The organism is Mesorhizobium loti R88b (genome assembly GCF_013170845.1).
Lineage (GTDB): Bacteria > Pseudomonadota > Alphaproteobacteria > Rhizobiales > Rhizobiaceae > Mesorhizobium > Mesorhizobium loti_B.
Map to the genome: position 1 here is coordinate 1,751,926 of NZ_CP033367.1, position 114,384 is coordinate 1,866,309.

Below are 114,384 nucleotides of genomic sequence, written 5' to 3' on the forward strand. Positions count from 1 at the left end.
GAACGGCTCGGGCCTGCAATGGGCGACGGTGCGCAACCTGCTGCTGGCCTGGGTGCTGACCCTGCCGTGCTCGATCACGCTTGCCTTCGTGCTGTTCATCATCTTCCGCCAGGTGTTCTGAGCGGAGCGTATGGCTTCCAAACAAAAGGCAGCGCCGGTCACCGGCGCTGCCTTTTTCTTTGAGGGAGCGCTGTGTTCAAGCGGGGGATTTCGAGGGAGGTATTCGCGTTTGTATTGACGCGAAACACGCCTGCGAGGTTGGCGTGAAACGCCTCTAACGCTTCGTCATCCTGGGACGAAGCAAGGAGCGCAGCGACGCAGCGCAGACCCCAGGATCCATGCCGGGACTCTTGAGCGTTGCCACGGTGCAGAATTCTGCTCGGCTGCACTCCACGGCTAAGGCCACGGAATGGATCCCAGGGTCTCCGCGACGGAGCTTCGCTCCTGCTTCGCCCAGGGATGACGAAGTTTGGAGGCGCCGGCCAATCTCAACCGTTGGCGATACCGGTTCAAACGAATCCCGACCAACAAAGTTTGAACCGTCGAGAATAACCCGCCTGACCTTAAGTCGGATCCTCACGATGCAGATCGTGGATGGCAACGCCATCGACATTGGTCGGCATCGTCAGCCACTTGCGGTGGCGCAAGGTGCGCTGCGTATCTTCCAGGCCGGTCTCCCAATGCTCACGCATCGAGGTGCCGGAGAATTCATAGTCCTTGGCGTGACCCTCGTAGCCTTTGTGCTGGTAGATGAGGTGGACGATGTTGACGATGCCGGCGTCGGAATAGTCCGCGATCAAAGCTTCTTCGGCGGGCGTCAGCTGGTCCTTGGGCACACGTTTCAACGCATCGAGCAGGCGCATCTTCAGGCCATGGATGCGTTTGAAATTGTCGGTGTTCTGGCGGGTGCGGCTGGAATACATGATGTCCTTGTGGCGCGACAGCACGTCCGGCATGCTGCGCGGCAGCACACCGCGGGCGCTGAACAGGTCGACCTGGAACACCAGCGACGAACGGTCTTCCTCCTGGTCGAGCAGGTATTGCAGCGGGGTGTTGGAAACGATGCCGCCGTCCCAATAGTACTCGCCTTCAATGCGGACCGACGGGAAGGCCGGCGGCAGCGCGCCGCTGGCCATGATGTGCTCCGGTCCGATGCGCACCTTCTCGGTATCGAAATAGACGAAGTTGCCGGTGCGGACGTTGACCGCGCCGACGCTCAGCCGCTTCTTGCCGTCGTTGAGCACATCGAAATCGATCAGGCTCTCCAGCGTGTCCTTCAACTCAGCTGTGTCGTAGAAGCTGGTCGCACCCTCGGCGCCCTGCGGCTCGAACCAAGGATTGGGGTTGCGCGGCTTGAAGAAGCCGGGCTGGCCCATGGTCATCGTCATCCAGGATGAGGTGCGGTTGCGAATGTCGCGGTAGATGTCGCCTTCAGGCGTGTAGGACCAGATCTTGCGGCCCGAGATGGTCTGCCAGAATTGTTCGAGTCGCTGCAGGCGGCGGCTCGGCTCATTGCCGGCGATGATCGAGGCATTGATGGCGCCGATCGACACGCCGGACAGCCAGCTCGGCTCGCAGCCGGCGTCGGCCAGTGCCTGGTAGACGCCCGCCTGATAGGCGCCGAGCGCGCCGCCACCCTGGAACACCAAAGCGATGCGGTCATACTGCGCCGAGATCTCCTCGATCGTGGCCGCGGCTTCCTTGTTACGATTGCGTTCAAGCACGAATTTTCTCCGGCTGGGTTGTGCTGGTTGCGAACCGGCTGTGATCACTAAGATAGTCGTGCATGACCTCGCCCAACCCAAGCGTCAGATCGGCCTTGAAGTGGACGGCGGAGACGATGTCGAGCACCGGCAGTTTCGCCACGTCGGCCATGACGTGGGGCCTGAGATCGAGTGCCGCCGGCGCCGTCCAGGCTTCCTTCAGCGTGATGTCGGTGAGGTAGTAGCGCACCAGCTCGCAGATACGCGGCGTGCCGTCCACATGCGGGATGATCTTGATGAGGAAATTGGGAGCGGCGAGCGCCGCGAGCACGGAATCATGATCGGCCTCCCGGTGCTTGTAGCCCATCGTGCCGGTGGCGCAGAGAACGCTGCCATAGTGCAGAGTGCCGACGATCACCTCGCCTTCATGGACGATCTTTGGATTGGCCAGCTTCTTGGGAAAGCCCCACAATTCGCGGCCGCCGGCAATCGGTGCGTCGTCGTCGAGATACATCGAATGGACATAGCCGCCATGCTGGCCCTTGTACTTCACCGGGATGACCTGGCCGGTCTCGGTGTAGTCGCCGAAGCCTGTCGAGTCCGGCATGCGGATGAATTCGTATTTGACCAGCGGCTCGTCGATTTCCAGCGGCGCCGGCACCACAGCTTCGAGCGCCTCGCGTGTCGTGCGGTAGGTGATGATGATGTATTCGCGGTCGAAGAAACGGTAGGGGCCGGGCGGGAAGGACGGATTGGTCAGCGGCATCGCATAGGCGCGCTTCACGACTTCGGCGATTTCCATGCTGCACCCCCAAGGTTCTTCAGACGGATTTTCAATCAGGAATAAGAGCGCGAATGCGCAACCAATTATGTTGCACGGCACCATGACAGTGCCGTGTCAGCCTGAAGACCATAGTTTCGAACCGGTCGCGGGCCATGCCGGCGGCGCTGTCGTCCGGCTGTAATCGCATCGACACATGGCTCTGTCATTGTCATGTTGCGACGCACAATTATATCCTCCCATTCCCTTCCACCTCTCGCGAGATCATCATGGGTTCCCTGTCTTCGAAGAATGCCCTCGTCACCGGCTCGACCAGCGGTATCGGCCTGGCCATCGCCCGCGCCTTTGCCGCCGAAGGGGCCAATGTCACCATCAACGGCCTTGGCGATCCTGCCGCCATCGAGCAGGAGCGCTCGGGTATCGAGAAGGATTTCGGCGTCAAGTGCCGTTACTCCGACGCCAACATGATGGACGGCGCGGCGGTGAGCGCCATGGTCCATGACGCCGAGGCGGCGTTCGGCAGCCTCGACATCCTGGTCAACAATGCCGGCATCCAGCATGTCGCGCCGATCGAGGACTTCCCTGACGACAAGTGGGAAGCCATCATCCGCATCAATCTCCTGGCGGCCTTCTATGCCATCAAGGCGGTGGTGCCCGGCATGAAAAGCCGCAAATGGGGTCGCATCATCAACACGGCTTCCGCGCATGCGCTGGTCGCCTCGCCGTTCAAGTCGGCCTATGTCTCGGCCAAGCACGGCATTGCCGGCCTGACCAAGACAGTGGCACTGGAAACCGCGCAGGACGGCATCACCGTCAACGCGATCGCGCCGGGCTATGTCTGGACGCCGCTGGTCGAAAAGCAGATCCCCGACACGATGAAGGCGCGCGGCATGACCGAGGAACAGGTCAAGCACGACGTGCTCTTGGCTGCACAGCCGACGAAGGAATTCGTCACTGTCGAGGAACTTGCCGCGCTGACGCTGTTCCTGTGCTCGGATTCGGCCAGGCAGATCACCGGCACGACCTTACCGATGGATGGCGGCTGGACGGCACAGTAAGGCGGCCCCTGGCTCTGTTGTCGCGATTGCAGCCGGACGCGACAGCTTCGGGATGGCGGCGATCAACTCACGGGTATAGGCCTGCTGCGGCCGGTCAAGAACGTCTTCCGTGTTGCCATACTCAACCAGCTTGCCGTGCTGCATGACCGCAACGTGTTCGCAGAGATAACGCACCACGCCCAGATCGTGGGAAATCAGGATCAGCGTCAGCGACAATTCGCGGCGCAGCCGCGCAAAGAGGTCGAGCACCTGGGCCTGGATGGTGACGTCCAGAGCCGAGGTGACTTCATCGGCGATCAAGATCTCTGGTTCCAGCGCCAGGGCTCTGGCGATGCCGACGCGTTGCCGCTGGCCGCCGGAAAGTTGCGTGGTGCGGCGGTCCAACAGCTGACGCGGCAATTCCACTTTTTCCATGAGGTCGCGGATGCGTGCCGGAATTTCCGCCTGCGGGCAGATACTCTGTTGCCGCAGCGGTTCGGCCAGAGTCTGCGCAACCGTAAAGGCTGGATTGAGAGACATGAACGGGTCCTGGAACACCATCTGCAGTTTGCGGACCTGCTCGGGCCGGCGCCTTGCGAGCGCGCGATCGAGCGCTTGGCCGTCCACCTCGATCTCCCCTTGTTGCGGCTGCACCAGGCCGGCAAGGGCCCGGGCGATGGTGCTCTTGCCGGACCCGGACTCGCCGACAATCCCCAGCGCCCCGCCGCGACGCAGCGCCAACGAAACATTGTCGACCGCGCGCACGATCTGCGGCGGCTTGCGCGCCGCCCAGGCCGCAAGGCTCTGCCCCGGATAGAAGTTCACGCACAGGTTCTTCACCAGGAGATGCGGTTCCGCCGCCACGGGACAGGCGTGCGTGGTTGGCGTCATCAGCGAGGGTTGGGAGGCAATCAGGCGCTTCGTGTATTCATGGGCGGGTTCGCGCAGGATCTGATCGACCGATCCGATCTCCAGCACGGCACCGTCCTTCATGACGACGACGCGGTCGCACATTTCCGCGATCACGCCAAGGTCGTGAGAGACCAGGATGATCGACAGCTTGCGTTCGCGCCGGATGCCGCGGAGCAGGTCGAGTATCTGAGCTTGCACCGTGACATCAAGCGCCGTCGTCGGCTCGTCGGCAATCAGCAGTTTCGGTTCGCAGGCAAGGGCCGCCGCGATCATCACCCGCTGGCGCATGCCACCCGACAGCTCATGTGGATAGGCGCCCGCCCGCCTGGCCGCGTCCTTGATATGCATGTCTTCCAACAGCCCGATCGCGCGCGCGTTTGCCTGCCGCCAAGATATGCCCTGATGGACCACCATCGCCTCGCCAACCTGGCGCCCAACCGTCATGATCGGATCAAGATGCGTTGACGGATTCTGGAAGATCATCGCCGCTTGCCCGCCACGCAGCTGCCCCAGTTCGACATCCGTCATGGCGAGGACATCGCTGTTCCCGAACATGATCCGGCCCGACTTTACGAGTGCGTTGCCGGCAATCAGGTTGAGGATGGCCCTGCAGGCCACCGTCTTGCCCGAGCCGGATTCACCGACGATGCCAAGGACCTCGCCTTCCCTGAGTGAAAAACTGACGCCGCGCAGGGCATGGACGTCGCCAAAATTGGTGGCAAAGTCGATGGTGACGTTCTCGACGCTGACGAGGTCGCTCATCTCAGGATTCCGTGTTCAAGAGGCGGGCAAGACCGTCAGCGGTCAGTGAGAGGCCCAACGCCAAGAGGCAGATGGCGATGCCGGGGCAGATCGCAATCCACCAGGCTGATGTCAGGTAGGTCTGGCCGTCCGCGATCATGGCGCCCCATTCGGGTGTCGGGGGTTGTACGCCGAGGCCGAGAAAGCCCAATGACGATCCAAGCACGATGGCCAACACCGCATCGGTCATGACGAAGACGATCGATGGGACGATGGCATTTGGCAGGATGTGGAACAGCATGATGCGCGAATGGCCAAAACCCATGCCGCGCGCCGCCAGCACGAAATCGGCGCCGCGCAGCACCAGCGCCTGGCTCCGTACCAGTCGTGCATAGCTGACCCAGTTCACCAGGGTGAGCGAGATGAAGTAGCTCTTGAGGCCTGGCCCCAGCACGGCAACGATGGCGATGACCAGGACAAAATAGGGAAATGATACTGTGACCTCGAGGATGCGCATCAGCACCGCGTCGATCCTGCCGCCCAGATAGCCGGCGATGAGGCCGATGATCGTTCCCAGGATGATCGGCCCGACCACCCCGAAGAAGGCCATTGCGAGATCGTAGCGCGCGGCAAACAGTGTCCGCGCCAGGACATCGCGGCCGATGGCGTCGGTGCCAAACCAATGCTCGGCGCCGGGTGGTTTCAGTGCCTGCATCACATCGACCTTGATCGGGTCGAAACTGGTCAGCATCGGTGCCAGTATGGCCAGGATGACCCAGGTCAGGGTGATGGCGCCGCCAAGGACCAGGGTTGCCGGCAGGGTCCGAATTCGCGCCATGGCCAAGGGGCGGCTACCCCGCATCACATCGCTCACAATTTCACCCGTGGATCGAGAATAGCGGTCAGGATGTCGACGGCAAAATTGGAGATGACGACACCGACGGCGAGCAGCAGGGCCACTGCCTGGACAACGAACTGGTCGTGCGTGAGCACGCCGCGGATGAGCAGGTTGCCGAGCCCTGGAATGTTGAAAACATTTTCGACGACGACCGTGCCGCCGATCAGGAAGGCGACCACGACGCCCAGCAGATTGACTGTCGGCAATAGCGAATTCCAGAACACATGCCGGGAAAAGATGTAGCTCTCCGGCAGGCCCCTGGAACGGCAGGCGACCGCATAATCCTTGTCCATCTGCTGAATGAAGGTCGCGCGCAGATTGCGCGCGAGGATCGGCGTCACTCCGATGCCGATCGTCAGGGCCGGCAGGAACAGATGCCACAGATTGTTGGCAAAGGTCGGTCCGTATCCCGATACGGGGAAGATCTTCAGCCGCAGGCAGAAGCCCATGATCAGCAGCAGGCCGACAAAGTAGGACGGCACACCGACGCCCGCAACGCAGAGGAGACGGATGAGATGGTCGATCCACCGCCCGCGTTGCCGGGCAGCGGTGACAGCGAGTGCGAATGTCAACAGCAGCGAGATGACGAGCCCATAGAGGATCAGGAAAACCGTTGGCGCGATCCGCGCCACGATGACGCCGCTGACCGGGCCACGAAAGGCGATCGACTGACCGAAATCGCCACGCAGGCAATTCATCACATAATAGAAATACTGCACCGGGACGGGCTGATCGAGACCGTATCGTGCCCGCACGAATTCAATCGCTTCTTGGCTGGCCTTGGGGCCAAGCATGAGGCGAACCGGATCGCCGGGCGTCATTTGCAGCAGCAGGAAGGTGATCACGCTGATACCCAGCAGCACGGGGATCAACTGTATCGGCCGCCTGAGCACGAAGGAGAATCGATTCATGGTCGGAATCCTGGTGTCAAATCGATGCGAGGCGTGGACGAACTGCTTCATCCCGCCCCGCATCCTGTGCCGATCAATCCAGGCTGGTTCCGCCGATGGACGAGAACTGCAGGCCGACGTTCAGGATCAGTCCCTTGACGTTCGGAGCGTAGGCGTTGAGCCACGTCGGGTGATAGAGCGCCACCTGCGCCACTTCATCGACCACGGTCTTCTGGATCTGGGCATAGAGCTCGGCCCGTTTGGCATTATCGGCTTCGCCCGAAGCTTCATCGATCAGCTTGTTGACCGTCTCGTTGTTGTAGCGGGTGTAATAGGATTTGTTGTCGCCGGCGCCCCAGACGCACCAGCGCAAAGCGTTGTCGGGGTCTCGCGTCTCGTTGTACCACCAGTTCATTTCCGCCTGATATTCGCCGTCGGCGAGGCGGGTCCAGGCCTGCGTTGAATCGATCTTGGCGATGTTGACGGTGATGCCGACTTCCGCCAGTTGCGCCTGGATCAGCACGGCCGCCTTTTCCTCATCGGCACTGCCGGCATTCTGGATAAGTTCGAAACTGGCTCCGGTCTTGCCGGATTCGGCCAGCAGGGCCTTGGCCTTTTCGACGTCCCGGGCAATGACCGGCAGCGATTTGTCGAAGTAATCGAGCGCCGGGCTCATGATGGAACTGGCCGGTGCGCCGAGACCCAGCGTGACGGCGGCGTTGATCGCCGCCCGGTCGATGCCGTAGCTGACAGCCTGGCGGAATTTCAGGTCGTTGAAGGGTTCGGCCGAATGGTTGATCAGCATGTCATAGGTGGTGCTCGAAGCTTCGGGGTCGGCCCGGAAGCCGGCGGCCTTCAATTCGGCCATGCGCGGGGCTGGCACGCCGAGGCAGACATCGAGCTCGCCCGCCTGCAACATCGAGACCCTGGTGTTGTCGTCCGGGACATAGCGAAATTCGACGCCGTCGATCTTCGGCTCGCCTTCGCGGTAATAGTGCTCGTTACGGGCAAGGACCACGCGGTCGCCAGGCTTCAACTCGACGAATTTGAATGGCCCTGATGTGACCGGTGCCTTGGCGAAAGCGTCGTCTCCCATTTTCTCCACCGCTGCCTTCGGAACGATGCCGGTGTTCCAGATTTCGGTCAGCGTCAGGAAGGGCGTGAATTTGCGATCGAGCGTCATCACCACTGTCTTGGCATCTTTTGCCTCGATCTTGGTCAGCGGCTGGAACGGCGCTGCATAAGCTGAGTCCTTCTGGAAGCGCATGCGGTTCCAGCTGAATGCCACATCCTCGGCCGTAATCGGCGATCCATCGGAGAATTTGGCCTCGCGCAGGTGGAAGGTATAGGTCTTGCCGTCATCGGCGATGTCCCAGCTCTCGGCAAGGCCCGGGCCGACTTCGGTGCGATCGGCATTGGCATGCAGCAGGCGTGCATACATCATGCCCTGGATGAGGATATCGGCTCCATAGGTGGTCTTGATCGGGTCCAGGGTGAGAACCTCGGCCCCATAGGCCATACGCAGGACCTTGCTGCCGTCGGCATTGGCTCGAAGCCATGTCGCCGGCAATGTCGCGATGCTGAAGCCGGCAAGTGCCGCGCTCTTAAGGAATACTCTTCGGTCCATGACAGACTCCCATTTGCGTTGATGATGTTCCCGGGGCAATCCATGCTTGTTGGTTCAAGCAGTCCTTGTTGGTTCAATCAGTCTTGGTTAGTTCAGGCAGTGTTGGGTGATGTGGGTGGGTGGTTTGCGCCGCTGCCAGGCGTATTCGGCCTCGAGCACCGCACCCAGCCGCAGCAGCAGGTCGTCACGTCCGAATGCGGCGACAAACTGCACTCCGATCGGCAGGCCGTTCTGCGTCCAGCCGAGCGGCAGGGATATCGCCGGCGATCCGGTGCCGTTGAAGAGCGCGCTGAAAGTCTCCTTCGGCGCCAGATCCGCGAACACCGTATCGATGTCACTGCCAGGACGATCCGGGTTATGCGTGCCGAGCAGATCCGGCGAGATCGCGCAGGTCGGCGTCACCAGCACATCATGGATGGCCAGGAACTCACCAATGGTCCGCGTGATCTTGTCGTAAACAGCCAGAGCCGCGATCAAACTTGCTGCGTTTAGCGTGCGGCCATGGCGGTAGACGGCAAGTGTCGTCTGCTGCAGGTGCGCCTCATCGACCGGCCGCCGCAGCAGGCTCGCCAATTCGTCGAGCGACTGGGCCGTGGAGGCTGCCCAGATCACTTTCTGTGCCGCGAGATAGCGCTCATAGTCGAACGTGGGACCGGCCTCCACGACCTTGTGGCCCAGTTGCTCCAGCCTCTTGCCCACTTCGAGGACGGCCGCCTTCACTTCCGCGTCGAGCGGATAGCCCGACCAGGACGTCGTGCAAAGGGCAATGCGCAAAGCCTTGGGCGGCGCGGCGATCGCCTTGCTATAGCTGGTGGTTGGATGGGCGATCTCATAGCTGTCGCCGGGTACCGCGCCAGACCCCAGATCAAGCAAAGCCGCCGTGTCCCGGATCGAGCGTGTCAGCATGAATGAAGTGGCGAGACCCAGCATTGGTGCATTCGATTCCGGCGCGCCACTGATCCGGCCACGCGACGGCTTCAGGCCGACGACGCCGCAAAAGGCGGCAGGGGTGCGAATGGAGCCACCTCCGTCGCCACCTTGCGCAAAGGGAACGATGCCGGCGGCAACCGCGGCAGCCGCTCCGCCGCTGGATCCTGAAACGCCCCTGCTGGTATCCCAGGGGTTGCGCGTCGCGCCGTAGAGCGAGGATTCGGTTGCTGCCGCGATGCCGAATTCCGACGTGGTGGTGCGCCCGATATTGGCAAGGCCACCGGATCGCAATTTCACCCAGAAGGCGTCATCCCCGCCCGAGGTGAAGCCCTTGGCGAAAACGCTGCCGAATTCTCCCGGCCGGCCGGCTTCGATGGGGAAATCCTTTGTCAATGTCGGCATGCCGTGGAAAGGTGCCGGCCCGGGAACGTCGCCAAGGGCTTCGATCGCATCGGCATAGGTTTCGATCACCGCATTGAGCTGCGGATTGACCGCGGCGATCCCCGAAAGGATGCAGTCTCCAAGCTCGCGCGGGGTGACTTCCCGGTTGCGCAGGAGCTCGGCCAGACCAAGGCCGTCTTGGGCGGCGTATTCCGTGAGCTTCATGCGCCTGCCCTGACCGTCCACGAATCCAGCAACGGGTGATCGATCGTCATTCTTCGCCTTCTTCCTCTTTGATATGCCGCGCTACGCGTCGTGGTGGCTTGTGGAAGGTCCGCAGGATCCCGGCGATATCCTCCAGCTCATTCATCCTTGTCTCAGCCGATTTGCCGAGTTTCTCGGCGACGGAATGCGTCAGCAGGTTCAACACCGAGCTGATCGCGGCGGTCGAATCCCAGTACAGATCGACACGTGTCGACACTTCAAGCTTGAGATTTGTGTATTCAGATGCCCAATGACTGTATTTATCTGTAACGATGATCAGCGGAATCTTGCGACGTTTGATCTGGGCGCAGAGCCGAAAGGTCGTCGCGGCGTATTCCGCCGTGTCGATCAGGAGGACGCAGGAATTTTCGCCGCCGTCGGTGAGGATTTCCGAGAATGTGCCGCCCAAACCTTCGGCAAAGCGAACACCGCTACGCACCCAGCGCAGACGCGTCGCGAAATCGAGCCCCAATCCCTTTACGGCCTGGAAGCTCACGCAGTTCACGCGCTCGCAGGTGCTGAGCAGGTGGACGATTTCAGACCACATCTCGCCCTGGGCAAGGCCATAGGCGGCCGTCAAGGCCTGCTGCTCCATCTCCAGGCTGCGGGCCAACCGCTCCTGCTTCTCGCCGCCGATGCGAAAACGCAACTCAGCACTGTCAAGGCCCGGGCCCGTGACTTTCGGCGCGGAGCGCAGGCCACGCTTCATTTCCTTGAGGTCGGTATAGCCGAGACGCCGCACGAAACGAGTGACGCTTGCCTCGCTCACACCAGCGCCGGCGGCAATGGTGGCGCCAGTTTCAAAGGGGATGTCATGAATGTTGGCGAGCAGGTATCTCGCGATTGCTTGCTCGGTCCGGGCGAAATCCAGCCAACCCTCACGCAACCTGGCTTCAAGCGCACTGGCCACCTCGGTTTCGTCAGACACAGCCTTATTGCCAGGCGCCTTCGTCTTCATCGACCGCAACGTCCCATGAGAGATCTATTTCGGAGCAGGCCGGAAAAATGCCGCCCAAGGAAGCGCACTTCATTCCAGCTACGGACGCGACGCTAGCATGCGAAAACACGTTGTGAAAGATAAATTTTACAATTCAATATTCCGGTATTTTTATTTCACCGGCAGCCAACGCGCGGTGCTGGCACTGTCCCGGTGTTCGGATTCAGCCAAGCAGATCACCGGCACGACCATGGTCGATGAACCGCGGCTGGACGTCGTAGTAAGGCTCCGCGATGGATTCGCTGCAGCATTCTGGTGGCGGTGCTGACGGTCATCGTCTCGCTGGCGCTGGCGATACCCGCCGGCTATGCGCTGGCGCGGCTGAAACTGCCGCTGCGCGGCTTGATCCTGCTCGCCTTCCTCATCCCGCAAGCGTTTCCGAACCTGCCGGTCTATGTCAACATCGCACGCGTCTTCTACCAGATCGGCCTCAATGGACGATCACCGGTGTGGTTCTGGTGCATGCCGTGCATGGTCTCGTCTATGCGGTGTGGATCGCCACGGCGGCCTTTTCCGCCGTCGATGTCGAGCTCGAGCAGGCGGCGCGTTCGATCGGTGCCGGAGCGTTCCGCGCCTTTCGCGACCTGACCTTGCCGCTCGCCATGCCCGGTCTGATGGCCAGCGCCATCTTCGTCTTCCTGGAATCGCTCGACGAATTCACCGGCAGCTATTTCGTCGGCGCGCCGGATGTGAATATGCTGCCGCTGCTGCTTTATTCGGCGGGCGCCGGCGGCAATTATCAGATCGCCTCGATCACGGCACTGCTGCTGCTCATCCCGTCGATCGGCTTCATGCTGATCGTTGAGCGGTTCCTGAAGGCCGATGTGCTGTCGCGGGTTGGCCATTGAAGAGTATGAGCGTCAACCGATGACGGCGGACAAGAACTCGACCACGGGCGACAAGACCTCGGACAAGCTTCGCTCGGTCAGCGCGCTGCATGTCGCGCGCCAGGCGGGGGTGTCGCGCTCGGCGGTGTCGCGCGCCTTCACGCCGGGCGCCAGCGTCGCCACCGAAACGCGCGAAAAGATAATGCGCGCCGCCGAAGAACTCGGCTATCAGGTCAACGATCTGGCGCGTGGCCTGCTCGCCAACCAGAGCCGGCTGGTCGGCCTGGTGGTGACCAAGCCGGAGGTCGGCTTTCGCGCGCATCTTACAGCCGCACTCACCAAGGCGCTGATCCATCGCGGCAATGTTCCGGTCATGATCAACACCGGCCAGACCGAGCAGGAACTGATATCAGCCCAGAAGACGCTGCTTGGCCATCGCGCCGAGGCGACGATCATCCTTTCCGGCTCGCCGCCTTCGTCCTTCTTCGAACTCGCGCGGCGCAATGGCCAGCCGCTCGTCGTCATCGGCCGGTCCGAACCGGAGGCCGATCATATCCAGACCGACGGCAGTGCGGCAGCAAGGCTCGCGGCAGCGCTGTTCGTCGCGCGCGGTATGGTGAAGCTCGGCCTGGCGGGATCGCTGTCGGGTACACCCACCATCACCGAACGCGAGGATGCCTTCTGCGCCGAGGCCGCGCGTCTGGGCGCAGAAGTCGTGATCGCGCGGGGCAGGGATACGGATTATGCGGGCGGGTTGCAGGCGGGCAAGGCCCTGATTGATGGCCAGGACCGACCGCAGGCGATCTTCTGCGTCAACGATCTCGTTGCCTTTGGCGTCATGGACCATGCCCGTCAGGCGGGGCTCGACATCCCCGGCGATCTCTCCGTGATCGGCTTCGACGATATCCCGGAAGCCGGCTGGCTTGCCTACCAGTTGACCACCTTCCGCCAGGATCCGGAGACGATGGCCGCCAGGGCCGTCGCACTGCTCGACCTGCGCCAGCAACAACCGGATCTGGCGCCGATTCGAGAGCGCCTAAGTGTGCCGCTCGTTGTGCGCGGCAGTTTCGTTCCGCTGGACGCGGAACGACTCCCAAGCAGTTCCTCCTGACATCCTTAGCCACAGGTCGTTGCCCTATGAAAATCATCCAGCTCTCCGATCCGCATTTGATGACGCCGGGTGGCCTTCTCTACGGTTCCGATCCGCTGGCGAGGCTGGAGGCCTGCCTTGCCGACATCGGCAAGAACCACGCCGATGCCGATCTGGTTGTGATTTCAGGCGACCTGACCAATGACGGCGAACGTGTCGCTTATGCGGCGTTGCGGGAGAGGCTGGCGCAATTTGCTTTGCCCTGCCGGCTGATGCTCGGCAACCATGATGACCGGGCGCTTTTTCTCGAAATGTTCCCCCATGCCGCCACCGAGCGTGGGTTCGTGCAGAGCGTGTTCGACGGCAGTGAGGGTCGGCTGATCCTCCTCGACACGCTGGACAGCGGCCATGTCGAAGGCAGGCTGTGCCCGGCGCGACTCGAATGGCTGGACGAAAAGCTCGGGGAAGCGCGCGGCCGGGCCTTCCTGTTCATGCATCACCCGCCATTCCGAATCCATATGCCGGTGCTCGACGAGGTAAGGCTCGCCGATGCAGACGCCTTCCATGACGTCCTGTCGCGCCACGGCAATGTCCACCACATCTTCGCAGGCCACGTCCATCGGCTGATCGCCGGCAGCTGGCGCGGCATACCGGTCAGCACGCTGCGCAGCACCAACCATCAGAGCGCGCTCGATTTCTCGCAGAGCTGGAGCCTGGGCCACGAACCGCCCGCCTATGCCGTGATCTTCTTCGATGCGGATGGGGTGATCGTCCATTTTCACGATTTTCCGGTGGCGCCGGTGTCGGATCGAGTTCCGTAGAGCTCTTCATTCCGAGAATGAGTTCGACGGTCGTGACGAGGGACCGTCGCGACCGGCCGAGCCAGCCCCGGCTACGATGCATCTCCCGTACGCCGAAGATCATATCCCGGCGATGGTCTGCCCGCGCGCGCGTCGTCCTGTGCGATTGGTGTGCTTCACTGTGCTTTTTGGGCGCATACGGAGTCTCCCCGAAACGGTGCCAAAAAGCACGCGATTTTGGACATTAGTCTTGACAGAAATACAGATGTTCAATACCCGTCAAGCGAATGAACAAGCCTGCACTATGGGAGGAATAAGCGGTATGGCGTCCAATGTTTCGCTGACGGGCCTTGCCCGCGATCTCGAGGAACGCGGCAAGTCGGGCAAGCCTATCCGCATCGGCCTCATCGGCTCCGGCGAGATGGGAACCGATATCGTCACCCGCGTTGCCCATATGTCCGGCATCGAGATCGGCGCGATTTCCGAACTGAACCTGCCAGCCGCCAGCAAGGCGGTGGATATCGCCTTCCAGGAAACCGGCCATGCGCGCGAAGTGTCGAACGCCTCGGCGATGACCGCTGCCATGGAAGCCGGCAAGATCGCGGTCACCAACGACGCCAATCTGGTCATCAACAATGACCTCATCGACGTCGTCATCGACGCCACCGGCGTTCCCGCCGTCGGCGCCGAGATCGGTTTGCGCGCCATGGAGCATGGCAAGCACCTGGTGATGATGAATGTCGAGGCCGACGTCACCATCGGGGCCTATCTGAAGAGCGAAGCAGACAGGCTCGGCGTCACCTATTCGCTGGGCGCCGGCGACGAGCCGTCCTCATGCATGGAGCTGATCGAGTTCGTCTCGGCGATGGGCCATCCGATCGTCGCCGCCGGCAAGGGCAAGAACAATCCGCTCAACATCGATGCCACGCCGCCCGCCTATGAGGAAGAGGCGAAGCGCCGGCACATGAATGTGCGCATGCTGGTCGAATTCGTCGACGGCTCCAAGACCATGGTCGAGATGGCGGCGATCGCCAACGCCACCGGGCTGGTGCCCGACAAGGCGGGCATGCACGGCCCGGCCGCGACGCTCGGCGAACTCTCGAAAGTCCTGGTGCCGCAGAAGGATGGCGGCGTGCTGTCCAGGGTCGGCGTCGTCGACTATTCCATAGGCAAGGGCGTGGCGCCCGGCGTCTTCGTTGTCGCCGACATGTCGCATCCGCGCATTTCGGAGCGCATGGAAGATCTGAAGATGGGCAAGGGCCCGTACTTCACCTTCCATCGTCCCTATCATCTGACGTCGCTCGAAGTGCCGCTGACCTGCGCCCGTGTCGTCCTCTACGGCAAGGCCGACATGGTGCCGCTGGCGAAGCCCGTGGCCGAAGTCGCCGCAGTCGCCAAGAAGGACATGCAGCCCGGCGAGAAGCTCGATGCGATCGGCGAATATTGCTACCGCGCCTGGATCATGACGGCACCGGAAGCGCATGCCGCCAAGGCCATTCCCTGCGGCCTGCTGCAGGGCGGTTCGGTGACGGCGCCGATCAAGAAGGGCGAGCTCATCACCTATGCGAATGCGGCGCCGGCTCCGGGCTCCAAGATCGCCGAACTGCGTGCCCGCCAGGACAAACTCGTCTACGGAACCGTGGGAGCCTGATCATGGCCACAGCCAGCAAAGCGGTCGCCGACAGTCGCGCCAACTTGCCTTTCGTCTATCGCCAGTACAGCGCCGAGCAGCTCAAGCAGGTGCTCTACAAGATGTACCTCATCCGCCGCTTCGAAGAGGGCGCGGAGGACAGCTACACGCGCGGCCTCATCCACGGCACCATGCATTTGTCGATCGGCCAGGAAGCCAGCGCCATGGGCATCTGCATGCCGCTTGGCGAGGATGACCAGATCACCTCGACGCATCGCGGCCATGGCCACTGCATCGCCAAGGGAGCCGAGGTCAAACGCATGTTCGCCGAGTTCTTCGGCAAGACCACCGGCTACTGCAAGGGCCGTGGCGGTTCGATGCACATTGCCGATGTCGCCAAGGGCAATCTCGGCGCCAATGGCATTGTCGGCGGCGGCATTCCGATCGCGGTCGGTGCGGCTTTGTCGTCCAAGATGATGAAGACTGGCAAGGTCGTGGTGTCCTTCTTCGGTGACGGCGCCAACAATGAGGGCGCCTTCCACGAAGCGCTCAACATGGCGGCGGTCTGGAAGCTGCCGGTCATCTTCGTCTGCGAGAACAATGGCTACGGCATGTCGACGTCGACCGCCCGCTCGACCGCGGTCAAGAACATCGCCGACCGCGCCGCCGCCTATTCGATGCCCGGCGTGATCGTCAACGGCAACATTTTTTCGGAGGTCGCCGAGGCGTCCTACAAGGCTGTCGAGCGTGCCCGCGCTGGCGAGGGGCCGACGCTGATCGAATCCAAGACCTACCGCCATCGCGGCCACTCCAAGAGCGACCGCAACCGCTATCGCACCAAGGAAGAGATCGAGGACTGGATGTCGAACCGCGATCCGATCACGCTGTTCGAAAGCGAATTGCGGGAATTCGGCTTCATCGACGACAAGGGCATCGAGGCCATCCGTGACGCGGTGGCGCAGGAGATCGCCAACGGCATCGAGTTCGCCAAGGCGAGCCCGTCGCCTGACGTCAGCGAGACCGGAAATTACGTGTATACGGAGCAGGCGTGATGGATGCGATGGTGCGTGAACTGAGCTACGCCCAGGCGATCCAGGAAGCCATGGCGATTGCCATGGAGATGGACGAACGCGTCTTCCTGATGGGGGAGGACATCGGCGTCTATGGCGGCGCCTTTCAGGTGACCGGCGACCTGGTCGAGCGCTTCGGCACGGAACGGGTCATCGATACGCCGATTTCGGAACTGGGTGGCGCAGGCGTCGCGGTGGGTGCGGCCCTCACCGGCATGCGGCCGATCTTCGAATTCCAGTTTTCCGATTTCGCCACGCTCGCCATGGAGCAGATCGTCAATCAGGCGGCCAAGATGCGCTTCATGCTGGGCGGCGAGGTTTCGGTTCCTGTGGTGATGCGCTTTCCCGCCGGCTCCGGCACGGGTGCCGCCGCGCAGCACAGCCAGAGCCTGGAAGCCTGGCTCGGCCATGTGCCGGGGCTGAAGGTCATCCAGCCGGCGACGCCCTATGATGCCAAGGGCATGCTTTTGGCGGCGGTCGCCGACCCCGATCCGGTGATGATCTTCGAGCACAAGCTGCTCTACAAGGCGAAAGGTCCGGTGCCCGAGGGCTATTACACGGTGCCGATCGGCAAGGCCGACATCCGCCGCGAGGGCCGTGACCTCACCATCGTTGCCACCTCGATCATGGTGCAGAAGGCGCTCGACGCGGCGGCCGTGCTGGAAGCCGAGGGCATCGACGTCGAAGTGGTGGATCTTCGGACCATCCGGCCGATGGACAAGCAGACCGTCATCGACAGTGTCAAGAAGACATCGCGGCTGATGTGCGTCTACGAAGCGGTCAAGACGCTGGGCATCGGCGCCGAGGTCAGCGCCATGATCGCCGAGAGCGAGGCGTTCGACTATCTCGACGCGCCGATCGTGCGGCTGGGCGGCGCCGAGACGCCGATCCCCTACAATCCGGAGCTGGAAAAGGCCACCGTGCCTCAAGTTCCCGACATCATCACCGCCGCGCGCGACCTCGTGAAAGGGGTTCGCTGAGCGATGCCGACCGAAGTCATTCTACCCAAGGTCGACATGGACATGGCGACCGGACAGATCTCGCGCTGGTTCGCCGAGGAAGGCGCGACCGTCAAGAAGGGCGATGTGCTGTTCGAGATCGAGACCGACAAGGCGGCGATGGAAATCGACGCGCCGGCCAGTGGCGTGCTGCGCGATGTGACCGGTAGGGAAGGCGTCGATATTCCGGTCGGCGCGCCTGTAGCGTGGATTTATGCGGATGGCGAGGTCTATGGGACTGATGCCGCCGAGGCGAAGCAGGACAAAGCGCCAATCTCCCCACCCGTGGGGGAGATGTCGGCGAAGCCGACAGAGGGGGGCGCTGTCCCGCCAACGTTGCATTCTGTCGCGCCCCCCTCTGCCCTGCCGGGCATCTTCCCCACAGGAGGGGAGATCGGCCAATCGCCGTCGGGCGCACGTGCAACACCGCTTGCTCGACGTCTGGCCCGTGAGGCGGGCCTTGCTCTCGCCAGCATCGCGGGCACCGGCCCGCGCGGCCGCGTAGTCAAGGCGGATATCGAGGCGGCGGTTGCCGGCGGCGCAAAGGTTGCACCCGAAGCCAAGATCATGCCCGCCATAACGCCGGCCGCTACCGCCCCGGCGCCAAAGGCGATGTCGGACGATCAGGTGCTGAAGCTGTTCGAGCAAGGCTCCTACGATCTCGTCCCGCACGACAATATGCGCAAGACCATTGCGCGGCGGCTGGTCGAGGCCAAGACCAGCATCCCGCATTTTTACCTGACGCTCGACTGCGAGCTCGATGCGCTGCTGGCGCTGCGTTCACAGCTCAATGCGGCAGCGCCGACGAAGAAGACCGACAAGGGTGATGCGCCCGCCTACAAGCTGTCGGTCAACGACATGGTGATCAAGGCGATGGCGATGGCCCTGAAGGCGGTGCCGGATGCCAATGCCTCGTGGACCGAAAGCGCCATGGTCAAGCACAAGCATGCCGATGTTGGTGTTGCCGTGGCGATCCCCGGCGGCCTGATCACGCCGATCATTCGGCATGCGGACGAAAAGACGCTGTCCACCATTTCCAACGAGATGAAGGATCTGGCCAGCCGCGCCCGCAGCCGCAAGCTGAAGCCGGAAGAGTATCAGGGCGGCACCACAGCGGTGTCGAACCTCGGCATGTTTGGGATCAAGGACTTTGCCGCTGTCATCAACCCGCCGCATGCAACCATCCTGGCGGTGGGTGCCGGTGAGGAGCGGGCCGTGGTCAAGAACGGCGAGATCAAGATAGCCACCGTGATGTCGGTGACACTGTCGACCGATCACCGTGCCGTTGACGGAGCGCTGGGTGCCGAACTGCTGGTCGCCTTCAAGCGACTAATCGAAAACCCGATGGGCATGCTGGTCTAGAAGATGAGCCCGTCGGGGCGGTTGTCAGGCTCGTGGAGCGTCAGTTCTGCGGGCCTGTATTGTTATGCGTGAGAGCATTTTGCGCTAGGCTGTTGCCTGATCGGAGCAGGCATGCGCACTGTCATCCACCAGTCATATGCGCCGTGCAGGGAGGGAGACGGGAACCGGCCATGACGCCGGACCGCTCATGCATGGACAAGACAGGAGGTCTCATGAAGACGCACTTCATCAAGCTGCTGGCCAGCCAGCTGGCGCTCGCGGCAACTTTGTTTGCCGGCGTGGCAAACGCCGAAACACTGACTCTCTACACATCGCAGCCGGAGGCCGACGCGGCCAAAACCGTGGACGCCTTCAAGAAGGCGCAGCCCGGCATCGACGTGACCATCTATCGTTCCGGAACCAGCGACATCCTTACCAAGATGGCGGCCGAGTTCGCCGCCGGCAGCCCGCAGCCCGACGTGCTGCTGATCGCCGATGCGGTCTCGATGGAGCTGTTGAAGAAGGACGACCGGCTGCTGCCTTATGCCGAGGCAAAGCTCGACGGCATCGAGGCTGATGCCTATGACGCCGATAAGACCTATTTCGGCAGCAAGCTGATCACCACCGGCATCGTCTACAACACGGCGGCGGCCGAAAAGCCGCAGCATTGGGCCGATCTCGCCAAGCCCGCTTACGCCGATGGCCTGGTCATGCCGAGCCCGCTCTATTCGGGGGCCGCCGCCTACCTGCTTTCAGGCTTCGCCGGCGATACCAATTATGGCTGGGATTTCTTCCAGAAGCTGAAGACCAACAACACCGTCAGCGTGCGCGGCAATGGCGCGGTGCTGAAGTCGGTGGCATCAGGCGAGAAGCCCTATGGCATCCTGGTCGACTTCATGGCGATGAACGCCAAAAAGAAGGGTTCGCCGGTCGAGTTCGTGTTCCCTAGCGAAGGCGTGCCGGCGGTGACCGAGCCGGTCGCCATCATGAAGACCGCCAAGAATGTCGACGGCGCCAAGAAGTTCGTCGACTTCATTCTGTCCGATGAAGGCCAGAAGCTGGCGCTGTCCATGGGCTATCTGCCGGCCCGTGCTTCGGTCGGCCGCCCCGACTGGCTGCCGGAAGGCGTCAAGGTCAAGGTAATGCCGTTCGACACCAAGGCAATCGTCGCCAAGACCGATGCCGACAAGGCGAAATTCCAGGAACTGTTCGGCGGCTGAGCCGACACTATGGCGGGATGCCGGTGAGACGGCATCCGGATCTCAGGACACGCAATCATGGCAACACGCATCAAGGAAAGTCGGGGCCAGGAAATGGCCCTGACGGCGGCGGTGGCCGTCTTCATCGTGCTGCTTTCGCTGCTGCCCATGCTACGCCTGGTCAAGGAGATCGTGGCACCCGGCGGCACCTTGTCGACCGTGGCCATTGCGGCCGGATTGCGCAGCCCGGCTACCTGGATCGCCACCTGGCATACGCTGGTGGTCGGCATCGGCGGCACCTTGCTTGCCGTGCTATCGGGGACCCTGGTGGCGGTCCTGGTCTCGCTGACCGACATACGCGGCCGCAGCGCTCTCATGCTCTGCTACGTCATGCCCTTAATGATCGCGCCTCAGGTGACGGCGCTGGCCTGGCTGCAATTGTTCGGTCCGGCCAGTCCATTCCTCAAACTGTTTGGAGCGGCTCCGCCGCTTGGCACGAAAAACCCGCTCTACTCGACCTCGGGCATCATCCTGCTGCTCGGCGTGCAATACGGCCCGCTGGTCTTCCTGCTGGTGCGGGCCGGCCTGCGCAAGCTGCCGCGCGAACTGGTCGAGGCCGCGCGGGCCGGCGGCGCCGGCTGGTTCACCGTGCTGGTCACCATCATTCTGCCTTTGATGACGCCGTCGATCATGGCGGCCGCGGCACTGGCCTTCGTCTCCTGCGTCGGCAATTTCGGCATTCCCGCCTTCCTCGGCATTCCCGCCAACTATCTCGTCCTGCCGACGCTGATCTACCAGCGGCTCGCTGGCGGTGGTCCGGCGATGCTCGGCGAGGCGGCGTTTCTTTCGGTGCTGATCGGCGTCATTGCCATGGCCGGTATCCTTGCCCAGGAACTCCTGAGCCGCCGTCGCGACTATCGCATCAGTTCGACATCGTTGGCGGCCGAACCCTACGAGCTTGGCCGCTGGCGGGTGGTTGTGCAAGCCGGCATGTGGCTGCTCATCGCGCTGGTGCTGTTCCTGCCGCTGTTCGGTCTGGTGCTGACATCACTGGTGCCCGGCTACGGCATCGCGCTCAACGCCAAGACGGCGACGCTCGACAATTACCGCTTCGTGCTGTTCGAGCATGACGCCGCCAAGCGCGCCTTCTTCAACAGTTTCTGGCTGTCGATCGCTGCCGCCTTCTTCGCGGTCATTGTCGCCGTGCCGGTCGGCTACCTCATCGCCTGGGGCAAGCCGCGCTGGGTGCGGCTGCTCAATTTGTCGGTCGAACTGCCCTATGCGTTGCCCGGTGTGGTGCTGGCGATCGCCTCGCTGCTGCTCTTCCTGCGGCCGATCCCGCTGACCGGCATCCAACTCTACAACACGGTCTGGATCATTCTCTACGCCTATCTCGCCCGCTTCCTGGTGCTGGCGCTGCGGCCAACCATCAGCGGCTATCACCAGATCGACCGGGCGCTGGAGGAGGCGGCACAGGTGGCGGGCGCCGGGCTGTTCACGCGCATGCGCACCATCATCTTCCCGCTCGTCGCGCCGGCTGCGATCGCCGGCGGCCTTTTGATCTTCATGACGGCGCTCAGCGAGCTCACCGTCTCGGCACTGCTGTGGTCCTCGGGTTCCGAGACGATCGGGGTGGTGATGTTTTCCTTCGAACAAGGCGGCGATTCCAACTATGCGGCGGCGATGTCGGTCATGACGGTCGCGGTCACCTTCGTACTGATGCTGGTGACCAATCTGCTTGCCCCTCATCTTCCGAGCGGAGTTCTGCCATGGCGCGACTGAGCCTGGACAACGTCACCAAGAGCTTCGCCGATTTCGACGCGGTGAAGGATGTGTCGATCGACGTCGCCGACGGCGAGTTCCTGGCCGTGCTCGGACCTTCCGGCTGCGGCAAGACGACGTTGCTACGCCTCGTCGCAGGCTTCGAGAAAGTGACTTCGGGAGAGATCCGCATCGGCAGCGATGTCGTGTCGAACAGCGGCGGCAATGTCGCGCCGGAAAAGCGGCGCGTCGGCATCGTCTTCCAGAACTATGCGCTGTGGCCGCACATGACGGTTGCGGAAAATATCGGCTATTCGCTGAAGGTGGCAAAGCTCGACAAGGCTGTCGCACGCCAGAAGGTCGAAGACGCGCTGGCCTTGGTCAATCTGCAGGGGCTGGGCGAGCGCAGGCCCGCCAATCTTTCCGGCGGCCAGCGCCAGCGTGTGGCATTGGCGCGGTGCCTGGTCGCCGCACCCTCGCTGGTGCTGTTCGACGAGCCGCTTGCCAATCTGGACGTGCATCTCAGGGCCTCGATGGAGGATGAATTCGCTGCCTTCCACAAGCGCACCGGCACCACCATCGTCTACATCACCCACGATCAGGCCGAGGCAATGGCGCTGGCCGACCGCATCGCGGTGATGGACCATGGCCGCCTGGCGCAACTGGCGACGCCGCGCGAACTCTATCATGAGCCGGCAAATGAAATGGTGGCATCCTTCATCTCGCAAGGCATCTTGCTGCCAGCTGATGTTTTGACGGGCGAAGAGGGCGGTCGTTGCAAAGTCCGTGTTCTCGGAACCGAACTGGTGGTCCGCTGCCGCCCCGGCGAAAGGCCGCGCGCCGGCGCGAAGATCTGCTGCCGGTCGGCGGATCTCGACGTATCGCCGGATGGTCCGGGCTTCGATGGCCTGGTCAAGCGGGTGATTTACCAGGGGGGTGCCGCGCGCATCGAATTCACGCCATCGGCAGGCCCCGATCTCACCTTGCATTTCGAACAGCCCGACCCGGTCTTGCTGGAGAGCGGAGCGCAAGCGCGGCTGCGGATAAGGTCCGGCTGGCTGATCCCGGCGGCAGGGACGGCATCGTGATGATGCTGGACCTGCTTGGCGGCTTTGGCGAAAAGGGCCGCACCAGCCTCACTGTCAACAGCGGCAACGACCGCATCCTGCTCGATGTCGGCATCAAGGCTGGCGCCTCCGGAGCGGAATACTATCCCGCCCTCGATAGGCCCATCGGCGACATCAACGCACTCTTTGTCTCGCACGCCCATGAGGATCATGTCGGCGCGCTGAGCTGGCTGTTGTCGCGCGGCTATGTCGGCCCGATCTTCATGACGGCCGAGACCCGCGACGAGGCGCCCGCCACGCTTGCCGCCTATGCCGATCCCGGTGATCTCAGCCGATTTCCTCTGCCGGTCAATCGCATCGAGATTTTTGAACCCGGCGACACGATTGAGATCGGCAATCTGACAGTCAGGACCGGACGGTCTGGGCATGTCGTGGGCGGCGTCTGGTTCGCCGTCGATGACGGGAAAAGTCGCGCGGTCTATACGGCCGATGTCGTGCCGGACAGCAATGTGTTCGTCATGGACACGATCCCGCACTGCGATCTTCTGGTCTTCGACGCGTCCTACGGCGCCGATCCGGTACCGGGAGCGGCGCGGGCGCGAGAAATTTCGCAATGGGTGGCGCGGCATCCGCAGGGATGTCTCCTGCCGACGCCGCTGTCTGGACGGTCTCTGGAATTGATCGCGGCTCTTCCGGGGTCATGCGCCATCCATACCGGCATGCGTTCGTCGCTGGAAGCGCAGATCGGCGCCTCGGCAGCCTTGTTACCCGGTGTTTCGGACCTCCTGCGTGCCCGCCTGGCGGGTGCTGCCGACTGGACCGATGCCGATCCCCTGCCGTCGCTGCCGCTGCTGGCCGATGACGGCATGGGCGAGGCCGGTCCGTCGTCCAGGCTGTTGCCCCGTGCCGACGATGCCGGTTTTCCTGTGCTGCTCACCGGGCATCTGCCGGCGGGTTCTCCGGGCGATCTCCTGCACAGAGCCGGTCGGGCGGACTGGGTGCGCATGCCGACCCATCCGACGCTGTCGGGTAGTGTCGACATCTGGGAGAAGGCAGGACGGCCTGAGGCGATCGGCCATTCCTGCACCACCGATCTTCTCAAAGACCTCAAAAGCCACATCCCGTCGCTGCGCACGCAATGCCGTATCGGCCAGCGCATCGCGGTGCCGCAAGGAAGCAAATCGTGAGAATCCTGATCTGCAACGACGACGGCATCGAAGCACCCGGGCTTGCCCGTCTCGTTAACGCGGTCACGGACCTGAGCGACGATGTCTGGGTGGTTGCACCCGATGGCAAGCGCACGACCGCCGGTTCGTCGCTGACGATCGCCAGACCTTTGACGATGCTGCGCGTCAGGCCGAACTGGTATTCCTGTTCCGGCACTCCGGCCGATTGCGTGGTGAGTGCGATGACCTGGCTGTTCGAGAATGAACCGAAACCTGACCTCGTCTTGGCGGGCGTCAATGACGGCCGCAACGTTGCCGAGGACCTGGCCTATTCCGGTACGCTCGGCATTGCCCGGGAAGCAACTTTCTGGGGCGTGCCGGCGATCGGTTTTTCGCGGGTGAAAAATCCGGATTTCACCGATGTTGACGACCAATGGCTGGGAGCCCTGATCGCCTCATTGTGGCATGCGCGCGGGGGCTGGGCGACAGAGGGCCATTGGCTCAGCGTCAACCTGCCGGCCGCACTGCCGGCTGAAATCCTCCAGCCGCGCATCGGCCGCGACAAGATCGGCCGCAAGGCCGAGACTGTGGAAAGCGATGGCGAGCGCACGGTCATCATGGTTCCGCGCGGGCGCGCTCATGCCAGCGAGCCGGGCGACGAGAACGAGGCGATCGATGCCGGTTACGTCGGCATCAACCGGCTGAACTGGTTTGGCGAAACGCGGCTGGATGAGCGGCTTCTAGGCGGGATTCAGCGGCAAAGCTAGCTGATCTCAGGTCTGGATTGTCGAGCCGCTTCAACCGGGCCAGCATCTTGGTGACGCGCGGTCCACGACCGCAGATCACCAAGCTGTCAGCGGCCAAATTGCGTCAATCCAACGCTTATGCTTGAAGCTGCCGTTATTTCATTCCACATCGACTGGGATGAAGGGCGAGACAGAAGAACGGCGTCGGAATCTGTTGTGGGGCATCCCCGCATCGCTGATCCTGCATGCGCTTTTCGTGGTTGCCCTGGTATACGGCGTACGCACGCCCCCCACACAGCCGCAGCAGGACGAGCCGGTCAATGTCGCGCTGGTGCCTCCGCCCGAGCAGCCAAAGCCGAAACCTGTTCCGCCACCGCCACCAAAGCCCAAAGCCGAAAAGCCGCCGGAACAGAAGGTTGAAAAACCGCCCGAGCCGCCGCCGAAGCCGGTGAACATTCCCGTTCTGAAGCCTGTTTTCCAGTATGGCAAGAAGGATACCGGGCCCGAGAAATCTCTCGACGGCGGCAGCGCTCAAGCCAACGCGCCTTCGCCGGCCAAGGATGAGGCGGCGAAGCCGCCTGTAGTGCCGACACCCGCGCCGACCCAGCCCGCCGCGGCTGCAACGCCACAGCAGAAGGCCGAGCCCAGCAAGCCTGACGAGAAGCCGGTCACCGCCGCACCGGACGAAAAACCCGCGCAAAGCGAGGAGAAGCAGCCAACTGAGGATACTGACAAACAGCCGCCGGAACAGCAGGAGGCAGCGCCGCAACCCGCCGAAAAGCAAGCGGTCGTGACGCCAAAGCCATTGGCTGCCGAGGCTGGTGACAAGCCATCACCGCCACCCTCTGCCGAGAAGGCAAAGCCCAAACCTGCAAAGACGATGAATTTCAAATCCGCGCGAGCCTTCAAGGCTCCGAGCGGGAAAGCAGGGAAGTCAAGTCCCGCGAACACTGCCGCTGCAGGATCGCCGATGTATTCCGGCCTTCCGGGAGTTCGAAAGCTCTTCTCGCAGGGCGCTACCGGTGATGCGCTGGCCACAAGTTCCATGGATAACGTGCCGCGCGGTCAGCGCGTGGCCAACCTTTGCGGCAACGTTCTGAGCCAAGAATTGCAAGGAGCCGACTATTCGATCAAATGGGTGCCAACCATTACTCTGGACAAAGGCAATGTCCTTAATCCGCCGCAGGCGGCCTTCAGCACCAGAAACACCTGGTATAATCTAAACTTCCGGTGTGAAGTCGACCCCGATGCGACGCGGGTCCTATCCTTCAACTTCAGTGTCGGGTCATCAATTCCGCCCGGCGAATGGGCCAGCCGTGGATTCACCAAGTATCCGCTCAATTAGGCACGCGGAGCCCGGAAAGTTGCCTGGCCAATTTCATGCCAGTCGGCGCAAACGAATTGGCCCCAGCGGCCTTCAGCCGCGCGGCATGCTCTTGATAAGTGTGTCCTACGCCGGTGTAGCCGATCGATGGATCGAATCGTGGGCAGTTGCTCGTTGAGTCGCCCCAGGGCCTTGGTCGGGCTGCCCTGGGTACAATGATCCAAGTCAACACGCTGTCAGCGGCTAGATTGCGCAAATCCAATGCCTATGCTTGAAGCCGCCGCTATTTCATTCCACATCGACTGGGATGAAGGGTGAGACAGGAGAACGGCGTCGGAATCTGCTGTGGGGCATCCCCGCATCGCTGATCCTGCACGTGCTTGTCGCGGCGCTCCTGTTGTATGGCCTGCCCATGGCTCCCCAACAGCCGCAGGAGGAGCAGCCGGTCAATGTCGCGCTCGTGCCTGCGCCCGAGCAGCCGAAACCGAAACCTGCTCCGGCGCCGCCTCCTAATCCACCGGAGCCGAAGGCTGAAAAACCACCCGAGCAGAAGGTTGAAAAGCCGCCTCCGCCGGAAAAGCAGGCGCAGAAGCCCCCGCCGGTTGAGGTGCTGAAGCCTGTCTTTCAGTTCGGCGACAAGGATACCGGCCCGAGGAAATCCCTGGATGGGGCCAGCGCTGAGGAAAGTTCGCCGGCGCCGGCCAAGGATGACGCTTCGAAGCCGCCGGTCGAGCCGAAGCCCGTCGAGAACCAGCCTGCGACGCCGCCAGACCCCGAGCAGCGGGCAGATACAACCAAGGCCGACGAGAAGCCGGTAACCGCGACGACGGATGCCAAGCCGACACAGGACGCGGAGAAGCAGGCGGTGCTCGACGCCGCCAAGCAACAGGGCGCGGTACCAGCGCCTTTGGCTGCCGATGGCGAGGTTGAGCTTCCCATGTCGGCTGCAAGGCCTCAGCCCAAACCCGCAAATACACCCAAGCCCAGCCCCGCAAAGGCTTCGAAGTCTGCATCCCGGAACGACTCGGGCCCTCCGGGTGTTCGCAAGCTCTACTCGCAGGACGCCACGGACGATGCGCTGGCGACGACCTCGATGGGTGGCGTGCCTCGCGCTGAACGTGCATCCATGCTTTGCGCCAGCGAGTTGCAGCAGCAACTGCTGGACGGCTCTTATTTTCCCTACATGTGGCCAAAAGTACCACTGAAGGGAGGCAATATAATTGACGCTCCGGATGTCGCTTTCAGTACGACAACCACATGGTACCATCTGAGCTTCCGGTGCGAGGTCGACACCGATGCGACCAGGGTCTTGTCTTTCGACTTCCGTGTGGGCTCCGAGATTCCACGCAGCGAATGGCCACGGCCTCTCTAGTCTCTGCTAGAGTCTCTGCTAGCCTACGCCGGCACGCCGAGCCCGGCCAATTGCCGGCTAATTTCATGCCAGTCGGCGCAGACGAAATCGGCACCGGCGGCCTTCAGCCGGGCAGCGTGCTCGGCATAGGTGTGGCCGCCGCCGGTGTAGCCGATCGCCGTCATGCCGGCGGCAACCGCGCCCTGGATGCCGAAGGGCGAGTCCTCGATGACGATACAGTCGGCCGGATTGGCGCCCATCCTGGCGGCGGCGAACAGGAAGATGTCAGGCGCCGGCTTGCCGTTCTTGACCATCGAAGAGCTGTAGATCGCATCGCCGAAGAAATGCGCCAGGCCGGTGACGGCAAGGCTGTGGTTGATGCGCTCGACGGACGACGACGAGGCGACGCAACGGTCGCCGGCAAGCGTTTCCAGAAAAGAAGCAATCCCCGGCGTCGGCTTCAGCTCCTCGGAAAACAGCACCTTGGTCTCGGCCCAGATGTCTTCATCGGCCGAAGCCGGGAACTGATGACCGGTCAATTCCTTGATCCTGGCGATGATATCGGACTGCTTCATGCCGACGCACTGGGCGATGATGCCGCCATGAACACCGGGCATGCCGTGCTTTTCATAGACGCGCTCATAGGCACGGGCAGCCAAGGGTTCGCTGTCGACGAGAACGCCGTCGCAGTCGAAAATGATAGGCCTTGATTGCGCCACGCGCTTCTCCCCCGAGTCGATTTTGCACATCGCTATCGGCAAAAAGTCAAATGTTCAATAGTGCGGCGTTTTGATGACCGATGGATCCAATCGGCAGCGCGTAATCACAGCTGGCGCAACGCATCGCTTGCGCGGGACGATCCAAGCGCCCGTTGCATGGCTTGCCGGGACTGTGCACGGTCCGGCGTTATCCAGTTCGGCTCGGCGCCCAGGAAGCGGTCGAGGAAAGCCACAGCATAGGCCGGCATCTCGGTCACGTTCTCGCGATAGGACCACCAGGTGCGCAAATCGTCGGCGCATTTGTCGATGCTCGGCGCGCTTCCGAATTCCTGCTCGTGGACCGCCGAAATCACCGATACGCAATAGTTGGTGTAGAGAAAACCCTCCGGCCAGAAGCGGATGATTTCCAGCGTTCCGGCATTCTGATCCGTCTCGGTCAGCTGGGTCAGGCCGGAGATTTCCCGGGCCGGCGCCTGTTTGATCAGCTCGCGCAGCACGAGGCCGGCGGCGAAGACGATGAAGTCGGCACGGTCGACCGCGGCGAAGCGTTTCTGCGCTTCCATGATTTCGACCCAGTCGAGAAAAGCCCTGGTGAGTTTGGCTTCGTCGATGTCGAAGCGCACGCCGAACGTGTCCGAGACCACCTTGGCGCTGCCGCGGAAAGTCGCGCGAAACCAGCGCAACTGCCGCAACCGGTGGCGCAGGTCGGGCATAAGGGCCAGTTCATCCCTGAAAGGCAGTTCCATTTAACGCATCCCGTTTGCCGACAGGCTAGCACAGCCACGCCGCTACCGAAATCGCAGAGCGTCCTGTGGATGACCGTGGCTAAGGCCAATATCATACATATTGACATTCTCGGAAACAAATGTTCTCACTTTGCTGTTGTCGCGCATCGGTCCAAGGTGCGTGTTCAACTGAGGCTTCGGGAGGAGAACCGAATGGCGATTTGGCAGTGGGGACTGCTTTTGCTGGTTATCGTGTGGGCGCTGCAGTCGCTCGGCGTCTGGCTGCAGATGCGGCACTATTCGGATGTCTTCCGGGGCGTCACCGACCAGTACAAGGATGGCTTCGTCGGAGCCGGCAATTTTCGCGGCCGATTTGCCAAGGGCACCATAGCGCTGGTCGTGGTGACGCCTGACATGATCGTGCGCCGCGTGATGGTGATGACCGGCCGGTCCGTCTTCACCAAATTCAAGAGACATGAAGAATTCGAGGGTGTTCCCCTCGAGAGACTCCGGTCCAATCCTGCAATCAAGGGGGAGGGGGAACCCGGTGTGGCCGAGGCCGTGAAGCGGGCGATCGAACAGATCGACAAAGCACGGTCGGAGCCTGGGAAGAAGCCGGGGCTGTCCGGTTTGAACGTAGCAAGGGCCTAGAGGAACGCCGCGCACCGACTGGGATCAACCGGCGGGCGGCATAAGGAGGAGAAATGTCTGTATTTTCGTTGTTGGCGCAGCATGCCGACATGGCCGTGAACAATCTGCATGTCGCAGGTGCCATGGTCTCGGATGCTGCTTTGCATGGCAAGCTCGCCGTCGAGCATGCTTCCGACCATCTCGTTGTCCTTGCGCAAGCAGACAGCGGACCGATCACCGTCGAGCAGTTCAAGGAAAAGCTGAAGGACGTCCAGCAGGAAGAGCAGCTCGGCTGGCTGACCGCCATCGGCAAGTACTTCATCGGCATCTTCCAGAAGGGCGGCGAAGTGTTCGCCGGCTTCGTCACCGGCATCATTCCGACGCTGGTGGTGCTGATGACCGCATTCTACGCCGTTACCGAACTGGTCGGTGAAGAGCGCGTGCATGGTTTGGCGCGCGGCGCCGGCCGTATCGCGCTGACGCGCTACACGCTGCTGCCGCTGCTGGCCGTGTTCTTCCTCACCAACCCGATGGCCTACACGTTCGGCTCGTTCCTGGAAGAAAAGCACAAGCCCGCCTTCTATGACGCGGCCGTGTCCTACGTGCATCCGCCGCTCGGCCTGTTCCCGCACATCAATCCCGGCGAATATTTCGTCTGGGGCGGCATTCTCGTCGCGCTGCTGGAGCTGGAAAAGAAAGGCGCCGTCGTTGCCGGTTACCACGTCAAGGTGGCGATCTGGTACGCCATCGTCGGCCTCGTCGTCATCCTGCTCAAGGGCATGCTGACCGAACGCATCACCGCCATCATGGCGCGCCGTCAAGGCGTCGAGCTGTAAGGGCGGGGAGGACATCATGGCCAAGACATACAAAGCAGTACGGATTTCCCGGGGCAAAACCGGTTGGGGTGGCCCGCTCGTGATCGAGCCGACCGAACAGCGCAGCAAGGTTGTTTCCGTCACCGGCGGTGGCATTCACCCGGTGGCACAGCTCATCGCCGATATGACCGGCGCCGAAGCCGTCGACGGCTTCAGGGCGCCGCCAATCGAAAGCGAGATGGCGGTCGTCGTCGTCGATTGCGGCGGCACCGCACGCTGCGGCGTCTATCCGCGCAAGCGCATTCCGACCGTCAATCTGACGCCAGTCGGGCAATCGGGGCCACTCGCCCAGTTCATCACTGAGGACATCTACGTTTCGGGCGTGAAACCGGCCGACGTCACAATGGCGGACGGGTCCGAAACGGTCACCACTGCGGGGGGAGCAGCAGCGATGAGTTCGAGCAACAGCAATGCGACGCCGACAGCACTGCCCAGCGAGGGTGGTCTAATCGGCTTCATCAGCACGATCGGCCGTGTCATGGGTCGTGTCGTCGGCATCTTCTTCAATGCCGGCCGCCGCACCATCGACCAGGTCGTTCGCAACGTGCTGCCGTTCATGGCCTTCGTGACCATGCTCATCGGTCTGATCCTCTACACCGGCATCGGCGATGTGCTGGCCCAGCCGATGGGTCCACTGGCCAACAACATCGTCGGTCTGCTGGTCATCTCGGCCATTTGCGGCCTGCCGTTCCTGTCGCCCATCCTCGGGCCAGGCGCCGTCATCGCGCAGGTCATCGGCGTTGCCATCATCGGCCCGCAGATCGCCAACGGCACGATTTCGCCGGCGATGGCCCTGCCGGCGCTGTTTGCCTACAACACCCAGGTGGGCTGCGACTTCGTCCCCGTCGGCCTTGCTCTGGGTGAAGCCAAGCCGAAGACCATCGAAATCGGTGTTCCGGCGGTGCTCATCAGCCGCCAGATCATGGGTCCTATCTCGGTGCTGATCGCCTGGGTTGTCAGCCTGATCGTGTTCTAAGAAAAGTAGGAAAATGAGGTTCGCCATATGACGGTTCTGTTGAGAACACGGGTCACTGCCATCGGACCCGAAGTGGCGGACCTTGCCGAAGGGGGCGTGGTCATCCTGTTTGCGGATGGCTCGCCGCCGGAGCTTGCCGAGGTGTCGGTGCTCCACAAGACGGAGCAGGGACCCAGTGACGGAGCGCCTCAAAAGGGCGCTTCGATCACCCTTGGTCCGGTTTCCGCTGTCATAACCGCCGTCGGCTCCAGCGCCTGGAGCAAGGTGCTCGAAATGGGCCATGTCGTTATCTCGTTCAACGGCGCCACCGAGGCCGAGAGGCCGGGCGAAATCTGCGCATCGCAAGTCGATACACAAGCGCTCGTGGCCGCCCTGAAGACCGGCGCGATCATCACCATCGCCGCCTGACAACATTCGCGCCGCAGCCTATGTTGGCGGTGGCGCTCAAAACCAGAGTATTTGCCATGGAACGCTCGACCATCGTCAGAGTGCATGAAGGTTTGCACGCCCGTCCCGCCACGCGGTTCGTCAAGCTCGCCAAGGGTTTCGAATCCGATGTCGAGCTGGTCAAGGACGGCAAGGCAGTCAGCGCCAAGAGCTCGGTCAAGCTGATGCTGCTGGCGGTCAAGGAAAACCAGGAAGTTACTGTGCGGGCGAACGGTGCTGACGCCATCGAGGCCATCGAGGCGCTGATTGGCTATCTTGAGAACCCTAAGGCGGGCCTCGACGACGAGGAGCCCAAGCCGGCCGCCGATGCCGTATCGGACACGCCAGTCGCGTCGGTTGGCGAATCCGCTCTGCCAGCACCCGGTGGGCCAAATGGCCTGCGCGGTGTCGCCGCAAGCGAGGGTTTCGCCATCGGGCCTGCCTTCGCGCATTTCCCGCCTGACATCGCCGGACAGGGCCGCATGCTGCAGGAAAGCGAAATCGCCGGCGAGATCGACAGGTTTCGAGCTGCCATTGGGGCCGTTCAGGCGCGGATGGACAAGATATTGGCGCAGGATACGCTGTCAGGTGGAGACCGGGGCATCGTCGCCGCACTCAGGGATATCGCCGCCGACGACAGCCTGACCGGCGAGGCCGAAGGGCTGATCGAGGGTGGCAATGACGCTATCTCGGCTGTCATCACCGCCGCTTCCACCATCGCCGCGGATTTCAGCGCCGTCGACGATCACTACCTCAATGCGCGCGCCGACGACGTCCATGCCGTTGGACGGCAGATCTGCCTCGTGCTGCTCGGCCAGGACGATGTCAGCCTGGAAAATATCCCCGAGGGCGCCATTCTGATCGCCGACGATATCGGCGCCTGGGATCTGGCGCGCGCGCCGCTGAAACGCATTGGCGGGGTGATTTGCGGCCATGGCGGCGCCACATCGCACATCGCCATCATTGCCCGCTCGCATGGCATTCCGGCGGTGCTGGGCCTTGGCGACAGCGTCAATGCCTTGCGCACGGCGCGCGAGGTGGCGCTCGACGGCACCAGCGGCCATGTCATCATCGACCCCGATGCGGCGACGCGCGCGGATTTCGCCACCCGCGTTGAAGCGGCGGCAAAGGAGCGCGCCGGGCTGAGCGTCTTCAAGACGGTGACGCCGAAGCTGGCCAACGGCAAGGTGATCGAGGTCGCGGCCAATATCGGCTCGCTCGAGGAAATCGAAGCGGCGCAGGAGGCTGGCGCCATGGGCGTCGGCCTGTTCCGCACCGAACTCCTGTTCATGCGCCATATGCATCTTCCCTCGGAAGACATGCAGGCCGAAACCTATGCGGCGCTGGCCGAGGCCTTCGCCCCCTATCCGGTCATTGTGCGCACACTTGACATTGGCGGCGACAAGCCGATCGCTGGCATCGAATTCCCCGACGAGGAAAACCCCTTCCTCGGCTGGCGGGGCATCCGCATGTGCCTTGACCGGCCCGATATCTTCAAGCGCCAGCTTCGGGCGCTGCTGAGGGCAGCCGTGCATGGCAACATCAAGGTGATGCTGCCGATGGTGGCCGACATCGAGGAGGTCAGGCAGACGCGCGTTCTGGTCGATGAATGCGCCGCCGAGCTGAAGGCCGAAGGCGTGCCTTATGCGACGTTCGATCTCGGCGTGATGATCGAAACCCCGGCGGCGGTGCTGATCGCTCCGGCGCTGGCCAAGGAGGTGGCGTTCTTCTCCATCGGCACCAATGATCTGACCCAGTACATCATGGCCGCCGACCGGCTCAACCCTACTGTGGCCAAGCTCAACGATGTCACCAATCCGGCCGTCATGATGGCCATCGAGCTGACGGCCAAGGCGGGTGTTGCCGCCGGTATCATGGTCGGCATGTGCGGCGAGGCGGCCGGACGTCCCGACCTGATTGCGAGGTTTCTCGAGATGGGGCTGACGGAGCTGTCGATGAGCCCAGCCTCGATCCAGCGCGCCAAGAAGACCATCATGGACTTGGCCGCCGGGGCCTAGATCGTTCGAGACAGTTGCCGGAGCTTACGGCAAATGCGCGAGCAAGGTGGCAAAGACCGGTGTCAGTTCCTCGGCCGGGCTTGCCTTGCCGCAGGCCTGCACGATGCGGTCATGACGGATATCGGCCGCCAGGATCGCGATCTCCAGCATGTCCGGCTCCGGCGCGCCATCGCGGCCGGTGGTCGCCAGGCCGCAGGCCAGAACGACCGGCGCCAGGCAACTTATGTCGAGCGCCCGGCCACCAATCTCAGGCGTTTCCGGCGCGGTTTCGGCAAAGCGGACCGGACGCTGGTTGAGCAACTCGACCAGCAGCGCCGCGCAGGTGGCCGCGATAGCCTGCAGCCCGGCATCCGGCGCGACCAACGCGGCCAGGAGATCGCCATGGCGCTTGCGCATCGTGGCATGCACGGCGGCGAAATCGGCTTCAAGGATGCGGGCATTGTCGATCTTCAGGTCGGCAAGCACGGCCTTGGTCAAATAGTACATGTCGCGCCGGAACAGGCGCTCGGCGCTCAATTGCCGCTCTTCGTTTCCGCCCGGGAAATAAGTGCCGAGGCCTTTTACGGTCGTGCCGTCCACCTTGATCGGGCGCTCATGCGGGACAAAGGATTCGGCTATCGACAGCGCTTCGTCGAAAGCGCTCGCGGCATGGCTGAGCAGGCCTTCGATGCCTTTGCCCGGAAATGGCGGCAAGCGGCTGGTCGCCTCGCGCAGGGCACTGGCTTCACCGCTGCCGTCATGGCGGCTCTGGCGGATGATGTCGCGGACTTCCCGCAACCGGTCCTTCAAATTGACGCGGACATCTTCGGAGATTTGTCGGAGCATCGCGGATCGCCTCGAAAGTGCCGTGGAGAACGGCCAGCAAGCGGCCGGCCACCAACTCTACATTGTTCCTATCGATTGGTAGATCAATAGGCGATACTAGACCAGCATGCAGAATCGGTGACGGCGCGCTTGTCCGTCGCGGGGGAGGGATGATTTGGCCAGGCGACGACACAGCGAAACCGAAGACGGTCGCGGCGGCGGCGAGGCGACCGAGCCGGTCGTCAGCGAGAGCCGGACGGATCGCCTCAGGATCCGCGCCGCCTGGATGTATTTCGTCGAGCAGATGACGCAGAACGAGATCGCCGACGTGCTTGGCGTCGGCCGCGTCACCATCGTGCGCATGCTGGCCGAGGCGAGGGCGCGCAACGAGGTGAAGATCACCATCGAGAGCGAATTGGCGGAGATCGTGCGGCTGGAGCGCGCGCTGGAGCGGACGTTCGGCCTGGAGCAGGCGCTGGTGGCGCCGCTCACCGCCCCCAACGCCGATCCGCTCCCGGCGATCAGCGCCAAGACCGGGATTTTCCTGTCCGATACGATGAAATCCGGCATGCGCGTCGGCGTCGGCTGGGGCCGAACGCTGTTCTCCAGCCTGCCCTTCATCAGCGCCAAGTCGCTCTCCGACTTCAAGGTCATCTCGCTGCTGGGCGGTGTCGGCGTTGTGCGGCGCTACAACCCGGCCGAGTTCTCCTGGCGCTTCGCCCAGATCTTCCAGGGCGACGGCTATCTGATCCCGACGCCGGCCGTCGTCGACAGCGTCGAGACCAAGATCGCGCTGGTCGAGCGCTGCGGCCTGCAGGAGGTTTTTGAAATGGCCAACGTGCTCGATGCCGTTCTGCTGAGCGTCGGCGGCATCGCTTCGGCCACCACCTTCTCGCGCGGCGGCTTTCTCAACGAAGCGGATCGGGAGGCGCTGGTTGCCCGCGGCGCGGTTGGCGACCTTCTGTTCCACTTCTTCGACCGCAATGGCGATCTGGTCGACCATCCGATCAACAGCCTGGTGATGTCGGTGGATGTCGACCGGCTGCGCGCGGCGCCGATCCGCATCCTGACCTCCGGCGGCGAGGAGAAGATCGAGGCCCTGCTCGGCGCCATGAACCTGATCGCACCGACGATCCTGATCACCGATGAGGAGAGCGCGCGGCGCATGCTCGAAGCGGTCAGCGAAAGCTGAAGGACCCTGTGATGTAGGTCGGCCAGGCCTGCTGTTCGTCGAAAATGGCGGCAAGATCAGATATGCCCGCCAGTATCCCGCTGAGAACCAGTGCCGTGGCGATGCCGGCGCCGTTTCCGCCTGATATGTCATGCTCGACGCTGTCGCCGATGCAGACCACATCGCCGCGCTCCGGCTCGCCGGCCAGTGCCAGGGCTGCGTCGAAAATCGCAGGATAGGGCTTGCCGATGCGGGTGACGCTGCCACCAAGGCTTTCATAGAGATCGGCAATCTCGCCGGCGCCGAACCGGGGTCCGACCGCCGTCAGCATGATCCTGTCGGGATTGGTGCAGAAGCACGGCACCTGCCGTGCCGCCGCTGGGGCAAGCAGGCGGCGATAATGGTCGAGGTCTTGGCGGTCGCCCTCGCTGGCCGAGATCAGCACCAGTTCGGCGTCTTGGCCGGTTTCCGCCAGCACAAAGGGCAGGCCTTCGATTGCCGTGCGATCGCCGTCGCGGCTGATCAGCAGGCATTTCGTGCCGGGTCGCAACGCTCCATTTGTCGCCATCTCGTGGAAGCGTCGCCACGCCACCTCGCCCGAGGACACAAAATGGTCCCAGCTGCCAGCGGCGAAGCCGAGCTTCAGCAGGCGATCTTCGTTGGGCCTGGCGCGCTTGCCGGAATTGGAAATCAGCACCACCGTCTTGCCGGCGCGCTTCAGCGCCGACAAGGCCTCCACCGCGCCGGGATAGGGTGCCTGGCCGTCATGCAGCACGCCGAACTGGTCGAGCAGGAAGACCTGATAGCGCTCAGCCAGCGGCCCGATTCCGTCGAGATGTTCGATGCTTTTGGCACTCATAACAGCCCCGCCTTGCTTGCACCCTTCAGTGCCAGTCGCGCCGTGCCGGCCGCCGCCTCGTCGGAAAGTGTGGGCAGGAAATCGACTCCGAGCTTGCGCCGGCGGATATCAGTCCAGGCCGGGTTCGCCGCACCGCCGCCGACACTTCTGACCGATGTCAGCGCCGGCGCGCCAAGCTCGGCAAGCCTGCGGTAGCCGAGTGCTTCGATCGCGGCCATGCCTTCGAACATCGCCTTGAGATAGTCGGCGTCGTCAGCCGGCCGTGGCACAAGGCGCGGCGGCAAGGCCGGATCGGCGATCGGGAACCGCTCGCCTGATGTGCTGAGCGGATAGTAGTCGAGGCCGGTCTCGGTCGTCGGGTCGATTGCCGCGCTGAGTTCGATGATGCGCGCGAGCGGAAAATGTTGAGCCAGCACCTTGCCGCCGGAATTCGACGCGCCGCCGGCCAGCCAGGCGTCGCCGAGGCGATGGCTGTAGATGCCGAAGCGCGGCGCCGAGATCAGCCGGTCGGAGAGGATCTTGATGGTAAGCGAGGATCCCAGTGCCGTGACGCCATCGCCGGCCGCCGTGGCGCCCGTCGCCAGGAACGACGCGCAGCCATCCGTGGTGCCGGCGACCACGACCACATCGCGCGGCAGGCCGAACAGCTCTGCCGCGGCCGCGGTGAGCGTGCCAGTGACATCGCCCGGCTCGACGACATCCGGCAGCAAGTCCATGCGCAGTCCGGTGGCCGCGATCCAATCCGGCCAGCGGCGGGCCTCGACGTCATAGCCTGTCTTCAGCGCATTGTTCTCGTCGCTGACGTCGAAGCGGCCGGACAGGTTTGCGGCGATCCAGTCGGCCTGGTGCAGCACCGCGGCGATGCCGGGCAGATGCTGGAACTGCAAGGCTTTGGCGAGGCCCGAAGTCGCCCCGTGCGCGGCGCTCGCATTCGGCGCCTCACGCGTGATCGCGGCCAGGATGTCAGCGTCGGCGACCTTGTCATTGTACATCAGCGGCTCGGCCAAGGGCCGTCCGGCGTCGTCGACCGGCAGCAGCGTGCCGGACGTACCGTCGACGGCGATGGCGCGGATCGCGGCGCGATCAAGGCCCGAAAGCAGTTCCATCAGAGCTGCCTGGACCGCTTGCCACCATGCCGAGGGGTCGCGGGGGTTTTGGCCGAATCGGTCGAGGCGGACGGCGGACTGGCCGGCAATCGAAAAATCCGGGCGCATGGCGACGGCGCGCGCGCCCGACGTGCCGATGTCGATGCCGATGACAAGAGGCATCATATTGTCAGTCCTCTGCTAGCCGGCGGCGGCGTTGAGCTTCTGGCGATATTGCTCGGCGTCCCAATTGACCAGTTCGTCATTCTCGGCGGCGGTAAGGTAGTTCAGCCGCGCCGCGATATCGACGCGTGCCGTGACGTCCGCGAGGCAGCGTAGCATGGCGTCGGCGCCGGCACTGGCGTCGCCGCGCATCAGCACGCCGGCCCCGGGAAACAGGAGCGCCGCTGGTGCCGCGCCGAGCCGAGCGGCGACGCCGGCTGCGTCCTCGCCCGGTCTGGCCGCGACCGAGCCCTGGCCGAGGAAGATGACATGGTCCGGATAGAGGCTGCCGGCCTCAGCCATGCGGCGGCTTTCCGCGTCGAGGGCTACCGCATGCGCTTCGACATCCGCCGGCAATCGATAGATGCTGTCGCGGGCAAGCGTGGTCAGGGCCGCGATGTCGGGCGCGGCGGTGACGCGCGCCGGCCGCGCCAGCAGCGACCGGACACGGCGGAGCAGAATGTCGGCCTCGGCGACGGTTTCGGCGGCGACGACCAGCCCGTGATTGCCAAGGATCAGCACGTCGACACCGGGGCGCAGTTTCTCGGCAATGCCGCGGGCAAGCGGCAGGCCCGGCCGGAAATAGGGCACATAGGCCCATTCGATGCCGTCGAGCCGCCTGGCGACCTCGGCCTTGCCATCGGCCTGCACGGCAAGCGAAATCGTGTCGACACAGTGGACATGCAGCACCACGCGTTGCGGCATCAAGGCGTGCACCGTGGTTTCGATCGACGGACGCAGGCCGCGCGGATTGAGTTCATCGATGGCAAAGGCCTGCGGCTTGTCGGCTGCCGGATCTCGCTGTTCGACGGCCCTGAGCAGCGGCGCCATCGCCACCGGCACCATGATGTCGTCGCTGAGCGCATCCTTCAGCCATGTGCCCGAGGCCTTGATCCACAGCGTGTCGCCGGCCTTGAGCGAAGTGTTGCCGCCCGCCGCCTGGGTCATATGCGGGTTGAGCCCGATGCTGGCCGAGAGCGCCCGCAAGGCCGCCAGTTCCTGCGCGTCAGCTTGAGTTGCCATGGGACCCTTCCTTGCACGCCTGTACGAAATCCCGTCGCCGGTGCCGCTGTCGGCGTTGATATCGCAGATGCGAGCGACTTGCGTCAATGGTGATCTACTATCATCAAAACCGGCTTGCAATCTGATTGATGTTGAGTAAGTTGCATCAATTGTCATTGGAAAAATGGCATTGGGAGGAAAGAATTGAGCGACTCCGGCCGCCAGCGCCAGATCGTTGAACTGCTGCGGGACCGCCCGTTCGCCTCGGTGCGCGAGCTGCAGGAGCGGCTTGGCGTTTCAGCAGCGACGGTCAGGCGCGATATCGACCGGATCGATGAGGCCGGGGAGGCGCGGAAGGTCTATGGCGGCATCTCGGCGCTCGACGGGGCATCACAAGGCGTGGCCTTTGCCCGGCCCTATGACGAAAACCGCGACCTTGCCGTCGAGGCCAAGCGGCAGATCGCGGCCGTCGCCGCGACCATGGTGCGCGATGGCGACGCGGTCATCGTTCATGGCGGCTCGACCTGCTTCCATCTCGGCGTCAAGCTCGCCGAGCGTAACATCCGCCTCTACACCAACTCGATGCCGCTGGCGGTCTATCTCAGCGACCATGGCCATTGCAGCCTGACGGTCGCCGGTGGTGACCTGCATCGCGAGCCCGGCATCATCCACTCGCTGACTCAGCCAACGCCCTTCTACGCCTCGAAATTCTTTCTCGGCGCGCAAGGCCTCAACCAGGAAGGCGTGCTGGAATCGCATCCGCTGCTGGTGCGTTCGATTGTCGAGCTCAGCCTCTGCGCCGATCAGATCGTGGTGCTGGCCGACAGCCGCAAGCTGTCGATCCACGCGCGCAATGTCGCGCTGCCCCTGTCGCGCATCGGCACGCTGGTGACCGATGACGGGCTCTCCGACACCGATGCGCGCATGCTGGAAGATGCCGGCGTCATGGTGCGGGTTGCTTCCACCTCAGGAGCCGTCCCGTGAAAATGGCGGTGCTCGATTTCGGCAAGACCAATTCGAAGCTGTTTGTCTTCGGCCAGGACGGACGCATCCTCGACGAGCGCCGGACCCAGCCGAAATGGGTAGACCAGGACGAGTTCAGCGTGCTCGACGAGGCCGCCCTTCATGACTGGGTGCTCGGCGCCGTCACGGACGCGGTCGAAAACCATGGCGTGGACGGGGTGATGGTGTCGGGCCATGGCTGCACCTTTGCGCTGGTCGACGATAGCGCGCTGACGCATCCGATCCTCGACTACGAGCAGGAGCCGCCAGCCGAAATCGCCGCCCGGATCGATCGCAGTATTCCGAATTTTGCCGAGACCTTCTCGCCACGCCTGCCGCTTGGCTTCAACTATGGCCGTCACATGTTGTGGCTGCAGGAGGTCGATCCCGACGCGTTCTCGGCGGCGAAGTGGATTCTCGGCTATCCCCAGTACTGGAGCTGGCGCCTCGGCGGCCGCCCAGTCTCGGAAGTGTCCTATCTCGGCTGCCATTCACATTTGTGGGCGCCGCGCGCCCGAGACTTTTCCTCGCTGGTCGATGCGGAGGGATGGCGCGGCCAGATGCCGGTCTTCGAGCGGGCAGGCGCTGTGATCAGTGAACGGCATTTCGGCCAAAACAAGCGACCGATCGCCATCCACAATGGCGTCCACGATTCCAATGCGGCGCTGCATGCCTATCGCCGGCAAGAGCTTGGTCCGCTGACCGTGGTGTCGACCGGCACCTGGGTCATCGTGCTCAATCCCGACTGCCCGCTGGAAGTGCTCGACCGTGACCGCGACATGCTGGTCAATGTCGATGTCGACGGCGGCCCGGTGCCGACCATCCGCTTCATGGGCGGGCGCGAATTCGCTACCATCAGCGGCGGCTGGCAAGGCGCGATCCCGCATGGCTCGGTACAGCAGGTGATCGACGACGGCATCATGGCGCTGCCGAGTTTTGCGCCGGGCGGGCCGACACCCGACCGTCCCGGCCGGCTGGTCGGGCGCATGCCCGATGCCGGAGAACGCGCCGCGGCGGCACTGCTCTATGTGGCGCTGATGGTCCATCTCTGCCTCGACCTGATCCATTCGGAAAACACCGTGATTGTGGATGGCGGGCTGAACACTGGTGGCCTGCTTGTGGGGCTGTTGGCGCAGCTTCGTCCCCACCAGGCCTTCCTGCAAGGCGCCACGCTGGAAGGCAGCGCCACGGGCGCGGCCGCGCTCGCCTTCGAGAGCGTCGGGCGTGACTTCGCCGCCGAGGCGCCGCAGCCGGTGCATGCAACGCGCTTCACCGGCCTCATCGGCTACCGCGATGCCTGGCGCGATCTCGTTGCCGGGCACGGCATCGCCGGCAAGATGGCGGGTGGCGCACGATGAGCGCGACCGCGCAGATGCAACCGATCCACCAGCCGGTGCTGGAGATGCGCCACATCTCCAAGACCTTTGGTGCGATCCGCGCCTTGCAGGATGTTTCGCTCAACGTCCATGCCGGCGAGCTGCATGCGCTGATGGGCGAGAACGGCGCCGGCAAGTCGACGCTCATGAAGGTGCTGTCGGGCGCCTATCGGCCGGATGCCGGCGGCGAAATCCTGATCGATGGCGTGCCTGCCGCGACCGGCGATCCGATCAAGGCGCGCGCCGCCGGCATCGCGGTGATCTATCAGGAGCTGTCGCTGGCGCCCAATCTGACGGTGGCGCAGAATATCTTCCTCGGCAACGAGCCGCGGCGCCTTGGCTTCGTCGACCGTGACCAGTGCAATCGGCGCGCGAACGAAATCATCGCGCGGCTCGGCGTGTCCTTCACGGCGCGTGCCCTGGTCTCGAGCCTCTCGCTCGGCGAGCGTCAGTTGGTCGAGATCGCCCGGGCTTTGTCGACCAATGCGCGCATCATCGTCATGGACGAACCGACCACCTCGCTGACCTCGCGCGAGACCGACCGTCTGTTCGAGGTGATCGCGACGCTGAAGGCGCAAGGCATCGCCATCATCTACATCAGCCATCGCATGGAAGAGGTCTATCAGCTCGCCGACCGCGTCAGCGTGCTGCGCGACAGCGGCTATGTCGGTACGCTGGAGCGTGCCGAGCTCAACGCCTCGCGGCTGGTGTCGATGATGGTCGGCCGCGATCTCTCCGCCTTCTACAAGAAGGATCATCGTCCACCGGACGAGAAGCGCGTGGTCGCGCTCTCGGTGCGCGGCATGTCCGACGGGCGCCTGCTGAAGAACTGTTCGTTTGACCTCTACAAGGGCGAGGTGCTGGCGCTCTCGGGTCTTGTCGGCTCCGGCCGCACCGAGCTTGCGCGGCTGATCTTCGGCGCCGACAGGCGCAGCGCCGGCACGCTGGAACTCGACGGCAAACCGATCTCCATCGGCTCGCCGCGCGAGGCGCTCGATGCGGGCATCGCCTACCTCACCGAGGATCGCAAGGAACTCGGCCTGTTTCTCGACATGTCGATTTCCGACAACATCAGCATGGGCGTGCTGGCGAGGGACGCGCGGGCCGGCGGATTTCGCGATTTCACCGCCGCCGACAGGCGCGCCGCAAAAGCCATCGCGGATCTGTCGATCCGCGCCCGCTCGGCGCAGGCCAATGCCGGCTCGCTGTCGGGCGGCAACCAGCAGAAGGTGCTGCTCGCCCGCCTGCTGGAGACCGAGCCAAAGGTCGTCATCCTCGACGAACCGACGCGCGGCGTCGACGTCGGCGCCAAGTCGGAAATCTACCGGCTGATCGATAATCTCGCCAACAGGGGCATCGCCATCCTGATGATCTCCAGCGAATTGCCGGAAGTGATCGGCATCGCCGACCGCGTGCTGGTGATGCGCGACGGCGCCATAGCAGGCGAGGTGACGGCATCCGAAGGCACGCCACTCAGTCAGGAGAAGATCATGGAACTGGCAACGGGAGCAGCTCAGCAATGACCGAGAAGACGACCGGGAGCAGCGCTGGCGACCAGGCCACCGGCACGAGCCGGCGGTTGCGAACCGCTTTCGCCGCGCTTGGCATGTTGCCTGTCCTGATCCTGCTGGCGGCAGGCTTCCAGTTCATGAACCCTCGCTTCATGACCGAGACGAATCTGTTGATCGTCACCCAGCAGTCGTCGATCAACATCGTGCTGGCGGCCGGCATGACCTTCGTCATCCTGACCGGCGGCATTGACCTGTCCGTCGGCTCCATTCTGGCCGCTTCGGCGATGGTGGCGGTGATGGTGTCGCTGGTGCCGGACTGGGGACTGCTCGGCGTGCCGGCGGCCATCCTGGCCGGCCTCGGCTTCGGACTCATCAATGGGCTGCTCATCGCCTATATCAGGCTGCCGCCCTTCATCGTCACGCTGGGTTCGCTGACGGCCGTGCGCGGCATTGCCCGCCTGCTCGGGCAGGACACGACCGTGTTCAATTCCGACCTGCCGTTCGACTTCATCGGCAATGGCTCGCTGTTCGGCATTCCCTGGCTGGTCGTCATCGCGCTCGCGGTGGTGGTGCTGTCCTGGCTGGTGCTCAAGCGCACCGTGCTCGGCACCTGGATCTATGCCGTCGGCGGCAATGCCGAGGCGGCGCGGCTGACCGGCATCAAGGTGCCGCTGGTGCTGCTCTTCGTCTATGGCGTGTCGGGCCTGCTCGCCGGTCTCGGCGGCGCCATGTCGGCGGCAAGGCTCTACGCCGCCAACGGCCTGCAGCTCGGCCAGTCCTACGAGCTCGACGCCATCGCCGCCGTCATCCTCGGCGGCACCAGCTTTGTCGGCGGCGTCGGCTCGATCTGGGGCACGCTGATCGGCGGCCTGATCATCGCGGTTCTGTCCAACGGGCTCATCTTGGCCGGTGTCTCGGACATCTGGCAGTACATCATCAAGGGATTGGTCATCATCGTGGCGGTCGCCCTCGACCGCTACCGGCTCCAGGCCGGAGCAAGAACGTGAGTGACCTGGTCGCCGGCATCAACGACCGGCTTGTGTAACGCACCGCGAGAGGCGCGGGGCATCAGGAGGAAGTAAGCGTCATGAAGATCATCGCCAAACTGCTCTGCGGCGCCGCATTCGCGGCCGTCGCCATCGCGCCCGCATCGGCCAAGGACTTGAACAAGGTCGGCATCTCGGTCGGCCTGCTCGGCAACCCCTTCTTCGTCGCCACCATCAAGGGCATCGAGGACGCGGCCAAGAAGATCAATCCGAAGGTTGAGGTGACGTCGGTATCGGCCGACTACGATCTCAACAAGCAGGTTTCGCAGGTCGATTCCTTCATCGCGGCGGGCGTCGACGTGATCATGCTCAACGCAGTCGATGCCAAGGCGATCGCGCCGGCGGTGAAGAAGGCGCAGGCCGCCGGCATCATCGTTGCCGCGTTCGATGTCTCGGCGCCAGGCGCCGACGTCACGGTGATGACCAACAACGTCAAGGCCGGCGAGGAGGCCTGCCAGTACCTGGTCGACCACACTGGCGGCAAGGGCGATTACGTCATCCTCAACGGCCCGGCCTCGTCGTCGATCCTGGAGCGGGTCAAGGGCTGCAAGAACGTGCTTGCGCAGCATCCCGACATCAAGATCCTGTCCGACGACCAGAACGCCGAAGGCTCGCGCGACGGCGGCCTGAAAGTGTTCCAGTCGCTGCTGACCCGCTTCGACAAGATCGACGCGGTGTTCGCCATCAACGACCCGACGGCGATCGGCGCCCAGCTGGCCGCCAAGCAGCTCAACCGCTCGGAGTTCATCTTCACCGCGGTCGACGGCGCGCCCGATATCGAAAAGGAGCTCTCGTCCGGCAAGTCGATGATCAAGGCCTCGGCCTCGCAGGACCCCTATGTGATGGCCGGCCAGTCGCTGACGATGGCGGCTGATTTGCTGGCCGGCAAGAAGCCGGCTGAGCCGATCGTGCTGCTCGATCCCAAGCTGATCACTGCCGAAAACCTGAAGGACTACAAGGGCTGGACCGCGGCCCGCTGATCCGTCCAAGAAACGGGCGCGGCCGGGCTGACCCGGCCGCGCTCTCCTCTTTATCGCCGCTAACCGGAGACGATCATGGCGCGCATCGGAATCCATTCTTTCGTCTGGTCGGCAAGTTCGGTGCAGAGCGCGCTTGAACGGACGCTGGCCAACACTAGGGAGGCCGGATTCGACCTGATCGAATTCTCCTATCTCGACCCGGCCGATGTCGACATCAGCGGGCTCGCCAGGCGCATCGCCGATCTTGGTCTTGGCGTGGCGATCAGCATCGGACTGCCCAGTGATGGCGATATATCGAGCGCCGACAAGGCGGTCGCAGCGCGCGGCGTCGAGATCCTCAACCAGACCATCGCCCTGACGCGCGACCTTGGCGGCAGCAAGGTCGCCGGCATTCTGTCGGCCAGCCACGGCCTGCAGGTCGAGGCACCGGCGCGCGATCAATGGAACCGCAGCGCTGCAACGCTGGCCAGGGTCGCCGAGACGGCGAAGGCGGCCGGCGTCACGCTCAACCTCGAGATCGTCAACCGCTTCGAAAGCAATCTGCTCAACACCGCTTCACAAGGTCTGGCTTTCATCGAGGACAGCGGCTCGGACAACATCTTCCTGCATCTCGACACGTTCCACATGAACATCGAGGAGGCCGATGTCGGGCTGGCCATCCGCCACGCCGCAGCCAAGATCGGCTATGTCCATATCGGCGAGAGCCATCGCGGTTTCCTCGGCACCGGCAACATCGACTTCGCCGCGATATTCGATGCGCTGACGGCCATCGGCTATGCCGACGACCTCAGCTTCGAATCCTTCTCATCGGAGATCGTCGACGAGAACCTGTCGAAGAAAACCGCGATCTGGCGCAATCTTTGGACCGACAATATGGCGCTCGCCAAGCATGCGCGCGCCTTCATCGGCCTCGGGCTGGAAACGGCGCGGCGCAAGGCGGAACTCGTCTCGGCGCCGCACAAGCCGTAACGCGGCCGCGGGCGCAGGACGTCCCAAGCTGTACTGTCCAGTGCGTAACGGCACTGGTCTCATGGTGCATGCATTGCTCCCGTCATGCGCATCGGCTATCCGACCTCCAGACAGATGAGCAAATGGAGCCCGGCATGACAGAGCAGACGATCCTCAAATTCGGCGCGATCGAACACGCGGAAGCCGGCGACCTGCCTGGCTGGATCGCGGTCGAGGGCCAGCCGACCATGCAAACCGCCGTGCAGCACACGACCGCGGACGGCAAGGTGATGTCGGGCACGTGGCGGGCGTCGCCCGGCACCTATCATGCGACCTACACCGATTATGAGTTCGTCCACATGATCGCTGGCCGCATCATCATCACCCCCGACGGCGGCACACCGGTCGAAGTGGGCCCCGGCGACGCCTTCGTGGTCGAAGCCGACTTCAAGGGAACCTGGAAGATCATCGAGCCGGTGACCAAGCATTTCGTCGTCAGGGTTGCCTGAGCCGGCCTGATCGCAGTTGCAACATGAAGAAGCCCGCCATGGTTCGCCATGGCGGGCTTTTTCTTTGCCACATCGGTTTCGACGGGTTGCCTCACTGGCCCCGTGCAATCACCAGCTGCACCGTAATGGGTCAGGACGTCTGGCACGGCGTTTGCTCCTGTGGCGACGCGGCCATGGGCCGTCCCGATCCACAACGGTTGGCAATGATGTACTTCCCACAGTTCCTCATCGGAATGATTGCAACGTCGGCGTCCGTCGCGATGTCGGCCTATCTCAAAACAGGGTCGCCATGGGCCGCTCTTGCATGGGCCGCCACAAGCGCGGTGCTGTTGCAGATCGGTTATTTCGCGCTGGTTGTCAGACTGGTCTATCAGCCTGCAACCTCTGAGGGGACAGCGGCCAGCCAGGATGCAAGTCAGTCGGAGGTTCGCCTGCCGGCGAGGCTAATTGCACTCATCGCCATTGGCGTGCTCTCCACCATTTCCTTGAAAGGCACGGCCCGTGCGGATGATGATGCCTATTTCGACTGCGTCATCGGCAAGGCCGAGGCAATCATGAAAAAGCAGACGCACAGGGATGCCGAAGCGGCGCTGGAGAGGGCCTATGCACTGTGCCAGCCCGTGGAGTCGTCCCAGGAAGCGGATATGAGCAACGAACTGCTGTTGCCGGACCATTCCTGAGACCTATATCCGCTAGCGACTTTGTGATCGGACCGGTCCCCTAAACTGTCTGTCGTACAAGGGGTAATCCGGTACGGTCGCGCCTCCCGCAGCGATAGGATAGCCCGTATGACAATGTTCAAATCCACCGCCAGGCTGATGGCCATGACGGCCTTGATGGCTCTTCACCAAGGGTTGGCAATGGCGCAGATGCCGGCGCAACAGCCGGACGCCAAGACGTTCAAGCTTGGCAAGCTCGACATTGTCGCCCTGCACGACGCCCAGTTCGTCAAACCCAATGACGGCAAGACCTTCGGCATCGACCACAGTCCTGCGGAAGTCGGCGAACTGCTCAAGGCAGCGGGAGCCCCCACGGATAACATCACGCTAAGCGTGGACGCCTTGCTGGTGAAATCGAAGAACAATTTGGTGCTGATCGACACCGGCGTCGGCGGCGCGCTGCAGGACAGCCTGGCAAAGGCTGGGGTCAAACCCGGTGACGTCAACGAAATCCTGATCACCCATTCTCATCCCGATCATATCGGCGGACTGGTCAAGGACGGCAAACTGGCCTTCCCCAATGCCACGATCCGGATGTCGGACGTGGAGTGGAATTTCGCCAAGTCCAACAAGGGCGTGGCCGACATCGTCAAGGTCATCGCCGACCATGTCAAACCGTTCAAGGCCGGCGCCCAGGTCGCGCCCGGCATCACCTCGGTATCCCTCAAGGGGCACACACCGGGCCATGTCGGCTACCAGATCAAGTCCGGGAAGGACCGGCTTTTCGATATCGGCGATACCGTGCACAGCTCGATCCTTTCGCTTGCCAAGCCGGACTGGGCGGTGGCCTTCGACGGCGACAAGCCGGAAGCGGAGCACAACAGAGCCAAGACTTTGGCGAAACTGGCCAAAGACCAGGAGTTGATCTTTGCGCCGCACTTCCCGTTCCCTGGTGTTGGGTACATCGAGAAGGATGGCGATCACTTCAAATGGGCGCCAAGCGACAAGCCCCAGTAAGCGTTTCGATCCTTCGGTTTTAGCACGCCATTTAGCTGCACAAGCTACATGGTACGCAGCGGCGTTCATTGCTCAGTTTGGTGTCAAATCGACAGCAACCTGCTGATGGTGCCGACGATCACCTCGTCCTGCGGCTCGATGTCGGAGCCGTAGCGACCGACGACGGTTCCCTTCCGATCGACCAGAAACTTCTCGAAGTTCCAACTGACCTCGCCGGACGCAGGTGCTACGCCGCCTCCGCCCAGCCGGCTGAGCAGCGTGCTGCCCGGTTTGAAGGCAGCCTGTGGCTGCGCCTCGACCAACGCCTGATAGAGCGGATGCTTGTGAGGTCCTTTCACCGTGATCTTGGCGAGCACCGGGAATTCAACCCCGTAGGTCAGTCTGCAGAAGTCCTGGATTTCGGCATCCGTGCCCGGTTCCTGGCCGGCGAAATCATTGGCCGGGAAGCCAAGCACCACCAGGCCCTGGTCGCGATGCGACCGGTAGAGCGCTTCCAGCCCGTCATACTGCTTGGTGAAGCCGCATTTGGAGGCGACATTGACGATCAGCAGGACCTTGCCGGCATATTCGGCAAGGCTCGTGTTTGAGCCATCGGCGCGGCTGAATGGAATGTCGTAGATCGGGGCTGTCATAGGCAGAATTCCCTGCATGCAATATCGCTCTCGTACATTGGTGCCTTCGTCGTTCCCGTCAAGGAAAGCGTTCTCCAGAACGAGATTGCCGGGCCTTTTGAGAGACAGCCCTATCTTCGCTGCCGTGACGGGTCGAGCTGCATGATCAATCGATGTCTCAGGTCTCGTTCGCAAACGGGTCTTTGGCAGCCCGCATGAGGGGGCTGTGGTGGTCGCCCGCGCTGCTCGATCGTCGACGAGCTTTCCGTCAGCCATGACGCGGGGTCGACCAGGCGGCCCAAACGCCGCATTGACCTAGCCGGGGATCGGCAGTCTTCTCAGGATTGCCACTAGAGTTGTTCGCTGTTTCACGGCAACGACGAGACTCTATTTCTTTGTTTTGACGTAATTCCGAACGGAGAATCGGTTCACACCTTGCTGTAGCGTTCAACGACTGATCGAGGAGACGACCGATGCATCGGCGAGGTTTTCTGGCGGCAGGTCTTGCGACGGTTCTTGTGAGTGAGCGTGCCGTTGCGCAGATGAAGATGGACGACATGCCGGGCATGGATATGGGGGGCCACGACATGGGAGCCGGGCCGCAAGGCGCGGCCGTTTTGCCAGAGGGCGAGGCGTTGCGCGAATTGCCGCTGCTGGCGAACGAAGCCAGCACGCCCCGGCGTGTTCAAGGCGACCCTGACGGCCGGGTCCGCCGTGGCGCGTTTTGTGGAAGGACTGGACACGCCGATCCTCGGTTACAACGGCACCAGCCCCGGGCCGCTGATCGAGGCGGTCGAGGGCGACCGTGTCGAGATCACCTTCGCCAACCGAATTGCGGACGAGGCGAGCACCATCCACTGGCACGGGATGCCGGTGCCGGCCGACCAGGACGGCAATCCGATGGACCCGGTAGAGACCGGCACCGATCGCACCTACAGTTTCGACCTGCCGGAAGGCAGCGCCGGCTCTTACTGGTATCACCCGCATCCGCACGGCAAGACGGCCGAGCAGGTCTATCGCGGCCTTGCCGGCGCGTTCGTGGTCAAGCCGAAGGCCGATCCGATCCCGGCCGCCTATGGCGACACCGTGCTGATGTTCACCGACCTGCGCCTTGCGGCCGACGGCACCTTGCCCGACAACACGATGACGGACCTGATGAACGGACGCGTCGGCGACCATGTGCTGGTCAACGGACAGAAGAATCCGACACTGACGGTTCCCCGTGGCACAAAGCGGCGCTTTCGGTTCTATAACGCGACCAACGCGCGCTTTTTGCGACTCTCCTTTGGCGCTGCGGCGATGACGATCATCGGAACGGACGGCGGTCTGCTGGAGGCCCCAGTCTCAGCCGACGACATCCTGCTCAGCCCGGCGGAACGGCTTGAACTGGTCGTCTCTTTCGAGAAATCCGGCGCTGCCACGCTTACCACGCTAGCCTATGACCGCGGCTGGATGGGTCCAGGGCGACCTGCCGATGCCGGGCTGACGCTGCTGACGTTCAATGTCTCGCAGATTGAGGCGGATTCCGTTCCGCCACTGCCCGACAGGCTGCGGCCGATCGCGCAGCTCGGCGCTCCTGTCGTCAGCCGGCGCTTCGTCTTCACCGAAACCATGACCATGAACGCCAGCGGCATGGAGATGGGGTTCCTGATCAATGGCGCGGCATTCGACATGAACCGCATCGACGTCATCGCCAAGGCTGGACAGGTCGAACTCTGGGAGATCGTCAACCAGGCGGACATGGATCATCCATTCCATGTGCATGGGACGCAGTTCCAGGTGATCGAGCACGAACGTGGCGGCACCATATCAAAGCCGGCCTATCGCGCCTGGAAGGACACCGTCAATGTCGCGCGCGGGGAGACGGTGCGGCTGCTGTTGCGGCAGGACCGGCCGGGGCCGCGGATGTATCACTGCCACATCCTCGAGCATGAGCAGCTCGGCATGATGGGCATTGTCGACGTGCAAGCATAGTTCGCCGTGATGGCGCTCCATGGCGCGTTGTTCCTCAGCGCGTTCCTCGCCGCAACCGTCCTGCCGATCTCGTCGGAGGCGGTGCTTGCCGGCCTTGTCGTTTCCGGCCGTGGTGATCCTGCGCTGCTCCTTGCCGTTGCCACGGTCGGCAATACGCTCGGCTCCGTGGTGAACTGGATTCTGGGGCGTGGCATCGACACGCTGCGGAACAGGCGCTGGTTTCCCGCCACTCCCGATCGCTATGCTACCGCCTTTCCCCCCACCAATCGGATCGGCGGTAAATCGACTTGTGCGAACTGGAGCTCTCTGCTGGGCGGCAGCGTTCAAGGCCGGACTGGAATAGGTCTCATTTAAGTTCGCTGCCAATGATCAGGTGCGACAGCGTCTCGGTCCATAGCAACCCTGAAATTTGGCCGCCGAATCTTCGTGGCGATACATCATTGATTAATGGCAACTGATTGCGGCTGCCTTGAAGGCATCCTATTCTGGACGGTAGTAGCCGCCAGTGGGCATAGAATGTCGGTACTGCCTTTCTTAAGAATTTACGCGCCGCTCAGCGCGGTGCTGGCTGCGCCTGGGTTGCTGGCGGTGGCGGCGCTGACGATACCGGACATGTCCGGGCGAAGCAGGCTGGCTCTGACTGCCCTGCTCGCGGCGATTTGGGGCGCCTATCTCCTGCAACTGGCCGCGACGCTGCTCAAGCGCCGGGCGGGGGACGTGCGGGACAGGGCGCCCAAAATCGCCATCGATGTGCTCGCGGTCTTGGTTCCACTCGCCGCATTTCTTCTCGTCGGCACGCCCGACCGGAGCCTCTACTGTGCTGTCTGGCTGCTGAAACCGCTGCGCGACTCGACTTTCTTCCCGGTGCTGGGCAGGGTCCTGGCCAACGAAGCGCGCAATCTGATCGGCGTCACCACGCTCTTCGGCGTCGTTCTGTTCGCTGTCGCGCTCGCGGCTTATGTCATCGAGCGCGACATCCAACCGGAAAAGTTCGGCAGCATCCCCCAAGCAATGTGGTGGGCGGTAGTCACGCTGTCTACCACCGGCTATGGGGACACTATCCCGCAAAGTTTCGCCGGCCGCGTCCTTGCCGGTGCGGTCATGATGAGTGGCATCGGCATCTTCGGGCTCTGGGCGGGCATTCTTGCCACGGGCTTCTATCAAGAAGTCCGCCGGGGGGATTTTGTCCGCAATTGGCAATTGGTCGCCGCCGTGCCGTTGTTTCAGAAGCTCGGCCCGGCCGTGCTGGTCGAGATCGTGCGCGCGTTAAGAGCTCGCACGGTGCCGGCGGGCGCCTTGATCTGCCGCATTGGCGAGCCCGGTGATCGGATGTTCTTCGTCGTGGAGGGGCGCGTCAGCGTCGCGACGCCGAATCCGGTGGAGCTTGGCCCTGGCGCCTTCTTTGGCGAGATGGCGCTGATCAGCGGCGAACCGCGTTCGGCGACCGTCAGCGCCGCAACTGTGGTCTCACTCCTGTCACTGCACTCGGCGGATTTCCAGATGCTGTGCGGCAGCAGCCCGGAGATCGCGGAAATCATCCGCAAGACTGCGCTCGAGCGGCGCGGCGCGGCGGCGAGCGCGTGACCGTTTCCTTGCACGACTGTGCGGCTGCGCGACGGAGAGAACGTGAGGCTGTATTCAATTGAGGCGCTTACCGAGGCGCTCGATGTAGCTCCAGCGAAAGCGGCTGTTCGTGGGAAGTCCGAAGCCGATTTTGCGGCTCATCAGGCGCACTGGGATGCCGCCGACAGGGAGATTGGCTACTCGGCGAAGTTGCGCGCCGAACGCGAGTCTGCCGATCGAGCAGAGGACCTGCTTGAGCTATCGTCGAAAACCCCCACAGCTTCCCTTGCCGGTGCGGCAGCCAAACTTGATGCCGTGCTGAGGGAAGGGCGGTCTTCGCAAGCCGATACTGAGTTTCCTTAGCCCCAGCTTCGCTCGGTCTTCGACGATATTGGTCGGATTAGCGGCAAGGTGGGCTGAGTCAGACATTCGGCCCTGACGTTACGACAACGAATACAGGCGCGTCCGAGGGATTGCCGTAAGCGACCCTTGAAGCGAACAGTTCCGGGAAGCGACCCTTGAAGCGAACAGTTCCGGGGTGAAGGTTTCGATCATGGCATCGACCCAGCGACGATAGTTTTCCAGATCGAATTTATGGCCCCCGACTCGATTCCCTTTCTTGTAGTGATCCATCGCCTCCTTGTAGCGGCAGTGGTCGTTGAGCACTTTTCCGGCGGCGTGATGGAGCGCAGATGCGTCATCCGATCCAAGATCCGGGTCGCGAAGCTCCGCCAAGATAGACTCGAGTTCGGGGGCTCTTCGGTGAATTTGCGTGTTTGTACCAGTGCACTGTACGCGGTCGGTACCGCGATGCGCCGTTCTATTGCCTCTTTCAAAAGAACCACGGCTTCGTCCATGCGACCGAGACTTGCGAGTGCGTGGGGCAGCTCCAACCGGGCCAGAGGATGATTTCGGTCAATCTTGAGCACCTTTTCGAATAGCGGTTCAAGGAAGCCGCCCGTGAGCTAGAGGCTGATGAAAGCGGCAAGGATTTCGAACACGCTATAGGGCGAATTCTGTCGAGGAAAGCCAATGGTCCGGCAACTTCAAACGGAAGCGACGCTTAAGCCAACCATAATCGGGCCTTTCGTAGGCTTCGGAGCTACCACCTATTGCGGGCTAGACTGTATTCGATAGTCGCCTTTCCCTGCAGATGGATTTCAGATTACGAACAAATAAGGAAACGTCTCCGAAGTAATTCGGATACATTTCAACAAGCTTTTCGACCTTATCTACCTCGACCAAGACAGCCGTTGCATCAATGCCCCTTAGCTCAATTTTTTGCTCTATCTCTTTCAATCTCCGCGCGCCTAGCATAAGTGTCGAGAATGGCTCGATGGCAACTTTATGGTCCTTGCTATATTGGAGAAAATAGTATCGAGATTTTTCCGTTGCCTGTACGAAGCTCTCTGAGTAGTGGGTAAGATTCTTGATGTCTTCTAGTATGCTGGTTGCACCTATACGCTTGTCGATATCCTGCAATTCTCGCACCCGGTCGTTGTGATCGGGAACGCCGATATGGACGGGACACTGCTCAACGTGCGCGAATTCCGCCGACATAAGCTGGAAAAGGCGTAGCCAATCCTGCTCGCCCTTTCCGTGCTTCAAATCCTGGCCCCGGAATAGCCCGACAGCCTCAACTGCAGTTGCCCATGAGTGCTGAAGTCTGGTCCGAACTTGCAATTCGATGCGTCGTCCCTCGAAAGCCTCAGTGTCGACATCTCTGGGACGGTACTTGAAAACAATATGGTGACTTCGATAGCCGTCCGGCTTCGGCTCATCGATATAGTTAAATTCCCGAGTGTGGATCTCATGGGGGAACTTGTCTCGCATCGATGCGAGAAGCGAGCGAACACCTTTGATGTCGGCCATGATCGCTCGGCAACCGCCGATGTCGTTCATGGTGTCCAAATTGGTGGTGGACTCTCGAAGCTTCCGACGAATGGATGCCATACGCTTCGGACGCGATGCCATGTCGCCCTTCAGTCGCAGGGCTCTCACGTGGTGACCGACAGAGAACCGAACGCTCCGCATCGGCAGAAAGTGCGAGTCGCGCCAGCTATTGGCGATTGAGAAGTTTTCGAGTGCGTCCACGTACTGGCCGGCAGTGGTGTCTCGTCCGAACTGAATAGGTTTTGCCAGCCGGTCGCCTGCCTTGCGAACGGCTTTCATGCTGTAGGCAAGGCGCGGGTACTCAGTCATTGGACCCATGAAGTCAAGGTAGTCCGCCTCATTCTGGACTGGCGGGATTAGCGCAAGGGAATCAAATCTCATGGATCATATCCCTTTGGGTACACGCCTCCAAAAGACCCTAGCCGACACCCTGGTCGCTCACGAGCCAATTGCTGGCACCCGATGTGCTGCAAATCGACAAAGCTAGGCATCGGTGCACTGACAGATAGGCTGAGCCCTGATCACGGCTCGATGCATTCCGATCTCATCGGGCTGTTTGGCAGCTCGAATGCAAGGCAGTCGGCCGCGACCGCCTGCCTGTGTTCTTTACCGTCATCCCCGGTTACGAAGGCCAGCAGCGGAGACGAAACCGCGACTGGAAGCCGACTTTCGAGAGGCGCCACGTTCTTCCTGAGAAATGAAGCTGGGCGCCTCCTGGCCGTAGGGGGGCTGGCCTCTAGAGGCGCCGACCTAGACTTCTGCATGCAACGGACGCATTCTGCCCTGGGGAAGGGATTATGGGTAACATCGTTCCTGTTGCGAGGACCATGAGGCGTAGGTCTTGGTGGCGTTTGCTTCTTCACTATCGTATCATCACAGTTCTGGCGATGCTTGGGGTGACCTTCGCAGCCTACATCGCGTTCGGCGCAATGGCGGGTCGAACAGTCGCGACTGATACGTGAGATCGAGCGGCACAGCGATGCGCAAGGATCATATGGAAGACAGCCTGCGGCTCCTGGAACTGGCCCGTGATGCCAACCGCTTGTTTGCTCGACAGGCTCCAAACGAGAAGAAACGGCTTTTGAATCTGGTGCTGTCGAACTGCGAATGGAATCGCGGCGAAGTTCGCGCAAACCTCAGGCAACCTACTTGTAGATTCAGCGGCCGGTGCGGCGTCAAACGAGGCCGCCGGGGCGAAATTGCCCGCAGGGCATCCAGTTTGGCTGGGCGATCTACGGTTTTTTGGTAATACAAATTGAAAATTGCGCCCTCATGTTTCACAACAGGTCGGTAGAGTCAGGACGGTTTCGAAGCCTGCGGGTTTGTCACGGTCCTAAAGGCGAGAATTCGAAAAGACGTTCAACAATGACCCAGCACGCAGAAAATGCTCGAATTCTTATGTACAGCCACGACACGTTCGGGCTCGGCCACTTGCAGCGCTGCCGGACGATCGCGCATTCGCTGGTCGAGGATTTTCGCGGACTTCAGGTGCTTATCATTTCGGGTGCGCCTATCGCTGGCGCCTTCGACTACCGCGCCCGTGTCGACTTCGTGAAGATCCCCAGCGTCATCAAGTTGCGCAACGGCGAATACACCTCGCTGGAAAAGGATATCGATCTGCACGAGACGCTAAGGATGCGCCAGTCAATCATCCGCCACACAGCCGAGACCTTCCGGCCGGATATCCTCATCGTCGACAAGGAACCCCTTGGCCTGCGCGGTGAGATTGAGGACACGCTGTCCTACCTCAAGACACGGGGCACCACGCTCGTGCTAGGCCTGCGCGAGGTGATGGACGCGCCGCATCTGCTCGAAGCAGAGTGGGCACGCAAGGACGTAATGCGCAAGATAGGCCTGTTCTACGATAAGGTCTGGGTCTACGGTCCACCGGATTTCTACGATCCGTTGACCGGCCTGGATGTGCCGCCGGCTGTCAGAGCAAAGATGAAGTTCGTGGGTTTCTTGCAACGGAGCCTGCAGAAGAATGAGTTGCCGGGCCACCGGCCCGAGGGCGACTATATCCTCGTTACCACCGGCGGCGGCGGTGACGGCGGTGAGTTGGTTCACAACGTCATCGATGCCTATCACCAGGATCCGCAATTGCAGCATAGGGCGCTGATCGTGCTTGGGCCTTACATGCCGGCGCGCAAGCGCAACAAGTTGCTCAAGAAGGGGTCCAAGATCCCCTTTGTCAAGATCATCGAATTCGACAACCGCATGGAAGACCTGATTGCCGGCGCCAAGGCGGTGGTGGCGATGGGCGGTTACAACACCTATTGCGAGATACTGTCTTTCGACAAGCCGGCGCTGATCGTGCCGCGCATCAAGCCCCGCGAGGAACAACTGATCCGCGCACGGCGCGCAGCCGAACTCGGCCTCATCGAGATGCTTTTGCCGGAAGAAGCCGAGGATTCTCAGCGGTTTGCCGATGCACTGAAGGTGCTGCCGGACCGGCCCCGCCCATCGCAGAGCAATCCGCATCTGACGATGGAGGGGCTGCCTCATATTTCCGAAATCGTCGCGGAACTGCTCGACCGGCGGGCCGGCCATCACCTTTCGGTCATTGAAGGCATGAACTGAGTTGCAACATCGCAAGATCATCGTGGTTCTGAAGGGCTATCCGCGGCTGTCGGAAACCTTTATCGCGCAGGAACTGCTCGGTCTGGAGCGTTCGGGGTTCGACCTGATACTCGTCGCGCTCAGGCGGCCGACCGACGCAAGACGCCACCCGGTGCATGACGAGATCAAAGCGCCCGTCCATTATCTGCCGGAATATCTGCATGAAGAGCCGCTGCGCGTGGTTCGCTCGCTGTTTGCTTGTCTGCCGCGGCCGGGCTTCTGGCGCGCGCTCCGGTCGCTAGCTGCCGATATCCTCCGCGACTTTACCCGCAATCGCGTGCGCCGGTTCGGACAAGCGCTCGTGCTGGCGGCGGAATGGCCGGAAGATGCGGGGTGGTTGCATGCACATTTCGCGCACACGCCGGCATCGGTGACGCGCTATGCCAGCCAGCTTCGTGGCCTGCCCTGGAGCTGCTCGGCCCATGCCAAGGACATCTGGACTTCGGCAGACTGGGATCTGGCCGGCAAGCTTTCCTCGGCGCGCTGGACGGTCACTTGCACGAAAACCGGGTTCGACCGTCTGAAAGAACTCGCTACCGGCAACGCGCGTGTGCATCTTAGTTATCATGGGCTCGACCTTGATCGCTTCGGCAGTTTCGGCGAGGTGCGAAAACAGCATGACGGCTCGGCGCCGGGCGAACCGGTTGTCGTTCTGAGTGTCGGGCGCGCCGTTGAAAAGAAAGGTTACGATACCTTGCTTGAGGCCCTTGCCCTCTTGCCTGGCGATTTGGCGTGGCGTTTCGAGCATATCGGCGGCGGCGAGGAACTGGAACGGCTCAAGGCGCTGGCGAAAAAGCTCGGACTGGATGGCCGCGTCTCCTGGAAAGGCGCGCTTGCGCAGGAGGCGGTGCTTGAACACTACCGAGGCGCCGACATTTTCGCCCTGGCCTGCAGGATCACTGCAAATGGCGACCGGGACGGCCTGCCGAATGTTCTGGTGGAGGCGGCGAGCCAACGGCTTGCCTGCGTGTCGACCGATATTGCCGGCGTGCCGGAGCTTTTGACGCCGGATGAAACCGGGCTGCTGGTTCCGACGGAAAACCCGATTGCTCTCGCACAGGCGCTGGAGCGCCTGATCCGTGATCCCGTGCTGCGCGCCCGCCTCGGCGAGGCCGCCGAGCGACGCGTGCGAAGCAATTTTGATCATGTGACAAGCATTGGACAGCTCAAGAAACTGTTCCAGCAGGAGTGGCAGGCGGCCGAATGAAGCGGCTGCGCGCTTTCTTCTATGTCCAGCACCTGCTCGGTATCGGCCATCTCGCGCGCGCCAGCCGCATTGCGGCGGCTCTGGGCGATGACGGGTTTGACGTAACCGTCGCGACCGGCGGAGCGCCGATCGCGGGGTTTCCGGGACCGGGGGTAAAAACTGTAACCCTGCCGCCTGTCACCTCGGGCGATGAAGGATTTTCCGGACTTGTCGACCTGCAGGGCAAACCCATCGACGATGATTTCAAGACATTGCGTTCAGGGATGCTGCTTCAGGCATTCCGGGATTGCAGGCCTGACATCGTCATTGTCGAGGCGTTTCCATTTGGACGCCGGCAGATGCGTTTCGAACTCTTGCCGCTGATCGAGGCCATCGATGCGACGTCGCCCAGACCGCTGCTGGCGACGTCCGTCCGCGATATCCTTCAGGAGCGCGTCAAGCCGGGCCGAAACGAGGAAACGGTCGATCTCATCAACAGGCATTTCGACCTTGTCATGGTCCATGGCGATCCGGCTTTCGCAACCATCGACAGGACATTTCCACTGGCCGGGGCGATCACGGCCGAGGTGACCTACACAGGGCTCGTTGCGGCGCCGCCGGCGCCCGCGGCTTCCGAGCGCTTCGACGTCCTTGTGTCGGTTGGCGGCGGGGCTGCCGGAAAGAACCTTGTCAGCTCCACCATTGCAGCAGCGCGCAATGCCAGAAACGGGTGGAAATGGTGCCTGATCAGCGGCCCAAACTTGCCGAAAGACGAGTTCGACGCAATCGCAGCCGATGCCACGCCGGGCCTGTCCATCTTCCGCTTCCGCGAGGACTTCGCCAGCCTGCTGGCCGGCGCCCGGCTGTCGGTGTCGCAGGCGGGTTACAACACGGTCTGCGATGTGCTGCGCGCGGGTTGCCGCTCGCTGCTCGTTCCATTCGCGGCGGGCGGCGAAACCGAACAGACGGTTCGCGCCGTAATGCTCGAAAAACTCGGTCTTGCGACGGTGCTGATGGAAAACGACCTGACGCCTGAAGGTCTGGCACAGGCGATCGAACAGGCGCTTGCGGGACCGGCGCCAGCCGCGCATCGGCTCGACCTGGAAGGCGCGCGCCGGTCGGCGCAAATCCTGCGCGAGCGGTATCGAACATGATCCCCGAAAGTCGAGCCCGGTTTCGGAAAAGCTCATGATCAAACAGGCGATGGATTCTGACGCGCGTCGCGTCTGGGTGAGATACGCGCAGCGCGCTTCAGACAGTTCCGATCAGCATGAAGCGTGTATAATTTTTTGTTGGCAGTTCGCCGGAGAAGCTGATCTCCCGCAGCACCGCCACTTCCTCGAAGGCTGCAAGTGAAGCCACGCAGTTGATGTGCGTCGGCTCGCTGAAATAATCGTTCGATTGCAGCAGCACATTCGTTCCCCGCGGAAGAAGGGCAAGCCAGGCGCCGAGATCGGCTATGTGTTCACAGCTCGTATTGACGACCAGGTCCGGCCGCCCGGCCGCATAGTCGAGTGCGTACATGTCCTGCGTCAGCGCCTGGAACCGATCGCCGGCTTCCCGATTGAGAGTCAGGGCGACCGGCGCGACTTCGGGATCGATGTCGATGCTCTCGACCGTAGCGATGTCGAAGCGGGCGTCGTTGAAAAGCATTGCCGGCAATATGCCGTACCACCCACCCAGAACCCATATGCGACCGAACCGGCCGCCGCGGCTTTCGAACAGCTTATCGAGCGCCCACATCTTGCAGGCGACCTGCTTGTGATTGAAGGCGTTGGCGATGTCGGCCTTCGGATGCTTGGCGATGACGCGTACCAGCCCTGCCACCAGAGGGTGGTTGACATAGGCAGCAATTCCCCGCGTGAGGTCCAGGGTTTGGTCGTGCCAGTTCAGGCTGGCATTGCGTGGCTGCGTGACATCCATCATATTGGTCTTTTATGTTGGGATTTAGGGCGACACAACGCAATCCTGCCTCCCCGCAACGTTGTTTCATTCGCGGACGTAATTATGCTGCAAGCCGCTTCGCCATTGCCCGGTGCCGCAGAGAGCTGGTTGCATCCGTCGGGATCACCGGCGTCCTGCGTGCACCACAGCTTCGGGCTTGTCTCCGGCAACGAAGACATTGCCGATACGCCATTTTCCGGCAGGTGCTTTTTTTTCATCCTGAATCCTTCTACCTGAAAGACCACAGTCGCATATGGAACCCAGCCTAGCCCGCTATATCTGGACGCACACCAGGAAGCAGCAGCTCTGGATATTGATGATCGTCGTGCTTTCGATGATCCCGTATTTCATGTCCTTCGACCTGCCGAAGCTGATCGTCAACGGCCCGATCCAAGGCAAGGGCTTCGAGCAACCGGGCGCGACCCAGCCATTCATGAGGCTACACTATGACTTGCCGTTCATTGGCGACGTCCTGTTCTTCTCCGGTTTTCAGCTCGGCCGCAAAGCGACGCTGCTCGCCCTGAGCCTTGTGTTCCTGTTGCTCGTCGTCATCAACGGCCTGTTCAAGCTCTACATCAACACCTACAAGGGCCGCCTCGGCGAACGCATGCTACGGCGCATCCGCTTCGAACTGGTCGATCGTGTGCTGCGGTTTCCGCCGATTTACTTTAAGCGTGTGAAATCCGCCGAAGTGGCGACCATGGTGAAGGACGAGGTGGAGCCGCTGGGCGGCTTCATCGGCGATGCCTTCCTACAGCCAGTGCTGCTCGGCGGCCAGGCGCTGACGGCCATGCTGTTCATCTTGGTTCAGAATGTCTGGCTCGGAATGATAGCGTTCGTGATCGTGGTGATCCAGATCGTGCTCATCCCGCGAATGCGGCGGCGGCTGATCGTGCTCGGGCGACAACGGCAATTAACGGCGCGCGCGCTTTCGGGCCGGGTTGGCGAAATCGTCGACGGCATTGGCGCGGTTCACGTCCACGATACGTCAAACTACGAGCGCGCCGACATAGCAGCCCGGCTCGGACTCATCTTCAAGATACGCTTCGATCTTTACCAATGGAAATTCATGGTAAAGTTCCTGAATAATTTTCTCGCGCAGATCACGCCCTTCCTGTTCTACATGATCGGCGGGTACCTGGCCATCGCCGGGCGGCTGAACGTCGGCCAGCTCGTGGCCGTGATCGGCGCCTACAAGGACCTGCCAGGACCAATGAAGGAACTGATTGACTGGGATCAGGATCGGCAGGATGTCCAGGTCAAATATCAGCAGGTCGTTGAACAGTTCACCGTCGAGGATCTCATCGCGCCGAGAATCGGGGCATTGATGGTCGATGATCCCGGTCCGATGACCAACCCCTTGTCGGCGGTCAGTTTGTCCATAGCAGACGATGGCGGCGCAATGCTCCTCGACCGCATCTCCCTGCAGGTCAAGCCGGGTGAGACGGTGGCGCTGGTCAGTACCGCTACAGGGGGCGCAGAGGCGCTTGCGGAAGCCTTCGCGCGGCTGAACTGGCCGGACAGCGGAAGGGTTGTTTCGGGCGCCGATGACCTGCTTGAACTTCCCGAAGCCGTGACAGGCCGGCGCATGTCCTATGCCTCGTCGGATGTTTTCCTATTCCACGCAAGCCTCCGCGACAACCTGCTCTACGGCTTGAAGCATGCGCCGCTGACATCGGTGCGTTATGAGGGCGCCGCGGCAGACCAGCAGCGCTGGAACATCGCCGAGGCGCATCGGTCGGGCAATCCGGATCTCGATGTCCACAGCGACTGGATCGACTATGCTTCTGCTGGCGCCACCGGCCCGCACGGCCTCTTTGAGGCCGTGCGCCGGGTGCTCGACGCGGTTGTTCTGTCACGCGACATTCTGGATCTTGGCTTGCGCTCGTTGGCCGACCTCAAGCGCCACACGGAGCTTGCCAAGCGGATTGTCGAACTGCGTGCGGCGCTGCGAACCCGGCTGGAACAAGAGGGGCTGAGCGGACTGGTGGTTCCTTTCGAACCGGGCGCCTACAACAAGGAAGCAACGATCGGTCAAAACCTGCTCTTCGGCGCTGCCTCCGGCCTTGCACTGGCCGACAAGGCTCTGGCGGCCAATCCCTATTTTGCTTCCGTGCTGAAGCAAGCCGGCCTCGACGGCATACTCTACGGCATGGGCATGGAGATCGCAGAACAGACGATCGAGCTGTTTGCCGACCTGCCGCCCGACCACCAGTTCTTCCAGCAACTCGCCTTCATGAGCGCCGAGGAGATACCCGCTTACGAGACCTTGCTGCAGCGGCTCAAGAACCGTCCCTACGAGGCGGTTTCGGAGGCCGACCGCGCCATGATCATCACCTTGAGCTTTGCCTATATCGAGCCCCTGCACCGCTTCGGCCTGCTCAGCGACGAGCTGATGAACAAGATCGTCGCCGCACGCAACCAGTTCTATGAAAACCTGCCGCCCGAGCTGCAAAATGCGGTCGAACGGTATGACCCTGCCAAATACATCGCCGCGGCCACCGTCATGGACAATGTCCTGTTTGGGCGTGTGGGCAACAACCATCCCGACGCGCCGGACCGTATACGCGCCATCGTCTATGACATTCTTGACGAACTCGGGCTTTATGCCGAACTTCTGGATGTCGGCCTGGACTTCGACGTCGGCGCCGGTGGCAGGCGGCTGACCGGTGGACAGCGACAGAAGCTCGATGTTGCCCGGGCCCTGCTCAAGCGTCCCGATTTTCTCATTCTCAACCGGCCGCTGTCGGCGCTTGACCAGCGCATGCAGGACAAGGTGCTGCGAAATGTGCTCGAGGAAGCCAGACGCGACGACCATTCGCCGGCAATTGTGTGGGCCGTGACCAATCCAGCAATGGCGATGATGTTCGATCGGGTTATCGTCTTCGACTCGGGTCAGTTGGTGGAAGACGGAACGCACGAGACACTTTTGGCAGAGAACGGTATCTTCAAGGAACTTCTGTCATAGTCTGGCAAACGCGAATTTTGGGAAGGTTTGCGACAATGCTGCTCAAGGATGAAGTTGGAATGCTGCAACGCGTTCCCCTGTTCTCCGGCATTGAGCCGGCAAAGCTCAAGCTGCTTGCGTTCACATCCGATCGTGTGAACTACAGCGCCGGTCAAATCCTCTTCCGGCAGGGCGACGAGGGCGACGCCGCCTATGTCATCCTTTCAGGCAAGGCGGATATTCTGGTGGATTCCGACAGCGGGCCGATAAAAGTCGCCGAACTGCTACCGAATTCGATTGTTGGCGAAATCGCCATATTGTGTAACAGCTCCCGCACGGCCACCGTCAGAGCGGCAACTCAACTGGAAGCCCTGAGAATCCGCAAGGATCATTTTCTGAGGCTTATGAAGGAGTTCCCGGAAATGACCATCGAGATGGTGCGGGTTCTTGCCGATCGCCTAAGCCATACGACCGCGGATCTGATCGACGCGCGGAGCGCCAAGTAACGAGTGATGTGCGCTTAAGCCTCGCCGTCGTGAGGGCACTGCCTATCATGGCGACGGGACTGCGAAGGGGTTGCAGCATGGACGACAACGTTTTCCTGGTCAGATTTTGGGGCGTGCGCGGCAGCATTTCGGTATCGGGGCCAGAATTCTCTCGCTATGGCGGCAACACAAGCTGCATTGAGATGCGATGTGGCAAGCATACGCTTCTGTTTGACGCGGGATCCGGCCTGCGGCCTGCCGGCGGGGCGCTTCGGGCGTCGGGCGTGACCGATTTCGACCTGCTTTTCACTCATTGCCATTACGATCACATCATCGGGCTGCCGTTTTTTGCGCCGATCTATGACCGGAGCGTCAAGGTTACGCTTTGGTCGGGACATCTTGCAGGACGCATGACGACCCGGCAGATGATCGATAAGTTCATACGGCCGCCGTGGTTTCCGGTGAAACTGGACGTCTGCAAGGCAAGCCTCGACTGTCGCGATTTCGTGTCCGGAGACGTGCTTCAGCCGCGCGAGGGGGTGGTGGTGCGAACCGGCAGTCTTGTCCATCCGGGCGGCTGCATAGGCTACCGGGTGGAATGGGCCGACCGCGTCGTGGCGGTGATCACAGATACCGAGCACGAGCCGGACAAGCTCGATCAGGCGGTGCTCGGCCTGATTAGAGATGCCGACCTCGTCATTTACGATTGTACCTACACTGAAGAGGAAATGGAACGCCGCCACGGTAACGGGCACTCGACATGGCAACAGGGCGTCAAGCTCTGTGAGGCGGCCGGTGCGCGGGGGCTCGCGCTGTTTCACCACGATCCGTCACGCACCGACGAGGAACTGGAGGAGATCGAAAAGCTGGCCAAAGACAGGTTTGCCGGCGCTTTTGCCGCGCGGGACGGCCAGACGCTCGAATTTCCAGTCGCATTGCACAAAGGGCGCTGAGTTATTTTGCTTCATATCCGTTTTGACGCGATTCCCAAGGGAAAGCCCTATGCGCTTTTCCCGGCAAAACCGCTCACACTTTTCTTGGAATTGCTGTGGCGGCGCTGCGCCCGATCAATGTCCGGATCGGAAGCCATGCGCAGGCTTCAGCCTGTGCGGTGACTGCGAACAGCCGTTCGAGGAAAAGCCAGGCCGATTCATCATGTACGAGATGGTGGGTGAGAACGCCGACCGGTTCGCTACCGTCGTCTGCATGCTGCAATTGCGCGATGATAGCCTGAACCAAGAGGCCATGATCTCGGCAACCGCGCGTGCCATGCCAATCCATGATGTCGACATTGCTGTTGATGACCGCCAGCGAAGCCGGCTTGGGCGGCCCATAGACCGATAATGCCGCAAATCCTATCGATCCAAGGTCGGGGACCAGGCCTGCGTCGATCCTGTTCCAGGGTGGCACCAGCATCGGAACGGCACGTGTGCCGTGCAGGCCGGTCACGTGCGACAGCCCGCGAGCCAGATCATCGAGCACCGCATCGCGTGGCCGATGCGCACCGAGCTCCTGTTTTTTCTGGTCCTCGGGCGCATGATTTCGATGCGCCCAGCCATGGATGGCGACCGCGGCATGCGGCGCCTCGTCAAGCCGCACGACAAGCTTCCCGTCCGTCTGCGCCGGAATGACGGCCAGAGTGACCGGAACCGCGAATTCGCCGGTGAGCTCGAGCAGCCGATCAAGCGCCGGCGTCGGATCCACGGCATCATCGTCGCGTAGCCAGAACTCCGCCTTGCGGCCCGCCCATTGCCAGCGCGCCAGTTCTTCCACCAAGGGCTGCCAGATCGGACCGGTTGTCATGAGACCGGAATCTTTTTGAGAAGTTCGGCCAGACGCGCCGCCGCGCCACCGAGAGAACGTTCTTCGAGGACGAAACGCCTGGCTTCTGCGGCCATGATGGTTCTTTCGTCGTTACGGGTCAGAAGCCTTTCAATGGCGAAAGCGAACGCCGCGACATCGCCCGGCGGGGTGAGAAACCCGGTCTGGCCATCCCGCACGACCTCCGGCACGCCGGCGATGTCCTGAGCCACCACCGGAAGGCCGGCGGCCTGTGCTTCAAGATAGGCAACGCCATAGGCCTCGCCATAACCCGGCCAGACGTAGATTCCCCCGCTGTAAAGAACATCCGGCACGGCGGCCGGCTCGATCGCGCCAAGCCATTCGATACGGTCGGCGGGCAAGCCGGCGAATTGCGCTTTGACCTCGTCACGGGCAGGCCCGTCCCCGACGACCGACATGGTCCAGGGCAGGTGGCCGATCGAGCCGAGGGCTTGCGCCAGCATGCGATAGCTTTCGACTTTGTCGCCCGGGCGCATCATGGCGACGGTAACGAGGCGCGTCGGACAACTCCGTGACGGCATGTCGCGGAATGCCGATGTGTCGATGAAGGGCGAAAGCATATCGAATACGGCCTGGGGAATCGCATCTGTCAGCCCCTGGCGATCCCTTTGGGTGAAGCAGATGTTCAGCGCCGCCTTTTCGATGGCTCGCGCCACCAAGCCTTGGCTATCGGCCCACAGACCGGCGTTGCGTCGCCTGGAATAGGAGGCTTCCGCCGTCACATAGGGGACAGCAAAGGCCTGCGCCAACTCGGGCCCGATCAGGTCGGGCGCCTTGTAATAGGGATGGTAGCAGAACCAGAGATCGGGCTTGCCGTCACGATGCCAAAGCGTTTTCAGCCGCGCGGCTTCGTCCCGGGCCTCGATCTTGAGCGTATCGAAACTTTTCGGCTCCGGCTGGCGTAGATAGAAGCGCAACTCCGATGCCAGTTCGACGCTATGCCCGCCATGCTGCAGCGCCTGGACCAGCATCCGCGCCATCTGGCGGTCGCCGGAGACGACGGGATGATTGGGTGACTTCAGCGGCGCGTAGAAGGCAATTCGCATCGCGCGACCCTATCATCGGAAAGCCTGCGCAAGTCAATTTCGAAGCGCGATCGACTTCACCTTCAAGCGTTGGAATGTGCTATCTAATGCTCATGGAAACAGCTGTCGCGTCCGACCCGTTTGTCGGTTCCTTGCCAGTCTTCGCAAAGTTCGAAAGCGTTGCCGATATCGACAATTATCGGCCTCTGCCCGATGGCTGGGCGCTGGCCACCGCCGACATTGTCGGCTCGACCAAAGCGATCGAGGCGGGGCGCTATAAAACCGTCAATATGGCCGGCGCCAGCGTCATTTCGGCGCTGCTCAATGCGCTGGGCCGGCAAGATCTTCCCTATGTCTTCGGCGGCGACGGCGCACTCGTGGCGTTTCCCGGCTCGGCACTTGAGATCGCCCGCAACGCGCTGGCTTCTGTCCAGAGATGGGTGGCGGACGAACTGGACCTGACCTTGCGTGCGGCAATCGTGCCGATAAAGGACATAAGAGCGCAAGGCTTCGATGTTCGCGTGGCGAGGTTCCAGGCCTCCGAAGCGGCCTTCTATGCTATGTTCGCCGGCGGTGGCGGCAGTTGGGCGGAAGCCGAGATGAAAGCGGGGCGCTACCGCATCGATCCTGCGCCAGCCGGCGCGCGGCCGGATCTGACCGGTCTCTCCTGCCGCTGGAACCCGATCGAAGCGCGGCATGGTGAAATCGTCTCGATCATAGCCCTGCCGGGGGCGGCGCGCGATCTGCGCGGTTTTCAGTTTCTGGCTTCCGATATTATCGCCCTTGCAAGCAGGCAGGAACGCGATGGCCACCCGGTGCCGGTGGACGGGCCGGCCTACAGTCTTCTGCCCGCCGGCCTCGATGTCGAGGCGCGGGCCACTGCGCCGCCAGGATGGCGGTGGCGGACCAAACTGTGGGTGATGTTCCTGATGACGCTTACGGCCGTCACCGACAGATTTGGCTGGACGATCGGCCGTTTCGATCCGAAGGTCTACAAACGCGAGGTGGCCAGCAATTCGGATTTCCGGAAGTTCGACGACGGCTTGAAGATGACCATCGACGTCGACGCGGATGTGTTGCAACGGATCGAGAGCCGGCTGAAACAGGCGGAAGAAGCGGGCATCTGCAGCTATGGCCTGCACCGCCAGAAATCGGCCTTGATGACATGCCTCGTCATCTCGCCGCTGCAGCCCGATCACGTTCATTTCATCGATGGCGCCGACGGCGGCTATGCGATGGCGGCCGCAAGCCTGAAGGCGAAGGCGACGGTCTGATGACGGCTTGCGGAAATCGACTTTCGGCAATATGCCTCGGCCATGGTTCTCGGGACCCGGTTAGCCTCGCCACGGGCGCGGGTAGTCTGTCCGAATTGACGGGAAAGCAGATTTTTGAACGCCTAACGATCGACATATGACCGTCTTTTCAACCGGATTTCGACGCGCGCCGCGCAAGTCGGCGTGATCGGACTGGGCTATGTCGGGTTGCCGCTGTCGGTTGCGATCGCACGCGCCGGCTTTCCGGTTTCCGGCTTCGACATCGAAGCCGGAAAGGTCGAGAGCCTGAACAACGGCCAATCCTACATCGAGGCGGTGACATCGACGGCCCTTGCCGGCCATGTGGCGAGCGGACGGTTCCGCGCCACCGCGGACTTTGCCGAACTGGCCGTCTGCGATGTCATCATCATCTGCGTCCCGACCCCGCTGACCAAACACCGTGAGCCGGATCTCTCTTTTGTCACGAACACGGCAGGCGCCATCGCAAAACATCTGCGTCTCGGCCAGCTGATCGTGCTGGAATCGACCACCTATCCCGGTACCACCGACGACGTGGTCAAGCCCATACTGGAAGAAACCGGCTTGCAGTCGAAGATAGACTTCTTCCTCGGCTTCTCGCCCGAACGCGAGGATCCCGGCAACCGCAGCTTTGTAGTCGCGACGATCCCCAAGGTTGTGGCAGGCGACGGCATTAAAGCGGCGACGCTCGTGCAGGCTTTCTACCAGAACGTGGTCGAGACCGTTGTTCCGGTTTCCAGCACGGCAACCGCCGAAGCGGTCAAGCTGACGGAAAACATCTTCCGCTCGGTCAACATAGCCCTGGTCAACGAGTTGAAGGTCGTGCTCGGTGCCATGGGCATCGACATCTGGGAAGTGATCGAGGCTGCTAAGACCAAGCCCTTCGGCTACATGCCTTTCTATCCTGGCCCCGGACTGGGCGGGCACTGCGTTCCGATCGATCCTTTCTACCTGACGTGGAAGGCGCGCGAATACGAACTGCCGACCCGCTTCATCGAACTGGCGGCAGAGATCAACACGGCGATGCCGCGGCACGTGGTCGATGAACTGGCGAAGGCGCTGGACCGGCGCTGCGGCAAAGCCCTCAGCCGCTCGCGCATTCTCATCATCGGGCTCGCCTATAAGAAGAATGTGCCCGACATCCGAGAAAGTCCCTCATTGCGGCTCATCGAGCTCATCGAGGAATGGGGCGGCAAGGCGGAATTCCATGACCCGCATGTTACCGAGATCCCAACCACACGCGAGCATATGGCGATCAAGGGGCGCCGCTCGGTCGAATTGACCGAGGCGGCCTTGAAAGAGTTCGATGCGGTCGTCGTTGCAACCGACCACGACGCGATCGACTATCGGGCGATCGCTGATCACGCCCTTCTGATCGTCGACACATGCAATGTTTTTGGCCGCCTCGGGCTGGCCCGAGAGACGGTGGTGAAGGCCTGACGGCATCTGAGCCGGCGAAATTTTTGCCCGATGTCAGGATCGTGATTGCACTCCGCCGGCAGCCTCGCCACATATGTCCCAGCAGATAGATGCAGTTACGCCTGCTTCCTGGCTGCAAGAACAGTCATCCGCGAAATTCTTCGCCGCTTTTGTGGCTGAGGCGGTCCTTGTTAACTTCCGGAGTCTTATCTTTGGGTCGTTGGCGGGCTGTGTTATGGCGGATCAAAGGATAATGGCTCCGTCTTCGACGGGTTGCGAGATAGTATGAGCACAGCGCAAGCAGAAATTTCCACCATTCTCATGGATAAGGTTGCCGATTGGCTGACCCAATCGGCGCTGGCGGGCAACGATCTGGAAACATTGGTAAAAGGCTTTTGCGAACGGCTGGCTGCTGCCGGCCTGCCGCTGAAGCGGGTGCATTTGAGCTTTTCAATGCTTCATCCGCTTTATGACGCACTTGGCTTCACCTGGATTCGCGGCCAGGGCATGGAAGTGGAAGGCTTCCGCAGTGAGAACGGCGTTCATTCGGACAGATTCGTGACCAGCCCGTATTACCATCTGCTCAGCCATAAGCTCGACCATATGCGGCGCCGGCTCGACCCGTCGATGCCGTCGGAATTTCCTGTTTTCGATGACCTCAGGCTTATGGGCGTCACCGATTACATGGCTTTCGTCCATCCCTTCAACGGCGATACCAGTCAAGGTATGATGGGCTCCTGGTCCACCGACAGTGATTCAGGTTTCAGCGACGGCATGATTTCGGCCCTATTGCGGATCCAGAACCATCTCGCTATCGCAACCAAAATGGCGGTGCTCACCAAGCTCGCCGACAACATGATGACCACTTATCTCGGCGGCGACGCCGGTAGGCGCGTGCTGGACGGTCAGATCAAGCGCGGCGAGGGCGACACAATCCGGGCCGCATTGGTCATGGGCGATATGCGCGGGTCGACAAGGCTTGCCGAAACCTCCGGCCGCGAGGTCTATATCGATACGCTCAACCAGTTTTTCGATGCCATTGCTGCACCTTTCAATCGCAAAGGCGGGCAGATCATGAGTTTCCTGGGGGATGGCTTCATTGCCGTCTACCCCTGCGAAAGACACCGCGCACAGTCCGAGATCGCCTGCCAGGCTGCTCTGGCGGCAGCGCACGAGGCCAGCGCGCGCATGATGGATCTCAATCTGCGCAGAAAGAAGCAGGGGTTGGGCGATATGAAATTCGGTATCGGCCTGCATGTCGGCAATGTGATGTTCGGCAATGTCGGGCTTACCGACCGGCTCACATTCTCTGTCTTCGGCTCGGCTGTAAACGAGGTCCAGCGCCTCCAAACCCTGACCAAGAAATATCCGCACAGCGTTCTCGCCAGCCAAGACTTCGCCGGCTATTGCGGCGCCAACAGCTGGCTGACGCTCGGCAAGGAGGAACTGGCGGGTATCAAGCAGAAGCTGACGGTGCTTTCACCCGATCTATCGGGTGCTCTCGCACTCGATGAAGACGGTGCGCCACAGCCGATTTACGACCGGAGATCCGACGCCGAGCAGGTGATGCTGCTTCATCGCGATGCCGCGCGGCTGTCGGCGGGCGACCGGAGGAAGCTCCAGTAACCGCTACGATCCGATCCAAACACGTCGGTGGCCGACTCCGTCGGAAACTCGTTTCGAATCCAAGTTGCTCTAGGCTGGCAATGCGCTAGTCTCTCCCTGGGCCTGCCGCTTGGCACGCCGCCAGAGTGGGGCTGGTTTGAGAATGAATTCGGGCGTTGATCTGCTGCGGATCGAGGATGTTGGCATCTCCTTTGCCATCATCGGGGGACCCTTGCATGCCGTCAGGCGTGCAAATCTCCGCGTCCTGCCCGGCAAGGTTACCGCGCTTGTGGGCGAGTCAGGTTCCGGAAAATCGGTTCTGAGCCAGGCAGTGATGGGCATTTTGCCGAACACAGCCCATGTTCGCGGCCGTATCCTGTTTTCCGATCCTGAAAAGCCCGGCACGACGCAGGATATCCTACAGATGCCGCGTGACGGACCCGAAATCCGGGCGTTGAGAGGGAGCCGCATCGGCAAGATCTTTCAGGAGCCGATGACATCGCTGTCGCCGCTGCACACGATCGGCAACCAGGTCAGCGAATCCCTGAAGATTCATACGCCCATGGCTCGGGCGGAGCGCAAGGCGCGGACAGAGGAAATGCTCAGCCTTGTCGGATTTCCCAATCCCAAGCGCGCCTATGACATGTATCCCTTCGAGCTTTCGGGAGGACTGCGTCAGCGCGCCATGATCGCCATGGCCCTTATCTGCCGGCCAGCTTTGTTGATCGCCGACGAGCCGACGACAGCGTTGGACGTCACAATCCAGGCGCAAATCCTGCAATTGCTGCGCGGGCTTCAGACGAAGCTGAACATGGCGATGCTGCTGATCACGCACGACCTTGGCGTGGTCGCCAATGTCGCCGACGAGGTGGTGGTCATCTACCATGGCGAGATCGTGGAAGCGGGACCTGTCGAGGCGATATTCCGCCGGCCAGGTCACCCTTACCTGAAGGGTCTGATGGCAGCCGTTCCGCATTTCGACCTGAAGCCTGGTGAAAGGCTAAAGGCGCTCCGCGAGGTGCCGGTCAATGTCGGGAACCTGCTCGGCAAGCAGACGGCGCCGGCATCGAAGGGGCCGGACGACATCCTGCTGTCGGTCAGGGATCTGACAAAGACCTTCACCATCCGCAAGTCCGGATGGTTCGGCGGCGGTCATCAAACCCCTGTTCGCGCCGTGGACGGCGTGAGCTTCGATATCAGGCGGGGCGAGTGCCTGGGTCTGGTCGGCGAAAGCGGCTCCGGCAAAACCACCGTCAGCAAGATCCTCATGCGGGCTGTCACCCCTAGCAGCGGCTCTGTGATCTTCAACGGCCGCGATGGACCGATCGACGTCTTGGAAGCCGAGGGAGACGCCCTGCGCATGCTGCGCGCGAAAATCCAGATGGTCTTCCAAGATCCTGTTTCGTCGCTTTCACCTCGCATGACGGTGGAGAACATCTTGAGTGAGCCGCTGGAAATCCATCAACGTGGCAATGCCGCGGCCCGACTCGCCACGGTCAAGAGCCTGATGCAGGCAATCGGGCTCGATCCGCGCTTCATCAAGCGTTATCCGCACAGTTTCTCCGGCGGGCAGCGTCAGCGTATCGGCATCGCGCGCGCATTGGCGCTGGGGCCTGAACTCCTGATCTGCGACGAGCCGGTTTCGGCACTCGATGTCTCTGTCCAGGCGCAGATCCTGAACCTTCTAAAGGACCTGCAGAAGGAACTGGGCCTGACCTACTTGTTCATATCCCACAACCTGGCGGTGGTGGACTACATGGCGGACCGCATCGCGGTGATGTGCGGCGGGCGTATCGTCGAGCTTGCGCCGCGCGAAATTCTGCTTAGGAAACCGATCCACCCCTACACGCGCTCGCTGGTCGCCGCCGTGCCTTTCCCCGATCTCGACAGGCCGATGGATTTCAAGACGCTGAAGCACAGCGGCGCTTCCGACACCAGCGCATGGGGACCGCAATTCCGCGACGAGGGCGACGAGGATATGCTGTCGCCGCTCGACCTTGGCGGCGGCCACCTCGTGCTGGCCCGACGTTCGGCCGATGTCAGCGAGTTACGCCATTGATCAACCGGCGCACCGTCCTTGGCCTCATGGCTTCGACATTTCTGCCGAGCCCGGTGCGCGCCGGCGATCTGGAGCCGGAATTTCTTCAGCCGCTGCTGGCGGCCAGGGCGCTGCCTGCACTCGCCGAGCGCTTGCCCAAGCGTCCGCGCGCGTTGAATCTCGCTGCGATGGGCCGGCAGCCCGGCGAGTATGGCGGCACGCTGCGCACGATCATCGGCAGCCAGAAAGATATCCGGATGATGACGATCTATGGGTATGCTCGCCTGGTCGGCTACGACGAAAAGCTCAACATGCAACCCGACATTCTCGACAGTTTCGACGTAGCGAATGATCGCGTCTTCACTTTCAAGATACGGGAAGGACATAAATGGTCTGACGGTAGCCTGCTGACGCCGGAAGATTTTCGCTATTGCTGGGAAGATGTCTGGCTGAACGATGAACTTTCGGAAGGCGGGCTCGCCCCGGCCCTGCTGGCGGACGGCAAACCACCACGCTTCGAGATCGTCGATCCGTTGACGGTCCGCTATAGTTGGGATGCGCCCAATCCCGACTTCTTGCCCAAGCTCGCCGCTGCTTCGCCGCTATCGCTTGTTCTGCCGGCCGCCTATCTCAAGCAGTTCCACAAGAAATACCAGGATCCATTCCGGCTCGCCGGCCTGATGAAGGAGTACCGGACCCCGAAATGGACGCTCCTGCATATCCGCATGTCGCGGCAGTATCGACCGGAGAACCCGGAGCTGCCGACGCTCGATCCCTGGCAGAACCGGACCAAGCCGCCGGCTGAGCAGTTCATCTTCGAGCGCAACCCGTTCTTTCATCGAATAGACGAGAATGGCCGGCAACTGCCCTATGTTGACCGGATTGTCATGAATGTCAGCTCCTCGGCGATCATTTCCGCCAAGACCGGTGCGGGCGAGAGCGACCTGCAATGCATGGGAATTGACTTCGCCGACTACTCCTTCCTGAAGGACGCGGAGAAGCGTTACCCGGTGAAGATGCATCTCTGGAAACGTACACAGGGCTCGCGGCTGGCGCTGCTGCCCAATCTGAATTGTGCCGACCAGGTGTGGCGTGGCCTCTTCCGTGACGTGCGCGTGCGCCGCGCACTTTCGCTCGCTGTGGACAGGCGCGAGATCAACATGGCTGTGTTCTACGGATTGGCGCAGGAAAGTGCCGATACGGTCCTGCCGGAGAGCCCGCTCTACCGACCGGAATTCGCGAAAGCCTGGGTCACCCATGATCCCGACCAGGCCAATGCGCTGCTCGACGAGGTCGGGCTTCAGGCGCGTGACGATGACGGCTTGCGGATACTTCCCGACGGACGCCCGGCGCAGGTCATCGTGGAAACGGCCGGCGAAAGCACCCTGGAAACCGACGCGCTCGAACTCATCACCGATCACTGGCGCAAGATCGGCATTGCCCTGTTCATCCGGACTTCGCAGCGAGACATCTTCCGCAGCCGCGCGCTTGGCGGCGAGATCATGATGTCGATGTGGTCGGGCATCGACAACGGCGTGCCGACCGCCGACATGAACCCGTACCAATTGGCCCCCACCATCGACGACCAGCTGCAATGGCCGCTCTGGGGTGCTCACTACTTGTCTCATGGCATGGTCGGTGAGGCGCCCGATCTTCCTCCTGTGGTCGAGCTGATGGCTTTGCTCAAGCGCTGGAACGCATCGACCGAAGCCGCGGAGCGCGCCGAAATCTGGAATTCAATGCTGTCGATCTACACCGATCAGGTGTTTTCGATCGGCACGGTGAATGCAACGCATCAGCCGGTTCTGGCGTCCTCGCGGCTGCGCAACCTGCCTGACAAGGCGCTCTACGGCTACGACCCGACGGCCTATTTCGGTGTCTATATGCCGGATACATTCTGGCTTGGAGAGACCTGAGCGTGCTTCGATATATTGTCTGGCGCATCGCCGTGATGGTTCCAACGTTGCTGGTCATATCGGCGCTGGTGTTCACGATCATCGAACTTCCGCCGGGCGACTATTTCGACAGCTATGTTGCCGAGCTTCGGGCCCAGGGCGAAGCGGTGGATTCCGATCGCATCCAGATGATGCGCAAGGAATATGGTTTCGACCAGCCGCCGGTCATTCGCTACTTCTATTGGGTCGGCGGAATGCTGCACGGCGATTTCGGCTATTCCTTCGAATATGAGCTGCCGGTTCGCGACGTCGTCGGCGACCGAATGTGGCTGACCGTGCTGGTTTCCTTCGTCACGATCATCGTCACCTGGCTCATCGCGTTTCCGATCGGCATGTACTCCGCCACGCATCAATACAGTTGGGGCGACTACGGCCTGACGTTCTTGGGCCTTCTCGGCCTTGCCATTCCGAACTTCATGCTGGCGTTGATCCTGATGTATTTTGCCAACATCTGGTTCGGCACGTCCATCGGCCATCTCATGGACCAGCAATATCTCGGCGAGCCGATGAGCTGGGCCAAGGCGCAGTCGATCCTCGCCCATCTCTGGATCCCGGTCTTGATCATCGGCACCGGGGGCACGGCAAGCATGATCCGGCGGCTGCGCGCCAATCTGCTCGATGAGCTACACAAGCAATATGTCGTGACCGCGCGCGCCAAAGGCCTTCATCCCTTCAAGGCGCTGGTAAAATATCCGCTGCGCATGGCGCTGAATTTCTTCATCTCCGACATCGGCTCTATCCTGCCGGCCATCATCTCCGGCGCCGAAATAACCGCGATCGTGCTGTCTTTGGAAACGACCGGGCCGATGCTGATCAGGGCGCTGCAGAGCCAGGACATGTATCTGGCAGGGTCGTTTCTGATGTTCCTCGCCTTCCTGACGGTCATCGGTGTCCTGATTTCCGACCTGGCGCTGGCGCTGCTTGATCCACGAATTCGTTTGCAGGGCGGCAGCACCAAATGAGCACGCAATCGCCGCTGCCCGCTCCGGGTGCTCCACTGCAACACTACGTTTCCACCGCGCCCTTTGACCTGCAGTCGGTCGAGGCGATGACGCCCGAGCAATCGAAGGTCTATCAGGCGTCGCAGTTGCGGCTGATGTGGTGGAAATTCCGAAAGCACCGGATTGCCGTCGTATCCGGCATATTCCTGGCAGCGCTTTATTTCGGGATACTGATCTGCGAGTTCCTGGCGCCCTACAACCTGCACACGCGCAACATGGACTACATCTATTCGCCGCCGCAGCGGGTGCACCTGTTCCACAACGGCCAGCTTGTCGGGCCGTTCGTCTATGGCCGCCAGATGACGCTGGATATGGACACGCTCAAGCGGAACTACGTCGAGAAACAGGATGATGTTCAGCGAATCCGTTTCTTCTGCAAGGGCGACAGTTACCGGTTCTGGGGCCTGATCGAAGGTGACAGGCATTTTGTCTGCCCTGCCGAAAACGGCCAGCTCTTTCTCGCCGGCACTGACAGGCTGGGGCGCGATGTGCTCTCGCGCATCATCTATGGCGCACGCATCTCACTGACAATCGGCCTCGTCGGCATCAGTTTCAGCTTTGTGCTCGGCATTGTCATCGGCGGACTGGCCGGCTATCACGGCGGTATCTTCGACCTGATCGTTCAACGGATAATCGAAGTTCTGCAATCGATCCCCAGCATTCCGCTATGGCTGGCTCTGGCGGCGATCATGCCGATAACCTGGAGCCCGATCCTGATCTATTTCGGCATCACCGTCATCCTCGGGCTGATCCACTGGACCGGACTGGCGCGGGCCGTGCGTTCAAAGCTTCTAGCCTTGCGCGAGGAGGATTACGTTCTGGCCGCGCAATTGATGGGCGCCAGCAGCAGCCGCATCATCGGGCGTCACCTCATTCCCGGCTTCATGTCGCATCTGATCGCGACGGCGACGATCTCCATACCCGGCATGATCCTGGGCGAGACGGCGCTGAGCTTCCTCGGGCTCGGGCTGAGGGCGCCGACAACCAGCTGGGGCATCCTGCTCACCGAGGCACGCAGCGTCAGCGTGATCGCCTTCTATCCATGGCTGCTCTTGCCGATGCTCCCCGTCATTCTCGTCATCATGGCGTTCAACTTCTTCGGCGACGGGTTGCGGGACGCTGCGGACCCCTACAAGTGAGATCGCTACTTCCGCCACGCCGGGGCCGCAGACCCCCCCGAATGGTCCTTGCCGGCGGCCTGCCTGGTTGTTGCAGCGTTCATCGTTCGCTTCTATAGGTGGCGAGACGCGATCGGAGTTTGGCGGGTCACCTTGAACCGGTTCTTATCGCGGGCATTGCCTATTTTTTTGAGCAGGTTCAGGACACACAGACGCATATGAGTCGCCTCGATAATTTCATCAGCAGGATGAGCGCGCAGCGCGACATTCTCAATCAAATCTGCCCCGAAGTGTCGAAGATGGAGGGGCCTGTGCTTGAGCTCGGCCTCGGCAATGGCCGGACGTTCCACCATCTGCGCGAGCGCCTGCCCGGGCGCCGGATTGTGGTGTTCGACCGCGAAGTCGGCGCACATGCCAGCTCCATACCCGACGCTGAAAACCTCGTGCTCGGCGAAATACGCGAGACGGCGGTCAGGTTCATCGGCATCGACGCCGCTCTTGTCCATGCCGACATCGGCACCGGCTATGACGATCGCGACGCAATAACCTCTACCTGGCTTCCCGATCTGATCGCGCGCCTGCTTCGCGTCGGCGGCTTCGCGGTCAGCGGCACGCCGCTCGATCACCCGCTGTTGCAACGCCTTCCGCCGCCGACTTCGGAGCCCGCCGATCGTTATTTTCTCAGCAGGCGCGTGTGAGGGTGGAGACGATCCCACGTCCCCAGGGGCCAAGTTTTCGGGGCCAAGTCTTCAAGGGATCATATATACTGCTATCTCCCGCTCAATGCCGCGCAGCGAAACCTCGTGGGGTTCGGGCGTCAGCGCGTTCCTGCGCAAAAGATCGGCGGTGAGATTGTCTTCAACCACCGCACGGGTGGCGAAGATCGCTTGGGCGTTGGCTAGGTTCTGGACCCGCGAAGCGATGTTGACCGTCTGGCCGAAATAGTCCTGCCGCTCGTTCATGGACACGGCGATGCAAGGGCCGGCATGGACTCCGATCTTGAGAAGCAGATCCTCGCGCCCGCTCTTGTCGTTGAGCGCACGCATGGCATCGCGCATCCTGAGGGCCGCTGCAATCGCACGGTCAGGCGTCGCGAAGGTCGCCATCACCGCATCACCGATCGTCTTCACCACCGCGCCCGCCTCCGCCGCGACGATCTCGTGCAGAACCTGGAAATGCGAGCGCACAAGATCGAACGCTGAAAGGTCGCCCACCCGCTCGTAAAGCGCGGTCGACCCGCGCAGGTCGGTGAACAGGAAAGTCAGGCTGGTGATCTTCAGGCGCTGGTTGATGTCGAGCGTATCCGTGCGATAGAGATCGCGGAACGTCTGGTTGGTGAGCAAGCGCTTGGCTGTGAGGAAGGGCCGGCGTTTGCCGAGGAGATCATGCAATTCCTGGCCGGCGATAAAGACCGTCGGCAGCACACGGGTGTCGGTCCTGTTTTCCAGCGAAATGCGCAACGGGCCGGGTTGCATCTCCAGCGTCTGGTTCTGGACATGGTCGCGGTCGAAGACCAAAGAGAGGCTTCGGCGCTCCTTTGTTGGTTCGCCCTTCACGTCGATGAACTGCGCTGAATGGGTGACCGGCTCGAAGATAATGATGAATTCGGACGGAAGCTGTATGGGCAGAACCGCCTTTTCACCGGGTGCAAGCTCGATATCCTCCAGCGAGAACGCTTCGATCGTTTTCGCGAAATCCTCGTCCGGCAGATCGACGCCGGACGCCCAGTAGATCTGGCGGAAATATTCCACCATCGGCAATTCGTGTGGATTGTGGGCGGCAATCCTGCGCACGCGGGGATTGACGGTGAATGTCACCTCAACCATCTCGTCGAGGGTCGGCGAATAGCCCTCGGCGCACAGCGCGCAGGTGTATTCGTCCTTCTGCATGGTTTTCAGCGTGGCGTTGGTGTCGAGCACGCCGCCACAGCCGGGGCACAGAACATTCCAGGAAATGTCGAAGACGCCCACCCGCGCCGCATGGAGAAAGGCGCCTATGGCGCGCTCCTCGTCGAGGCCATGCTTGCTGGCGAAGGCCGGCGCATTGATGCGGCAAAGTTCGCGGTCCTTGCCCTCCGAGATGGTTCGCTGGATCGCGTCGATTGCCTGTGGATCGACATCGGTCGATTGCCGCAGAAGCGAGAACAGATCCTGAGCTTCGTTCATCGTGCAGGCTCCGGAAAATGCGCCTCCCGAGGCGTGTTGACCGGACCGCTCCTTGGTCCGAGTGATTCATTTTACGTCGAAACGGATCGTACGGCCATTCGAATAGACAAGTCTGGTGACAGCTCGATTTCCATCGGACCGCAAGCGGCACTATGATGGTCAACGGGTATTCACCTTTTGGGGCCCTTTCCATGCAGACGTCCGACAATCCGCCATTTCCAGCAGCCCTGCGCATTTTCTCCGCTGGGGTCATCATCGTCCTGATCGTGGGCGCCGGCCTGTTTTTCGCGCCGGCGCTGGTCAAGCCGCGCTGGCCCTGGCCCGTCACGCCATTCAGTGCCCGCTTCCTCGGCGGCTTCTACACCGCCGAAATGGCGGTGATGGCGGCGCTCTTGTTCTGGAACCGCTGGTCGCCCGGCAGGCTAGTGCTTGTCATGGCCTTTATCTTCACCGTTATCGTGTCGGCGGTTTCGTTGATCAATCTGGGCTATTTCAACTTCGAGCGCAAAGCGGCCTGGCTCTGGTTCCTGGTTTATCTTGCCTCGGCCGCGGTATCCGGGCTCTTCCTGTGGTGGGCCAGGGGCCGTCCTTCAGCAAAAGGCGTGACCCTAAACCCGGCATGGCGCGGCTACATGTTGGCGGAAACGGTGATCCTTGGCCTCTACGGCGTCGGCATGTTGCTGTTTCCCCAAGTGGTTAGCAGCAGCTGGCCATGGCCGGTCGATCCCTTCCACGGCCAGGTCTACAGCGCCATCTTCCTCGCCGGCGCCGGTGGCACATACCTCGTCTGGAGAAGTGCGCCCCGCGAGGAACTGCTGGTGCTCGGCCTGGCGCAATTTCTGGTCGGCTTGCTTGCCATCCTTGGCTTGGTCATCACCGACGCCGCGGTGCACCGGATCGACTGGACGGCGACTAAAACATTGTGCTGGCTCGCCCTTTTCGGCTGGATCGCCGTCAGCGGCATCTTCAAACTCTACGCCGCTTCCCGCCATTTCAGCTCGCAACCGGTATAATAAGGTGCAGAGACGGCTGGATTTTCAGGTGACGTCCGGTGCATCGTGCCGAGCCGATTGCCTTCGCCGGAAACGCCATGAGCAGCACGACCTCCGCTGAGAAAATCCAGCCGCAGCTCCGCGCCGTTAGGCCGAGCGATGCGGAGGCGCTTTGCGCCATCTTCAACATGCCGGGCTTCCGCTGGGGTACGCTCAGGATGCCTTTCGAGATGGTGGAGCAGGTGGAGCGGCGCATCGCCAAGTCCGGCCAGGAAACCACCTGGATCGTTGCCGAGTTGGACGGCAAGGTCGTCGGCCATGGCAACCTTGTTGTGCAGGGTTCGCCGCGCCGTTCGCATATCGGCGAGATCAATATCGGCCTTGACGATGGCTTTGTCGGCAAGGGCATCGGCTCTGCCATACTTGGCGCGCTGCTTGATGTAGCCGACAACTGGCGCGCCCTGAAGCGGGTCGAATTGACCGTCTATGCCGACAACGAACCGGCCATCCGTCTCTACGCAAGCCATGGCTTCGAGGTCGAAGGCCGGCATGTGAAGGCCGGTTTTACCGACGGCCAGTACCACGACCTCCTGAGCATGGCCCGGCTGCGGTTCTGAGATCCGCTGTCTCCCTTGGCGTTTGCACCGCAAGCGGCTAGACGGGACCAATGACCGCCGTCTTTGACCCAACCCCTGCGCCTCCGGCAGAAATTCTGGCTGTGCTGTCGCGGCTCTGCCCGGAAGTCGTGCGTGACATCGAGCAGAACTGGAATGCACCGGTTTCCGATTACGCGTGCCATCTGTGGCGGCCGGTGGCAAGGCCTGCATCGGGCCTGGCGATCGCTGCCCGCTCGATCCTGCGCGAAGTCCTGCAGCCGCGCCTCGGTATGATCATGCTGCCTGAGGAGATCGGCAAGGCGCTCGACGAGTTCGAGCACAGACCGGTGATTCAGTCCGGCCTGCACTGCCTGCTTCTTATGGACCGGATCACCTTCGATGCCCTCCTGCTTGCCTGGCTCGGTGCGGTCGAAAACGGGCTGTCGGCCTTCTTCTGCTTCATGGGAACGACGATGACCATGGAGACCATCGGCCGGGAGGGGCCGGGGTGGCTCGATATCGGCGACGACAAGGTCAACCTGTTTGGCATGGGGCGCCACAAACTGTGCCGCAAAAGCGCATGCGCGGCCGGCCCCGTGACCCTCAATAAGCGCGCGCTCGAAGCGGTGGGCGATGAAACGGATGCCAGTCGCTGGCTGGGCACTCTGCTTGCCAGCCAGGACAAGGTGTTTGGAACTGCCGCCGATGCGCTGACAGCCCTCAACGAGGATCTGGTCGCCGATTGGGATCGTTCCGGCATGGCCCGGCCGGTTTTCATCGACGATCGGCTCGCCGCTTCTGCCATGGCGCGGCATCTGGAAGATGACGGCAGCCTTCTTTCCAGGCTGCTCTTTGAGCCTGCAAGGCGCCAACGTCTCGAACGTGCCTTGGAAGAGGCCGCATCGGGCCCTTTCGGCAGATTCCTGCCCAATGCCACGGACTATTTCTGGGGCATCCGCGAGGAGCGCGTGCGCAAGCTCGTCCTCGCGAACGGACACCTGATCGAGCCTGACAGGCCGCATGGCCTTTCCATCCCGTTCGAGCGGCAGCATCTCAAGCAGGCGCTGCTGGACGGCCTGCTGCTGCCGAACCTGTTCCTGACGTTCCTCGTCCTAGCCATATTGCCGCGGGTGCGGGTTGTGGGCGGCCTGAGACAGATTGGCTATGTAGCGCTTTTCCACTCCATCCTGCTAGCTGCACTAGATGAGACCGCGCCGGAAGAGCGCGATCTGGCTGCGGAGCTGCAGGTTCGGGAAAATGCCTGGGGCATGCGGGTCATCGATGAAGAGATCTCGGTCCGCGAGCAGCTTGCCGGCCTGCCGGAAGGGGCGCTCTTCCCCGACCTGCTACGGCAATACCGTTTGCGGACTTTTGCAGAGACGACCGACGACCTGAAATTGGTTCGCGAAAACGCCCGATGGCGCAAGATCGGCCAGGCGGGGATCAACGCGACCTGAACCTCGCGCGAGGCCTCATTTCAGGTTGATTTTCTGGTGCGCAGCCGCATGGCTTCATTTGTCATTGCACCACACCGGCCTTGCGGAGCCCTTCGACCATGAGTTCGAAATCGGCCGGGTTCTTGTAAGGCAGAACTTTGCGACGATATTCCAGCGAATAATCGGGGTTGACGCGAAGCACCTCCTGCCATGCCGCGCGGGCCTCGGCGAAACGGCTGAGATGGCCATAGCTGGCGGCCAACAGCGTGCGCGAGACATCGGTGGTAGCATTGCGAGCCAGCCGTTGCAGCAAGAGGTCAACGGCCTCGTCGTACCTTCCCAGTTGAAACAACGCCAAAGCCTGGAAGTGCAGAAGCACATCCGGAAAATATGGGTTCAAGGTCTTTCCCCGGGCGAAACTCTCAAGGGCCTCCTCAGGTCTGCCTGAATAGTACAGCGTTTCGCCGCGGCAGACATGCGCTTCTGCGAAGTTCGGATTGAGGACCAGTGCGCGCTCGACCTCTTCGATGGCCTCATCGTGCCGTCGTGTATACAGCTTGGCTATCGCCAACGCCCAGTGCGCCCAGGGATCATTGTCATCGAGCGTTACCGCTCGCGTCGCGGCCTCTTCGGCTTGCGCCATCGATTCCGGCGGCGACGCACCCCACCTGTTCAGGTAATCGATGCCGTGCGTGAGGGCGAGGAAAGCGTAGGCAGAGGCAAAATTCGGGTCCAGTTCGGTTGCGTGTTGCAAGAGCTCGCGAGCCGCAAGGTTCGTCTCCTTCGTCAGCCGGTGCCACAGCTCCCGGCCGCGCAGGAAACAGTCATACGCCTCGGTGTTGCGAGGGTGCTCGGGCGCCAGCCGCAGACGGGCATCCTCAGTCAGGTTGAGTGCCAGCGCACTGACGATCTGCTGCGTCACGTCGTCCTGCACCGCGAATATGTCGGTGAGGTCGCGATCGAACCGCTCTGCCCAGAGATGGCCGCCCGTGGTTGCATCGATGAGCTGCGCGGTGATGCGCACCCTGTTGCCCGACTTGCGTACGCTGCCCTCGAGCACATGCCGCACGCCGAGCTTCGTGCCTACGTCCTGCACATGGACGTTCTGGCCCTTGAAGGTGAACGACGAATTGCGGGCGATGACGAAGAGCTGTGACAGTTTGGACAGCGCCGTGATGATGTCTTCGGAGATGCCGTCGGCGAAGTAGTCCTGTTCGGCGTCACCGCTCATGTTGGCAAACGGCAGCACGGCGATGGACAGTTTCGGCGCTGCCGTGGCCGGCCGGCTCGTCGCGGTTTGTGGAGTCGCGGCCGCCTTGGTCCCGGCGCTGCCGACTTGCAGCGAATAGACCCGGATCGGCTCGGCGATGTTCTTGAGCTGTGTGCTGCCGAGATCGCTGACCGAGAGGTCGAGCCTCGCCTTGACCTGACGATAAGCATCCTCGGACAGGCAGATGGCGCCGGGCGCTGCGACGCCCTCCAAGCGCGAGGCGATGTTGACGCCGTCGCCCATCAGGTCGCCGTCGCTTTCCTCGACCACATCCCCAAGATGGATGCCGATCCTGAACTCGATGCGGCGGTCCTGCGGTACGCCGGCATTGCGCTCAACCATACCGTGCTGAATCTCAACGGCGCAGCGCACGGCATCCACCACACTGCGGAACTCAACCAGCGCCCCATCCCCGGTGCGCTTGATCACCCGTCCGTGGTGCACTGCGATGATCGGATCGATCAGGTCGCTGCGCAGTGCCCGCAACCTCGCCAAAGTACGATCTTCGTCCGCGCTCGCGAGCCGGCTGTATCCGACCACATCCGCAGCCAGGATCGCGGCCAGCTTACGGTTCTCGCTCATGGGTCCGTCTCCTCATCTCCAAGATAGCAGGAAGACGGAGGGTAAGAGGGAACTTTCGCAAACGACGGCGATGCAGCCGCCCGAATCGGCAGCGCTTTGCCACAGGACCCACACTGATTGCTCGATGCCCATTTGCGCTGCCGCTTGCCGGTCGACGGCTATCGGTTCATCCTGTGAATGCCCTGGCCGTGAAGTGCGTAGAAAGATCACGCCGTCACGGCCCCTAGAGCCGGATGATTTCGGGTCGAATCGATCTGAGGTCTGAATCCGTCTCTAAGTCAAAGAGATAGAGCATGATGTCGTCCGAAAACCGGTTCACACTTTTCGGCATCATGCTCTGGTGAGGTCTGTCCGATGGACTGCTCGGGCTGCGGTTTCGAGGTTGAAGGCGGTTACGCTTTCTGTCCGAAGTGTGGCAGGCGCCAGCCCGTGCCGTGCGCCAGTTGCGGCTACCTCTGCGCACCGGATTTCGAGTTCTGCCCGAAATGTGGGGCAAGCGTCGGTGCGCCCGCAAAGGCGGTCGAACGGCCTGCTCCGACACTAAGCCGGACCATTGTGCCGCCTTCTCGAACGCCGTCGCTGCTTGCGAACATCGAAAGCGAAGAAGGGGCGCACACCGTCTCTGATGCCGATCGACGGACGGTAACGGTCCTGTTCGCCGACCTCTGCGGCTTCACGACACTCAGCGAGCAACTCGACCCCGAGGTCATGCAAGCGCTGCAGAACGAATTATTCAAGGAATTGACGGCGGCCGTGCGAAACTTTGGTGGTTTCGTCGACAAATTCATCGGCGATGCACTGCTCGCTTTGTTCGGCGCGCCGGTCGCGCATGAGGACGATCCGGAACGTGCGCTTCGCGCTGCTCTCGACATGATCGCCCGGACGGCGCGGCTCGGCGAAAGCGCACCCCACTCCGGCACGCCTCTGTTACTCCACATCGGCATAAACACTGGTCCGGTCGTCACCGGCGGATTGGGCATCGGCACCGCCAAATCCTACTCGGTGACGGGTGATACGGTGAACACGGCGCAACGCCTGCAATCGCTGGCCGCACCGGGCGAGGTGCTGGTGGGCGAGCTCACGCACAGGCTGACCCGGCATGCCTTCTCTTACGAATCGCTGGGCGATGTCGTCCTTCGCGGCAAGGCCGGCAGTGTGCTCGTCCATCGATTGGATGCACCGCTTGCGGCGCCGCGTGCAGCGCGTGGGCTCGAAGCGCTCGGCCTCAGCGCGCCGATAATGGGTCGGGATGCGGAGCTCAACAGAATGCTGGCGAGCCTTGACCAGGCGTGCGGCGGCTCGGCCCAACTTGTCCGCCTCGTCGGCGAAGCCGGTATCGGAAAATCGCGGCTGGTGAAGGAGCTCGTTGCCCGCATCGGCGACGAGGATCGTTTTCGCAATGTCGCGGTGCGGCAGGCCACGTGCTCACCGCTGGGCGAACAATCATTCGGCGCCCTGGGCGCAGTGGTGCGCAGCGCCGCCGGGATGATGCAACACGACAATGGCGACGAAATGCGGGGCAAGCTCGCAGGCTTGCTCACCGATCTCGGCCTGCAGGGCGAGGAGGCGAAGCGGCTGATGCCTTTGCTCTACCATGTGCTTGGCCTTGGGGACCCCGAGGCCGCCTTGCAGCATGTCGAGCCCGAGCAGTTGCGGCGGCAAATTCTCTACGCAGTCCGCACGATCATCGAACGGCGGCTTGCGTTGTCGCCGCTGTTGATTGTCGTCGAAGATCTGCATTGGGCCGACGCCGTGTCGCTCGAGGCACTGCGTTTCGTGATGGACAAGCTGGAACGCACACGGCTGATGTTGCTGGTCACGCATCGTCCGGCGCCGGACAACGGCCAGCTCGACTCAAGTCGCGTCAGTCACACGGCGCTCAGGCTTTCGCCGCTCAACAGGGATGACGGACGCAACCTGCTGGCGGCGCTTTTCGACGAGAGTTGGGTAAACTCCGCGGGAGTGCTTCTCGACCAGATCCTCGAGCGCGCGGGCGGCAATCCGCTTTTTATGGAGGAGATCGTTCGCGGCCTCATCGATCGCGGTTTGTTGACGCGCGAGGGTCAGCGATGGCGGACCGTGGCAGGCGACGTCGCAACCGGCATTCCCGCCACTATCCAGGCAATGTTGCTTGCTCGTGTCGACCGGCTGCCGCCAGAGGTGCGCCGGTTGGCCCAGGAAGCCGCGGTCATCGGCCCGCGCTTCGATGCCACACTTCTGAAAACGGTGACGGCCGACCCCGGCCGGCTGGAAGCCGGCTGCGAACTGCTTTGCGATGCGGAGATCATCGAGGAAGTTGCCGGATCAGGCTCTGTCTCGTCGCAAAGCTACCGCTTCACGCAAACATTGCTGCAGGATGTGATTTACCAGAACCTGCTCCTGCAACGCCGGACCGACATCCACGGGCGGGTCGGCGCCGCCTTGGAGCAAATGCTTGGCGACAAGCCGGAACGGCTCGAGGATTTGACCGTGCTCGGTCATCATTTCGCACAGAGCGCCGAGCGGGAGCGGGGCGCGCATTACCTGCAGGCCGCAGGCGATCGCGCTCGCATGATATACGCCAATGACGACGCCCTTCGTTTCTACGAGCGAGCACTGACCGCGTTGGACGCGACCAGGCAAACACCGCTCAAACTGGCAATTGCAGAGCGCATTGCCGATTTGAGCGGCCCGGCAGGCCGCCGCGAGATCGCGCACCAGCACTACGAGACGGTGTTGCAGGCCCATCGCGAGTCAGCCGATCGGGTCGCTGCGGCGCGAGTTTTGCGCAAGATCGGTCGGCTGCTCTGGGATGTCGGCAAGCGCGACAACGCAGAATCCCGCTATGCCGAAGCGGCAGTGCTCCTCGATGGAGCGGACGCCCCAGTCGAGCAGGCGCATCTGTGGCAGGAGCGTGGCCGACAGGCATTCCGCAGCGGAGATCACGCGCTCGCAACAAAATGGGCAGACGCGGCGCTGGACTGCGTAAGGACGCTGACGACGGAGCATGTCTCCGAGGTCGGGCGCGATGCCACTCTTGTGACAGCCGAGGCACTCAACACCAAGGCTGTCGCACTGGCTCGTCTCGGGCGAAACCATGAAGCGGTGCGTGAGGTCGAGCGCAGTATTGAATTGGCCGAAGCCGCCGGTCTGGCGGGTGCGGCCTGCCGCGGCTACACCAATCTCGGCGTGCTTTACACGACCATCGATCCGGCCCGGGCGATGGAGGTCTGCCGGCGCGGTCTTGAAGTGGCGCGCCATATTGGCGATCTGGGCTTCCAGGCGCGCCTCCTCGTCAATCTGGCGGTCGCCTGTTGTACTTTCACGGATCGTTGTCCAACGGAGGGCGTTCCTGCTGCCGAGCAGGCCATCGAGATCGACCGGGCGCTCGACCAGCGCGAGCACCTGCCGGTGCCGTTGATCGTGCTTGGGCAGATCCACCAGTGCAATGGCCGCCCGGAACTGGCGGTTGGCTTGTTCCACGAAGCACTGGACGTAGCCCGCGAAACGGGCGAGCCCCAATTGCTGTTTCCGTGCTATGATGGTCTCGCAACGCTTAATCTCGACCTCGACAATCTGGCCGAGGCCGAGCGCTACTTTTCCTTGGCGCAGGATATATGCGCCCAGCACGGGCTCGACCCGGAAGCGCTTGTGGTGCTGCCTTTTCTCGACTAGCCGGGCGGGAGGTTGGACATGTCTGCGCCTAGTGACTTGGTACCGCTTCAACCGGGCGACCGTGCGCCGAACGTGATACTCGACGCCATTACCCAAGAAGGCAAGATCGCGCTTGACGACTTTCGCGGACAAAAACCGGTGCTGGTCGGCCTGTTTCGAGGCCTTCATTGTGCATTTTGCCGGCGCCATATCGCCGCCCAGGCGCGGCTTGATCCGGAGCTGCGCGAAAAGGGCGTGGGGAGCCTGACGGTGGTCAACACGCCGATCGAACGGGCGCGTCTCTATTTCCGCTACCACCCGATGCCGAATCTGCTTGCGGCCTCCGACCCTGAACGTGCTTCTCATCGGGCTTTTGGACTGCCCAATCTCGAATTCACCGAAAACGAGACGAACTGGCCGTACAAGGTCGCGATGGCAGCGGCGAAGGATATGCGGGTCGACATGCCAGGCGAGCTGCCCGGTCCAATGGATCCCATGGCGGCCGGCGAAATTCTCGACAAGAAGGACCATTACGAACTGACCGAAGCCGACAAGCAGATGATGGCAACGGGATACGGGCAATTGGTCGGTCAGTTCCTGCTGGACCGGCAGGGGATCGTGCGCTGGAGCTTCACGGAGGTTCCAGAGGGTGGGCGGTACATGTTTGGGGCGCCAAACCCACGGGAGCTGATGTCGGCCGTGTCGCAAGTCGCCCAATAGACAAAGTTCACCGCTCCTTGAGCACGGCCTCGACAATGGCAACAAAGTGATCGAGCGAGCGATCCCCGCGAATCTCGATGCGTGGAAGGTCGATGGGATCGCAATCGAGGTCCGCCGGCCCGTGTCTGGCGCCGAAGCCGACCCGATAGCCGCACTCCCTGGCCAGCCGGCCAAGCCGTCGGTCGGTGACAGAGAAGGGTGCCGTGAACGCCGTGGTTGGCCGACCGGTCCACCGTTCGATGAACATACGGGAGCGCAGGAGCTCGGCGGCCAGGTCAGAGCTCGACAGACCATCGATCGCGCCATGTGTCGCCATATGGCTTCCGAAGAAGGCACCTTCGCCGGCGAGGCGTCGCACCATCCCAGCGTCCATAAGCGGCGTCGGCGGACCGCTGTGCGCGTCCCACCGTGCACTTTCACCCACCAAGTCCGTCACCAGGAACACTTCCGCGGTCAGGTCGTTCGCGCGCAAGGTCGGCCAGGCCTGGTCGGCAAAGTTCTGGAAGCCGTCATCGAAGGTAATGAGCACTGGGCGGCCAACGAAAGGTTGGCGGTTGGCGATGCACCCTTCCAACTGCTCTGAATTAATCGCGTGAAAGCCATTGGCGCGCAGCCATGCCATCTGGCTGGCGAATGCGGCAGGCGTGAGTCGAAAACGGGCGAGCGCGGCCGGACCATCATCGGAGACGCTGTGATACATGAGGACAGGGACACGCTGCCGCCGCTCGTTACGCGCGACGTCGCGGCGCAAGGCCCGCGCCCCGCCCCAAATGATATTTCGCGCGACCCCGATTTCGATACGCGCGCGGATTGGCACATGATCGATCATCGGTTCCGTCGCCACATCGTCCGGCGACAGGCGGCGGAAACGGTCTATGCGGTAGAGCTCGGTCTGGATCGATTGCTCGAGCACGAGGCCTTCGGTCGCTGCCAGCGTCTCCGAGATAGCTTGGGCACCGAATGTGTTCCAGTCGAAGCCCGTCCTTTCAACATTGTCACGTAGGACGAATGCGTGCGCGCTGATGAAACTGCCGCCAGGCGCCAACGCCTCGGCGAATTTTTTGGTGATGCGTCGCAACTCGGCGAGATCATCCAGATAGTAGAGCACTTCCGAACAAAAGATCAGATCCATCTCACCCGGCAGCGTGTCCACAGCGAAATCCAGCACGCCGAACTCAATGTTAGGCCGATCACTGCATCGCGCACGGGCCCGCTCGATGGCTATGGCGGAGATGTCGGTTGCGGTCAAATGGCTCACACGCGACGCCAGCTGCCGCGTGAAGTGGCCCTCCGCGCAAGCCAGCTCAAGCGCCCGTCCGATGGGACCGGCAGGCAGGATTTCGAGCTGCCGCTCATATTTTTCCTGCTCATATAGCGAGCCGTAGTTCCACGGATCCTCGGTCGCGAAATAGCTATTCCAGAACGCCGTGCGATCATTCCTGTCCGTGGTCCGTGCTCGGCGCGGCGCGGCAGGAGGCTGTGCTGGTTCGGCGCTCGACCGGACCAGTTCCCGCGCTTCAGCGGCCAATTGGGCGAGCTTGCCGAAGTGACTGTCCGGATCGGACCGGCGTTCGGCTGTGGACGACAATGCCTCGGCTGCAAGCGTGTTTGACGTGTCGACACCGGCGCCCTCCTGCGGCACGGTTGATCGTCCAGCAAGCCTTGCCGTACTGTCTGTAAGCCGCTCAGCGGGCACGATATTCCGGATCAACTCAATCCAATGATCCCTTGTCACTGTCCCGAGCACGCCAAACTGCAAGACAGCCTCGATCTGGCCGTCCTCCATCAGATAGGCATAAATTCGATCGATGCCTTCCGGTAGTTCAATCGCGGTCGGATTGCGTGCGTCGACGCGAATTCCAAGTATCCGCGCCAGCCTGCGCGGCGCGGCAAGATCGTCGGCATCGAGAAGCATTTGCTCAAGCTGATACTGGACGCGGCGACCCGCTGCGGGATTGTCCCAGACCTTGCCGAGTTCGATGATCAACTCGGTGAGGGAACTGCCGAACCTGCCCCACCTGGAAGCCAATTGCGCCGGCACCGACAGGCTTCCAGCCATAAGGCCGTCGAAGATCACCTTGGCGATCTCATGTGTCCACTTACGTCCTGCGGGGAGCGCGCGCAGGGACTGCGGATCGATCGAGCGCGAGCCGCGGCCGCAATCCGACGCGGCGTTCCGCAACGCGGTCCACGCAAGGGCTTCGGAAGCAGTACCGCCGTTCGCATTATCGTTGGCCATCGAGCTTTCGTTTTTTCCCGCAAGAGTCGGCGAATGTCAAAAACGGATGACGGCATCGGATGGCAGCACTGCTCTGTCAAGGTCGGGGAGGATTAGAGGCAGGCAAAAAGGCTTGGTGACAGGCTGAATGGCAAGCGCTCATGCCCCTCGTGTATGGCCTGGGATCCTGGTGCCGGCGTTCTGTGCCCAGAATCACCTATGCCCGGTTCATGGAAACGCCCGGAGTTCCGAGCCGAGGTCGAAATACCTCCCCTGAGGGCTAGTAGACACCGCCAAGTAACTGGCGCAACGGTCTAGCCCGCACCGATGACGCCTTGTACCACAACATTGGCTTGTTGAAGTTAGTAGCAACGACGGACATAGATGTCGTTGCTTGCCGATTTGACCGGAAGGTTACAGCACGATGCCACGCATGATTCGACGATTGGGAGCCAGGAATCTGGCACGCCGGGCACGACGTCTCGGATATCTGACGGCGATGGTTGTCCTGATTGCCGGGCCGCTCGTCTCTGGTATCGCCCTCTTGCTGGCTGGTCCGGCACAGGCGCAGTCACCAGCGACCGTCCCGCCTGAAAGGGTCAAACAGCTGTTCGAGCTTCTCGACGATCCGTCAGTGAAGGCCTGGGTGGCCGAACAACGAAATCAGGACTCCGGGTCAACGGCAGCGCCTGCCGCGGCGGGAGTTTCGCCGGCCGACGCATCGTCCGACGCCGTGGCCGCACCCGGCCAGATGAATACGATGGCATCCTCGACGCTCGATCGGATCAAGCATCATATCGAACGGATCGTGCGAACCTTGCCCTCGCTGCCTGGCCAGTTCGCGCGCGTTCGGGAAGCGACCATGGAGGATATGTCCAGCAGGGGGCCAGCCGGCGTACTTTTGCTGATTGCGATTTTCATCGCCGCCGGCCTGGCGCTGACCTGGGCCACGTACAAACTCACCCGTCCATTTCGTCTTTGGATTATCGCGCAACCGAAGGATACGCCCATCGGGCGGGCCAAGAAGATTGGTGGTCGGCTGCTTTATTCCAGCCTGCTGATCGTCTCGTTCGCGGTGGGCAGCGCCGGCGCGTTCATGTTGTTCGACTGGCCAATGCTCATCCGTGAGATTGTGCTGACATTCCTGATGGCTGCCGTCGTTACGTGGGGTGTGCGCACGTACGTCATAGCCCTGCTCGTCCCTTCCTTCATGCATGTTGAGAACGCCGTCGAGGTTCGTGCCTTGCCGATCACCAACGAGACGGCCGACCATTGGTCCTATTGGCTGTCGCGGACCGTCGGCGTCTTCGCCTTCTTCGCCGCCGCTTTTATCCTCCTGCCCGGTCTCGGCATCGACCGCGATGGGATGATGGTCCTGTCGGTGGGCGCCGATTTCGTGCTGCTGGTGCTCTTGCTGCTTGCCGTCTGGCGCCGGCCAAGAATGCGCCGGGACGATGGGCACGGTCACACGGCAGCGACATGGTTGTTGACGTCCTATTTCGTCGCTCTGTTCCTGGAGCGTATCGCCGGCCTGTACACATGGTTCTGGTTTACCTTGGCCGCATTCGTCCTGCCTTTGGCAATCGTGCTGACGCAGCGCGGGGTCAATTTCGTCCTGCGGCCGGGTTCGGAAGATGTTGGCCGGCCTACGATCCCGGCGGTGACGATCGCGGTCATCGATCGCGGAATCCGGATGATGTTGATCCTGGCGGCGGCTTACTTCCTCGCGCGTGTCTTGGGCCTGGACATGCAATCCATGCGCGACAGTGATACGACGACGACGTTCATATTGCGCGGCTTGATCAACATCGTGGTCATTGTCCTCGCAGCCGATTTCGGCTGGTCGATCATCAAGGCTTTGATCGAACGAAAGCTGGGCATCGAAATGCCGCACCCTGTGATCAACGAGGAGGACGTTCCGATCCTCGATCCGCAGCAGGCACGGCTGCACACGCTCTTGCCGATCCTCCAGAACATGCTGCTCGCATTGATCATCGTGATGGCGGTGCTGATGATGCTCGCCTCTTTGGGTATCCAGATCGGCCCGCTGATCGCCGGCGCTGGCGTCGTCGGCGTCGCTGTGGGCTTTGGCGCACAAACCGTCGTCAAGGACGTCATTTCGGGCGTGTTTTTTCTGCTCGATGATGCGTTTCGTGTCGGCGAATATATTTCCTCGGGCAATTACAAGGGTACGGTGGAAAGCTTCTCGCTGCGCTCGGTAAAGCTGCGCCACCATCGTGGTCCGCTGTTCACGATACCGTTCGGTGAACTCGGGGCAGTCCAGAACCAGAGCCGTGACTGGGTTATCGACAAATTCAACATCACCGTCGGCTATGACACCGATATCGACTTCGCTCGCAAGCTGATCAAGCGGATCGGTCTCGAACTGGCGGAAGATCCCGAGTTCAAACACTGGGTACTCGACCCGATCAAGATGCAGGGCGTACAGGAATTCGGCGAGTACGGCATCGTGTTGAGGGTCAAGGCCATGACCAGACCCGGAGGCGCCTTCGGTATGAAACGCAAATTCTATGTACGCATCCGCCAAGCCTTCAAGGAGCAGGGCATCGAACTGCCATTTCCGACCGTCCACGTCCAGGGGCTGCAGAACCCACATGAGGCAGAGAATGCGCCGTTGGAGATCGCACCCGAGTTGCAAATGGCCGTCGCGCAGTCGCACACCAATCGGCGCAGAAAAAAAGCCAGCACAACGGAGTAGGAAAGCTGTAACACCTGCCGGTCATAAGGCGGCTTTTCGTGCATTTGCCGGGGATTGCGCGCCTGCCGGTGGCGTTCGAAATCAGGCGCGCATGTGAAGAACACCGGCCGCCGATCGCGTCCTGTGGCCTCGCATGTCGAGCAGATAAACACCCTGACAAGATCTTGGTGCATGGAACATGGTCAGGCCCGAGCCGGTCTATCAGCGCCTGGATTTTGAGCCAGGTTGACCGGCAGCACGCCGGGTGCCCGCTGTTCACATACAGGGTTTCGCGGGTGGCCAAAGTTTCGGCGAGGGCTTGGGTATGGCGATCTCCGGGGAAGGGCTCGCCGCAACGGCCATCGGGTCAGGAATATAATAGCCGGCGTCCGCGACGCTTCCGTTTGCGCTTCGGGTTTTTCCCTTCAGATGCAGGGAACCAAAAACCCAGTTTCAACACTTGGTCGACGCTTGTGGGAGTCGGAGCGGGAGCAAGCGGGCCGAAACCATGGCCAGAATTCGAGAGAACCGTTGATCCTCCCCGGTAGTCACCTTTGCCCTGAGGCTGCGGCACTCCATTCCCCCAAGCCAACAAGAGTGCCATACTAACGCCGGCTTGACGAAGGCACCAGACGCGCCAGACTCTTTTCCATCGCGGAGGGCAGCATCAAGGTCGGCGACAAGGTCGCGAACCGGTCGTCGCGAACACGTTGCGCTTCATCAACCAGCCGCGTAGCAGATCTAGATCGCCTTCGGTGAGGTCGTGGCCCGTAGGGAGGCTGTGGTGAGTGACAATTGCCCCCATATCACGCAGTTGCGAAGCCATATCGAGACCGTCTCCTACCTGCCTCCGTGCATCGTTAAGGGCATCAATGACGAGCACCGGCGTGGCCGGCAATCTTGTCTCAGTTGGCATCGCGAACGGTGAAAGCGGGCGCAACAGTGCGGCTCCTTGCACCAAGTTCGGGAACAGCATCACCAACGCAGCAGCCATGATCGCGCCGTTGGAGAACCCGACCAAGATCGGTTTGCTCTGAAAATAATGCGCTGCGATGGTATCGGCAATAAAGGCAGCGAGAGCCGGAGCTTCTGCCCGGATACTGTCTTCATCGATACTTCGGTCGGGAAATCGCCCGAAGAACGCGTAGCCGTCCTCCCACTTTACCGCTCCGCGAACCGAGAATGCAGCGGCGCCCGGAGCTGCAGCAGCAGCGACAGGTAACATGTCCGTTTCGTTGCCGCCGGAGCCGTGGAGAAAGATTAGAGGCGGCGAAGACGGGGCACTGGGTTCAACGAAACGGAATTGCATGGGTGAGTGAGCTTTGACTTCCCCCGGGAGAAGTTTGGCAGAGAGCTGATGAATATGCCACCTTCCCGCGAGCCTTCGGTTCTTCAAACGTGTAGGGCCGCGCCGCTCCTCCCGAACCGTGAGAACGCTCTCTGGAGGATACCAAGCGTCCGGTTCAATCCACTAGAACCTAATAGGAGAGATTCGAACGCCCTTAGGACGGTTGCCGGCTGTCTATAGGAACTTTGCCGTACTAATTGCCGTACTAATTGACAGAAAAGTACGGCGCTAACCTCCCAACTATCTGATTTTGCTGGTGATCCCGACAGGAATCGAACCTGTGACCTACAGATTAGGAATCTGCCGCTCTATCCTACTGAGCTACGGGACCACGCGGCCCGACACATAGCCGCTTCGGATCGTTTCGCCAAGAGGCCGGCCGAATGCAAATCGGCCAGCCCATTGCGTTGGATGTATCAGGCGGCCAGCGCCGTTTCGGCCAGCTTCACCCAGTAGCTCATGCCGTGCGGGATGGCCTCGTCATTAAAGTCATAGTTCGGGTTGTGGAGGCCGGCCGTGTCGCCATTGCCGATGAAGATGAAGGCACCGGGGCGGGCTTCCAGCATGTAGGAGAAGTCCTCGCCGCCCATCACCGGCTGGATGCCGCGGTGGACATGGGCGTCGCCGGCGACAGTTGCGGCGACGTCGCTGGCAAACACCGTCTCTTCGGCGTGGTTGAAGGTGACGGGGTAATTTGCCTGGAAGTCGACCTCGATCCTGGCGCCGAAAGCGGTCGCCATCCCGTCGCAGATGGCGCGGAGGCGCTCCTCGGACTTCTTGGCGATCTCCTTGCGCAAGGTGCGCACGGTGCCGGCGATCTCGGCCGATTCGGGAATGATATTATAGGCGTCGCCGGCGTGGAACTTGGTCACCGAGACCACCACGGCCTCGACCGGATCTGTGCTGCGCGAGGCAATCGTCTGCAGCGCGCCGACCAACTGGCTGGTGATGACGATCGGGTCGATCGTGCCATGCGGCATCGCCGCGTGGCCGCCTCGGCCTTTCACGGTGATGGTGAACTCGGCCGTCGCCGCCATGATCGGGCCTGGGCGGATGGCGAACTGGCCGACAGGCAGGCCCGGCATGTTGTGCATGCCGAACACTTTCGCGATGTCGAAGCGCTCCATCATGCCGTCCTTGACCATCTCGTTGCCGCCGCCGCCGCCTTCCTCCGCCGGCTGGAAGATGACCGCCACGGAGCCGGCGAAATTGCGCGTCTCGGCGAGATATTTCGCGGCACCAAGCAGCATCGCGGTGTGGCCGTCATGGCCGCAGGCGTGCATCTTGCCGGGCACCGTCGAGGCATAGGGCTTGCCGGTGATCTCGTTGAGCGGCAGTGCATCCATGTCGGCGCGCAGGCCGATGGTGGCGCCTTCGCCCTGGCGGCCGTGGATGATGCCGACGACGCCGGTCTTGCCGAGGCCGGTGACCACATCGTCGCAACCGAACTCTTTCAGCTTTTCGGTGACGAAAGCCGCCGTCTTGAAGACATCGAAGTTCAGCTCGGGCGTCTGGTGCAGGTGCCGGCGCCAGCCGGCAACTTCGTCCTGCATTTCAGCGGCGCGGTTCAGGATTGGCATGATGGTTCCATTTCGTGGTTGGAGCAGCCGGCTTCAGCCTGGTGTTTTGTATTTGTGGCCGGTCTTTTGCGATTGGGGCCGGGCTTTTGCGATTGTGCCCGGTCTCTTGCGATTGTGCCCGGTCTCTTGCGATTGTGATTGTCAGGCACTTTGCCATGTTGGCGTCACATAGGGTAAATAGCACCGCAACGATGTGGTCCGTTTTTGAGGGTCGGACTCATTATGCTGCCGGTCACGTAACGAAATCTTACGGAGCCAGGGGCGACTACGGCAAGAGGCGATTTCGGATTTGATCATGCGGCACAGGCATTTCCTCAAACTATTCCCGGCTGGCGCAATCATGCTGTCGGTCCTGGCCGGGTCGGCGCTGGCCAATCCGGTGGTTGTCTTCGACCTGAAGAACGGCCAGATCCTGCAGCATCAGGATGCGTTCAAACGCTGGTATCCGGCGTCGCTCAGCAAGCTGATGACCGCTTATGTGACCTTCCGGGCGATCGCGGCCGGTGAAGTTCAGCTCGATTCGCCGATCAAGGTGACGAAACACTCAGCCGGCGAGCCGCCAAGCAAGATGGGCTTCAAGCCGGGATCGGTGATGCGGCTCGACAATGCGCTGAAGATGATGCTGGTCAAATCGGCCAATGACATCGCCATGGCGGTCGGCGAGAATGTCGGCGGCTCGCAGGCCGCCTTCGCCGAACGGATGAACGCCGAGGCGACCCGGCTTGGCATGAACGGCACGCATTTCGTCAATCCGAACGGGCTCTATTCGCCGGACCAATACACGACGGCACGCGACCTTTCGGTCCTGGTGATGGCGATCCGCCGCGAGTTCCCCCAATATGCGCCGTGGTTCTCGATCGAGGGGCTCGCGGTCGGCAAGAAGGCGATCCCGAACTACAATCTGCTGATCGGCCGATATCCCGGCGCCGATGGCATGAAGACGGGTTTTGTCTGCTCTTCCGGCTTCAACATGATCGGCTCGGCGACGCGCAATGGCCGCACGCTGGTCGCCGTGGTGCTTGGCGAGAAGTCGGCGGTCAGCCGTGCGGAGACGGCGGCGAAACTGCTCGACGAGGGATTTGACGCGCCGGCCACCGGTTCGGCCACCATCACCACGCTGGCACCTTATGGCGACACGACTTCGCCCAACGACATGCATGACGAGATCTGCAAGAAGAAGGTGGCGGAGGAACAGTCCGAGGCACCGCCGGTAGCCGCCAAGGATGTGCCGAAATCGCCCTATCAGGAGAAGCTCGACCATGTGCCGACGCTGGTTGCCGTTGGCCTTGGCGGTGCCACTGGTCCGGCGCCGAAGGCCCTGCTCGCCCTGGGCGACCAGAATTATGCCGATGTGCCTATCCCGAGCTGGCGGCCCGACAAGCCGGCACCGGAAGGCACCGGGCCGAAAGTCGTGGGCACCGCCGCTCAGGGCGACCAGCCGGCCAAGGGTGCCAACTAGCCAATGAGCGGCTTTCCCATTCCCGTCTCGGTGCTGACCGGCTTCCTCGGCGCCGGCAAGACGACGCTGCTCAACCGGCTCCTGAAGGATCCGGCTCTCGCCGATACGGCGGTCATCATCAACGAGTTCGGCGAGGTGGCGATCGACCATCTGCTGGTCGAGCAGTCTTCCGACGGCATCATCCAGCTTTCCGACGGCTGCCTGTGCTGCACGGTGCGCGGCGAACTGGTCGACACGCTGGCCGATCTCGTCGACCGGCTGCAGACCGGCCGTATCGCCCGCCTTGCCCGCGTCATCGTCGAGACCACGGGCCTCGCCGATCCGGCGCCGGTGCTGCAGTCGATCATGGGGCATCCAGCACTTGTCCAGGCCTTTCGGCTCGACGGCGTCATCACCCTGGTCGACGCGGTCAATGGCAATGCCACGCTCGACGGCCATGTCGAGGCGGTCAAGCAGGTCGCGGTCGCCGACCGCATCGTGCTCAGCAAGGCCGATCTGGTGACCGATGCCGGCGACCTCGACACGCTGCGGGCGCGCTTGCGGCAGGTCAATCCGGGTGCCGAGCTGCTTGATGCCGGCAACTCGAAAACAGGCGTGGCGGCGCTGTTTGACTGCGGCCTCTACAATCCCGCCACCAAATCCGCCGACGTGCGGCGCTGGCTTGGCGAAGAAGCGGCGCATGATCACGACCATCACCATCACGATGGTCACGACCACGACCATCATGACCACGGCCACCGGCACGACCAGCGTGTGCGTTCCTATTCGCTCGTCCATGACGGTCCGGTGCCGTTTTCAGCCATAGAAATGTTTCTCGACCTGCTGCGCTCGACGCATGGTGAGAAGCTGCTGCGCATGAAAGGCGTCATCGAGCTCAGGGAAGACCCGTCGCGCCCGTTGGTGATCCATGGCGTGCAGAAGATACTGCACCCGCCGGTGCAATTGCCGGCCTGGCCGGATGGTCAGCGCGGCACGCGGCTGGTGCTGATCACGCTCGATATGCCGGAGGACTATGTGCGACGGCTGTTCGCAGCCTTCACCAACCGGCCGTCGATCGACACGCCCGATCGCGCGGCGCTGGAAAACAACCCGCTGGCGATCGCCGGGCGGTAGCTCCTACGATCGCTGCTCGCCTCGCTCGACCAGAAAGCGATGTCCGCCGGAGACGGGCGACGATTCCACCAGATGATGACCGCTGTCGGCACAGAATGCCGGGATATCGATGACAGCGAGCGGATCGGTGGTTTCGAGCCACAGCCGGCTGCCCGGCTGCATCCCGGCCAGGCGCTTTTTCGCCTTGAGCACCGGAAGCGGGCAGTTCAGGCCCTTGAGATCATAGATTGCGGTAGCCTCGGCCACGACAGGCTCAGCCGCCGAACATGCCGAGCAACTTGTTCTTGAGCTTGGTCACCCGGCTCTCATCGGCGCTTGCAGCCTGCGTCTCGGCCGCCGGGGCAGCTTCGGACGGCGCCGCGATGGTGGCGGTGGCGACCGGCGCTTCCTTGGCGGCCTTGGCTGCTTCCTTTTCAGCCTTGGCCGCTTCCTTTTCGGCGAGCGCCTGGGCCTTGGCGGCTTCCTTGGCCTGCTTGGCAGCCTCTATGGCGGCCAGCCTCTGTTCCTCGGCCTTCTTCTTGGCGGCGTTCTCGGCATCAAGTGCCGCCATCTTGCGGCCGGCCGGCGAATCGATGCGGCCCATGCGCGCCGTCTCGGTTACCGTACCATTGGAATTGAGCGATGGCGGATCGATCGGCACACGCTCGCCGCGCGCCCGGCGCTTCGACCAGTCGGAGACGATGCTGGCTTCCTTGATGCCGGCAATGGTCGGCTTGGGCGGCGGTACGCTGGCCTTGAGCGCGCTGTTGAAGGCCGCGTCATAGGTGCTCTGGTAGGAATTGTAGGCGCTCTTCAGCGAATCCGGCTGGGTGGTTGCCGGGCAGGGTCCGGTCGGATCGAAGGTCTGGCCATCGGCGGCAACCTGGTTGAAGACGTAGCGCTTTTCGCAGACATCGACTTTCGGCGGTACCTTGGTGACCTCGAAATTGTCGTAGCCGACCTTCAGCATCTTCCAGAATTCGTAGTTCGGGTCGTTGCGATAACGCGCCATGTTGGCGGCGGTCATGCGGAACGGGAAGGCCTCGACCTGGAACTCGGTCTGCCCGCCCTGGAAGGCGTCGCGGCCGAAGGCATAGATCTGCTCGATCTGCGCGTCGGTCATCGAATAGCAGCCCGACGACGAGCAGGCGCCGTGCACCATCAGGTTTTGGCCGGTGCGGCCATTGGCCTTGTCGTAGGCGTTGGGAAAGCCGATGTTGAAGGACAGATGGTAGTTCGAGCGCGGGTTCATCTGCGCTGGGCGCACCGTGTAGAAGCCTTCCGGTGCCTGGCGGTCGCCTTCAGTGTATTTGGGGCCGAGCTTGCCCGACCATTTGCAGATGTCGTAGCTCGCCACCATGTCGTAGCGGCCGTTGGTCTTGGCCTTCCAGATCTCGAGCTTGCCCTCTTCCTTGAAGATGCGCGCCATCACCGAGGAGGTGCGGATCATGCCCTTGGCCTTCATGTCGGCCAGAATCTTGTCCGGCAGCGGTTTGTTGGCTTCCGGGGCAAAGTCCTTCATCGACGAATCATTGCAGCCGGCAACGACTATCGAGCTGATGATGACACCGGTACGGGCAAGCTTGGCAAACATGGGTACGGCTATGTCTTTTCCCTCGGGCCAATGGCTTCGCAACAGCCGAGCCCGTATGCTGAACACCGACGGACCGTAAGCCCGTTAACCTTGAAAATTCCTTACCGCAAGCTTCGACCAACCGCTCACGGCAATTTCCCAACCCCTTACGACAACTTCATTGACCCGAATGCGGCGGCATTTTTGTGGCGAAATTGCTCATCGCCGCCACATTTCCGCGGGCAGGGGCTTTCGATGGGCTTGTTGCGCCATCAGGGCTACTTAGAGGCTACGGCCCATCGCCAGGTATTTTTCGCGGCGCTGTTCGCGGAAGTCGGTGTTGGCACCGGCAAATTCCTTCATCGTCTTGGCGATGAGGTCGCCGGTCGCGGCAATCACAGTTTCGGGCGCACGCTGGGCGCCGCCCATCGGCTCGGGGATGATGGCGTCGATGACCTTCATCTGCAGGAGGTCCTGCGCGGTGATCTTCATATTGGTCGCCGCATCCTTCAAGCGGGTGGTGTCCCGCCACAGGATCGAGGCCGCCCCTTCAGGCGAAATCACCGAATAGATGGCATGTTCGAGCATATAGACGCGGTTGGCGGTGGCGATCGCGATGGCGCCGCCCGAACCGCCTTCGCCGATGACCACCGAGATCGACGGCACTTTCAGCCCAAGGCAGGCTGAGGTCGAGCGCGCGATGGCTTCGGCCTGGCCACGTTCCTCCGCACTGACGCCGGGATAGGCGCCAGCGGTGTCGACCAAGGTCAGAAGCGGGATCTTGAAACGGTCGGCAAGCTCCATCAAACGCACCGCCTTGCGGTAGCCTTCGGGGCGCACGGAACCGAAATTGTGTTTCAGGCGGCTCGTCGTGTCCGAGCCCTTTTCCTGGCCGATGATCGCAATAGGCTCGCCGCGAAAGCGGGCAAAACCGCCGACGATCGCCTGGTCCTCGCCGAAATTGCGGTCGCCGGCGAGCGGCGTGAAATCGCTGAACAGGCCCTTGATGTAGTCGACGCAGTGCGGCCTGTCGGAATGGCGCGCCACCTGCACCTTCTGCCACGGCGTCAGCGCCTTGTAGAGTTCGCGCAGCGCGTCGTGGGAACGCTTCTCGAGCCTGGCGATCTCATCGGCGACATCGACCGCCTCGCCATTCTCGGCAAGCTTCTTGAGCTCGAGGATCTTGAGCTCAAGATCCTGCACCGGCTTTTCGAAATCGAGGTAATTGTACATGCTTGGGCGGACCGATACGTCGGAAGGCAAGGACTGCGGAACCATTGAAACCAAGGCTCCGGGCGGTGAAATGTCGTCCTCACATAGCGATATGAGGCCTAGTCGGCAAGCGGATGATGATCGTTGACCAGCCGCACCAGCCGCTCTTCCAGCACATGGGTATAAATCTGTGTCGTCGATATGTCGGCATGGCCAAGCAGCTGCTGCACGGCCCTGAGATCGGCACCGTTCTGCAAGAGATGGCTGGCGAAAGCATGGCGCAGCACGTGCGGCGATATTTTCGCCGAGGCGATGCCGGCCCGCGCCGCCAGCCCCTTCAGGTCGCGGGCAAAGACCTGGCGCGAGAGATAGCCGCTGTCCGACGCTGCCGGAAACAGGAACGGGCTGTCGGCGAAAGAGGGCACTTTGGCGCGAGCGGCTAGCCAGGTCTTCATCGCCACCCGCGCCTTGGCCGAGAGCGGCACCATGCGTTCCTTGTCCCCCTTGCCGCGCACCATGAAGAAACGGTCGTCGCGCTGCGCCACCGTGACCGGCAGGCCGACCAGCTCGGAAACGCGCAAACCGGTGGCGTAGAGCACCTCGACCAGTGCGTGCAGGCGAAGTGCTGCCAGACTGTCAGCGTAGCCGAGCCCGGCGTCACCGGCTTCCTGTGCGGCGCGGTCGATCAGCCGCCCGGTCTCCGCCTCGCTCATCGTCTTGGGCAGCGGGCGGCCCTTTTTCGGGCTGTCCAGCGTGCCGGTCGGGTCGTCGGTGCGCAAGCCCTCGGCATAGAGGAACTTGAAGAACTGGCGGATCGCCGACAGTTTGCGCGCCTGCGAGGTCGCCGCGAAACCGCGCGCGGCAATGTCGTCGAGATAGGCGCGGATATCGGCGGCGACCGCTCCGGCAAGCCCGCCATTGATCCCGCTCGAAGCATCTTCAAGGTCGCGGCGATAGGAGGACAGCGTGTTTTCGGCGGCACCGCGCTCGGCGCTCATCATTTCCAGGAAGGCCTCGATGCGGGCGGCGCTGTTCATGTCCTGTTGGTCGATCAGTTCTTCTTGGGATTCAGCTTTTCCGGCGGGATGCGCACGCTCATCTCGGCCTTTTTCGGCTCGACGAACATCACCAGCGCGAACATCGTACCATAGGCAATGCCGGCCAGAATCGCGAGGGTCACGACAAAGCGAAACAGTGTCGGCATCAATTTTCGCTCGCCTTCTTGTTCTGCGTTTCCAAACCCTGTGCCCTTATGGGACGCCAATCCGACCAATTCAAGGAAGAAGCGGAGGCCTGTTAGCAACTTCTGATGCAGGCATCTCCGGGCCGATATAGGCTTGCCTGTGCTCGGCACGCTTGACGCAAACGGGCTTTTCATGTCGATACGCCGGCAAAGAGGGTCCAAGAAACAGCTGATGAACGCGCACCAGGCAAATCCTCCAGGCGAGACCCACGCCGCACTGCTTGGCCGGCTGGGCAGCCGGTCCATCGTCTTTGTCGGCCTGATGGGCGCCGGCAAGACGGCGATCGGCCGCAAGGTGGCGACCATGCTTTCGTTGCCTTTCATCGACAGCGACCAGGAGATCGAGAGCGTCTCGCGCATGACCGTTCCGGAACTGTTCGAGCGCTATGGCGAAACCGAGTTCAGGGCGCTGGAACAGCGCGTCATCCTGCGCGTGCTGGAGAACGGTCCACAGGTTTTGTCGACCGGCGGCGGCGCCTTCATGAACGCGCAGACGCGCGAGGCGATCGCCGCGCACGGCGTGTCGGTGTGGCTGAAGGCCGAACTCGACCTTTTGATGGACCGGGTTTCGAAAAAGCAGAACCGGCCACTTTTGAAAAGTGCCGATCCCCGGGCCGTGCTGGAGCGGCTGATGGGGGAGCGCTATCCAGTCTATGCAACCGCTGATGTCACCGTGCCAACCCGCGACGACCGCAAGGAAGTCATCGCCGCCGAGGTGCTGGACGCACTGTGCCGGCATTTCGGCATCGATGAAATTGCAGCGACGGGCGAGGTCGAATCGTGAGCGCGGATCAGCCCGTCACCGTCGAAGTCGGGCTTGGCGACCGGGCCTACGACATATTGATCGGCTCCGGCCTTTTGTCGCGTGCCGGTGAGGAGATTTCGCGCCGCCTGCCGGGCACGCGTGCCGCTGTGGTTACCGACGAGAATGTTGCCGCCGCACATCTCGATACGCTGAAGGCCGGGCTTGAGAAGGGCGGCGTCCAGCCCACCGTCATCACCATGCCACCGGGCGAGAAAACCAAGAGCTTTGCCCATCTCGAGACGGTGGTCGATGGCGTGCTGGCAGCCAGGCTGGAGCGCGGCGACGTCGTCATCGCGTTTGGCGGCGGCGTTATCGGCGATCTCACCGGTTTTGCCGCCGGCATTGTGCGGCGTGGCATGAATTTCGTGCAGATCCCAACCTCGCTCCTGGCGCAGGTCGATTCCTCCGTCGGTGGCAAGACCGGCATCAACAGCCCGCGCGGCAAGAACCTTGTCGGCGTCTTCCTGCAGCCCAAGCTGGTGCTGGCCGACACCGAAGTGCTCGATACATTGCCGATCCGCGAATTCCGCGCCGGCTATGCCGAGCTCGCCAAATACGGGCTGATCGACCGGCCGGAGTTTTTTGGCTGGCTGGAAGCGAACTGGAGACAAGTTTTCGCCGGCGGGCCGGAGCGGGCGCAGGCGATTGCTGAAGCCTGCCGGGCCAAAGCCGATGTCGTCGCCCGCGACGAGTTCGAGACCGGCGACCGCGCCCTGCTCAATCTCGGCCACACGTTCGGCCACGCGCTCGAAGCTGCCACGCAGTATGACGGAACCCGCCTCGTCCATGGCGAAGGGGTCGCCATCGGCATGGCGCTGGCCTATCGTTTTTCGTCACGGCTCAACCTGGCCAGCCCCGACGACGCGGCACGCGTCGAGGCGCATCTGCGCGCCGTCGGCCTGCCGTGGCGGATGTCCGATATTCCAGGCGATCTGCCTGATGCCGAGGCGCTGCTTTCCTTCATCAGCCAGGACAAGAAGGTGTCGCGCGGGGCGCTGACCTTCATCTTGACACGCGGCATCGGCCAGGCCTTCATCGCCAAGGATGTACCGGCCTCGGAAGTGCTGGCGTTCCTCGGCGAAAATCATCCAGCCAATGGGAAAGCCGGCTGAGATGGACACCGGCTGGACCGTCGTCGCCGTCCTTGCCATCCTCATCCTGCTGGTCGTTGCCGTGCGCACGCGCCTGCTTGCCATGTTTGGCTACGAGCTGTCGCGCATCGAGCCGCAGCGCTCGAGCGAGGCCGAATTGCGCGGTGCGGTCGACGATTTCCGCCGTGACGGCCAGGTTGTGCGCGAGGACCGCGATCGCGTCGGCGGCCTGTTCGATCTGGCCGAGCTCGAAGTCTCCGACATCATGGTCCACCGCACCAACATGCGCTCGGTCAATGCCGACAATGCGCCGGAAGCGGTGGTGCGCGAGATCCTGCAGAGCCCGCACACCCGCATGCCGCTGTGGAAGGGCTCGCTCGACAACATTGTCGGCGTGCTGCACGCCAAGGATCTGCTGCGTGCGCTGAACGAAGTCGGCAACGACTTTTCCAGGATCGACGTGATGAAGATCGCCTCGAAGCCGTGGTTCGTGCCCGACACCACGACCCTGCAGGAGCAGCTCAACGCCTTCCTGCGCCGCAAGGCGCATTTCGCCATCGTCGTCGACGAATATGGCGAGGTCGAGGGGCTGGTGACGCTGGAGGACATCATCGAGGAGATCGTCGGCGAAATCGCCGACGAGCACGATGTCGACATCCAGGGCGTCAAACAGGAGGCCGACGGCTCCGTTGTTGTCGACGGCACGGTGCCGATCCGCGACCTGAACCGGGCGCTCGACTGGAACCTGCCGGACGAGGAAGCGACCACTATTGCCGGCCTCGTTATCCATGAGGCGCAGTCGATCCCTGAGGAAAAGCAGGCCTTCACGTTCCACGGCAAGCGCTTCATTGTCATGAAGCGCGACAAGAACCGCATTGCCAGAGTAAGGATCAGGCCCGTCGCGTAGCGGCCCGGCGGCTATGTTACCAATCCTTCATTGGAACTTCGCGGCATCACGGTGCATTTTGCGCTGGGGCGGCCAGGAGAAAATGATGATCGATCGGCGAACCCTGCTTTTGGCGTCAATGGCCGCTCTTTTGCCGGCCACGGCTTTTGCGCGCCAGTCGTCGCCATCTCCCAAGACCTTCGACTACGGCCCGGCCAAGCTCGATATCTATGCGCCCGACGGCGCAACCAGCCTGCCGGTCGTCTTCTTCGTCCATGGCGGCGCCTGGGAGTTCGGCAAAAGCAGCCAGGTGGGCGCTAAGCCTGCCTTCCTGCTCGCCAATGGCTTCTGCTTCGTCTCGATCGATTACCGCATGCTGCCCGATGCCGATGTCGCCACCCAGGCCGGCGATGTCGAAAGGGCCTATGCCTATGTTAGGGCCAACATCGCCCAGCATGGCGGCGATCCCAACCGCATTGTCGGCATGGGCCATTCGGCCGGCTGCCATCTCATCGCCTTGACCGGCATGCGCGGCGGGCTGCCCGGTGTCGCCGGCCTGCTGCTTGACGACACCAGGGCCTATGATCTCGCGGCACTTCAGAAAAATGGCGGCATGGTGCGAGCCTATGCCAGGGTGTTTTCCGATCCGTCGAAATGGGCGGCACTGTCGCCGGCGAGCTATGTCGACGGCCGCAAGCATCCCCCGACCTTCATCGCCTATTCCGGCGCTTCAGGCCGTGGCGAGGATTCCAAGACCTTTGCCGAGCGCCTGCGCGCCACCGGCACTGAGGTGACGCTGTTCGATGGCAGTGCCTATACGCACATGTCGATCAACCACGATTTCGGCGAAGACGGTGATGCGCTGACCGCAGCGGCACTGACGTTTCTGAAGTCTACGGTCGGCTGATCCCTGCCGACTCTACTCGCACGTTCTTGTAACTGGATCATCCCAAAAGCCATGGCGGGATATTGCCGGGCGGACATCCCTGGGTGCAATTGCTCCCTAAATGGGAGAAAAATTGCATGAATGGCGCCGATGTCTTGTGCGACGTGCTTTTGGCCAATGATGTGACGGTCTGCTTCGCCAATCCCGGCACGTCCGAAATGCATTTCGTTGCCGCGCTGGACCGCAAGCCTGAGATGCGTTGCGTGCTTGGCCTGTTCGAGGGCGTGGTGACAGGGGCGGCCGACGGCTATGCGCGCATGACTGACCGTCCGGCCGCGACGCTGCTGCACACCGGCCCAGGCCTGGCCAATGGGCTGGCCAACATGCACAACGCCCGCCGCGCCAGGACGCCGATGATCAACATCGTCGGCGACCATGCCTCTTACCATCTGCCGCTCGACGCGCCGCTGACCAGCGACATCGAAGGCCTTGCGGCGCCGATGTCCAACTGGGTGCGCCGCATCGCGGGGCCAGCCGATGTCCAGCCGGCCACGGAGGCGGCGTTTCGCGCCTCGTTGACACCACCCTGTGTCACGACGCTGATCCTGCCGGCGGATGCCGCCTGGGGCGATGCTGACCCGGCGTCGCCGGGCAAGATCGTCCTTACACCGCCGCCGGCGGTCGATAGGAACGCCGTGCGGGAGATCGCCGCCGCGATCCGTGCCGCTCCGGGCCGTGTCGGCATGGTCGTTCGCGGGCGGGCAGCGCGGGCCGACGCGCTGGAAATCGCCGGCCAGATTTCGACAGGCAGCGATGTCCGCCTGTTCAGCGAGGTTCTGATCGCGCGGATGCAACGCGGGCGCGGTCGTGTCGCGCCGACCCGCATCCCCTATCCGGTGGATGCGGCAATAGCGGTCCTGCGGGACATCGACGTGCTGGTGCTGGTCGGCGGCAAGGAGCCGGTCGCGTTCTTTGCCTATCCGGGAAAACCGGGGCGTCTGGTCCGCGATGATTGCCAGGTGCTGACGCTCGCCGCCCATGGTCAGGATTTGCATGCGGCGCTGGAAGCGCTGCGCGACGAGCTTGGCATCAAGCCGTCGCAGCAGACGGTGTTCGCGACCGCGTTTCCCGACGAGGCAACGCCAAGTGGCAAGCTGACGGACGACGCCATCGCACTGTCCGTGGCGCGCAAGCTGCCGGACAATGCGATCGTCTGCGACGAAGCCGTCACCTCGGCCAGGCGTTTTTTCGCGCTGTCGGCCTTTGCCGCGCCGCACGATTACATGATGGGCACGGGCGGATCGATCGGCGGCGGCATTCCGATGGCCACCGGAGCGGCGATCGCTTGTCCCGACCGAAAGGTGATCAATCTGGAGGCCGACGGCAGCGGCATGTACACGGTGCAGGGGCTGTGGACGCAGGCGCGGGAAAATCTCGACGTGCTGACGATCGTCTTCTCCAACCGGACCTACGCGATCCTGCATGGCGAGATGAAGAATGTCGGCGTCAACGCGATCGGCGAGAACGCCAGGCGCATGCTCGACCTCGACCATCCGGCGCTCGACTGGGTGTCGCTGGCCAAGGGCATGGGCGTGGAAGCGGCGCGCGCCGACACCTGCGAGCGCTTCGACGCGCTGCTGGACAGCGCCTTGTCGCGGCGCGGGCCGTTCCTGATCGAAGCGGTGATCTGACCGCGCTGCGAAAGCTACCAGCGGGTCTTTTCGCCGGGTGCTGCCGGTTCGATCGCTAGTGCGTGAACGCCGGCTTTCAGTTCGTCGGCCAGCAATTCGTTGACGGCGCGGTGGCGGTCGATGCGGCTCATGCCGGCAAAGACCGGCGAGACGACACGGACGCGAAAATGCGTTTCGCCGGTGCCGTCATAGGCGCCGTGATGGTCCGAGCCGTGATGATGGTGGCCGGCGTGGAGATGGCTTTCGTTGATGATGACCAGTCGGTCGGGCGAAAATGCCTTGTTGAGCTTGTCTTCCATGGTCGCCTGTATGGACATTGCCGTCTCCGTTCACCACATATGGCTGGCGTACCAGCCCGAGGGGGCGCTGTTTCGCAACTAAATCCGCCATTCGCCTGCTTTAAGCCGCGATTCAGCGGTTAGGGCGATGATCGCGAAAATGTCAATTCTTGTTTCGCATCTGCGAACGCCCCATAAATGGGTGAGATGAAGCCGTATCCCAAATATTTCGAGAAGATTCGCGTCCGCCCTGACAAGGATGCGGAGCTGAAGTCGCACTCGCCGATTTGCCAGTGGGATGGCTGCAAGGAGGCCGGCACCCATCGCGCGCCGGTCGGGCGGATGAAGGAGGGCGAGTATTTTCGCTTCTGCTTCGACCATGTGCGCGAGTACAACAAGGGCTTCAACTATTTCTCCGGCGTGCCGGACACCGAGGTCGCGCGCTTCCAGAAGGAAGCCATGACCGGTCACCGGCCGACCTGGAAGATGGGCGTCAACGGCGCCTCGCAGCGCACCTCTCCCGGGATGGCGTCGCCCGATATGGCGCAGATGCGCTCCGGCCGTGCCGGCTATTACAACCGCATGCGCGACCCGTTCGACCTGTTCAAGGGGCCGAAGGATCCGCGCGAGGCGCGCGAGCGCAAGGCCAAGCCGCTTGAGGCCAAGGCGCTGGAAACGCTTGGCCTTGATACAAAGGCGACTGGCAAGGATATCAAGGCGCGCTATAAGGAACTGGTGAAACGTCACCATCCGGATGCGAATGGTGGCGACAGAGGTTCGGAAGACCGGTTCCGCGATGTGCTGCAGGCCTATCGCGTGCTCAAACAGGCGGGCCTGTGCTGAGCGACCCTATGGTTTGTGTCGTTTTCCAACTTTCATAAGGTTGGAAAAGGCTTTAAGACCGCCCCCGAACAAAATCGATTGCCGGCGAAACGGGATGTTTCGCCCGTGGAGACGTTGAGAGATATGAACAAGGTCGATCGCGACATCGCCAACCTGCCCGACACGACGGTGTCGGTGAAGGAAAAATTCGGCTTCGAGTCCAAGATGGTGGTGCCGGCCTATTCGGTGACATCAGAGCATGTGCCGGACATCGATCCGGACTATCTGTTCGACAAGGCGACGACCTTGGCCATCCTCGCCGGCTTTGCCTACAACCGCCGCGTCATGGTTTCGGGCTATCACGGCACCGGAAAGTCGACCCATATCGAACAGGTCGCCGCCCGCCTTAACTGGCCTTGCGTGCGCGTCAACCTCGATAGCCATGTCAGCCGTATCGATCTCGTCGGCAAGGACGCGATCGTCGTCAAGGACGGCTTGCAGATCACCGAATTCCGCGACGGCATCCTGCCCTGGGCCTACCAGCACAATGTCGCGCTCTGCTTCGACGAGTATGATGCCGGCCGCCCCGACGTGATGTTCGTCATCCAGCGCGTGCTGGAATCGTCGGGCCGCCTCACGCTGCTCGACCAGAGCCGGGTCATTCGTCCGCATCCGGCGTTCCGGTTGTTTTCGACCGCCAACACGGTTGGTCTCGGCGACACCACAGGCCTCTATCACGGCACGCAGCAGATCAACCAGGCGCAGATGGACCGTTGGTCGATCGTCACCACGCTGAACTATCTGCCGCACGACAATGAAGTCGCCATCGTGCTGGCCAAGGCCAAGCACTACCGCGACGGCAAGGGCAAGGACATCGTCAACAAGATGGTGCGCGTCGCCGACATGACGCGTTCGGCCTTCATCAATGGCGACTTGTCGACTGTGATGAGCCCGCGTACCGTCATCACCTGGGCCGAGAATGCCGAGATTTTTGGCAATATCGGCATGGCGTTCCGGCTGACCTTCCTCAACAAGTGCGACGAACTGGAGCGTTCGGTGGTTGCCGAGTTCTACCAGCGCGCCTTTGGTGAGGATCTGCCGGAAAGCGCCGCCAACGTGGTGCTGGGGTGACATCACTCCATGGGAACAACCTGTCGGACGTTCCTGTGGAGTTTTTCAATCCTCTGCTTTGGGCTCGGTCAGGCAGCCATGGCGCAGAATGAACCATTCAAGCCCGGGCAAACCTGGACGTATCATGGGGCAACTCCAATATCCTCGCGGGTGATCATAGGCGCAGTCGATAATCTGGAGGGCGAAAATCAGCCGATCGTGTCGATTTCAGTCACTGACGCGCCGATACCGACGGAAGGAAAGGCGCTGCAAACCGTTCCCCACCTGCCTATAGCGGCTAACGTGCTCCGGGAGAGTGTGGTTGAACTCGAGGGGACTGGACCGATTCCTGATGGCTTCGGCCATGGATACGGTCTCTGGAGACAGGCATATGACAGTGGCAAGGGAGGCTATTTTACAATCTCGGTGCAAGAGATTGTTGGCATCCTGCGCACTCAACTCGGCCAGCAGCCGGCGGCGAAATAGAGATAGATGATGGCGGGTCCGGGCGACAACACGCGCAACAAGTCGAAGACGGGGTCTGAAGTCGACAGCTTCAAGCGCGCCGTCACCGTCTGCATGCGTGCCATTGCCGGCGACAAGGAACTCGAAGTCGGCTTCGCCAAGGATCGGCCAGCACTTGCGGGCAACCGTGCGCGACTGCCCGAGCTGCCGAAGAAGGCGTCGAAGACCGATATCGCCATCACCCGCGGTCTCGGCGATTCCATGGCGCTGAAGCGCGCTTGCCACGATGTGCGCATCCACACGAAGCTGGCGCCGGAAGGCAAGGCGGCCCGCGCCATCTATGATGCGGTCGAGCAGGCCCGCGTCGAGGCGATCGGCAGCCGCGCCATGCAGGGTGTCGCCGACAATATCGGCTCGATGCTGGAGGACAAATACGCCAAGGCCAATCTCGTCGACGTCAAGGATAAGGCTGATGCGCCGATCGAGGAAGCGCTGGCGCTGATGGTGCGCGAGAAGCTCACCGGCCGGCCGGTGCCGAAGAGCGGCGAGCGGCTGGTCGAGCTCTGGCGTCCCTGGGTCGAGGAAAAGGCCAAGGCCGACCTCGACGGCCTGTCAGCCAAGCTCGGTGACCAGCAAGCCTTCGCCCGCGTCGTGCGCGAGATGCTGGCCTCTATGGAAATGGCCGAGGAACTCGGCGACGACCAGGAGACGGAAGACTCCGAGGACAATGACGACAACCAGCCGCAAGGCGAGGAGCAGAGCGAGGAGGGCGGCGAAGAGGATTCCGGCTCCGAGCAGTCGCAGTCCGAGGATGCCGAGGCTTCGGCCGATGACGAGCAATCGTCCGAGACGGAGGCGTCGGACGCCACCGCCGACGATCTGTCGGACGACGACGATGCCGATGCCGAGACACCCGGCGAGGCGCGCCGCAACGACAATCCCTTCACCAATCTGCCGAAGGAAATCGACTACAAGGTCTACACCACTGCTTTCGACGAGACTGTCGGCGCCGAGGAACTGTGTGAGGAAGAAGAACTCGACCGGCTGCGCGCCTTCCTCGACAAGCAGCTTGCCAATCTGTCCGGCGTCGTCGGACGGCTCGCCAACCGGCTGCAGCGCCGGCTGATGGCGCAGCAGAACCGGTCCTGGGATTTCGATCTGGAAGAGGGCTATCTCGATCCGGCGCGGCTGGTGCGCGTCGTCATCGACCCGATGCAGCCGCTGTCCTTCAAGCAGGAACGCGACACCAAATTCCGCGACACGGTGGTGACGCTGGTGCTCGACAATTCGGGCTCCATGCGCGGCCGGCCGATAACGGTTGCCGCCACCTGCGCCGACATCCTGGCGCGCACGCTGGAGCGTTGCGGCGTCTCGGTGGAGATTCTCGGCTTCACCACGCGGGCGTGGAAGGGTGGCCAAGCGCGCGAAAAATGGCTGAAGGACGGCAAGCCGCCGAACCCCGGCCGGCTCAACGATCTGCGCCACATCATATACAAGTCGGCCGATCATCCATGGCGCCGCGCACGGCGCAATCTCGGCCTGATGATGCGCGAAGGCCTGCTCAAGGAAAACATCGACGGCGAGGCGCTGCTGTGGGCGCATAACCGGCTGATCGCCCGGCCCGAACAACGCAAGATCCTGATGATGATCTCGGATGGTGCGCCGGTCGACGATTCGACGCTTTCCGTGAACCCAGGCAACTATCTCGAGCGCCATCTGCGCGCCGTCATCGAACTGATCGAGACGCGCTCGCCGGTGGAGTTGCTGGCGATCGGCATCGGCCATGACGTCACGCGCTATTACCGGCGTGCTGTCACCATCGTCGATGCCGAGGAACTGGCCGGCGCCATGACCGAGCAACTGGCTTCGCTGTTTGCCGAGGAGAGCGCGAAGGATACGCGTCGCGGCGGCATGCGGCGCGCCGGATGATCTTTTCGCCGGGCGGGTTTCGGCAGACCTTGTTCGTCGCCATCGCCTTGCTTGGCGGCATGGCTTCGGCGTCAGCTGGCTCGGCCCCAGTCGAAGCCATCGAAGTCTCGGCCCGCCCGATCACCCAATTCCATATTGGCCGTTCCGACAAGCAGTTCGGCCCGCTCGAATTCGTCGGCGGGCTGGAAATGACCTCGCCATCGCGTGATTTCGGCGCGCTGTCGGCCTTTCGGTTCCTGAAAGCGGGCAGCGATTTCATCGGCGTGGCCGATACAGGCTACTGGTTCTTCGGCACGGTGGTGCGCGACGCCGACAGGCGGCCGGTGGGCATGCAGAATTTCCGCATGCAGCAGATGGTCGACCAGAGCGGCCAGCCGATCGACGAGAAATGGGAAGTCGATGCCGAAGGGCTCGCGGTCAAGGATGGCATCGCCACCGTCGGTTTCGAGCGCAACCATCGCGTCGCCCAGTTCCGGATCGACCCTGAAAACATGACGGCGCCGTTCAAGCAGCTGGATTTCCTGGTGCCGGCGCGGGAGCTGCGCCAGAACCGTGGCTTCGAGACCGTCACCCACGCCAATGCCAATGGCCAGCATCAGGGCGGTCTGGTCGTGGTCTCGGAGAAGAGCCTCGACAAATCAGGCAACATCTATGCCGCCATCATCGAAGGGCCGCACAAGGGTGTCTTCACCGTCAAGCGCAACGGCGATTTCGACATCACCGATGGCGCTTTCCTGCCGGATGGCGACCTTTTGCTGCTGGAGCGCAGTTTCACCATGGCGGGCGGGCTGAAGATGCGGCTGCGGCGCATCCATGGCGAGAGTGTCGAGAAGGGTGCCGTTGCCGACGGGCCGGTGCTGCTGGAAGCCGACATGGGCTACCAGATCGACAATATGGAAGGTCTCGACATCTGGACCCGCGACGACGGCGCACTGATGGTGTCGCTGATCTCCGACGACAACCACTCGATCCTGCAGCGCAACCTCTACCTGGAATTTATCCTGCATCAGGATTGAGCCGCAGCTCCAATTGCGAATTCAACGGCGGGTTCGATCTGATCGGGCGCCTTCCCGCACTCCGTCGCCGCTTCGCGGCGCTGCACCACCCTCATCACTCGATCCACGTTGATCAAAACACTTTAGTGCAGACTTGACTATTCATACGATCGGCGCAATACTCAAGCCCATGCTTAACTATTCCGAGATCGACAGCATCCTTCGCGCTCTGGTCGAGCCGACCCGCCGCCAGATCCTGGAACGGTTGAGCCGCGGACCGGCCACCGTCAGCCAGCTGGCGGAGCCTTTCGGCATGACGTTTGCCGCCGTGCTGCAGCATCTGCAGGCGCTGGAGGCCTGCGGACTGATCCGCAGCGAAAAGATCGGGCGGGTGCGCACCTGTCGGATCGAACCGGGCGGGCTCGCTCCGCTCGCCGACTGGATTGCCGAACGCCGCATACCGGCGGAACGCCAACTCGACCGGCTTGGCGAGATTCTGGCCGAGACGGACCCATCATCCCCGAAAGTTCAAGATTAGGAAAAGGACGACCAGACATGAACCAGATCGCCCCCGGGAAAGACGATCCCTCCGTCATCCACTCGACCTTCACCATCGAACGGACCTATCCGCAATCGCCGGCCAAAGTCTTCCATGCCTTTGCCGACAAGGCGACGGTGCGGCGCTGGCGGGTCGAAGGTGATGGTTTCACCATCGCCGAATTCAGCTTCGATTTTCGCGTCGGCGGTGGCGAGGTTTCGCGCTTCAGCTATGGCGGCGGCCCGGAGATCAGGCTCGACGCCCAGTTCCAGGACATCCTTGCCGACCAGCGCATTGTGTTTTCCTACAGGATGGCAATCGGGCCGCAGCCGATGTCGGCATCACTGACCACGATTGAACTGACGCCTTCAGGCGAAGGCACGCGGCTGACCTATACCGAGCAGGGCGCCTTCTTCGATGGTGTCGATTCCGCCAAGGGGCGGGAAGAGGGGACACGCGGGCT

Annotated in this window: 100 protein-coding genes, 1 tRNA gene and 1 pseudogene (2 of these 102 cut by a window edge); 69 read left to right on the plus strand and 33 right to left on the minus strand. The window is 62.2% G+C overall.

All coding sequences use genetic code 11. The features are described 5' to 3' along the window. On the plus strand, positions 1-121 hold the 3' portion of the coding sequence (locus tag EB235_RS08605) for an inorganic phosphate transporter (protein ID WP_027031390.1). Its footprint begins 1,490 nt before the window's first position; the window shows 121 of its 1,611 coding nt (coding positions 1,491-1,611); its start codon lies beyond the left edge, outside the window; the stop codon is at positions 119-121. 442 nt (positions 122-563) lie between these two features. Here EB235_RS08605 and EB235_RS08610 read toward each other — a convergent pair whose 3' ends face one another. Beyond that, entirely contained in the window at positions 564-1,724 is a 1,161-nt protein-coding gene (locus EB235_RS08610) for a patatin-like phospholipase family protein (RefSeq protein WP_027031389.1), read from the minus strand. After that, positions 1,717-2,505, minus strand: a complete 789-nt coding sequence (locus tag EB235_RS08615; RefSeq protein ID WP_032925591.1) for an acetoacetate decarboxylase — start codon at positions 2,503-2,505, stop codon at positions 1,717-1,719. Before EB235_RS08615 ends, EB235_RS08610 begins: the two co-directional genes overlap by 8 nt. Positions 2,506-2,753: 248 nt before the next feature. Between EB235_RS08615 and EB235_RS08620 the strand changes: the two genes are divergently transcribed. Then, a complete protein-coding gene (locus tag EB235_RS08620; RefSeq protein WP_027031387.1) occupies positions 2,754-3,542 on the plus strand; it encodes a 3-hydroxybutyrate dehydrogenase in 789 nt (262 codons plus the stop codon). Here the strand turns inward: EB235_RS08620 and EB235_RS08625 are convergent. The 6 genes from EB235_RS08625 to EB235_RS08650 form a co-directional block, all read right to left on the minus strand. Then, positions 3,510-5,195, minus strand: coding sequence for a dipeptide ABC transporter ATP-binding protein (locus EB235_RS08625; protein WP_080680837.1), 1,686 nt, complete (start codon positions 5,193-5,195; stop codon positions 3,510-3,512). The two genes, EB235_RS08620 and EB235_RS08625, sit on opposite strands and share 33 nt — an antisense overlap. A gap of 1 nt (position 5,196) precedes the next feature. Beyond that, the gene (locus EB235_RS08630) at positions 5,197-6,012 is read right to left on the minus strand and encodes an ABC transporter permease (RefSeq protein ID WP_245268847.1); all 816 of its coding nucleotides are present in this window, start codon (positions 6,010-6,012) and stop codon (positions 5,197-5,199) included. Between the two features lie 32 nt (positions 6,013-6,044). Continuing rightward, a complete protein-coding gene (locus EB235_RS08635) occupies positions 6,045-6,983 on the minus strand; it encodes an ABC transporter permease (protein WP_027031385.1) in 939 nt (312 codons plus the stop codon). Positions 6,984-7,056: 73 nt separating this feature from the next. Continuing rightward, entirely contained in the window at positions 7,057-8,589 is a 1,533-nt protein-coding gene (locus EB235_RS08640; RefSeq protein WP_051429694.1) for an ABC transporter substrate-binding protein, read from the minus strand. Between the two features lie 87 nt (positions 8,590-8,676). Beyond that, the gene (locus EB235_RS08645) at positions 8,677-10,125 is read right to left on the minus strand and encodes an amidase (protein WP_027031384.1); all 1,449 of its coding nucleotides are present in this window, start codon (positions 10,123-10,125) and stop codon (positions 8,677-8,679) included. Positions 10,126-10,171: 46 nt separating this feature from the next. Continuing rightward, entirely contained in the window at positions 10,172-11,122 is a 951-nt protein-coding gene (locus EB235_RS08650) for a MurR/RpiR family transcriptional regulator (protein WP_051429693.1), read from the minus strand. A 285-nt stretch (positions 11,123-11,407) separates the two neighbouring features. On the opposite strand from EB235_RS08650, the pseudogene EB235_RS08655 reads away from it, so the two are divergent. From EB235_RS08655 to EB235_RS08720, 14 genes and pseudogenes are all read left to right on the plus strand, one after another. Further along, positions 11,408-12,009: pseudogene (locus EB235_RS08655) on the plus strand (ABC transporter permease); the annotation flags it as partial. A gap of 19 nt (positions 12,010-12,028) precedes the next feature. Further along, entirely contained in the window at positions 12,029-13,099 is a 1,071-nt protein-coding gene (locus EB235_RS08660; protein WP_051429692.1) for a LacI family DNA-binding transcriptional regulator, read from the plus strand. Positions 13,100-13,125: 26 nt separating this feature from the next. Further along, positions 13,126-13,899 (plus strand): phosphodiesterase, encoded by a 774-nt coding sequence (locus EB235_RS08665; RefSeq protein ID WP_027031383.1) that lies wholly within the window; start codon positions 13,126-13,128, stop codon positions 13,897-13,899. A gap of 301 nt (positions 13,900-14,200) precedes the next feature. Beyond that, a complete protein-coding gene (locus tag EB235_RS08670; RefSeq protein ID WP_027031382.1) occupies positions 14,201-15,529 on the plus strand; it encodes an NAD(P)H-dependent oxidoreductase in 1,329 nt (442 codons plus the stop codon). A gap of 2 nt (positions 15,530-15,531) precedes the next feature. Beyond that, positions 15,532-16,560: a thiamine pyrophosphate-dependent dehydrogenase E1 component subunit alpha gene (locus EB235_RS08675; protein ID WP_027031381.1), complete on the plus strand. Its 1,029-nt coding sequence runs from the start codon at positions 15,532-15,534 to the stop codon at positions 16,558-16,560. Continuing rightward, positions 16,560-17,558 (plus strand): alpha-ketoacid dehydrogenase subunit beta, encoded by a 999-nt coding sequence (locus EB235_RS08680; protein ID WP_027031380.1) that lies wholly within the window; start codon positions 16,560-16,562, stop codon positions 17,556-17,558. Before EB235_RS08675 ends, EB235_RS08680 begins: the two co-directional genes overlap by 1 nt. Positions 17,559-17,561: 3 nt before the next feature. Next, positions 17,562-18,938, plus strand: coding sequence for a pyruvate dehydrogenase complex dihydrolipoamide acetyltransferase (locus EB235_RS08685; RefSeq protein ID WP_027031379.1), 1,377 nt, complete (start codon positions 17,562-17,564; stop codon positions 18,936-18,938). Positions 18,939-19,150: 212 nt separating this feature from the next. Then, positions 19,151-20,137, plus strand: coding sequence for an ABC transporter substrate-binding protein (locus EB235_RS08690; RefSeq protein ID WP_027031378.1), 987 nt, complete (start codon positions 19,151-19,153; stop codon positions 20,135-20,137). A 57-nt stretch (positions 20,138-20,194) separates the two neighbouring features. Further along, positions 20,195-21,898 carry an ABC transporter permease gene (locus tag EB235_RS08695; protein ID WP_027031377.1) on the plus strand — a complete coding sequence of 568 codons (1,704 nt, stop codon included), beginning with the start codon at positions 20,195-20,197 and terminating at the stop codon, positions 21,896-21,898. After that, positions 21,886-22,965 (plus strand): ABC transporter ATP-binding protein, encoded by a 1,080-nt coding sequence (locus EB235_RS08700; protein ID WP_027031376.1) that lies wholly within the window; start codon positions 21,886-21,888, stop codon positions 22,963-22,965. The genes EB235_RS08695 and EB235_RS08700 overlap by 13 nt, the downstream gene beginning before the upstream one ends. Beyond that, a complete protein-coding gene (locus tag EB235_RS08705) occupies positions 22,965-24,131 on the plus strand; it encodes an MBL fold metallo-hydrolase (protein ID WP_027031375.1) in 1,167 nt (388 codons plus the stop codon). Before EB235_RS08700 ends, EB235_RS08705 begins: the two co-directional genes overlap by 1 nt. Continuing rightward, positions 24,128-24,877, plus strand: coding sequence for a 5'/3'-nucleotidase SurE (locus EB235_RS08710; RefSeq protein WP_027031374.1), 750 nt, complete (start codon positions 24,128-24,130; stop codon positions 24,875-24,877). Before EB235_RS08705 ends, EB235_RS08710 begins: the two co-directional genes overlap by 4 nt. Positions 24,878-25,034: 157 nt before the next feature. Continuing rightward, on the plus strand, positions 25,035-26,201 hold the full coding sequence (locus tag EB235_RS08715; protein ID WP_027031373.1) for a DUF930 domain-containing protein: 1,167 nt from the start codon (positions 25,035-25,037) through the stop codon (positions 26,199-26,201). Positions 26,202-26,487: 286 nt separating this feature from the next. Then, positions 26,488-27,552, plus strand: a complete 1,065-nt coding sequence (locus EB235_RS08720; RefSeq protein WP_027031372.1) for a DUF930 domain-containing protein — start codon at positions 26,488-26,490, stop codon at positions 27,550-27,552. Positions 27,553-27,575: 23 nt separating this feature from the next. Here the strand turns inward: EB235_RS08720 and EB235_RS08725 are convergent, their stop codons facing one another. Further along, entirely contained in the window at positions 27,576-28,250 is a 675-nt protein-coding gene (locus EB235_RS08725; RefSeq protein WP_027031371.1) for an HAD family hydrolase, read from the minus strand. A 104-nt stretch (positions 28,251-28,354) separates the two neighbouring features. Next, entirely contained in the window at positions 28,355-28,996 is a 642-nt protein-coding gene (locus tag EB235_RS08730) for a hypothetical protein (RefSeq protein ID WP_027031370.1), read from the minus strand. 192 nt (positions 28,997-29,188) lie between these two features. Here EB235_RS08730 and EB235_RS08735 point away from each other — a divergent pair, with 192 nt between their 5' ends. The 5 genes from EB235_RS08735 to ptsP are packed head-to-tail and all read left to right on the plus strand — an operon-like array spanning position 29,189 to position 33,900. Then, a complete protein-coding gene (locus tag EB235_RS08735; protein WP_027031369.1) occupies positions 29,189-29,626 on the plus strand; it encodes a transcriptional regulator GutM in 438 nt (145 codons plus the stop codon). 53 nt (positions 29,627-29,679) lie between these two features. Next, positions 29,680-30,441: a PTS glucitol/sorbitol transporter subunit IIC gene (srlA, locus tag EB235_RS08740; protein ID WP_027031368.1), complete on the plus strand. Its 762-nt coding sequence runs from the start codon at positions 29,680-29,682 to the stop codon at positions 30,439-30,441. A gap of 16 nt (positions 30,442-30,457) precedes the next feature. After that, positions 30,458-31,456, plus strand: a complete 999-nt coding sequence (gene srlE, locus EB235_RS08745; RefSeq protein ID WP_027031367.1) for a PTS glucitol/sorbitol transporter subunit IIB — start codon at positions 30,458-30,460, stop codon at positions 31,454-31,456. 27 nt (positions 31,457-31,483) lie between these two features. Next, complete coding sequence (locus EB235_RS08750) at positions 31,484-31,864, plus strand: PTS glucitol/sorbitol transporter subunit IIA (RefSeq protein WP_027031366.1); 381 nt, start codon at positions 31,484-31,486, stop codon at positions 31,862-31,864. A gap of 56 nt (positions 31,865-31,920) precedes the next feature. After that, positions 31,921-33,900, plus strand: a complete 1,980-nt coding sequence (gene ptsP, locus EB235_RS08755; RefSeq protein ID WP_027031365.1) for a phosphoenolpyruvate--protein phosphotransferase — start codon at positions 31,921-31,923, stop codon at positions 33,898-33,900. 24 nt (positions 33,901-33,924) lie between these two features. On the opposite strand, the gene EB235_RS08760 is transcribed toward ptsP, so the two are convergent. Next, positions 33,925-34,725, minus strand: a complete 801-nt coding sequence (locus EB235_RS08760) for a hypothetical protein (RefSeq protein ID WP_027031364.1) — start codon at positions 34,723-34,725, stop codon at positions 33,925-33,927. A gap of 154 nt (positions 34,726-34,879) precedes the next feature. Between EB235_RS08760 and EB235_RS08765 the strand changes: the two genes are divergently transcribed. Then, positions 34,880-35,896 (plus strand): sugar-binding transcriptional regulator, encoded by a 1,017-nt coding sequence (locus tag EB235_RS08765; RefSeq protein ID WP_027031363.1) that lies wholly within the window; start codon positions 34,880-34,882, stop codon positions 35,894-35,896. On the opposite strand, the gene EB235_RS08770 is transcribed toward EB235_RS08765, so the two are convergent. Genes EB235_RS08770 through EB235_RS08780 form a run of 3 tightly spaced genes read right to left on the minus strand, consistent with a single transcriptional unit; the run spans position 35,883 to position 39,064 of the window. Beyond that, a complete protein-coding gene (locus EB235_RS08770; protein ID WP_027031362.1) occupies positions 35,883-36,734 on the minus strand; it encodes a TIGR01459 family HAD-type hydrolase in 852 nt (283 codons plus the stop codon). The genes EB235_RS08765 and EB235_RS08770 overlap by 14 nt on opposite strands. Then, positions 36,731-38,005 carry an FGGY-family carbohydrate kinase gene (locus EB235_RS08775; protein ID WP_027031361.1) on the minus strand — a complete coding sequence of 425 codons (1,275 nt, stop codon included), beginning with the start codon at positions 38,003-38,005 and terminating at the stop codon, positions 36,731-36,733. Before EB235_RS08775 ends, EB235_RS08770 begins: the two co-directional genes overlap by 4 nt. 15 nt (positions 38,006-38,020) lie before the next feature. Continuing rightward, positions 38,021-39,064, minus strand: coding sequence for a class II aldolase/adducin family protein (locus tag EB235_RS08780; protein WP_027031360.1), 1,044 nt, complete (start codon positions 39,062-39,064; stop codon positions 38,021-38,023). A gap of 183 nt (positions 39,065-39,247) precedes the next feature. On the opposite strand from EB235_RS08780, the gene EB235_RS08785 reads away from it, so the two are divergent. From EB235_RS08785 to EB235_RS08825, 9 genes are all read left to right on the plus strand, one after another. Then, the gene (locus EB235_RS08785; RefSeq protein ID WP_027031359.1) at positions 39,248-40,027 is read left to right on the plus strand and encodes a DeoR/GlpR family DNA-binding transcription regulator; all 780 of its coding nucleotides are present in this window, start codon (positions 39,248-39,250) and stop codon (positions 40,025-40,027) included. Next, entirely contained in the window at positions 40,024-41,403 is a 1,380-nt protein-coding gene (locus EB235_RS08790; protein WP_027031358.1) for an FGGY-family carbohydrate kinase, read from the plus strand. The genes EB235_RS08785 and EB235_RS08790 overlap by 4 nt, the downstream gene beginning before the upstream one ends. Then, the gene (locus EB235_RS08795; protein WP_027031357.1) at positions 41,400-42,944 is read left to right on the plus strand and encodes a sugar ABC transporter ATP-binding protein; all 1,545 of its coding nucleotides are present in this window, start codon (positions 41,400-41,402) and stop codon (positions 42,942-42,944) included. The genes EB235_RS08790 and EB235_RS08795 overlap by 4 nt, the downstream gene beginning before the upstream one ends. Then, complete coding sequence (locus EB235_RS08800) at positions 42,941-43,939, plus strand: ABC transporter permease subunit (RefSeq protein ID WP_027031356.1); 999 nt, start codon at positions 42,941-42,943, stop codon at positions 43,937-43,939. The genes EB235_RS08795 and EB235_RS08800 overlap by 4 nt, the downstream gene beginning before the upstream one ends. Positions 43,940-44,019: 80 nt before the next feature. Then, entirely contained in the window at positions 44,020-44,958 is a 939-nt protein-coding gene (locus tag EB235_RS08805) for an ABC transporter substrate-binding protein (RefSeq protein WP_027031355.1), read from the plus strand. Between the two features lie 75 nt (positions 44,959-45,033). Next, complete coding sequence (locus EB235_RS08810) at positions 45,034-45,927, plus strand: sugar phosphate isomerase/epimerase family protein (protein ID WP_027031354.1); 894 nt, start codon at positions 45,034-45,036, stop codon at positions 45,925-45,927. Between the two features lie 134 nt (positions 45,928-46,061). Then, positions 46,062-46,415 (plus strand): cupin domain-containing protein, encoded by a 354-nt coding sequence (locus EB235_RS08815; protein ID WP_027031353.1) that lies wholly within the window; start codon positions 46,062-46,064, stop codon positions 46,413-46,415. Between the two features lie 23 nt (positions 46,416-46,438). Continuing rightward, on the plus strand, positions 46,439-47,095 hold the full coding sequence (locus tag EB235_RS08820) for a hypothetical protein (protein WP_155256415.1): 657 nt from the start codon (positions 46,439-46,441) through the stop codon (positions 47,093-47,095). Between the two features lie 108 nt (positions 47,096-47,203). After that, positions 47,204-48,091: an MBL fold metallo-hydrolase gene (locus tag EB235_RS08825; protein WP_027031352.1), complete on the plus strand. Its 888-nt coding sequence runs from the start codon at positions 47,204-47,206 to the stop codon at positions 48,089-48,091. Between the two features lie 83 nt (positions 48,092-48,174). Here the strand turns inward: EB235_RS08825 and EB235_RS08830 are convergent, their stop codons facing one another. Then, a complete protein-coding gene (locus EB235_RS08830; protein ID WP_027031351.1) occupies positions 48,175-48,723 on the minus strand; it encodes a glutathione peroxidase in 549 nt (182 codons plus the stop codon). 407 nt (positions 48,724-49,130) lie between these two features. Next, on the minus strand, positions 49,131-49,391 hold the full coding sequence (locus EB235_RS34690) for a hypothetical protein (protein ID WP_245268846.1): 261 nt from the start codon (positions 49,389-49,391) through the stop codon (positions 49,131-49,133). On the opposite strand from EB235_RS34690, the gene EB235_RS08835 reads away from it, so the two are divergent. From EB235_RS08835 to EB235_RS08850, 4 genes are all read left to right on the plus strand, one after another. Next, the gene (locus EB235_RS08835; RefSeq protein WP_245268845.1) at positions 49,384-50,676 is read left to right on the plus strand and encodes a multicopper oxidase family protein; all 1,293 of its coding nucleotides are present in this window, start codon (positions 49,384-49,386) and stop codon (positions 50,674-50,676) included. The two genes, EB235_RS34690 and EB235_RS08835, sit on opposite strands and share 8 nt — an antisense overlap. A gap of 9 nt (positions 50,677-50,685) precedes the next feature. Next, positions 50,686-51,030, plus strand: a complete 345-nt coding sequence (locus EB235_RS08840) for a YqaA family protein (protein ID WP_348626916.1) — start codon at positions 50,686-50,688, stop codon at positions 51,028-51,030. A gap of 162 nt (positions 51,031-51,192) precedes the next feature. Further along, on the plus strand, positions 51,193-52,260 hold the full coding sequence (locus EB235_RS08845; RefSeq protein ID WP_027031350.1) for a cyclic nucleotide-gated potassium channel: 1,068 nt from the start codon (positions 51,193-51,195) through the stop codon (positions 52,258-52,260). A 42-nt stretch (positions 52,261-52,302) separates the two neighbouring features. After that, complete coding sequence (locus EB235_RS08850; RefSeq protein ID WP_155256414.1) at positions 52,303-52,602, plus strand: hypothetical protein; 300 nt, start codon at positions 52,303-52,305, stop codon at positions 52,600-52,602. Positions 52,603-52,680: 78 nt separating this feature from the next. On the opposite strand, the gene EB235_RS34570 is transcribed toward EB235_RS08850, so the two are convergent. Next, positions 52,681-52,974: a hypothetical protein gene (locus EB235_RS34570; RefSeq protein ID WP_027031349.1), complete on the minus strand. Its 294-nt coding sequence runs from the start codon at positions 52,972-52,974 to the stop codon at positions 52,681-52,683. Positions 52,975-53,358: 384 nt separating this feature from the next. Continuing rightward, positions 53,359-54,513, minus strand: a complete 1,155-nt coding sequence (locus tag EB235_RS08860; RefSeq protein WP_245268843.1) for a RelA/SpoT domain-containing protein — start codon at positions 54,511-54,513, stop codon at positions 53,359-53,361. A 984-nt stretch (positions 54,514-55,497) separates the two neighbouring features. On the opposite strand from EB235_RS08860, the gene EB235_RS08865 reads away from it, so the two are divergent. The 3 genes from EB235_RS08865 to EB235_RS08875 are packed head-to-tail and all read left to right on the plus strand — an operon-like array spanning position 55,498 to position 59,091. Next, positions 55,498-56,712: a glycosyltransferase family protein gene (locus EB235_RS08865; RefSeq protein ID WP_027031348.1), complete on the plus strand. Its 1,215-nt coding sequence runs from the start codon at positions 55,498-55,500 to the stop codon at positions 56,710-56,712. Between the two features lies 1 nt (position 56,713). Continuing rightward, complete coding sequence (locus EB235_RS08870; RefSeq protein ID WP_027031347.1) at positions 56,714-57,958, plus strand: glycosyltransferase; 1,245 nt, start codon at positions 56,714-56,716, stop codon at positions 57,956-57,958. After that, positions 57,955-59,091: a glycosyltransferase family protein gene (locus EB235_RS08875; protein WP_027031346.1), complete on the plus strand. Its 1,137-nt coding sequence runs from the start codon at positions 57,955-57,957 to the stop codon at positions 59,089-59,091. Before EB235_RS08870 ends, EB235_RS08875 begins: the two co-directional genes overlap by 4 nt. A 97-nt stretch (positions 59,092-59,188) precedes the next feature. On the opposite strand, the gene EB235_RS08880 is transcribed toward EB235_RS08875, so the two are convergent. Further along, positions 59,189-59,863: a hypothetical protein gene (locus EB235_RS08880; protein ID WP_027031345.1), complete on the minus strand. Its 675-nt coding sequence runs from the start codon at positions 59,861-59,863 to the stop codon at positions 59,189-59,191. A gap of 271 nt (positions 59,864-60,134) precedes the next feature. Here EB235_RS08880 and EB235_RS08885 point away from each other — a divergent pair, with 271 nt between their 5' ends. The 3 genes from EB235_RS08885 (at position 60,135) to EB235_RS08895 (ending at position 64,266) form a co-directional block, all read left to right on the plus strand. Beyond that, complete coding sequence (locus tag EB235_RS08885; protein ID WP_027031344.1) at positions 60,135-62,849, plus strand: ABC transporter transmembrane domain-containing protein; 2,715 nt, start codon at positions 60,135-60,137, stop codon at positions 62,847-62,849. 35 nt (positions 62,850-62,884) lie between these two features. Next, on the plus strand, positions 62,885-63,334 hold the full coding sequence (locus EB235_RS08890) for a cyclic nucleotide-binding domain-containing protein (protein ID WP_027031343.1): 450 nt from the start codon (positions 62,885-62,887) through the stop codon (positions 63,332-63,334). A gap of 77 nt (positions 63,335-63,411) precedes the next feature. After that, positions 63,412-64,266, plus strand: a complete 855-nt coding sequence (locus tag EB235_RS08895; protein WP_027031342.1) for an MBL fold metallo-hydrolase — start codon at positions 63,412-63,414, stop codon at positions 64,264-64,266. Between the two features lie 73 nt (positions 64,267-64,339). Here the strand turns inward: EB235_RS08895 and EB235_RS08900 are convergent, their stop codons facing one another. Beyond that, the gene (locus tag EB235_RS08900; protein ID WP_027031341.1) at positions 64,340-65,116 is read right to left on the minus strand and encodes a polysaccharide deacetylase family protein; all 777 of its coding nucleotides are present in this window, start codon (positions 65,114-65,116) and stop codon (positions 64,340-64,342) included. Next, entirely contained in the window at positions 65,113-66,201 is a 1,089-nt protein-coding gene (locus EB235_RS08905) for a glycosyltransferase family 4 protein (RefSeq protein ID WP_027031340.1), read from the minus strand. The genes EB235_RS08900 and EB235_RS08905 overlap by 4 nt, the downstream gene beginning before the upstream one ends. A gap of 74 nt (positions 66,202-66,275) precedes the next feature. Between EB235_RS08905 and EB235_RS08910 the strand changes: the two genes are divergently transcribed. From EB235_RS08910 to EB235_RS08945, 8 genes are all read left to right on the plus strand, one after another. Then, a complete protein-coding gene (locus EB235_RS08910; RefSeq protein WP_027031339.1) occupies positions 66,276-67,454 on the plus strand; it encodes a DUF3095 domain-containing protein in 1,179 nt (392 codons plus the stop codon). 156 nt (positions 67,455-67,610) lie between these two features. Beyond that, on the plus strand, positions 67,611-68,912 hold the full coding sequence (locus EB235_RS08915) for a nucleotide sugar dehydrogenase (protein ID WP_051429690.1): 1,302 nt from the start codon (positions 67,611-67,613) through the stop codon (positions 68,910-68,912). 264 nt (positions 68,913-69,176) lie between these two features. After that, entirely contained in the window at positions 69,177-70,517 is a 1,341-nt protein-coding gene (locus EB235_RS08920; protein ID WP_027031337.1) for an adenylate/guanylate cyclase domain-containing protein, read from the plus strand. A gap of 142 nt (positions 70,518-70,659) precedes the next feature. Beyond that, positions 70,660-72,555, plus strand: a complete 1,896-nt coding sequence (locus EB235_RS08925; protein WP_027031336.1) for an ABC transporter ATP-binding protein — start codon at positions 70,660-70,662, stop codon at positions 72,553-72,555. After that, on the plus strand, positions 72,552-74,450 hold the full coding sequence (locus tag EB235_RS08930) for an ABC transporter substrate-binding protein (protein ID WP_027031335.1): 1,899 nt from the start codon (positions 72,552-72,554) through the stop codon (positions 74,448-74,450). Before EB235_RS08925 ends, EB235_RS08930 begins: the two co-directional genes overlap by 4 nt. A 2-nt stretch (positions 74,451-74,452) precedes the next feature. Continuing rightward, positions 74,453-75,451, plus strand: coding sequence for an ABC transporter permease (locus EB235_RS08935; RefSeq protein WP_027031334.1), 999 nt, complete (start codon positions 74,453-74,455; stop codon positions 75,449-75,451). After that, complete coding sequence (locus EB235_RS08940; protein ID WP_027031333.1) at positions 75,448-76,629, plus strand: ABC transporter permease; 1,182 nt, start codon at positions 75,448-75,450, stop codon at positions 76,627-76,629. Before EB235_RS08935 ends, EB235_RS08940 begins: the two co-directional genes overlap by 4 nt. 197 nt (positions 76,630-76,826) lie before the next feature. Beyond that, positions 76,827-77,306, plus strand: a complete 480-nt coding sequence (locus EB235_RS08945; protein ID WP_027031332.1) for a class I SAM-dependent methyltransferase — start codon at positions 76,827-76,829, stop codon at positions 77,304-77,306. Between the two features lie 51 nt (positions 77,307-77,357). Here the strand turns inward: EB235_RS08945 and EB235_RS08950 are convergent, their stop codons facing one another. Next, positions 77,358-78,773 (minus strand): adenylate/guanylate cyclase domain-containing protein, encoded by a 1,416-nt coding sequence (locus EB235_RS08950; RefSeq protein WP_027031331.1) that lies wholly within the window; start codon positions 78,771-78,773, stop codon positions 77,358-77,360. Between the two features lie 191 nt (positions 78,774-78,964). Between EB235_RS08950 and EB235_RS08955 the strand changes: the two genes are divergently transcribed. The 3 genes from EB235_RS08955 to EB235_RS08965 all read left to right on the plus strand — a co-directional run bounded on the left by EB235_RS08955 (position 78,965) and on the right by EB235_RS08965 (position 81,818). After that, entirely contained in the window at positions 78,965-79,786 is an 822-nt protein-coding gene (locus tag EB235_RS08955; RefSeq protein ID WP_027031330.1) for a hypothetical protein, read from the plus strand. Positions 79,787-79,863: 77 nt separating this feature from the next. Next, complete coding sequence (locus EB235_RS08960; RefSeq protein ID WP_032926510.1) at positions 79,864-80,382, plus strand: GNAT family N-acetyltransferase; 519 nt, start codon at positions 79,864-79,866, stop codon at positions 80,380-80,382. A gap of 50 nt (positions 80,383-80,432) precedes the next feature. Continuing rightward, positions 80,433-81,818, plus strand: a complete 1,386-nt coding sequence (locus EB235_RS08965) for a hypothetical protein (protein WP_027031328.1) — start codon at positions 80,433-80,435, stop codon at positions 81,816-81,818. 61 nt (positions 81,819-81,879) lie between these two features. On the opposite strand, the gene EB235_RS08970 is transcribed toward EB235_RS08965, so the two are convergent. Beyond that, entirely contained in the window at positions 81,880-83,649 is a 1,770-nt protein-coding gene (locus EB235_RS08970) for an adenylate/guanylate cyclase domain-containing protein (protein ID WP_027031327.1), read from the minus strand. Positions 83,650-84,003: 354 nt separating this feature from the next. On the opposite strand from EB235_RS08970, the gene EB235_RS08975 reads away from it, so the two are divergent. Then, positions 84,004-87,303 carry an ATP-binding protein gene (locus tag EB235_RS08975; protein ID WP_027031326.1) on the plus strand — a complete coding sequence of 1,100 codons (3,300 nt, stop codon included), beginning with the start codon at positions 84,004-84,006 and terminating at the stop codon, positions 87,301-87,303. A gap of 18 nt (positions 87,304-87,321) precedes the next feature. Next, positions 87,322-88,002, plus strand: coding sequence for a redoxin domain-containing protein (locus EB235_RS08980; protein ID WP_027031325.1), 681 nt, complete (start codon positions 87,322-87,324; stop codon positions 88,000-88,002). Positions 88,003-88,009: 7 nt separating this feature from the next. Here EB235_RS08980 and EB235_RS08985 read toward each other — a convergent pair whose 3' ends face one another. Further along, a complete protein-coding gene (locus tag EB235_RS08985; RefSeq protein ID WP_245268842.1) occupies positions 88,010-90,241 on the minus strand; it encodes an SAM-dependent methyltransferase in 2,232 nt (743 codons plus the stop codon). A gap of 478 nt (positions 90,242-90,719) precedes the next feature. Here EB235_RS08985 and EB235_RS08990 point away from each other — a divergent pair, with 478 nt between their 5' ends. Next, the gene (locus EB235_RS08990; protein ID WP_027031324.1) at positions 90,720-92,939 is read left to right on the plus strand and encodes a mechanosensitive ion channel family protein; all 2,220 of its coding nucleotides are present in this window, start codon (positions 90,720-90,722) and stop codon (positions 92,937-92,939) included. Positions 92,940-93,585: 646 nt separating this feature from the next. Here the strand turns inward: EB235_RS08990 and EB235_RS08995 are convergent. From EB235_RS08995 to EB235_RS09005, 3 genes are all read right to left on the minus strand, one after another. Continuing rightward, complete coding sequence (locus tag EB235_RS08995; protein WP_027031323.1) at positions 93,586-94,227, minus strand: alpha/beta hydrolase; 642 nt, start codon at positions 94,225-94,227, stop codon at positions 93,586-93,588. A gap of 293 nt (positions 94,228-94,520) precedes the next feature. Beyond that, positions 94,521-94,597 (minus strand) — tRNA-Arg (locus EB235_RS09000). 85 nt (positions 94,598-94,682) lie between these two features. Beyond that, positions 94,683-95,846 (minus strand): M20 aminoacylase family protein, encoded by a 1,164-nt coding sequence (locus EB235_RS09005; RefSeq protein ID WP_027031322.1) that lies wholly within the window; start codon positions 95,844-95,846, stop codon positions 94,683-94,685. A 295-nt stretch (positions 95,847-96,141) separates the two neighbouring features. On the opposite strand from EB235_RS09005, the gene EB235_RS09010 reads away from it, so the two are divergent. After that, positions 96,142-97,305 (plus strand): D-alanyl-D-alanine carboxypeptidase family protein, encoded by a 1,164-nt coding sequence (locus EB235_RS09010; protein WP_027031321.1) that lies wholly within the window; start codon positions 96,142-96,144, stop codon positions 97,303-97,305. A gap of 3 nt (positions 97,306-97,308) precedes the next feature. Continuing rightward, on the plus strand, positions 97,309-98,418 hold the full coding sequence (locus tag EB235_RS09015; protein ID WP_027031320.1) for a CobW family GTP-binding protein: 1,110 nt from the start codon (positions 97,309-97,311) through the stop codon (positions 98,416-98,418). A gap of 3 nt (positions 98,419-98,421) precedes the next feature. Here the strand turns inward: EB235_RS09015 and EB235_RS09020 are convergent, their stop codons facing one another. The 5 genes from EB235_RS09020 to EB235_RS09040 all read right to left on the minus strand — a co-directional run bounded on the left by EB235_RS09020 (position 98,422) and on the right by EB235_RS09040 (position 102,386). After that, a complete protein-coding gene (locus EB235_RS09020) occupies positions 98,422-98,664 on the minus strand; it encodes a sulfurtransferase TusA family protein (protein WP_027031319.1) in 243 nt (80 codons plus the stop codon). Between the two features lie 7 nt (positions 98,665-98,671). Next, positions 98,672-99,991: a L,D-transpeptidase family protein gene (locus tag EB235_RS09025; RefSeq protein ID WP_027031318.1), complete on the minus strand. Its 1,320-nt coding sequence runs from the start codon at positions 99,989-99,991 to the stop codon at positions 98,672-98,674. A 261-nt stretch (positions 99,992-100,252) separates the two neighbouring features. Further along, positions 100,253-101,203, minus strand: a complete 951-nt coding sequence (locus EB235_RS09030) for an acetyl-CoA carboxylase carboxyltransferase subunit alpha (protein ID WP_027031317.1) — start codon at positions 101,201-101,203, stop codon at positions 100,253-100,255. A 98-nt stretch (positions 101,204-101,301) separates the two neighbouring features. After that, positions 101,302-102,219 carry a site-specific tyrosine recombinase XerD gene (locus tag EB235_RS09035; RefSeq protein WP_027031316.1) on the minus strand — a complete coding sequence of 306 codons (918 nt, stop codon included), beginning with the start codon at positions 102,217-102,219 and terminating at the stop codon, positions 101,302-101,304. A gap of 14 nt (positions 102,220-102,233) precedes the next feature. After that, complete coding sequence (locus tag EB235_RS09040; RefSeq protein ID WP_015315495.1) at positions 102,234-102,386, minus strand: hypothetical protein; 153 nt, start codon at positions 102,384-102,386, stop codon at positions 102,234-102,236. Between the two features lie 211 nt (positions 102,387-102,597). Here EB235_RS09040 and EB235_RS09045 point away from each other — a divergent pair, with 211 nt between their 5' ends. From EB235_RS09045 to EB235_RS09065, 5 genes are all read left to right on the plus strand, one after another. Continuing rightward, positions 102,598-103,209, plus strand: coding sequence for a shikimate kinase (locus EB235_RS09045; protein WP_027031315.1), 612 nt, complete (start codon positions 102,598-102,600; stop codon positions 103,207-103,209). Continuing rightward, positions 103,206-104,342, plus strand: coding sequence for a 3-dehydroquinate synthase (aroB, locus tag EB235_RS09050; RefSeq protein WP_027031314.1), 1,137 nt, complete (start codon positions 103,206-103,208; stop codon positions 104,340-104,342). The genes EB235_RS09045 and aroB overlap by 4 nt, the downstream gene beginning before the upstream one ends. 1 nt (position 104,343) lies before the next feature. Then, positions 104,344-105,228 carry an HlyC/CorC family transporter gene (locus EB235_RS09055; protein ID WP_027031313.1) on the plus strand — a complete coding sequence of 295 codons (885 nt, stop codon included), beginning with the start codon at positions 104,344-104,346 and terminating at the stop codon, positions 105,226-105,228. Positions 105,229-105,313: 85 nt separating this feature from the next. After that, positions 105,314-106,114, plus strand: a complete 801-nt coding sequence (locus EB235_RS09060; RefSeq protein ID WP_027031312.1) for an alpha/beta hydrolase — start codon at positions 105,314-105,316, stop codon at positions 106,112-106,114. 116 nt (positions 106,115-106,230) lie between these two features. After that, positions 106,231-107,784, plus strand: a complete 1,554-nt coding sequence (locus tag EB235_RS09065) for an acetolactate synthase large subunit (RefSeq protein ID WP_027031311.1) — start codon at positions 106,231-106,233, stop codon at positions 107,782-107,784. A gap of 14 nt (positions 107,785-107,798) precedes the next feature. On the opposite strand, the gene EB235_RS09070 is transcribed toward EB235_RS09065, so the two are convergent. Further along, positions 107,799-108,101, minus strand: a complete 303-nt coding sequence (locus EB235_RS09070; protein ID WP_027031310.1) for a BolA family protein — start codon at positions 108,099-108,101, stop codon at positions 107,799-107,801. 159 nt (positions 108,102-108,260) lie between these two features. Between EB235_RS09070 and EB235_RS09075 the strand changes: the two genes are divergently transcribed. The 7 genes from EB235_RS09075 to EB235_RS09105 form a co-directional block, all read left to right on the plus strand. After that, positions 108,261-108,905, plus strand: a complete 645-nt coding sequence (locus EB235_RS09075; protein ID WP_032925585.1) for a J domain-containing protein — start codon at positions 108,261-108,263, stop codon at positions 108,903-108,905. Positions 108,906-109,028: 123 nt separating this feature from the next. Beyond that, on the plus strand, positions 109,029-110,015 hold the full coding sequence (gene cobS / locus EB235_RS09080; RefSeq protein ID WP_027031308.1) for a cobaltochelatase subunit CobS: 987 nt from the start codon (positions 109,029-109,031) through the stop codon (positions 110,013-110,015). A gap of 78 nt (positions 110,016-110,093) precedes the next feature. Then, positions 110,094-110,480 (plus strand): hypothetical protein, encoded by a 387-nt coding sequence (locus tag EB235_RS09085; protein ID WP_245268841.1) that lies wholly within the window; start codon positions 110,094-110,096, stop codon positions 110,478-110,480. 9 nt (positions 110,481-110,489) lie between these two features. After that, entirely contained in the window at positions 110,490-112,388 is a 1,899-nt protein-coding gene (cobT, locus tag EB235_RS09090; RefSeq protein WP_032925583.1) for a cobaltochelatase subunit CobT, read from the plus strand. Next, on the plus strand, positions 112,385-113,404 hold the full coding sequence (locus EB235_RS09095; RefSeq protein WP_027031305.1) for an esterase-like activity of phytase family protein: 1,020 nt from the start codon (positions 112,385-112,387) through the stop codon (positions 113,402-113,404). The genes cobT and EB235_RS09095 overlap by 4 nt, the downstream gene beginning before the upstream one ends. 169 nt (positions 113,405-113,573) lie before the next feature. Further along, positions 113,574-113,921 carry an ArsR/SmtB family transcription factor gene (locus EB235_RS09100; RefSeq protein WP_027031304.1) on the plus strand — a complete coding sequence of 116 codons (348 nt, stop codon included), beginning with the start codon at positions 113,574-113,576 and terminating at the stop codon, positions 113,919-113,921. A gap of 17 nt (positions 113,922-113,938) precedes the next feature. Further along, positions 113,939-114,384: the 5' portion of an SRPBCC family protein gene (locus EB235_RS09105; RefSeq protein WP_027031303.1), read on the plus strand. The gene runs 40 nt beyond the window's last position; only the first 446 of its 486 coding nucleotides appear in the window; it begins with the start codon at positions 113,939-113,941; its stop codon lies beyond the right edge, outside the window.

What these genes read in the sequence shown, in the direction of transcription:
- EB235_RS09040 (WP_015315495.1), bottom strand. Translation starts at nt 102,386, where the DNA reads ATGCCGACACTGTTTCGCTTTGTCGTGACCCTCGCGATTCTGGCCGGC.
- EB235_RS08995 (WP_027031323.1), bottom strand. Translation starts at nt 94,227, where the DNA reads ATGCAATTCCGTTTCGTTGAACCCAGTGCCCCGTCTTCGCCGCCTCTA.
- EB235_RS08650 (WP_051429693.1), bottom strand. Translation starts at nt 11,122, where the DNA reads ATGAAGACGAAGGCGCCTGGCAATAAGGCTGTGTCTGACGAAACCGAG.
- EB235_RS08830 (WP_027031351.1), bottom strand. Translation starts at nt 48,723, where the DNA reads ATGACAGCCCCGATCTACGACATTCCATTCAGCCGCGCCGATGGCTCA.
- EB235_RS08985 (WP_245268842.1), bottom strand. Translation starts at nt 90,241, where the DNA reads ATGGCCAACGATAATGCGAACGGCGGTACTGCTTCCGAAGCCCTTGCG.
- EB235_RS09030 (WP_027031317.1), bottom strand. Translation starts at nt 101,203, where the DNA reads ATGTACAATTACCTCGATTTCGAAAAGCCGGTGCAGGATCTTGAGCTC.
- EB235_RS08750 (WP_027031366.1), top strand. Translation starts at nt 31,484, where the DNA reads ATGACGGTTCTGTTGAGAACACGGGTCACTGCCATCGGACCCGAAGTG.
- EB235_RS08900 (WP_027031341.1), bottom strand. Translation starts at nt 65,116, where the DNA reads ATGACAACCGGTCCGATCTGGCAGCCCTTGGTGGAAGAACTGGCGCGC.
- EB235_RS08880 (WP_027031345.1), bottom strand. Translation starts at nt 59,863, where the DNA reads ATGATGGATGTCACGCAGCCACGCAATGCCAGCCTGAACTGGCACGAC.
- EB235_RS08815 (WP_027031353.1), top strand. Translation starts at nt 46,062, where the DNA reads ATGACAGAGCAGACGATCCTCAAATTCGGCGCGATCGAACACGCGGAA.
- EB235_RS08620 (WP_027031387.1), top strand. Translation starts at nt 2,754, where the DNA reads ATGGGTTCCCTGTCTTCGAAGAATGCCCTCGTCACCGGCTCGACCAGC.
- EB235_RS08875 (WP_027031346.1), top strand. Translation starts at nt 57,955, where the DNA reads ATGAAGCGGCTGCGCGCTTTCTTCTATGTCCAGCACCTGCTCGGTATC.
- EB235_RS08695 (WP_027031377.1), top strand. Translation starts at nt 20,195, where the DNA reads ATGGCAACACGCATCAAGGAAAGTCGGGGCCAGGAAATGGCCCTGACG.
- EB235_RS08970 (WP_027031327.1), bottom strand. Translation starts at nt 83,649, where the DNA reads ATGAGCGAGAACCGTAAGCTGGCCGCGATCCTGGCTGCGGATGTGGTC.
- EB235_RS08795 (WP_027031357.1), top strand. Translation starts at nt 41,400, where the DNA reads ATGAGCGCGACCGCGCAGATGCAACCGATCCACCAGCCGGTGCTGGAG.
- EB235_RS09100 (WP_027031304.1), top strand. Translation starts at nt 113,574, where the DNA reads ATGCTTAACTATTCCGAGATCGACAGCATCCTTCGCGCTCTGGTCGAG.
- EB235_RS09010 (WP_027031321.1), top strand. Translation starts at nt 96,142, where the DNA reads ATGCGGCACAGGCATTTCCTCAAACTATTCCCGGCTGGCGCAATCATG.
- EB235_RS08660 (WP_051429692.1), top strand. Translation starts at nt 12,029, where the DNA reads ATGACGGCGGACAAGAACTCGACCACGGGCGACAAGACCTCGGACAAG.
- EB235_RS09055 (WP_027031313.1), top strand. Translation starts at nt 104,344, where the DNA reads ATGGACACCGGCTGGACCGTCGTCGCCGTCCTTGCCATCCTCATCCTG.
- EB235_RS08805 (WP_027031355.1), top strand. Translation starts at nt 44,020, where the DNA reads ATGAAGATCATCGCCAAACTGCTCTGCGGCGCCGCATTCGCGGCCGTC.
- EB235_RS08615 (WP_032925591.1), bottom strand. Translation starts at nt 2,505, where the DNA reads ATGGAAATCGCCGAAGTCGTGAAGCGCGCCTATGCGATGCCGCTGACC.
- EB235_RS08735 (WP_027031369.1), top strand. Translation starts at nt 29,189, where the DNA reads ATGGCGATTTGGCAGTGGGGACTGCTTTTGCTGGTTATCGTGTGGGCG.
- EB235_RS08700 (WP_027031376.1), top strand. Translation starts at nt 21,886, where the DNA reads ATGGCGCGACTGAGCCTGGACAACGTCACCAAGAGCTTCGCCGATTTC.
- EB235_RS08820 (WP_155256415.1), top strand. Translation starts at nt 46,439, where the DNA reads ATGAAGAAGCCCGCCATGGTTCGCCATGGCGGGCTTTTTCTTTGCCAC.
- EB235_RS08865 (WP_027031348.1), top strand. Translation starts at nt 55,498, where the DNA reads ATGACCCAGCACGCAGAAAATGCTCGAATTCTTATGTACAGCCACGAC.
- EB235_RS08690 (WP_027031378.1), top strand. Translation starts at nt 19,151, where the DNA reads ATGAAGACGCACTTCATCAAGCTGCTGGCCAGCCAGCTGGCGCTCGCG.
- EB235_RS08730 (WP_027031370.1), bottom strand. Translation starts at nt 28,996, where the DNA reads ATGGAACTGCCTTTCAGGGATGAACTGGCCCTTATGCCCGACCTGCGC.
- srlA (WP_027031368.1), top strand. Translation starts at nt 29,680, where the DNA reads ATGTCTGTATTTTCGTTGTTGGCGCAGCATGCCGACATGGCCGTGAAC.
- EB235_RS08905 (WP_027031340.1), bottom strand. Translation starts at nt 66,201, where the DNA reads ATGCGAATTGCCTTCTACGCGCCGCTGAAGTCACCCAATCATCCCGTC.
- EB235_RS08670 (WP_027031382.1), top strand. Translation starts at nt 14,201, where the DNA reads ATGGCGTCCAATGTTTCGCTGACGGGCCTTGCCCGCGATCTCGAGGAA.
- EB235_RS08685 (WP_027031379.1), top strand. Translation starts at nt 17,562, where the DNA reads ATGCCGACCGAAGTCATTCTACCCAAGGTCGACATGGACATGGCGACC.
- EB235_RS08895 (WP_027031342.1), top strand. Translation starts at nt 63,412, where the DNA reads ATGGACGACAACGTTTTCCTGGTCAGATTTTGGGGCGTGCGCGGCAGC.
- EB235_RS08810 (WP_027031354.1), top strand. Translation starts at nt 45,034, where the DNA reads ATGGCGCGCATCGGAATCCATTCTTTCGTCTGGTCGGCAAGTTCGGTG.
- EB235_RS08925 (WP_027031336.1), top strand. Translation starts at nt 70,660, where the DNA reads ATGAATTCGGGCGTTGATCTGCTGCGGATCGAGGATGTTGGCATCTCC.
- srlE (WP_027031367.1), top strand. Translation starts at nt 30,458, where the DNA reads ATGGCCAAGACATACAAAGCAGTACGGATTTCCCGGGGCAAAACCGGT.
- EB235_RS08980 (WP_027031325.1), top strand. Translation starts at nt 87,322, where the DNA reads ATGTCTGCGCCTAGTGACTTGGTACCGCTTCAACCGGGCGACCGTGCG.
- EB235_RS09015 (WP_027031320.1), top strand. Translation starts at nt 97,309, where the DNA reads ATGAGCGGCTTTCCCATTCCCGTCTCGGTGCTGACCGGCTTCCTCGGC.
- EB235_RS09060 (WP_027031312.1), top strand. Translation starts at nt 105,314, where the DNA reads ATGATCGATCGGCGAACCCTGCTTTTGGCGTCAATGGCCGCTCTTTTG.
- EB235_RS08940 (WP_027031333.1), top strand. Translation starts at nt 75,448, where the DNA reads ATGAGCACGCAATCGCCGCTGCCCGCTCCGGGTGCTCCACTGCAACAC.
- EB235_RS09070 (WP_027031310.1), bottom strand. Translation starts at nt 108,101, where the DNA reads ATGTCCATACAGGCGACCATGGAAGACAAGCTCAACAAGGCATTTTCG.
- EB235_RS09075 (WP_032925585.1), top strand. Translation starts at nt 108,261, where the DNA reads ATGGGTGAGATGAAGCCGTATCCCAAATATTTCGAGAAGATTCGCGTC.
- EB235_RS09095 (WP_027031305.1), top strand. Translation starts at nt 112,385, where the DNA reads ATGATCTTTTCGCCGGGCGGGTTTCGGCAGACCTTGTTCGTCGCCATC.
- EB235_RS08955 (WP_027031330.1), top strand. Translation starts at nt 78,965, where the DNA reads ATGCAGACGTCCGACAATCCGCCATTTCCAGCAGCCCTGCGCATTTTC.
- EB235_RS08640 (WP_051429694.1), bottom strand. Translation starts at nt 8,589, where the DNA reads ATGGACCGAAGAGTATTCCTTAAGAGCGCGGCACTTGCCGGCTTCAGC.
- EB235_RS08675 (WP_027031381.1), top strand. Translation starts at nt 15,532, where the DNA reads ATGGCCACAGCCAGCAAAGCGGTCGCCGACAGTCGCGCCAACTTGCCT.
- ptsP (WP_027031365.1), top strand. Translation starts at nt 31,921, where the DNA reads ATGGAACGCTCGACCATCGTCAGAGTGCATGAAGGTTTGCACGCCCGT.
- EB235_RS08950 (WP_027031331.1), bottom strand. Translation starts at nt 78,773, where the DNA reads ATGAACGAAGCTCAGGATCTGTTCTCGCTTCTGCGGCAATCGACCGAT.
- EB235_RS08775 (WP_027031361.1), bottom strand. Translation starts at nt 38,005, where the DNA reads ATGATGCCTCTTGTCATCGGCATCGACATCGGCACGTCGGGCGCGCGC.
- EB235_RS08715 (WP_027031373.1), top strand. Translation starts at nt 25,035, where the DNA reads ATGAAGGGCGAGACAGAAGAACGGCGTCGGAATCTGTTGTGGGGCATC.
- EB235_RS08630 (WP_245268847.1), bottom strand. Translation starts at nt 6,012, where the DNA reads ATGGCGCGAATTCGGACCCTGCCGGCAACCCTGGTCCTTGGCGGCGCC.
- EB235_RS08800 (WP_027031356.1), top strand. Translation starts at nt 42,941, where the DNA reads ATGACCGAGAAGACGACCGGGAGCAGCGCTGGCGACCAGGCCACCGGC.
- EB235_RS08945 (WP_027031332.1), top strand. Translation starts at nt 76,827, where the DNA reads ATGAGTCGCCTCGATAATTTCATCAGCAGGATGAGCGCGCAGCGCGAC.
- EB235_RS08920 (WP_027031337.1), top strand. Translation starts at nt 69,177, where the DNA reads ATGAGCACAGCGCAAGCAGAAATTTCCACCATTCTCATGGATAAGGTT.
- EB235_RS08760 (WP_027031364.1), bottom strand. Translation starts at nt 34,725, where the DNA reads ATGCTCCGACAAATCTCCGAAGATGTCCGCGTCAATTTGAAGGACCGG.
- EB235_RS08910 (WP_027031339.1), top strand. Translation starts at nt 66,276, where the DNA reads ATGTGCTATCTAATGCTCATGGAAACAGCTGTCGCGTCCGACCCGTTT.
- EB235_RS09065 (WP_027031311.1), top strand. Translation starts at nt 106,231, where the DNA reads ATGAATGGCGCCGATGTCTTGTGCGACGTGCTTTTGGCCAATGATGTG.
- EB235_RS08840 (WP_348626916.1), top strand. Translation starts at nt 50,686, where the DNA reads ATGGCGCTCCATGGCGCGTTGTTCCTCAGCGCGTTCCTCGCCGCAACC.
- EB235_RS08635 (WP_027031385.1), bottom strand. Translation starts at nt 6,983, where the DNA reads ATGAATCGATTCTCCTTCGTGCTCAGGCGGCCGATACAGTTGATCCCC.
- EB235_RS08705 (WP_027031375.1), top strand. Translation starts at nt 22,965, where the DNA reads ATGATGCTGGACCTGCTTGGCGGCTTTGGCGAAAAGGGCCGCACCAGC.
- EB235_RS08780 (WP_027031360.1), bottom strand. Translation starts at nt 39,064, where the DNA reads ATGGCAACTCAAGCTGACGCGCAGGAACTGGCGGCCTTGCGGGCGCTC.
- EB235_RS09045 (WP_027031315.1), top strand. Translation starts at nt 102,598, where the DNA reads ATGAACGCGCACCAGGCAAATCCTCCAGGCGAGACCCACGCCGCACTG.
- EB235_RS09005 (WP_027031322.1), bottom strand. Translation starts at nt 95,846, where the DNA reads ATGCCAATCCTGAACCGCGCCGCTGAAATGCAGGACGAAGTTGCCGGC.
- EB235_RS08990 (WP_027031324.1), top strand. Translation starts at nt 90,720, where the DNA reads ATGGTTGTCCTGATTGCCGGGCCGCTCGTCTCTGGTATCGCCCTCTTG.
- EB235_RS09035 (WP_027031316.1), bottom strand. Translation starts at nt 102,219, where the DNA reads ATGAACAGCGCCGCCCGCATCGAGGCCTTCCTGGAAATGATGAGCGCC.
- EB235_RS08665 (WP_027031383.1), top strand. Translation starts at nt 13,126, where the DNA reads ATGAAAATCATCCAGCTCTCCGATCCGCATTTGATGACGCCGGGTGGC.
- EB235_RS08965 (WP_027031328.1), top strand. Translation starts at nt 80,433, where the DNA reads ATGACCGCCGTCTTTGACCCAACCCCTGCGCCTCCGGCAGAAATTCTG.
- EB235_RS09085 (WP_245268841.1), top strand. Translation starts at nt 110,094, where the DNA reads ATGGCGCAGAATGAACCATTCAAGCCCGGGCAAACCTGGACGTATCAT.
- cobT (WP_032925583.1), top strand. Translation starts at nt 110,490, where the DNA reads ATGGCGGGTCCGGGCGACAACACGCGCAACAAGTCGAAGACGGGGTCT.
- EB235_RS08860 (WP_245268843.1), bottom strand. Translation starts at nt 54,513, where the DNA reads ATGAGATTTGATTCCCTTGCGCTAATCCCGCCAGTCCAGAATGAGGCG.
- EB235_RS08645 (WP_027031384.1), bottom strand. Translation starts at nt 10,125, where the DNA reads ATGAAGCTCACGGAATACGCCGCCCAAGACGGCCTTGGTCTGGCCGAG.
- EB235_RS08825 (WP_027031352.1), top strand. Translation starts at nt 47,204, where the DNA reads ATGACAATGTTCAAATCCACCGCCAGGCTGATGGCCATGACGGCCTTG.
- EB235_RS08845 (WP_027031350.1), top strand. Translation starts at nt 51,193, where the DNA reads ATGTCGGTACTGCCTTTCTTAAGAATTTACGCGCCGCTCAGCGCGGTG.
- EB235_RS08885 (WP_027031344.1), top strand. Translation starts at nt 60,135, where the DNA reads ATGGAACCCAGCCTAGCCCGCTATATCTGGACGCACACCAGGAAGCAG.
- EB235_RS08960 (WP_032926510.1), top strand. Translation starts at nt 79,864, where the DNA reads ATGAGCAGCACGACCTCCGCTGAGAAAATCCAGCCGCAGCTCCGCGCC.
- EB235_RS08720 (WP_027031372.1), top strand. Translation starts at nt 26,488, where the DNA reads ATGAAGGGTGAGACAGGAGAACGGCGTCGGAATCTGCTGTGGGGCATC.
- EB235_RS08975 (WP_027031326.1), top strand. Translation starts at nt 84,004, where the DNA reads ATGGACTGCTCGGGCTGCGGTTTCGAGGTTGAAGGCGGTTACGCTTTC.
- EB235_RS08770 (WP_027031362.1), bottom strand. Translation starts at nt 36,734, where the DNA reads ATGAGTGCCAAAAGCATCGAACATCTCGACGGAATCGGGCCGCTGGCT.
- EB235_RS09025 (WP_027031318.1), bottom strand. Translation starts at nt 99,991, where the DNA reads ATGTTTGCCAAGCTTGCCCGTACCGGTGTCATCATCAGCTCGATAGTC.
- cobS (WP_027031308.1), top strand. Translation starts at nt 109,029, where the DNA reads ATGAACAAGGTCGATCGCGACATCGCCAACCTGCCCGACACGACGGTG.
- EB235_RS08680 (WP_027031380.1), top strand. Translation starts at nt 16,560, where the DNA reads ATGGATGCGATGGTGCGTGAACTGAGCTACGCCCAGGCGATCCAGGAA.
- EB235_RS08890 (WP_027031343.1), top strand. Translation starts at nt 62,885, where the DNA reads ATGCTGCTCAAGGATGAAGTTGGAATGCTGCAACGCGTTCCCCTGTTC.
- EB235_RS08625 (WP_080680837.1), bottom strand. Translation starts at nt 5,195, where the DNA reads ATGAGCGACCTCGTCAGCGTCGAGAACGTCACCATCGACTTTGCCACC.